This is a genomic window from Nocardia sp. NBC_01499 (assembly GCF_045040275.1).
Lineage (GTDB): Bacteria > Actinomycetota > Actinomycetes > Mycobacteriales > Mycobacteriaceae > Nocardia.
Genome location: NZ_CP109426.1, coordinates 10113474 through 10228816, shown reverse-complemented (window position 1 = coordinate 10228816; position 115343 = coordinate 10113474). Strand labels below are relative to the sequence as shown.

The following is a 115343-nucleotide window of genomic DNA, read 5'->3' as shown; positions in this document are numbered from 1 at the left end:
ATCCCGCTGGGCGGCTTGCAATGTTGCGCTCGCGCAAGCTCCGCGGGCTGGTCTGGATCCAGCCAACGGGTGCCATGCAACGCGGCCGCCGAGTATCCGATCAGCACACCGGCGCCCTTCGCCCAGTGCGCGGCGGCGCGTGCGCGTCCCTCCGCGTCGAGCGTGCACCCTTTGGGCAGGTAGACATCCGGGAACACGCGCACAAAGTGGTGCCGAAGCTCCCATCGCGTAACCAGCCCCGCCGCAATGGCCCAAGACCCGGGAAACGGCTCATCCAAAACCCCCATGCCCGCACTATGCCCACACCCACCGACAGAACTCGTCGAGGGGGAACTGGTGGCGGCGGCTTCTCGCGATTTGCCGCCACCAGTTCCCCGTGATCAATCGTCCAGCTTCGGGCGGTGGCGGTGGGAGGGTTAGGGGTGGCCTGTTCCGGGGGTTTCTACTGGGAGGGTGAGGATTTGGCCGGTGCGGGGGCCGGTGTTGAGGCGGGTCAGGTTGTCGGGGATGGGGTCGGAGGTTCGCCATTCGGCGGTACAGATGAAGAGGGTTTGGCGGGTGGGGCCGCCTAGCATGAGGGCGAAAGGGGCTCGGTTTTCGGGGAGTTCGACGCGTTGGAGGATTTTGCCGCCTTCGGCGACGCGGACGATCGCGTTGCCGCCGGTGGAGACCCAGATGGCGCCTTCGGCGTCGAGGCAGATGCCGTCGGGGCCGAGGCCGTCGGCGAAGATGCGGCGGTTGGAGAGGCTTCCGTCGGATTCGATGTCGAAGGCGGTGAGTGTTCCGGCGAAGGATTCGGAGATGATCAGGGTTTGGTTGTCGGGGGTGATGACCATTCCGTTGGGGAACTGGATGTCGTCGGCGACCTGGCGTAACTGGCTGTCGGGTGTGATGAGTTTGATGTAGCCGGGCTTGGGTGGTGCTCCGGCGGCGAAGGCGAAGTCGGCGCCGTTGAGGTAGATGTTGCCGTTGGCGTTTACGACGATCTCGTTCGCGGGTTGTTCGGCGTGGACGGTCAGCGAGCCGTCGGGTTCCTGGCGGCGTAGTTTGTCACCGGTCATGAGCAGCCTGCCATCGGGTAGCCAGTCGATGGAGTAACCCATGGGGTGACTGTCGGGATCTCGGGTGACCATCACCTCGGCATTGCCGTCAAGGTCGACGGCGACGACCTGCCGGTCGATCCAGTTGCAGAACCACAGGCGGCCTTGGTGCCATCGTGGCGACTCGGGAATACCCAAACCACTCAGGAAGACTGTCGGCTCGGACATGATTCTCTCCGTTCGTTCGGCTGCTTTACCTGCTATACGAACGGGATGCCGTCGATTCGACAGCAACGGGATCTCACCAGATCCCGTGGTGCCCAACCCACACAGGATCGGGCACCCAGGACGACCTACTTACGTTTCCGCGAGGGCTTCGCTGACGCGCCCACATACTCCGCGAGATGCTCACCCGTGAGCGTCGAGCGAGCGGCAACAAGATCAGCGGGAGTCCCCTCGAAGACGATCTTGCCGCCATCATGACCAGCCCCGGGGCCAAGGTCGATGATCCAATCGGCATGTGCCATCACCGCCTGATGGTGTTCGATGACGATCACCGACTTACCCGACTCGACAAGGCGGTCGAGCAACGCGAGCAGATTCTGCACATCGGCGAGGTGCAGCCCGGTGGTCGGCTCGTCGAGCACATAAACACCACCCTTGTCCCCCATATGAGTCGCCAACTTCAGCCGCTGACGCTCACCGCCGGACAACGTGGTGAGCGGCTGGCCGATCGTGAGATACCCGAGCCCGACATCGGAGAGCCGCTCGAGAATGGCGTGCGCGGCGGGTATCCGCGCCTCACCTTCACCGAAGAACGCCAAAGCCTCCGCCACCGACATCGCGAGCACCTCGCTGATATCGCGCCCGCCGAAGTGGTATTCCAGCACCGAAGCGTCGAACCGCTTGCCCTCACACACCTCACACGTGCTCGCGGTGCCCGCCATCATCCCGAGATCGGTGTAGATAACACCCGCACCGTTGCAATTAGGGCAGGCCCCTTCGGAATTGGAGCTGAACAACGCGGGCTTCACGTCATTGGCCTTCGCGAACGCCTTACGAATCGGTTCAAGCAGTCCGGTGTACGTCGCCGGATTACTGCGCCGCGAACCACGAATCGGCGTCTGGTCGACCGCGATCACCCCCTCCGACGCGGGCACCGACCGATGCACGAGCGAACTCTTACCCGAGCCCGCGACGCCGGTGATGACGCAGAGCACGCCGAGCGGGATATCGACGTTGACGTTCTGCAGATTGTTCGCCGACGCACCACGAATCTTCAACGCACCCCTGGGCTTTCGCACCGACTCCTTCAGTGCGGCCCGATCGTCGAAATGGCGCCCGGTGATGGTGCCACTACTCCGTAGCCCCTCGACGGTGCCCTCGAAACACACTGTGCCGCCACCGGATCCGGCACCGGGCCCGAGGTCGACGACGTGGTCGGCGATGACGATCGTCTCCGGCTTGTGCTCCACCACGAGCACCGTGTTGCCCTTGTCCCGCAGTTGCAGCAGCAGGTCGTTCATCCGCTGAATGTCATGCGGATGCAGCCCGATGGTCGGCTCGTCGAACACGTACGTGACGTCGGTGAGCGCGGACCCGAGATGACGAATCATCTTGACGCGCTGCGCTTCACCGCCCGACAGCGTGCCCGACGGACGCTCCAGCGAGAGGTAGCCGAGCCCGATCTCCACGAACGAATCGAGGGTATGCACCAGCGAGTCGAGCAACGGCTTGACCGACGGTTCATCCAGTGCGCGAACCCATTCGGCGAGATCGCGGATCTCCATCGCGCACAGATCAGCGATGTTCTTCCGCTTGATCTTCGACGAACGAGCCTCTTCGCTGAGCCGGGTGCCGCCGCAGTCTGGGCAGGTGGTGAAGGTGACCGCCCGGTCGACGAACGCCCGAATGTGCGGCTGCAGCGCCTCTTTGTCCTTGGACAGGAACGACTTCTGAATCTTGGGAATCAGCCCCTCGTAGGTGAGGTTGACGCCCTCGATCTTGACCTTGACCGGCTCCTTGTACAGGAAGTCGTTCATTTCCTTCTTGGTGTACTTGCTGATCGGCTTGTTCGGATCGACAAAGCCGGACTCGGCATAAACCCGCACCGTCCAGAAACTGTCGGACTTCCAGCCGGGGATGGTGAACGCGCCCTCGGCGAGCGATTTGGAATCGTCGTAGAGCTGGGTGAGATCGATATCGGAGACCGCACCCCGGCCCTCGCAGCGCGGGCACATGCCGCCGATGACGCTGAAGCTGCGGCGCTCCCGCACGGTCCGCCCGGCGCGCTCGAAGGTGACCGCCCCCGCGCCGCTGGCCGAGGCGACATTGAACGAGTACGCCTGCGGCGAGCCGATGTGTGGCTTGCCGAGCCTGCTGAACAGGATGCGCAGCATCGCGTTGGCGTCGGTGGCGGTGCCGACCGTTGAGCGCGGATCCGACCCCATCCGCTGCTGGTCGACGGTGATCACCGTGGTCAGCCCTTCGAGCACGTCGACCTCGGGCCGCGCCAGCGTCGGCATGAAGCCCTGCACGAACGAGCTGTAGGTCTCGTTGATCAGTCGCTGCGATTCCGCGGCGATCGTGCTGAACACCAGCGAGCTCTTGCCCGAACCGGAGACGCCGGTGAACACCGTCAGCCTGCGCTTCGGGATCTCGATGCTGACGTCGCGCAGGTTGTTCACGCGCGCACCGTGCACGCGGATCAGATCGTGGCTGTCGGCGGCGGGCAGCGCGGGCGATTTCGAGCCGTTTTTCTTCGTGGCGGTGGTCATGATGTCTCCATTTAACCTGATCAGTGCCGGTAGGCGAGGGTTCTGGCTGGTAAACGCCGCGGTCGCCGACCGAATACCACGCGGCAACACATTCATAGCTTTCCGCCGCGACGACCCGCGAACAATGCGCAATCACGAAACGTCCGTTGCGTCAGAGGTAAACGATGACGACTATGACGGAGTGGAGTTGCGTGATATCGAGATCTTCCTGACCCTCGCCGAGGAATTGCACTTCGGCCGGACCGCGCAACGATTGCATATCTCGACACCCCGCGTGAGTCAGACGATCGCCAAGCAGGAACGGCGAATCGGCGCCCCACTGTTCGAGCGAACCAGCCGCAAAGTGCTGCTGACCCCGCTCGGCGAGCAACTCCGCGACGACCTGCGAGCCGGTTATCGCCGAATCCTCGACGGCGTCGAATCGGCGACGAACACCGCACGCGGCGGCCAGGACGCCCTGACGTTGGGCGTGCTCGGTCCGATGTGGCAGGACCTGGCACCCCTCACGGCACTGTTCCGAAACCGCTTCCCGCACATCGAGTTCCGCATGCGCGAGGTGCGGATCGACGACCCGTTCGCACTGCTGCGCAACGGCGACGTCGACGTGGCCCTGCTCGCGCTGCCCGTGCGCGAACCCGACCTCAGGACCGGACCCGTGGCGTTCAGCGAGCCCATCGTGCTGGTGGTCGGACGCACACACGAACTGGCCAGCCGCCCCTCGGTGTCGCTGGCGGAGTTGTCCGACTACTCGATCCTCCCGTCCGGCTTGCCAATCCCGGAGTACTGGGAGCAGTCGTTCTCACCGCTGGCCGCGGGCGCACGAGAACCGGGCGCCCCCGCGCCGACGCGCGAGGAGGTCCTGTGGGCGGTGACGTCGGGTGACGCGGTGGCATTCGCGTGCGGGCAGGCGATCAAGTACTACGACCGTGGCGAAGCCGTGTACCTTCCGATCGCCGAGAATCCCACGCTGAGTTGGGGTTTGGTCCAGCGCACCGAGACGGTCGGCCGCTGGGGGACGGAGTTCGCGCGCATCGCGACCGAACTCGGGCCGATCGAACTGACCCTCGATCTCGATCCGTCCACCCTGCGCCGACTGCGCTCGGTGAGCTAGCTCTGCTGCTGGATGCGGACCATATTGCCCGCGGGATCGCGGAAGGCACAGTCGCGGACGCCGTACGGCTGGTCGGTCGGCTCCTGGACGACCTCGGCGTCGCTGGCTTGCAACCGTTCGAAGGAGCCGTCGAGATCCTTGGTGGCCAGCAGGATGCTACCGTAGGTGCCTTTGGCCATCATCTCGTCGATGGTGCGACGCTCGTCGTCGGTGATGCCGGGGCTGGCGGCGGGCGGATACAGGACGATGGACGTGCCGGGCTGATCGGCGGGTCCGACCGTGATCCAGCGCATCCCGTTGTATCCGACGTCGTTGCGGACCTCGAAGCCGAGAATGTCGCGGTAGAAGGCGACGGCGGCGTCCGGGTCGTTCTGCGGGAGAAAGCTCGCTTGAATGGTGATGTTCATGATGATCAGGCTAATTCCGGCGCGGTAACCTGCGCTTCTCGATTCCTGATCGGTCTGGTTACCTGTTTGGCCACGCAGGACGGCATCCCCGCCGTCGACTCCGCCGAATCGCGCCGGTAGGTACTCGGCGGCACCCCGACCAACTCGGCGAACCGAGTGCTGAAGGTGCCCAGCGACGAGCAGCCCACCGCGAAACACACCTCGGTGACGCTGAGGTCCCCGCGCCGCAGCAGCGCCATCGCGCGCTCGATGCGCCGCGTCATCAGGTAGCTGTACGGTGCCTCGCCGTAGGCCAGCTTGAACTGGCGGCTGAGGTGTCCGGCCGACATGTGCACGTCGCGGGCGAGTGCCTCGACGTCGAGTGGTTGCGCGTATTCCCGGTCGATCCGGTCGCGAACGCGACGCAGCCGCGCGAGGTCGCGCAGGTGCGGCGCTGCGGCGGAACTGCTGGTCATCTGCCCGATCGTGCCACGTCGCACCCCGGGTTGCCTAGCGGACGGATTAGCCGGTCGAATTCGATTCCGCTTACCCGCTTCGCCAGAACTTAATGGACGTTAATTCCATAGGGGTGCACGCCGTCGGGCAGTAGGACAGGATCGGAGGTCGTGACCGCTTATCTCCATGATGAATCACCAACCCTCGAACAGTTACTCGATGATGCCGCGTTAATGTCTTTTGAACATCAAGAGCACAGTGTCGAGGTCCTTGGTGAGCATCGATGGCAGGTGAGTTATGAACCGCCGCGGTTCGAGTTCTTCGGGGAACATCCGTTGGCGTGCACCCGGTTTCACGTTCTCGGGACGGCCGCGCCTGGACCGCAGAGTTGGCTCTGGAGTTGGGCGAACAATGACTGGTATCCGCCGGAGGTGACCGAGTTGGCCAGGTCCGTCCGGGATTACGGACTGCGCCACGGGATTTCGGCGTTGCGCCAGGCCGAGGTGCCGTTCGCGGAACTGCCGGGTTCGCCGACCGAGCCGAATCGAGTCGCCTGGCTGATGGGCGAACTCGCCAAGGCGGTATCGGGCAGTTGGACCTGGTACAGCTGCGATGTCGGCGGCGGCACTCGGCTCGCGGTATTGATCGAACACCCCGAACTCGCACTCCCCGCCGCCGATCCGCTGCGAATCATGCACGTTTTCAACGCCGTCTTCCAGATAGGACTGCCCGACCACAAACGCGCACTACACAGCTACGCGATGCAACGCGGACTCGACGCCACGTTCAACCACGACGGCTCAACCCTGCGCATCGCAGGCCCCTGCGCCGAAGTCGCCATCGCGTTCAACGAGAACGGCCTGGTAACGGCCATGTCCTCGTCGAGCGCCAACAACTCCGCCTGACCATGCCGCCACTACCGTCTCCGAAATAGCCAGGCCTGCCACAGATCACGGAAATCGCATGGTCGATTCGACCGGCTACCGGCTACGATCGGCGACGCGGCGTTGACGAGCGTGACGACCTCCGAGCCGCGCCGGCCGGTCACCGACGAAGACATCGACCAGCAGAGGCAGCGAGCATCGCGCTGCGAAGGTGTGGTGGCACCGCGACATACCCGATCGCCCACACCTCCCGGGGATAGCGACCAGGAGGTGAAACTGATGCCACGCACACTCTGTTCGGCGCTGCCGACGACACGCGCACGGACCGGATCGGTGACCGTCGAAGGATGGATACACCGGCGCAGACAACTCGCGAACGTCACGTTCGTCGTGGTGCGCGACCGATCCGGACTCGCACAGGTCGTGGTGACCGATCCACAAGTCCGCGAACAGGTTTCGGGCCTGCCGGAGGAAACCGTTGTCCGGGTGACCGGGACGGCGATCGGCAACTCGAAGGCACCCGGCGGCGTCGAGATCATCGATCCGACCGTGCACCCGCTCAGCGCTCCGGCCGAGCCGCCACCGATCGAGCTGTGGCGACCCGGCCTCGGTGTCACCCTGCCGACCATGCTCGACCATGCCGCGATCACCTGGCGCCACCCGACTCGACAGGCGGTGTGGCAGATCGCCGCCGCCTCGATGACCGGCTTTCGCCGCCATCTGGACGGTGCCGGATTCACCGAGGTGACGACACCGAAGATTGTCGGCCAATCCACCGAAACCGGCGCAAACGTGTTCACGCTGGACTACTTCGGGTCCACCGCCTACCTCGCCCAGTCGCCGCAGCTGTACAAGCAGATGCTCACCGGCGTATTCGAACGGGTCTACGAAGTGGGCCCGGTCTTTCGCGCCGAACCCCACGACACCGCGCGGCATCTCGCCGAATACGTCTCCCTCGATGTCGAATTCGGCTTCATTCGCGACCATCGCGACGTACTCACCCAGCTGCGTGACACTCTCGCCGCGATGGTCGACACGATCAGCGAAAACGCCGGAGCCGCAGTGCGACTCGTCGGCGCGGAGTTGCCGTTCGTGCCCGAGCAGATCCCGATCATCCACTTCCGCGAAGCCCTCGAACTCGTCGGCGCGGCACCGACCGAACCCGACCTCGCCCCCGAGCACGAGCGCTTCCTCGGCAAGTGGGCGAAGTCGCGGTTCGACTCGGATTTCCTTGCGGTAGAAGGGTATCCGGCGGTCAAACGCCCCTTCTACACGCACCCGCAACCGAGCGACGCCCGGTGGACGAACTCCTTCGACCTCCTGTTCCGTGGGCTGGAACTCGTCACCGGCGGCCAACGCCTCCACAACCACGCCGACTACCTCACGGCGCTGAAGGCCCGCGGCGAAGACCCCGCCGAATACGCGCCCTACCTCGAAGCCATGCGCCACGGCATGCCACCGCACGGCGGCTTCGCCATCGGTGTGGAACGGTGGGTCACCCGGTTGATCGAAGCCGACAACATCCGCCAAGCGACCCTCTTCCCTCGAGACATCCACCGCCTCCGGCCCTGAGCTCGTCGAACGGGACATGGTGGCGGCGTTATCGGTGTTTCGCCGCAACCATGTCCCGTTCGGGGGCCGCGCGCCTAGGCTGGGTGGCCAGTGGGCGCGAAAAGCGTGGCGAGAGTGGGGAAGATGACCGTTATGGGTAAGTCGGTGCGGCGACTCGAGCCGGGTGTCAAGGCTGTACAAGCCTTTGGCGAACCCTACGAAACCACTGATGGGTCGACCATTATCACCGTCAGTCGGGTCGGGCGTGGACCGTTTTCGGCGTCGCCGCTGGGGATCTTCGTCATCCATGACGGCAAGGTGTCCTGGGAGCCCGCGGTCGACAACAATCGGTTGGCGTTGTTCGGTGAGTTCATCGGGCTGGCGGCGACGGTGATCGCGACGCTCGCGGTGCTGCGCCGACCGCCGTGGCCCGACCTGTCCGCCACCGGGATGAACGCGATGCGCAGCCTCAAGGCCGCATTGGAGTAGCGCCGAGCCTTACCTTTCAGCGCGATTCATAGACGTAGCAACCGAATCCGTCGACCTTCGCCGGCAGCGACGCCTCACCGAAGCCGCTTGGGGATTCACCTTCGCAGACGGCGACCATCTCGGGCTTCGGTTGGACACCCCGCTGATGCAGTTTGAATTTCTGGTGGATCGGACCGGATTCGGGCGCGCCATTGTTCGCCTGGCAGTTTCCGGCCCCTTTCGCGCCGACATCCGCTGGCTCCTCGATGTCGTCACAGACGTAGGTCCACGGCTCGTCGGCGAAGGCGGCCGAAGCGAGGGCGGTCAGACCCGCGGCCGCCGCGACGAACAAGACTGCGAGGGCTGCGATCCGGGCCGGACGAAAGCGCATGACAATCCCCATTCTGTACGGTTCGGTCCATTGGCCGCGGTACGCGCTGGCACCGTCACGGTGCGCTTCGCCGCGGCCAACGGGAGTACGAGGTAACACGCGATAGCGCGAACCGTAACGGAATCGGGTGAGGGTTTGCCCTATTTCAAACCGGGTGTCGCGAGCGAATCATTATCAACGCAAAAGATCAACGCAAAAGCCGGAGAGAATTTCCCGCAAATGCCCATAAACGCCGCCGCACACCATGTTTGCCGCAGCACCGAATCGGGTATATGCGGCCAATTGCTGATCAGCAGGTTTCGCGCCAAGCGTCGAGATCGCGGAGCCTCGGGATCGACCAAAGACCGAGTCGGCACAGAAGTCCTCGATATCGAGTCTTCCAGCCAACGAGGTGGATCTTGACACAGTACTGTGTCAAGATTCGTCCATGTCCACAGTCGTGCGCCCGTTCCGCGGCGTCAGCGCCGAGGAGCGGCTGGCCCAGCGGCGCGCCGACCTGCTCGACGCCGGGCTGGACGAGATTGCGGCGGTCGGGGTGGCGCGGCTGCGGATGAGTTCGGTGTGCGAACGTGCCGGTTTGACTCAGCGGTACTTCTACGAGCACTTCCGCAACCGCGACCAACTGCTGGACGCCCTGCACGACACGATGATCAGCGACCTGATCGCCCGTACCATCGCGGCCGTCGAGGCGGAACCGCTGGACATGCTCGTCCGCGCGCGCGTCGCCGTGGCGACCTTCCTGGACTTCTTCGCGGAGGAACCACGCCGCGCGCGGCTCTACACCGAAGCGGCCACCCTGCCGACCCTCGCCGCCCGCAAAGCCGACGGCATCCAGCGTTACGCCGAGCAGGCCGCCCGCCAGGTCTGCGCGGTCTACGGCGAGACCGACCCCGAGACCCACGCCCGCATCGCGCTGGCCGCACTGGTGGTGGTGCACGGCAACTCAGCCGTCACCCTCGCCTGGCACAACGGCGAAATCGACATGGCGCGCACCGAATACGTGGATCTGCTCGCCCGCATCTTCGTCGACGCCCTGGTTGGCGTCCACCAGCAATGACCATCGCACCAAGCAGCAGGTAACCCATCGACCCAGGAGATCGTATGCCCACCTTCGCTTCCGCCGCGTCCACACTGTGCGAGGCGTTCCAAGCTACCGTCGCACGCGATCCGGACAAGGTCGCCGTGCGCACGCTCGGCGACCGGAGCACCCTCACCTTCCGCGAGTGGGACGAGCAAGTCCGTTCGCTCGCCGCGGGTTTCGCCGCACTCGGCGTGCGCCACGGTGATCGGGTCGCGCTGCTGATGACCAACCGGCCGGAGTTCTATCCGATCGACGTCGCCCTGCAACACCTCGGCGCCACACCGTTCTCGGTCTACAACACCTCCTCCCCCGAGCAGCTGAACTACCTGCTCACCGACTCCGGCGCCAGCATCGTCGTCTGCGAAACGCAGTACGCCGCAGCAGTATTCACGGGCAAGGAGGGCACCCGCGTCGAGCACGTCGTGTGCATCGACGGCACACCGGACGGCACCATCACCCTGGACGAGGTCAAGGCCCGCGGCCTGCAAGGTTTCGACTTCGACTCCGCTTGGCGCGCAGTACAACCCGACGACACCCTGACCCTCATCTACACCTCGGGCACGACCGGAAGCCCGAAGGGCGTGCAGCTCACCCACGCCAACATCATCGCCATGGTCGACGGCACCGAACTGCTCATGAACGCGACCCCGGACGAACGGATGATCTCCTTCCTGCCGTCCGCGCACGTGGCCGACCGCTGGTCGAGTCTCTATGTGCTGCAGGTGATCGGCAACCAGGTGACCACCTCCGCCGACCGTGCCGAGTTCGCCGCGACACTGGCCGATGCCCGCCCGACGCTGTTCGGCGCGGTCCCGCAGGTGTGGCAGAAGCTCAAGGCCGGAATCGAAGCCAAGGTGGCCGAGGCCACCGGAGTCAAAGCGGCCCTGGCGAATTGGGCGCTGACGGTCGGCCGCACCGCGTCCGACGCCCGGCTCGACGGCAAGCCGGTCTCGCCGATCCTCGCGCTGCAGGAGCGTCTCGCCGACGCGCTGGTGCTGTCGAAGCTACGCGCCGCGGTCGGTCTCGCCGATGTGCGCCTTGCCCTTTCGGGCGCCGCTCCCATTTCCTCGGACGTGCTGCGCTTCTTCAACGGCGTCGGCATCGCGGCCTCGGACGCGTGGGGCATGTCGGAGCTGTCCGGCATGGCGACCATGAGCCCGCCGGGACAGGTCCGCCTCGGCACCGTCGGTAAAATCGTGCCGGGCAATGAGATTCGGATCGCCGAGGACGGCGAGGTGCTCGTGCGCGGCCCGATCGTCATGAAGGGCTATCTGAACAAGCCCGACCAGACCGCCGAGGCCATCGACGCCGACGGCTGGGTGCACAGCGGCGATATCGGCGCACTCGACGACCACGGCTTCCTGCGGATCGTGGACCGCAAGAAGGAACTGATCATCAACGCGAGCGGAAAGAACATGTCGCCCAGCAATATCGAGAACTGGATCAAGGCGTTCGCGCCGCTGATCGGTCAGGCCGTGGCGATCGGCGACGACCGCAAATACAACGTCGCGCTGATCGCCCTCGATCCGGACACCGCCGCGGCGTACGCGGACCGGACCGGTGTCGCCCTCGATTCCGCCGTGCTCGCCAAGGATCCCGGCGTCCACCAGATCGTGGCCGACGCTGTCGCCCAGGCTAATTCGAAGCTGTCGCGGGTCGAGCAGATCAAGAAGTTCACCATCGTGCCCGACTTCTGGCAGCCGGGCAGCGAGGTGCTTACCCCGACCATGAAGCTGCGCCGCAAGCCGATCAACGAGCGCTACGCCGCCGACATCGAGGAGCTCTACTCCTGAACCACCCTCGCTCGGGCTGCGCACGAGCACCCGGTCGCCGACGCATTAGGGGATCGTGGGGACGGCCACAGTGTGGCTACTCGTATGCTCTGTGCGCAGTCGAGTCGAGGGAGATGGAGGATCCATGGCGGATCGGGAAGTGCTGAGCTGGGAGTTGTTCGGATCGGCGAGTCGGGAGTTGGCGACCACGATCGCGGACGACGGGTTCGAGCCCGATCTGATCCTGTCGATCGCGCGCGGCGGGCTGTTCGTGGCCGGTGCGCTCGGTTACGCGCTGGACGTGAAGAACCTGCACGTGATGAACGTGGAGTTCTACACCGGCATCGACCAGCGCCTCGACCTGCCGGTGATGTTGCCGCCGGTGCCGCAGGCGGTCGACCTGGCCGGCGCGACCGTCCTTGTCGCCGACGACGTGGCCGATACCGGCGCCACCCTCAAGCTGGTGCGCGACTTCTGTGAGGACCACGTCGCGGAGGTCCGCTGCGCGGTGATCTATCAGAAGCCGCGCTCGGAGGTCGAGTGCGAATACGTGTGGAAGCACACCGACCGCTGGATCAACTTCCCGTGGTCGACCGAGCCGCCGGTGGTGCAGCGGCAGGTCAAGGTGCTCGACGCGTAACCGCTACTCGGCGTTCTTCCGGTCGCCCGCGATCGCGTCGAGCCGCTCGCCGAGCGCGTTGACCTGATCGCGCAGGGCGATGAGGTTGTCCAGCGGATAGCCGACCGACTCCATCACGGACTCGATCATCTCCCTGGCCTGGCGTTGCAGCGCGAGACCCGCTTCGGTCGCGCGGAGTTCGACCGAGCGGCGGTCGTGCGCGCTGCGCACGCTCTCCACGAAACCGTGTGACTGTAGTCGCTGGATCAGCGGCGAGACGGTGCCGTAGTCCAGGCGCAGTTGTTCGCCCAGTTCCTTCATCGTCATGCCGGGCCGTTCCCACAGGGCTAGCAGGGCCAGATACTGGGGGTAGGTGATCTCCATCGCCTCGAGGAACGGCCGGTAGGCGGCGGTCATCGAGCGCGAGGTCGAGTACAGGGCGAAACACAGTTGGTTCGCCAGCGACAGCAGGTCGTGGTCGGAGTCCCCGGCGGTTGCGGTGGTGCCCGGCGTTGCGGCCGGTTCGACACGCACCGCGGAACTGGGATGCGCTACTTCGGGCATACCTGCACTGTACGCACTGCGGCCAGCGAATTTCTCACCGTGCGGCAGTGACGACCGCCTCCGTTGCCGCGGTGTCGCCCACGGTGATCCTGATGCCGGTGGCGCAGTGTTTGACCTGAATGCCGTCGCGGGCGAAACCCGCGCGCAGCCGGTCGAGTTCGGCGGGGGCGCAGCCGGACAGGTAGACGAAGTTCGCGGCGCTGGTCGGCACGCGGTAGCCGAGCTCGCGCAGGCCCGCGGTGAGCCTGCCGCATTCGCGGGTGATCGTCTCGGTGCGCACCGCCAGTTCGTCCTCAGCGGCGTAGCAGGCGCGGACACCCGCCTCGGCCAGCGCTGTCATCCCAAACGGCAACTGCCAGCGGCGAATTCGGGCGATCACCGGCGCCGAACCGAAGGCGTAGCCGACGCGCAGCGCGGCGAGGCCGTAGGCCTTGGAGAAGGTGCGCATCACCACCAGATTGGGGTGCCGTTCGACCAGCGCGGCGGTATCCACGCGGTCGCCGGGCGGCACGAAATCGATGTACGCCTCGTCGAAGACGACGGTGACCGACGGGTCGGTGCGCTCGAGGAACTCGACGAAGGCACCGTGCCTGATGCAGGTGCCGGTGGGATTGTGCGGACTGCACAGAACGACGACGGCCGTGTGCCTGTCGATGGCGGCCGACATCGCCGCCAAATCCTGATGGCCATTGTGCGTCAAGGGCACTTCTACGACCTTGCCGCCGACCGTGTCGGTCAGCAGCGGGTAGCCGTCGAAGGTCGGCGTCGCCATCACCACGCCCGCACCGGGCGTGACGAACTCCTGCAGGATATGCATGATCACGCCGGTCGCGCCCGCGCCGACCACGACGCGCTCCGGTGCGTACCCGAGCCGTTCCGCGATCAGGCCGGGCAACGTGCGCGGCAGGAACTCCGGATAGCGGTTCGCGGCGACCAGCGCGCCCGTCAACGCCGCCCGCACCGAGGGCAGTGGGCCGTACGGATTCTCATTGAGCGAAAGCTGGTGGCCGAGTTGCACAGTCTGCACAGTCATCGGCTCCTCAGCGCAAGTTCGGTGCCGCAGTCGCCATGGCCAACGCCGGGCACACCGACCGACACAGCGGTGCCACCGCAAACTATACAGGCGCACACATCGAGGAAGTCGCGGCCGCCCCCTCCGCCCTGACCGGCGAAACCTCATCCGCTCCTGACCATGGCTACATGTTCAGCGCTCTCGGACTGCATACAACACACGCTATGCGCCGCAGGTCATTTCACGCCCAACCGCCGAAGACCGAGCTGACCGGACCAACAATCCATCCGACCGGGTTGACGAAAACCATGGACCTCCGATCTTGCTAAGAGGCAAGCTGAGCCCGAAAATCAGCTTCAACTACAGCACCCGATTGAGAGACCATGACGGAGTGAATGGTGGATGGCCCGATCGACTTGTAGTACGCCCCTTTACCGTCAACGACGCCCACCTGGTGGCCAGCTGGGAGTACGGCGGCCCCTGACAGATCTACGACCTGGCTGATGACCACGAACTGCCAAGTGCCGCAGACGGTTACATGGCTGTTGCTGATGCCGCCACAGACCGTATTGTCGGGTTCTTCTGCAGCGGACCAGAGGCACGGGTGCCCGGCCTTGATGAAGACCCCAACACGATCGACCTTGGTGTCGGCATGGAACCGAGATGGGTCGGCAGAGGTCACGGCTCGCACTTCGGCAGCGCCGTGCTCAGTCAAATCCACCGAGAACAACCCTCGACTCCTGTTCGCGTAGCCATCCAACAGTGGAACACCCGGAGCAGAAAACTAGTTCGTCGGCTCGGATTCGTTGAGCGCGAACAGCATAAGTGCGTTCAGAACGGTCGACTCGTCACCTATGTCGTGGCGATACTGTCCCTTACGTAGGCTGCCGCTCGTTCGGGCAAGGAATGGCCCTCCGATTCCGCTGAGAGTCAGGCTGCAGCGAGTTCTGGTGGGTTAGTGGCGGGTTGGCCGAATGCCTTCATTGGGTCGTAGGACTGGCGGGTCTGCAGGCAGTAATAGAGCTGGCCGAGCGTCTCATTGAACAGGTGCCGCACTGCTGGTGCATGCCGGTCGCCGTGGTCGCGGCGCCATTGGTAGTGCTGCTGAGCGGGCCACGGTTCATGAGCATCGTTGTGGCCCAGACCCATCTGCGGCGGCCAGGCAGTCGTTCTTTATCCGCCGGCGAGTAATGGAGATGACCTTGCCCTATGACCTGGTCACGGGCGCGGATCCGCCATAGGCCTTCAACGCGCGAACGTCGAAGAATCAACTGTGGTCATCGCCTAGCTCGGCAAGCAGCTGTTCGCGATCCAGCGCACTCGCACGGCACCCGTCTGCGTCCGAGCTCCCGTTATCAGAGATGTCCGTTCGGGCTCGAACCACGAGCAATCTCACCCGTTCACGGCGGCCGGCCCCGGAAGACCACCGTGCCAACCGGATCCGGCCATCGCCATCGCTAGGTCCGCGGCATTCTGCGAGGGCTGCCGCCCCCGTGTAACCCAAGCGACCCTGGCAACGACACTAAATCGGCCCGGCAACGGCACCTGCTGCCTATGGTGAGGGATCACAGTCCCGAGACACCCGAGAGGTCACCCTGCCAGACCCGAACGATCAACCAACGGTTCGATCGTTCGCAGATAAGTAGGGACACTCCCGACCGACTCTGAGCGCGAGGGTCGTCGGGGTCCAGGCCCTGATCCCTCGGCGATCGCTGCGGCGACCCCATGCCGACGAAGGTGACCTGTTGGGCGTGACACACTGCGGCAGTCGAGGTTCAATGTCCTCGGCAAGTATTAACCACGGACCTGTGTTATCACCGGTTCAGATCCTCACCTAGATGCCAGCGTAAGATCGCCAGAATCGTTGTCGCGAAACGCATCTGCACCACCGACTGTTCGTCGATGAGGATCGGGCCACCCAGGTCGAGAACGGAAATTACCGGGGCTTCGGGGCGAAGCCGATCGACGATGACGATGGTCTGACAGACTTCGCGGTCGTTCTGCCGGTATTCGATGCGCCCTTCGGTCTCCCTGCGGATTCGTCCGTGGTCGACGCGTGGCGCCTTGACCATGAACTCTTAGTGCGTCCGCTGGCTCCGTGTTCGGCATCGTAGGCAGTCCGGTATTTGCAGATGGGCACGAGTTCGGCGATCGTTGCCGACGTCGCCCCTCGCTTGGCCGATTCGACTTTGAATAGAACACGGCGGGCCGCTTCAAGCGTTCGGCGACCCCTGTCTGGGTAAGCCCGACCTCATTGCGGTGGTCCTGCAAGATCTCCCCGATGGAGGTGTAGCAATCGGCACCTGTTTGCGTGGCCGGGGCTGCGCATCGGTACGCACCGATTACTCGGCGTTGCTGGGTGCATCCCCTCCGTGCACCCTCTCAACGTTCTCACCTGCCATCGGGCTCTCCCGCCCGCGGCGACGGAGATGGCTGCGGGCTTGGTTGGCGCGAGGCGCGCGACGCTACGGCGGAAACCACTACCAGCGCCGCGTACGCAACTACCAACGCGTCTTGTTCTCAGCGGTGGGAGACTCCTATCTCATCTACAGCATGGATCTTGACTAGAAGCTAAATGGAATATTTATTGAATGTCAATAGAATGTCTGTAGACCGCCGATCGTGCTGGCCACCCGGCCCATGTGGAGATCTCGCTGGCTGCGCGCCACGGTAGGAGTCGGTGGACGATCTCCAGCGGAACTCTGCCCCCGGAATGGTTACGCCCGCTGTGCGGATCCAACTCGACCAGGCGAGATAGGCATCCAGGTGGCACGCGGCCGTCGATTGTGCTATCAGCCCGTCGCCGTCGTTCGGCGATTGGCGGCGGTCGTAGATCTCCACGTGCAAACCGAAGCGGTTGGCGACGTTCGAGCTGACACTCAGCGTAACTATCGGACGGAGAATTTCGATGGAACGCCGATAGAACGGATGTGACCAGGACCAGTCCCCGGTAGGATTACCCTCCATGGATGAGGAACACTTGCGGAAACGATTCGGCGAGAGGGTGAAACACCGCCGCGAAAATGTGCTTGGCCTCTCCATGAAAAAGGTCAGCGACCGCGACGGTCCCTCGCTCCAACGCCAGGTGACCCTTGAGGACGGTCGCGGACCTAACCCGAGTTCAGCCTCATTCGCAAAGATCGAGGCGGCTCTGCAGCTCAAGCCCGGCACGGCACGGGCGTCATTCCGCAACGACGCAGACCTCGTCCCGATTGACGAACCGGTGTACACCGCGCAGCAGGTAGCGCACCTACTCGAACTCCAGCGCGCCTCGATCGAGCTCCAGCGCGTCCTGACCGAGAAGGGTTTGACCAACTGGGCTGCGCGCGGGCTGACAGCTGGCGGAGGTGACGGGCTCACGGTCAGCTATGAGGGCATCGTTGAGCTCACTGAGACGCTCAAAAAGCTTCCAGACTCTCGACGAGAACAAATTTGAGACTTCAGACCGCGGTCCTGTGGCCCCGACACCCGACGCTGGTGGACTAGGACGTCTCAGACACGACCCCATGGGTAGCAGATGGCGCCGAACACAGTAGCGATCGCGCGGGCGCCCAGAAGCGAAGCAGCACGTCCACATCGGGCGCCACAGGCCGGTGGTTGTTCGGCGGAGCTGTTGAGCTGCCGTCGCCACTGTCGAGTCGCTGGGCGGCAATGACCAGTGCGGCGACTTCACTCATGCTCTTGCGCTCGGTCTCGTCGATAGTGGTCGTGAGCAGTTCTTCGACGGCGATCGGCAGCGGCCTGGTGTATCTGGCGATGACTTTCGCGGCGTCGCCGATCTCGATGTGTCTGCGGTTCAGGCGTTCTGCGGGTCCTCTGTTCCAGCGATCGTTCCATCGCAGCACCAGCACGACCTCGGGTGCGGCCGCCGTCAGCTCTCGCCACAGTGGACGTAGCTGCCGCAATCGCATCAGCTGGGCCCCTGCTCGTAGCGACGGAGAGATGAACGCGACGAAGAACAGTGCTCCGATATACAGCTGCGGCTCCCCGGAGGCGAACCAGTCGCTGGCGAGGTTGTAGCCGTCGCGGATGAACTCGGTGTCAATGCCCGCCGCACCCAACCCGGCGAAAAGCGGCAGCGCTATTACGGGAAGCCCGCTAACCACGGCGGCAATGACCAGGATGAATAGCCCGACTCGTTCATACTGAGTCGTCGTATGCCGCCATAGGGTAAGCATGAGCCGACTGATGTAAGGCGACACCGCCATCGGCAGCGCCCAGCACAACCCGACGTAGACCCCGTAGCGCCAGCCGCCGTAGTCGGCGATCGAAATCCCCTGCGACCGTGCCGGAGTACTCAAGACGAGGAAGGCCGCGCCGATGGCCACCGCGAATGCGATCGCGCTCCGGAATCCGGCGCGGTATCGGACGGGCCCGTATTCATACAGTAGGAACAGCCCCAGTCCAGCCGCCCACGCCGCAACGGTTGTCCAGTGCCACACGTCGAAAATCGTTGGTAAACCCCCCGGTACCCAGCGTTCCAGTTGGCGGGCGATGGTGGGTTCTCGCAACATCACCCCGACAGCGGTTATCGTCGCCCAGATGTTGATCAGGTGATCTTCATGCGACGCGCGACGCACCAACAGGATCCGGCTCGACGCTATGACGACAATGAGCGCCATCGCCGAGAAGGTGATCCAGGTAGGAGATTGCTCAGGCCACATCCAATCAGAACAGCTTCAACAGTGGAACACGGCGCTGTTCGTCGCTGCGGCGAGTCATGGGTAGGACCATCGTTGCCAATAGCTCCGCGTAATACTCTTCGTTCCTGCGGTAACCATGGGCCCCACGCGCGCTGCGGATCATGCTCGGGTCGTGGTCACCCAGGTCGACACCAGCCAGCATGCTCACGAGTTCGTCAGCCGACGAATCCCGACCGTGTTCGAGCAGCATATGTCCCAGCTCATGGACGACGACGTGCGCGTCGTCTGGATCCTGGAGCAGGATTACATCGTAGTCGGCTGCCGCCAGCCACAATCCACACAAACCCGGCGGTACCGCCACCGGCAACGGCAACCGCATGATCGGCCGCCCCCGGACCCGTTCTACCTCGGCGAAGAGATCCTCGACAGTCCAGTCGAAGTGTTCTGCGCTGGTCAGGTTCCGCAGCGAACGCCGCCTCTCCAGCAGACCCTGCTCCAAGTCGTCGACCAGAACGCGCAACCGAGCGCGCGCGGACCTTGCTGACCACCTTCGTCGAAAGCCCACGTCAAATCCCGCCCGGCTCGAACGAGGACCGCGGAGTCAACGATAGTGGTGGTTGTGCGGCGTTCATCTCATCTACTCCCACCTCTGCCCCGGCGAATGCGGCTTGCTCTTGACCAAAGAGCATATCCGCGGGAACCACTTCCCGAAGCAGCTACCGGTTGCCGACATCGGCAGACACCGGTAGGCAGGAGACACAATCCCTGCAGCCACTGGGTTTCTTGATGCAATCGACATCGGTCCGCGAGCGAAATTCTAGGCGAGCTAGCCCGCGACGAGCAGATTGTCCAGTTCGTCCGAGCGCACGCCGATGCGGGCGCAGACGGCCTGCGCTGCCTCGGGGACGATGCGGTTGCCGCGGGCAAGGACTTTCGCGATCTTGGATTCAGTGAAGCCGACGTGCATCTGGCCCGCGCCCGCTTCCCAGTACTTGCGCGGCGGATCGGCGACGACCGTCATTTGTCCGGCGAATTCGGGGAGGTGGCGTGTCTCGATATCGAGAATCGGTGAGTCACCGGATTTCACGAGCAGGCCGATGCCCGCGCCGTCGCCGGGAATAGCGGCCTGCGGCTTGCCCCGCACCTGCTCCTGAGTGAAGACCTGTCCCGCGACATTCTGCACGGTCACGATCAACGCGGAGCGGGCGGTGCTGCTCAGCATGATCTGCTTGGCGATCTTCATGCCGTAGACGAAGGCGGCGCAGCCACCGTTGTGCAGGTCGATCAACCATTCCGGACTGATGCCGAGCCGCGCGGCGACCTCTCCCCCGCTGCCGACAATGCCGATCTCGGGCAGCTGTGTATGCACGATGAGAATATCGATCTCACTGAGGAATTCGCTGCCGCGGCGTTCGAGCATCGGTGCAATGGCCTGTTCGGCCATATCGGCGGGAGTTTCGCCGGGGGCGATGTGGTGGCGGAACGGCGGCGACTTGAACATCGCGTTGGAGATGTTGTCCTCGGGATCCGCGTAGCGGGTGAAATAGTCCGCGGTGACGCGGTTTTTGGGTAGGTAGCTGGAAACGTCGGCGAGGCTGATGGTGTCGGTCGTGCCCATCAGTTCATCCACTCCGGCTTGATCGGCTCACCCTTGGCGTTGCGGTGTTCGCATATCGCCTTCAGATTGCGCAGTTCCAGCAGATGACCCGCGTAGAAGAGGTTCCAGAAGTCGCCGACCCAGACCGGGCGATCCGCCGGTGCGGTGTCCGGGTAACCGTTCTCGTCGTAGAACGGGTGGTGACAATTGGTCCACACGACGACCGATCCCGGCTTGTTCAATACCACCTGCGCGTCGAGGACCCGCATCAGGTAGACCATCCAGAGGTGGTCGGGCTGATCCCAAGCGCAGTGGTAGTCGACGGTGCGGGCGGCGGCATTCGCGACGGTGCGGGTGTAGATGCGCGTGTGCTCGCCGATGCGGTCATCGGACACCCAGAGGTCCGGCTCTGCGGTGCGCTCGAAACCGCGCATGCTGTAAGTCCATTCGCACAGACTGCGGGTATCGGCGAGGTACTCGAACACCTCGTCCGGCGGTGCCTCAACGTACTCGTTGACGGTGCAGAACTGTCCGTAGACCTCGTCGTGCGGATACACGGCGCGGGTCATGTCGAGGACGATCGGCATGCCTTCTTTGACGCTGATGTTCTCGATCCGGTACACACCGGGGACATCGATGTCGGGCGCCTCGATGGGCTCGGCCTTGATCGTGGTCGGCGCGATGTCGGTCATGCGGAGAGCTCCTTCAAGAACGGTGCGAACGGTGGCATTTCGTCTGGGTCACAAAGGATTTCGATGAATACGGGTCCTGTCGCGTCGCGGGTCTGGTCGAGCGCGGCTTCGAATTCCGCGCGCGTGTCAGTGGAGTAGGCCGGAATGTGCGGGAACATCGCGGCGACCGCGGCACCGATGCGCGCGGGTCCGAACCTGTTGTAGGTGTAATCGCCGGAGTAGTAGAGCTGTTCGCGGGTCACGCACATCGCGTGCGCGTTGTTGTTGAAGATCACGAAGGTCACCGGCACGTGATGTTCGACGGCCGTGTGCACTTCGTGGCCGTGCATGAAGTACGCGCCATCGCCGGCGATGACGAAGGTCCTGCGGCGGCGGCCGAGCGCGCTGCCGATGCCGGCACCGAACGCGTACCCCATGCCACCCATGCCGAGGGCGATGACGAAGCGGCTGTCGGGTGGCACCGGCATGTGGTGCACGGCCGCCGCGCCGGTATTGCCCGCGTCGACAACCACATCCGTGCCCGGTGCGAGCCGGTCGTTCAGCGCCTCGATCGCGTCGAGGTAGCGCACGCCCGGTCCGGTCGCGGGCGGAACGCGCAGCGCGGGTGGGCGGACCGGCCGCAGCGGTTCATATCCGGAGAATGTGGTCGATGCGGCCGACGCCACCTCCAGCAGCCTCAGGCGCAGCGGCCCTGGTAGCCAGGCATCGGTCCGGACGAACGCCGGGTCGGTGCCGACATGCAACACTCGCGGGCACTTCGCAAGGGCCGCTTCGATTCCCGCGCGGGCCATCACCGGCATCGGCGTACCGACCAGCACGCACAGTGCGGCAGTTTCAATGAGCTCGGCCACCCGAGGATGACCCATGCTGCCCGCGATGCCCGCGAACAGCGGGTGACTGTTCGGGAACGCATCCTTGGCATCGGGTGTCACGGCCACCACGGCTCGCAGCGCGGACGCCATGACGACGAGTTCGTGTCTGGCATCGGCGCGGGCCACCTCGGGACCGGCGATGATCACCGTAAGGCCTTTGCCCGCAGCGGAACCGACGAGCGCGAGCGCCGCGTCGCATGGTTGCGGCTCATCGTGAGCCAAGCTCAGTCCGTCTCGCACGAAAGTGCCTGGGTCCGGCGCGGTTTGAATATCCTTGGGCAGCAACAACACTGCGGGTCCGCCCGCCATCGCGGCGTCGATCGCCTGACCGACCGCCGCGGTGACATCCTCGGCCCTGGTGAGCTTTACACAGAATCGCGCCACCGAGCCGAACAGCTGCTCCGCATCGATCCGACCGGCACCACCACTGGTGTCCTGAAATGCTCCGCGCCCTTCGAGTGCGAGCGGCGGCTGCCCGACCAGAGCTAGCACCGGAACTCGCGAGTCGAACGACTCCCCCAGTGCGGCAATAAGATTCAGAGCGCCGCCACCGGAAGTAGCGGCGACGACGCCGAGCCGGTTGGTGGTGCGCGCATAACCGTCGGCCATTGTCGCGGCACCGAACTCGTGCTTGGCGACGATCCCGTGAATCGGTGCGGTGCTGCGGTGCAGCGCGTCGTAGATGTCTTCGATATTCGCGCCGCCGACTCCGAAAACGTGGTCACTGCGTTCGGCGATCAGGTCGACAATGCGGTCGGCGACGGACATTCGGTGCTTGACGGCGGTCTTACTCGCCGCTTCCAAAATAGATCGCGTGCGATTCATCGCACACAATGTATCTGAGACAGTCGGGTTCACACAATGTGACTTGCATCACAGTAAAATGGAAATGGCTTGTTGCACAACAACTTTGAATAAGCGACCAAAGGTTGTTCCGGTGCCCAAGTCAACCAGGCGGCGACACAACCGAACCCGGCTCAACGAGATCGACCCCGCCGAGCCGGTAACAACAGGTCGTGCCGGATCAGCCGATCACGGAGTTCATGATCGTGCCCGCGCTGGTGGCCACCGCGCCACCCGCCATCGCGCTGGCGATCATCTTCGGCGACTGCAAACCGCCGCCGTTCCACTTCTCCCACGCGAACCGACCGCCGCCGTAGGTGATGGCGGTGATACCGGACAGCTGGACAAGCCAGGTGAAGTAGCGGCCCATTTGCAGCAATTTGTCCGCCAGTGGAGGCGCCTCCGGTGTCGGATTACCGACCTCCGCAAGAACGGTGTCGTGTAGCGCGGCGAGAATCATGCTCACGTTCGTGCTCCTTTTCGCAGGCTGAGGTGGGTCCGGACACGAGCAATCGCGGTGTAGTCGCTAATGACTCGGATATCGAAGAAATCGCGCCGCCGAAGAATTCGACGACACCTACGGCACGACGGCGCTATCTATCGCTGCGGGCTCGTGCCATGTCGTCTCCTGCTTTCCGCTCGTCGCCGGAAAAACTCGTGACCTGGGCAATTCAACCCCATCAAGATCACGTATGCCCCGCGACACACCGGACAAACGACCCACCGTCCGACCGAGCGACCACTCGGTCTGTTTGTCCGTCGAAGGCGACACGGCAGCGCGAACGGAAAAGTTCGCCGAAACCGGACCGATCCCCGAAAACACTCCCCTATCCGGCCGAATCGCCGCATGCCGAGCGTTCGCTGGAATATCCTGAGCCAGCAAGATTTGCAGTAGCAGTCGCCAACCGCAGGCGACTCGGCGGTGACCGGGCCCGACTCTCCCGCGACCGCCACAGAAGGGAATCACCATGCCGGACAGTCGTTCACAAACCACCGCTGGATTACCGACCAGGATCGATACGAGCGTCGCGCACGAGGCCCGCGTCTACGATTACTGGCTAGGTGGAAGGGACAATTATCCGGCCGATCGAGCCCTCGCCGATGCCATCGCCACGCATATCCCCGCGATCAAGACAATGGCGCGGGCCAATCGCGCGTTCCTCGGCCGCGCGGTCGACTATCTGACCAGAGAAGCGGGCATCGACCAGTTCCTCGACATCGGCACCGGTATCCCGACGGCGGGCAATACCCACGAAGTTGCCCAGCGGCTCAATCCGGCGGCCCGCGTGGTCTATGTCGACAACGATCCGATCGTGCTCGCGCACGCGCGCGCCCTGATGTCGAGCAGGGCGGAGGGCAGGACGGCGTTCATCCACGCCGACCTGCACGACCCGGCGGGCATCCTGCGCGACGACTCGCTCGGCGCCACCCTCGACCTCACCCAGCCGGTCGCCATCATGCTCGTCGCGATCATGATGTACTTCCGCGACGAGGACAACCCGCACGGCATCATCAAGAATCTCCTGGATGTGGTGCCCTCCGGCAGCTATCTCGTGATCACCCATCCCACCGCCGATTTCGACGAGCAAGCGATGTCGCGCGTAGCAGGCGCCGCCGAACAGGCCGGCATCACCTTCCACCCCCGCAGCCACGCCGAAACCGAAGCCCTCTTCGCGGGCACCGACCTCATCGCCCCCGGCGTCGTCCCCGTGGTCACCTGGCACCCCACCCCCGGCGAAGAACCCGCCGACCCTGAATCCGCCTGGTACTGGGCAGGAATCGGCCGCAAACCGTGACGGGGAGCTGATTGCGGCAACATTTCAGCTCTCCCGCAACGGGTTACGGCGGTGACTCGGTTCGTTGACGGCATCGCCAATAAAGGACACACTGTCTTTTATGGCTGAAGACAGTGTGTCCGTCGCCGCACCGGCGCTTCCTGATCATGGTGCGCCGTCACGCTTTTGGGAGAGCGTCCCCGGCGAGCAGGACGTCGAGATCACCGAGATCACCGGCACCCTGCCGCCCGACCTCGTCGGCACGCTCTACCACAACGGCGCCGGTCGCTGGAACGTCGGAACATCGCTCGTCGACAGTCTTTTCGACGCCGACGGGATGGTCACCGCGTTCTCGCTCGACGGATCGGGCGTGCGATTCCGCAATCGCTTCGTCCGGACCGAGCACTACCGGGCAGCGACCAAGGCAGGAAAGCTGGTGCACCGCGGCGTGACCCGGCAGCGCGACGGCGGCGTCCTCGCGAACGCGTTCCGGCGGCCCATGAGCACCGCCAATACCAGCGTCATGGTGACCGGCGACGCGCTCCTCTCGCTGCACGAGGTCGGACGACCACACGAACTGGACCCGGACACCCTGGAAACGCTCGGGGTGTGCGATCTCGGCGGGGTCCTGCGCGGGCCGATGGGCGCGTACTCGGCGCACCACTGCGTCGATCCGGCCACCGGCAGCAAGGTGAACTTCGGTTTCGACCCCTGCTATCCCCGCGTCGATCCGAAATGGGTGTTCGACACGCCCGATCGCGGCGAACGCGCCCGGCGGCTGCGTGAGCTGGTCGGGGAAACGATCCCGCGACTTCGATTGCGGCTCTACGAAACCGACCGCAACGGTCGAACGCGTTACCTGCGCTCCGTGCCGCTACCCGGCCTTACCCGCGTCCCGTTGATCCACGACATGGCGCTGACCGCCGCTACGCGATCTTCACCGTCTCGCCGTTCCGGATGGACCCGCTGGCGATTCTCGGCGCCAAGTCGTATTGGAAATCCATGGCCGTCAAAGACGGTGCGCCGACCTACCTGCTGCTCGCACCGCGCGACGGCGGGCGGGTCAGGGTGATCGAGGCCGAACCGTTCTTCTCGTGGCACTACGCCAACGCCTACGACGACGGCACCGATGTCGTAGTCGATATGAGTCGCTATTCGCCCGAGACCATTCCGGGCATGCAACGCTGGACCGCCGACGTCCGATCCGGTCTCGGCACGATCTACGACGACCTCGCCGCCGCGCAGCGGGCCGACTCGGTGCAGCTGGCTCGATATCGAATCAGCCTGTCCGGCCGCATGATTCGGGAACCGCTTGCCGATATCGTCTGCTATTTCCCGCAATTCGATCAGCGCCGCGCGACCACCGAGCACACGTACTCCTACGTCGTCGCGCTGTACGCCACCGCCACCGAGGGTTCCGGGATCGCACGGATCGACAACCGCACCGGCGCTGTGCAGAAGTACTGTCCGCCTGGGCATGTCATGGTCGAACCTACTTTCGTGCCGCGAGGCCCGAAGGCGGCGGAGGACGACGGCTGGGTCCTCACCGTCGGGTATGACGAAGCGGCACATCGCAGCAGGCTGATGGTCTTCGACGCCGCCCACATCGATGCCGGGCCGCTCGTGCAGGCGTGGCTGCCGTTCCATGTGCCGCTGCGCTACCACGGCACCTTCACCAGCCGGGTGCTGCGCCGCCCGGATTGACCGCCGCCGCAACCTCCTACGATTGTGCGGTGGTACAACAGCGACGCGGTCGAGGCAGACCGACCGGCTCCAGGGTCGATCCCGCCGTGCGTTACGAGGAACTGCTCGATGCCGCGGAAAGCGCCATCCGCGAGCACGGTCCGCAGGCGAGTCTGGTCGAGGTCGCGCGCCACGCCGGATTCGGCCGCTCGGCCGTCTACGCCCTCTTCCCGAGCCGGAACGCCATGCTCGCCGCGCTCAGCAAGCGACACGTCGCGCGCATTATGACCACGCTGGCCGAACGGACTCGCGGCGCGGACGATCCGCGCGAGCGGGTCAGCGCGTTCATCGACAACCTGTGCGCGTGGATCGAGGACGAGCCCCAGCTCTACCGTGCGCTCAGCGGCCACGCGTTGATGGGCGGGGACGACGAACATGGCATCTTCGAAGAGCTGGCCGACGCGACCGAGCAGGTGCTCACGAAGAACCTGCGCGAGCTCGGCGCGCCGACGGATGCCGCGGCGCCCTGGTCGCGCGCCATGATCGGCTCCACCGCCGCCGCAGCGGCATGGTGGCAACGCACCGCGACGATGTCACGGGCCGAGCTCGTGCAGCATCTGACGGTGCTGAGCTGGGGCGGCGGCGTTCGGATGCCGCTGTACCCGCCGCCGGGTGAGTGACGGCGGGTCAATTCAGTTGCTAGTCAGCGACTTTCACGACGACCTTGCCGAAGTTCTTGCCCTCGAGCAGGCCGATGAAAGCTTCGGGGGCGTTGTCTAGGCCGTCGGTGATGTCTTCGAGGTAGCGGACTTTGCCGTCGGCGATCCATTCGGTCATATCGCGCAGGAAGTCCGGGAACATCTCGTTGACGAACTCGGATTGGATGAAGCCGCGGATGGTGAGGCTCTTGACCAGGATGCGGCTGTAGAAGGCGGGGAGCTGGTCGGGGCCTTCGGGCTGGCCTGCCGCGTTGTAGTTGGCGATGAGGCCGCAGACGGGGACGCGGGCGTAGGTGTTGAGCAGCGGGTACACCGCTTCGGCGACGGGACCGGCGACGTTTTCGAAGTAGACGTCGATGCCGTCGGGCACCGCGGCCTTCAGCTGCTCGGCGAAGTCGGGGGCGCGGTGGTCGAGGGCGACGTCGAAGCCGAGTTCGTCGCGCAGGGCCGCGACCTTCTTCGGTCCGCCCGCGATGCCGACCGCGCGGGCGCCCTTGATCTTGGCGATCTGCCCGACCGCGGAGCCGACCGGGCCGGTGGCGGCGGCGACAACGACGGTCTCGCCCGCGCGCGGCTGGCCGATCTTCAGCAGACCGGAGTACGCGGTGAAACCGGGCATGCCGAGGACACCGAGCGCTGTCGACACCGGCACCTTGTCGGTATCGAGCTTGCGCAGGTGCGTGGCGGCGGCGACGTCGTGCGTCTGCCACCCCGAATACCCCTGCACCACATCGCCTTTCGCGAAGTCGGCCGCGCGGGACTCGACCACCTCGGCGACGGTGCCGCCGACCATCACGTCACCGATCTCGACCGGCTTCGCATACGACTTCGCGGCACTCATCCGACCGCGCATATACGGATCAAGGGACAGATACAGCGTTCGCAACAGCACCTGTCCTTCCTCCAGCGGCGGCAGCTCCGCGGTTTCGGTGCGGAAGTTCGCCGGGGTGGGTGCGCCCTCCGGGCGGGAAGCAAGCACGATTCTCGTCGTCTCGACCATGGATCCGAGCTTAGCCCCGGCACCGTTCACGCCCGCTCGGGCTAACGGTGGCGGCGGTGCGACCGATAGGCCGGGTGTCGGATGCCACGACAGCGGCTCTCGCACGTCGAAGGGAAGGATCAATGCACGACATCGCCGCTGCGAGTTTGCTCACTCTGGCCCCCGCTGACCTCGCTGCCGATCGGCACATGGCCGCACCCTGGTAGGGCTCCGCCCTGTCTCGTATACGACCACCTGCATAGGGAGTTTCTCTTGGCACGCCTACGCCGCACCCGCGTCGCACTGACGATGACCACCGCCGCGATGGCGGTCCTGTTGACCGCGGGCACCGCGGCCGGACGGCCGATCGGCCCGTTCGACGTCGGCGGGGCGATCGAGGTCGAATACGACCAGGCCGGTGGCGGCGGCGTCTTCGGTGACCCGGTCAACCCGGAATCCGACGCGGGCCGGGGCGGCAAGTACCAGGCGTTCGAGCGCAACGCCTCCATCTACTGGCATCCCGCGACCGGAGCACACCAGATCGGTGGTGCTATCCGCGACAAGTGGGGCAACTTCGGCTTCGAGAACGGACTGCTCGGCTACCCCGTGACGAGGGAAGAGTCGACACCGTCGAAGCCGGGCCGCTACAACCATTTCCAGGGTGGCTCGATCTACTGGTCCGTCGGCACCGCCGCGCACGAGATCGGCGGCGCGATCCGCGACAAGTGGGGTTCCTACGGCTGGGAGAACGGCGCCCTCGGGTTCCCGATCACCGACGAGGCCGCCGCCAAGAACAACGGCCGCTACAACCTGTTCGATGACGGTGCCATCTACTGGTCCTCCGGCACCGGCGCACACGTCGTCTGGGGCGCCATCCGCACCACCTGGGAAGCCAGAGCGGGCGTCAACGGCGGCTACGGCTACCCGACCAGCGACGAATACGACTACCAGAACGGCAAAGCCCAGGACTTCCAAGGTGGCCGCATCACCTGGAAGCCCTGACCCTGGTCAGCACCCATTCGTCCGATCGCCGGACCGGGCCGCCTGCGCGATGGTTGAGCCTTCATGCCATCATCGCCTACCAACGCTCCGTCCTGTCTCGTCACCGAATATCGCCTGACCGAGGAGTTCTCTTGGCCCGCCTTCGTCGTACCCACCTGACCGGATCAACGCTGGCCGCGCTGGCGGTGCTGCTCACCGCGGGCACCGCGGGCGCGCGACCGATCGGACCGTTCGATGTCGGCGGCGCGATCGAGGCCGAATACGACGCGGCAGGCGGTGGCGGCGTCCTCGGCGACCCGACCTCCCCCGAGTCCGATGCCGCCAATGGCGGCAAGTTCCAGACCTTCGACCGCAACGCCGCGATCTACTGGCACCCCGACACCGGCGCACACGAGGTCGGCGGACCGATCTTGGACAAGTGGCGCGGGCTCGGCGCGGAGAGCGGTGGCCTGCGCTACCCGGTGACCCGCGTAGAGTCCACCCCCGCGAAACCCGGCAACTTCACCCACTTCCAGGGCGGCTCGATCTACTGGTCGGTCGGCACCGCGGCGCATCAGGTCAGCGGCGTCATCCGCGACAAGTGGTACGCCCTCGGCGCGGAGAACAGCCCCCTCGGCTTCCCGATCACCGACGAGGCCCCCGCCAAGAACAGCGGTCGCTACAACCTCTTCGACGGCGGCGCGATCTACTGGTCCCAGAAAACCGGCGCGCACGCCGTCTGGGGCGCCATCCGCACCAGCTGGGAAGCCCGCGCCGGTGCCGACGGCATCTACGGCTACCCCACCGGCGACGAGTACGACTACCAGAACGGCAAGGCCCAGGACTTCCAAGGTGGCCGCATCACCTGGAAGCCCTGACCACGGTCAGCGATTGCCGAATTCCCCGATCTGGCGAGGCGGCGCGGTATTCAATTGGCGGGCAAGGGATCCTGGCCCGTAACCGGTGCGATCGGCAATTCCGGTGTGGGTTGGGGTCATTCGCTACGGCAGGAACAGTCGCCAATACAGCGCCCACGGGAGGAAAACCGCTGCGGCGACGAGAAGTAGGGTGAGTCGCACTCGCAGTACGCCGGTCACCACGGTGCGGGCGCGCCACCAGGTGAATGCAGTGGCGAGGGCGGTGAGGATGACCAGCAGGCTGAGAATATGCAGGACCAGCCAGGTAAGTGGCTGGCCGCCGAGGAAGGCGGATTCGGTCGGGCCGGCGAAGCCGAGGATCCAGACCAGATAGGCGATAGCGCCGATGACCGCGCCCAGGCCGAAGATGGTGAGCCAGCGCGCCCAGCGACGAACCGAACGGGTCTGCGAGACAACGTGATCGGCGCGCCGAAGTCGCGTGGTGAGCGGGTAGCTGAGGAATCCGAGTAGCAGCAGTGCTACTGCGGCGTTTCCGACCGGCGCGGTCTCGTACCAGGCACCGCCGCTGGGAGCGCGGCTCAACGCCTCCTGATGGGGTACCGGCCCGACGAGGCTCGATAGCGGTGGATTGCCCGCGACCACCTGATCGATCCATGCGGTGATCACATCGGCGTATCCGGGGACCATGGCGCCGAGCGGATGGCCGTCGACCACCAGGCCGCCGACCCGGTCGAAGCCGTCCGAGGTGCGGTGACCGTTGTGCCCAGCGCCAGGCACGAAACGGATTGTGGTGTGCGGATTTCCGGCCAGCGCCTGTTGGAAGATCTGCGCGCTTTCGGCGGGCGGTACCTGTGTATCGTGTTCACCCCACAGCGCGAGGACGGGCTGGTGGACCTGCCGCAGCACCGTTGCCGAATCATGATCGGCTTCCGGATAAAGCCCGAGGCCGGAAAGGAATTCGCCCCCTGGCGCGACCGCGTCCAACAGGGATCCCGAAACACCGTGGCGCCGAAGCATATTGTCGAGGCTCCAGGTCTGCTGGCGCAGCGGCGGCTGCCCGGAACCGCCGATTGTCACGATGAATGCCACCTCGGGCGACTTTGCCGCGGCCATGGGCACCACCCAGCCACCCTCGCTCAACCCCCACAGCCCGACTTTCGCCGGGTCGACGTCGGGACGGGCCCGCAAGGTCTGCACCCCGGCGAGCGCGTCATCGGCCAGTTGCGCGTAGTCCCGCTCGATTACCGAATACCCGTCCGTCCGCTTGTCATAGACCAGGGTGACGATGCCGGCTCTGGCGAACGCCTCCGCCTCGGGAACGTATTTGGCGCGCGGCCCGGGCCCGGAACCGTGCACCAGCACGATGCCTGGCCGCCGTAGCCCATCGTTCCCGGCGTTCGAAGGGAGGTACACCGTGCCGTGCAGTGTCAGCCCGTTACTCTGGAACTCGACGTCCTGCGTGCGCAAATCCTGTTGTGCGGGTTCGGCATTCGCGCCAGCGGCGAGCAGAACTCCGGTCGCGGCGAGCAGCGCGCAGACAACGGCGATCAGTATCGCCCGCAAGCTACCCCTGGTCGGCTCGACTGCCGATCGAGCATGAGGATGAAATCCGTTCATGTGAAGCAACGTATGAGGCAGCTCCTCACCGGAGATCCAGCTGCGGAGCTAGACAACGTTGTGGTGATCACCCCACAGAGTGATCGGCGGTCAGCACCGAGCAGTGGACACGCCGGTGGACTGCTGATCGTCGGCCACGTGTTGCTGTCGGGCTGCTTCGCCACAGGCTGCGGATCGCCCAATGGTCAAGCGGGCTGGCCCATTTCGCTCGGGAACTCGGGACGGCCGTCGTTGGCGGGCAGGGTTGGATAGGCGGCGCGGAGGCGTTGGTGGGCGGCGGGGGTGGCGTCCAAGTGGTCGAGGCCGAGCAGGGCGGCGCCGAGAACCGGTGGGGCGACGACGATTCGGGGCTCGGCGAGCGGTGCCGCGGTAGCGAGGCGGGACTTCACGTTATCGATCAGGAGGGGCTGGCGGGCCGCGAGCACACCGCCGCCGAGGATCACCGGGGTCGGCGTGTCGAGGAGGTCCAGCTTGCGCAAGACCACGAAGGCGAGCCGGGTGATCTCGTCGGCCTGACGATCGATCAGACGCAGGGCAGTCGGGTCGCCCGCCTCGGCGGTGGTGAACAGGACCCGGACCAGCTCGTGTAGTCGCTGCTCTGCCAACTGGCCGAGGTGGATCGCCTCGGCCACCGCGTTGGCTCCGGACAGTCCGAAGTACGCACCGATGGCGGCGGACAGCGCGGTCGGCTCGCCTCGGCCGTCCTCGGCGCGGGCGGCGTGCCACATGGCCTCGGCCGCCATGCCACCACCACCGCCCCAGTCGCCGGTCAAAACGCCGAGAGCAGGGAAGCGGGCGGTGCGGCCGTCGGGCAGCAGGCCGACGCAGTTGATTCCCGCGCCGCAGACCACCGCGACACCGCGCGGTCCGTCGGTGCCCGCCCGGAGCAGTCCGAAGGTGTCGTTGACGACGCCAACGGTCAGCCCCCACGGTCGCGCCGCCATCGCGGCATGGATCCGCTGTTCCTCGATGGGCAGATCGACATTGGCCATACACGCGCTGACCCGGGTGGTGAGAATTCCGCCGCGAGTGAGCCCCGCTTGCCTGGCCACCGACTCGACCAGTGGGGTGAGCCCCTCGATCGCCTGGCGCGCCCCGGTCCGGTGGGGTTCGTAGCCGCCGCCTCGCGCCGAGCCGAGGATGGATCCGTCGCGGCCGACCAGGGTCACATCGGTCTTGCTGTTGCCCGCATCGATGGCGAGCACGCCCGGAACCTGTTCATTCTGTGGGAGTTTCATCAGACGCTTCCCCCGCCAACAGTGCACGGTGTTTGTCGGCATGATCACACCCAGCTCAGGTATGCGCGGTTGTGCGCGATCAGCCGGTCGGTCAGTTGGTCGGCCAGTTCGTTCTGGCCGACCAACGGGTGTGCTAGTAGTGCATCGAAGATCCGGTCGCGACTACCGACGAGGGCGGCCTGCAATGCGAGCTGTTCATAGGCGGTGACGTGCGCGATCAGGCCCGCGTACAGCGGCTCGATCGGCCGCTGCGGCAGCGGACGCACCCCTTCGGCGTCCACTTCCGCAGGCACCTCGATCACCGCGTCGTCGGGCAGGAACGGCAGGATGCCATTGTTGCGGGCGTTGACCACCTGGACGTTGCCGCCGCCGGTGCCGAGCAGTGCGGCGAGCAGCTGCACCGCGGCCTCGGAATAGAAAGCGCCGCCGCGCTTTCCGAGTAGTTCGGGCTTGGTATCCAGGGCAGGGTCGGCGTACATCCGCAGCAGCTGCTGCTCGATAGCCGCGACCTCGGCCGCTCGTGAGCCCTTGGTTCCGAGCTCCTCGACGACGACATCGTGCTGATAGAAGTAGCGCAGGTAATACGACGGCACGACACCGAGCCGCTGGATCAGCGAAAGCGGCAGCCGCACATCGTCCGCGATCTCCTGGCCGAAGTCGGCGAGGAGCTTGGGTAACGCCTCGTGCCCGGTGCAGGCGCCGGGATGATCGAGCACGGTGACCCCGCGCTCCCAGGTGAGGTGATTGAGCCCGACATGGTCGAGCTGGATCAGTTCCGGATCAACGCCCAAGTGCGCGGCGAACTTTCGCTGAAATCCGATCGCGACATTGCACAGGCCGACGGCCTTGTGACCCGCGGTCTGCAACGCGCGGGTGACGATGCCGACCGGGTTGGTGAAGTCGATGATCCAGGCCCGCGGGTTCGCCCGATGCACCTGCTCGGCGATGTCGAGCACCACCGGGACCGTGCGCAGCGCCTTCGCCAGTCCCCCGGCGCCGGTCGTTTCCTGTCCGACACAACCACATTCGAGCGGCCAGGTCTCGTCCTCGTTGCGCGCGGCCTGCCCGCCGACCCGCAATTGGAGCAGCACGGCATCGGCGTCTTCGACCCCGTCCGCGACCGAGGTCGCCGTGCCGACCCGCGCGGTGTGTCCCTGTCTGTCGAAGATCCGGCGGGCCAACCCCGCGATCAATTCGAGCCGGTCCTCGGCGGGATCGATGAGGACGACCTCACCGATCGGGAGGGTGTCGCGCAGGCGGGCGAAGCCGTCGATCAACTCCGGCGTATAGGTCGAACCACCACCGACTATGGCTATTTTGAGTGCGCTCATCAGCCCTTGACCCCTGTCAGTGTCACGCCTTCGATGAAGGCTTTCTGTGCGAAGAAGAACAGGATGATCACCGGCGCCATCACCAGCAGGGTGGCGGCCATGGTGAAATTCCAGTTGGTGTGGTGGGCGCTCTTGAACGACTCGAGGCCATAGCTCAACGTCCACGCCCCCGGGTTCTCGCTGGCATAGATCTGCGGGCCGAAATAGTCGTTCCAGCAATAGAAGAACTGGAACAGCGCGACCGCGGCGATGGCGGGTTTGGCCATCGGAAGCACGATCCGCAGCAGGATGCGCAGTTCGCCGCAGCCGTCGATGCGGGCCGCCTCGAGGTAGTCGTTGGGGATGGTCAGCAGGAACTGCCGCAGCAGGAAGATGGAGAAGGCGTCACCGAAGGCGAGCGGGATGATCAGCGGCCACAGCGACCCGGTGAGGTGAAACTGCTTGGCCCAGATCAGATACATCGGAATGACGGTCACCTGTGGCGGCAGCATCATCATCGAAACCACGGCCATCAGTGCGAGATTGCGGCCGCGGAAGCGAAACTTGGCCAGCGCGTACGCAACCGGGATGCTGGACAGCAGCGTCAGCGCGGTACCGGCCACCGCGTACACCAGCGTGTTGCGCCACCAGGTGAGGAATCCCGGTGTATCCCACACCTTTACGTAGTTACCCCAGTGCCACTCGGTGGGCCACAGGTCGGAGGTGAGCGCCTGCCGGTCCGACATCACCGAGGTGAAGAAGACGAACACGAACGGCATCAGGAACAGCAGCGCCGCCGCGATCGCCAGCGCGTGCACGGCAATCCAATCCAGCGCGTTCTTCCGGCGCGCGCCCTTGGCTTCGACGGTCGGCACGGTGACCGGCACCGGTCGGACGGTGGTCATGGTCATCGCTCAGTCCTCCTGCAGGAAGCCGGATTTGCGGCGCAGCAGCAGCGCGGTGAACGCCATCGAGATGGCGAACAGGATCACGGCGATCACGCATGCGGAACCGATATCGAAGCGCTGGAAGCCGAGGTTGTAGACCATCTGCGGCAGCGTCCAGGTGGAACCGTGCGGGTAGCCCGGCTCGAACGCCTCGCCGGAACTGCCCGCCTTACCGCTGGCGACCTTCCCGGCGACGATCGCCTGGGTGTAGTACTGCATCGTCTGGATCACGCCGGTCACCACGGCGAACAACACGATGGGCGTGATGTTCGGCAGCGTGACGTACCGGAACCGCTGCCAGGAGCCGGCGCCGTCCAACTCGGCCGCCTCGTACTGCTCCCGCGACACGTCGAGCAGTGCGGCGGTGAAGATGACCATCAGATCGCCGATGCCCCACAGCGCGAGCATGGTCAGCGCGGGCTTGGACCAGTTCGGATCGGTGAACCAACCCGGTTGCGGCAGACCGAGATTGCCGAGCAGGTGATCGACCGGCCCGGTGCCAGGGTTCAGCAGGAAGGCGAAGGCGATCGTCGCCGCGACCGGCGGGGCGAGGAACGGCAGATAGAACACCGTGCGGAAGAAGCCGAGCCCGGTCTTGATCTTGGTGACCAGCAGCCCGATGCCGAGACCGAACACCACCCGCAGCGACACCATCACCAGCACGAGCCACAGGGTGTTGCCCAACCCCTGCCAGAAGAACGGGTACTTGTCGAGCACGTAGTCCCAGTTCTTCAAGCCGGTGAAGGTCGGCGCGTCGAACCCGTCGTACTTCATGAAGGAGAAGTAGAGGGTGGACAGCAACGGGTAGGCGAAGAAGAACCCGAACCCGATCAGCCACGGCGCGAGGAAGGCCAGGGTGCGTAACGCCCCGCGGCGGCGCTTGCGCTTGAGTGCCGCCGGGGCGGTCATGCTCGACAGTGCCATCGTTACATCACTTCGCCTGGTCGATCGCCTCGTCGATTTCCTTCGCGGTCGCGGCCAGGCCCGCCGTGAGGTCGGCCTTGCCTGCCTCGAAGTCGTAGCCGAAGTTGCGCAGCGAAAGCTGGTACGCGCCACCGTTGATGCTCGACGGTGCGGTGGAGGAGTTCGGGTTCTTCGCGATGTCGATGAAGGTCTTGAAGTTCGGATCGACGGTCAGCTTCGGCGAATTCAAGGCCTCGTTGGTGCTCGGCACGTTGTGGATGGCGTTGGCGAAGCTCACCACGGCGTCGGTGTTGGTGGTCAGGTACTTCACCAATTCCCAAGCGGCGGTCTGCTTTTGACTGGACCGCGCGACACCGATGATGGTGCCGGTCTGGTAGCCACGGCCGTAGGTGTCGGCTTGGTCGTCCGGCACCGGGAAGGGCGCGGTGGCCCAGTCGAAGCTCACCGGATCCTCGGCGAGCGAGGCGGTGCGCCACTCACCGTCGAAGGACATGGCCACCTGGCCGGTCTGGAAGGGATTCTTCGCGCTGAACTCGTCGCCGAAAGTGGTGCGGTATTTCTCCAGCTTGTCGAAGCCGCCGAGTTCGGCGATCAGATTCTTCTGCCAGGCGTACATCGCGGCGACCTTGGGATCGGTGGCAACGTTCGACTTACCGTCCGCGGTAAAGTATTTGGCGCCGTACTGGCCGAGGTAGTACACGGGGGTGGTCTCGTAGCCGTGGTAGTTCGGCATGAAGCCGAGCTGCTTATAGCTGTCGCCCTCGGCGATGGTCAGCTTGCCTGCCGCGGCCTCGAACTCGCTGAATGTCTTTGGCGGAGAGGTTATTCCCGCCGCCGCGAAGGCGGTCTTGTTGTAGTACAGGCCGTAGGCGTCGCCGAGTAACGGCAGCGCGCACTGCTTTCCCTCGAACTGGCTGTACTCGAGCATCGCCGGCGGGAAGGTCTTTGCGGGGTCGATGCCGTCCTTGTTCAGGAAGGGCGCGAGGTCGGCCCAGACGTTCGCGGCGCAGAACTTGCCGACGTTGTTGGTGGTGAAGGAGGAGACCACATCCGGCGCGTCCCGGCCGCCGCCGCGCAGCGCCTGCTCGAGCTTGTCGTCGGCGATGTTGGCGACCGGCTTGACGTGGATGTTCGGGTGCAGCTGCTCGAACGCGGCGATATTGTCGTCGATCGCCTTGACCTCGCTGTCCTGGCTCCAGCCGTGCCAGAAGGTGATGGTGACGTCCTTACCTGCGGCGGAACCGTCGTCGCCGCCGCTGGAGTTCTGGCCGGTACAGGCCGAGACGAACAGCGCTGCGGTCGCGCATGCGGTGAGGGCGGCGAGTGTGCGGAGTGTCGTTCTGCGCATGTGCGGTTCTCCTGGGTACTGCTGGTTGAGCGGCGGATCAATGGGTCGAGAACACGGAGTCCCTCGTGGTGGCCAGGGCGCGTTCCAGCGCTCCATGGAGTACGGGCGAGCCGGGCACGGTGCTGGAGCGCACCTCCGGTCGCGGAAAGGTGAGCTCGGTCAGCGCCTGTTCGACGAGCCCTCGCAGTCGTTCGCCACCGGAACGCGGCACGTCACCGGCCAGGATCAGCAGCTCGGGGTCGACCACCGCGACGATCGAGGACAGCCCGAGGGCCAACCGGCCAGCGAACTCGGCAAGGAAGGCATCGCCGGCGCCCGGGGTCTCCAGTGCCTCGGCCACCACGAGCGCGGCCGTCGGCGCGGACAGTCCGTGCTGTCTCGCCAGCGCCAAAACCGCTGGCGCACCGGCCAATTCCTGGAAGCCGCCGGAATTCTTGCGGCGTACGTCACGGATGATCGGCGCGCCTGGCAGCGGCATGTAGCCGACTTCGCCTGCGCCGCTGTGGAATCCGCGGTGCAGCATGCCCGCGATCACGATCGCCGCGCCGACGCCGACGCCGGTCCAGAGCAGCACGAAGTCCTCGCAACCTTGCGCCGCGCCGTGCGCCTGTTCGGCGATGGCGGCGAGGTTGACGTCGTTCTCGATCGACACCGAGCAGCCGGTGGCCGCCTCCAGCTCGGCGATCAGCCGCGGCGAGTGCCACCCTGGCAGGTGTGTCGCGTAGCGCAGCTTGCCGGTGGCCGGGTCGAGCGCGCCGCCGATGCCGATGACCACCTCGCAGCACATCGCCTCGGCGAGCCCGGTCAACTCGACCGTCTCGGCAACCGCCTGGCCCACCCTGGTGGTGGTCTCGGCGGCGGGCCAGCCCTTGGTGGACACCTCGTGCTCGGCGAGGGTTCTGCCGGTGATATCGGCGACGGCGATCTTGATCCGCGAGGCGGTCACATCGAGTCCGGCCACGTACCCCGCGGCCGGATTGACTTGGTACAGCTGCGCGTTCGGTCCTGGGCCGCCCGCCATGGTGCCGACCGGGACGACAAGCCCGGCCGTCTCCAAGCGGGCCAGCAATTGTGAGGCAGTCGGCTTGGAAAGGCCGGTGAGAGTACCGATTTGGGTTCGGGACAGCGGGCCGTTGGCGAGCAGCAGCTCCAGCGCGGCGCGATCGTTGATGGCGCGCAGCAGGCTTGGTGTGCCCGCGAGGGTCTGTCGCGTAGTCACGTGACACCCCTCCCCTCACCGCACGACGGGTGAACTATTAGGAAAGTTTCCAATTACTTTGAGGAGGGACTGTATGTCCGGTTTGACCCGGCTGTCAATCGGTGTCCGCAGGTTGGATACCCAAACGTCATGTGACGCAAAGCCGTATTGACCTCAACCCTCATTGAGGGTCGGGTGGCGCTCATGATCGAACGTCGAGACACCTGATGGACGTGTAGTTTTGCGAAGTAGCTTTCACCACAACATATCTCGACTTAATAGTCGATCGCTATCGGGATGCGTTAGGTCTTTCCGCCGCGATCAGATGGCGGTGGATGTCGGCTTCAGCAAGCCCGTCGCGATACCCAGTGTTTACATCATCTGACGTTCAGCATTTCCCCAGACGACCTTGCCTGGGACTGGTCACGCAGGCATGGCGAAGGGTGCGGAGAGTCAGCCGCGGGTGCCGCGGTGTTGCTCGTACGCCGCCAGGAGATTCTTGCTGACCTGCTTGGCGGTGTCCTGAGCCTGCTGTCCCCGTTCGGAATTCAGCAACTGCCGGGCGACCTCGCCGGTGTGCCTGCCCGCGCTCTGCCGCAGCCGATGCACCTGCACCGCCCTGGTCGATTCACGCAACTGCCGGAGTCGCTCGTCCTCGGCAAGATGTTGCGCCTGTTGCTCCATGGCGTTCGTGACCGCCTGCATTCGTTCGAGGCCGACTTGCACGCCCTGGGTGCCTCGCTCGTGGATCGCCGCGTCTCCGGCTGCCTGCCAAGACCTTTGATACCGCCCCGCGCGGACGACCGTTGTCCCGAGATGCGATCGATCACGGTTCGGCCGCCTACCAAGGAAACAGCATTGAACACCGAGGCGGCGACAGCGATGAGCCAAAGGGCAAGGGACAAAACGAATGTGCCTGCGAGCAGTGCGATGCAGGCGGCGGCGTACAGGCCGACATCGACCACGGTGCTCGCGAGCGCCCGGCGGGCCGATTGCCACTTGCCGAGGTTGCCCTGCGGGTCGGCGAATGAATGAACTCTGATGTCCAGCAAGAGTTTTCCGAGTGTGCGCCCCTTCCACGCCAGGGACGCGAACTGGTAGGCGAACACCATGATCACCAAGACGACGAGGGCCTCGCAGCCGAATGCCTCGCCCGCGCCACCCCAGTTTCCGTTCGCGCGGAACAGATCCCAGCCGCCGGATTGCGCGAGGCCGGGCCGGCCGGAGAGGTAGTCGGCGATCCGGTAGTGCGTTATCGATCCGAGTACGGCGGCCACGGCCACGATGAGGGCGAAGTCGATGGCCCATGCGGCGATTCGCCGCTTCGCCGGAGCCAGGTCGGGCGTGTGCTCGGCCAACGTGTGCACCTCTTCGCGGTTCCGGCTGTCCGGGCGGCCAGGGCCCGGCTATCCGACGCTCTGTCTTGCCCCTCCCAGATTCCTCGCCGTGGCGAGCGCACACCATCGGCCGAACAGCCGACATGGACGCTCGAATCGCGAGTCGAGGAGACGTTTCGAAACCCGGCGCGAACCGTCAGTGCTAGACGGACACCCGCGGGGAGGTCACCGGGTGGACGTCTACGGCGACTGCCCGACGCCGCGGGGCCGGGCGGCGCTGCGCCAGGTGCGCGGCCACCACCAGCCCGTGCGTTGCGATCACGACGGCTGACGCAGTACCGATTCCCACCAGCAGCACACCCACGACAGATACCGATCCTTCCGATGCACGGTTTCGACGGCCCGCACTGTGCGGCGCCCGACCGGCTGTATGCCCCGGTCCCGGGCATCCAAACAGTGTGTGAACCAGAACACACTTCGCGGCGGCGCTGTCCGGCCGGTCGCGTCCTCGATCGTTAGTCTGACGTCGTGATCACTTGTGTAGTGGAGTACGTAATTGATCCCGCCGAGATCGACGCGTTCGAGCGGTTCGGTCGCCGGTGGATGGACCTGGTAGATCGGCACGGCGGCACGCATCACGGCTATTTCCTGCCCTCGGAGGGCGCGAGCGACAAGGCGATCGCGCTGTTCAGTTTTGCCAGCCTCAGTGCCTACGAACAGTACCGAGCGCTGTTCGGCGTCGATCCCGATTTCATCGAGGCCGATCGGATCAGGGATGAGAGCGGATGTGTACTCCGGTACGAGCGGACCTTCATGCGCCCGATGCTGCCGGACCGCGACATCAATTGACGGGCGGAACGGTGCCGCCCGGGAACGTCGCCCGCTGGACGGCGGCGTATTCGGCCTGGACCTTGTAGTACCGGTCGGTGGGGCCATAGGCGGTATAGAACACGAAGCCGCGGACGTCCGGATCGGCGAAAGGCGCTTTGTCGACGAAGCGCGCCAGCACCGGGTCGAGGTGGGTCGGGAAGGTCGATGCCGTGCAGCGCAGCGGGAAGCAGATGCGTTGCATGCGCGGTGCGGTCCAGGAGAACGTGCGGTAGAGGTTGAACGTGCGGCCGAGCAAGGTCAGCTCGTCGTCGGTGGCGGCGACGAAGTCGAGGTCGGCCAGGATCGTGGTGATATCGGCGGCGGTGAGCTGGCCCGATTCGAACACCTGCGAATACAGGTTCATCGTGCGCGCGGGGAAATCGACGGCGAGGATGCCGATTCGGCCGCCGTAGCGGGACAGGTGCGCGGCGTGCGCGCGGGCCGCGTCGGGCATGCCGGGGAAGTCGAGTATCCGCCGCACGCTGACCAGTTCGGGGAAGACCAGCCAGATCTTCTGCACGCCGCGCCCGAGCGCGAGATCGACACCCGAGCAGACCGGCATGGTCGCGCAGATCTCGGTGAGCAGCTGTTCCATCGGGTGTCCGGTGAAGGTGAGCAGTCCAGCGTCACGCAGGGTCGCGATCAGATCGGTTGGCGCGCCGGGATACATCACGCGGGTGTTGACGTCGCGCTCGTGCACCGGCTGGGTCGTGGTGCGCACGCCGATGGCGGAGCTTGTCCACAGTTCGGACAGGGTGTCGAGGACCGGATCGACGACCGACGGGTCATAGCGGACGTCGGCAAGCCGCGCGTAGGCCCGCAGGTCTTGCCGGAATTGATCGAGTGTCAGGACGGCGGATGCGCTCATGGGTCACCTCGAATACCCAAGAGCCACAGGCGGTCCGCGCCGCCGACGGCTCAGGAACAAGTACGCCAAACACAAAGCCTTGGGTAAGGATAGCGGGGTGCCGGGGCGGGAACCGGGGTTTCCTGGGGTATTGCCAGGCCGGTTGACGATGTCAGCCGTGGTGCGCGTCGGGCGACTCACTGTGGCGAACGTGCACGGGCACGTCGTCGGCCCAGGGCTGGCGGGTCACCATATCGGCGACGTACACGACGCCACGTTCGAACTCGCCGGTGGCGGCGTCGACGAGGCGATACTCCTGTGTCCCTTTGTGGATCGGCTGGGCGTCCAGCAGCACAACGCGCACCTCTCCCGGTTCGAAGTGGCATCGCTGTTGCATCGCGGCGATGAGCTGTTCGTTGTGCATGTGGCCGTCGCCGAAGTTCCAGCCGAGGGCGGTGCTGCAGATGCGTTCGCCGTCGGTGATCGTGTACTCGTCCTCGCGGCCCGCCGGCATGGCTCGATGGACGAGGGTGAACAGCGCGCGCCCGTGGGTGTTCATGGCGCGGAAGGCATATCCCATGTACATCGGGATCAGCGCGCGGTCCTTGCCGTAGAATCGCTCCAGTTGCGCCTGCGGCATGCTGGCGATCGCGACGATGCCCTCGCCGATCTTCGCGGCCGCGGACGGTTTGACGCACCACATCGTGGTATCCCAGTTGCCCGCGTAGTAGCGCATGCCTGGCAGGAACGAGATCTTGTGCGGGAACAGGTTTCCCGCGATCACGATGCCCGCGATCACGACGAACAGCACCGCGACCGGCACGGGATTGTGCAGGTCGGCGAGGCCGAGATCGGCGTGCGCGACGAACAACACCAGTACGCCGAAGATCATGAAGACGTTCCATTCCAGGGGCACGCCCATCGGGACGGCGGTCAGGATCGTCAGGTGGAAGCCGATCATCACGACCGCGGCGATCGCGGTCAGCAGGCCGCCGTGCGAGAAGAACAGCACCGCCGGAACACCCATTTCGACGGCCGTGCCGCCGTGGGCGAAGAGGCGAGATAGGCGGCCGGGGCGCAGGTCGTCGGGGAAGTCCTCGAAGAACTTGCGCTTCAGCGACTTTCGCCGGAACACCGGACTGTTCGACATCATGGTGGACACCACGAACGGGAAGTGCTTGTTGAGCTTCGATGTCGCGGCGCCCATCCAGATCACCACGAAAACCAGTTTCGCGGCGACGATCATGTCGGCGCCGGTGAACAGGAAGGTGACGGCCAGCGTGGCGTACACCTCGCCGCGGGCGGCCAGAAAGATCACCTTGTCGCGTAATCCGAGTACCGCGAGCAGGCCGAGGATCACGGCGATCTGCCACAGCGGCAACAGTCCCACCGTCGTAGCCAACTCCGGTACCGGGCCGGTTCCGTTGGACAGCAACGCAATCGCCGCCATCACCAGCAATGCCGCGTACAGCGCGATATCCACCGGCGAACGAGTCGTGCCCTTGGTCAACGGAATTCGTTCGGGCCATGGTGGCAGCCGAATGGTCTTGGGCCGCAACCAATACAGGATCGAGCCGAGCGGCGGAAAGAATCTGTTGTTCAGCGGCCCGAATCCGCAGCCGAGTCCGACCACCTCGAACAGCAAGGTATACAGCACCGCCTTCTGGAAGACGATCGGCTCCGACCACCACTGCCCGACATTGGTGAATCCGTCGATGCCCTTGGTGCACAACACGATCAGCCAGCCGCCGAGCACATAGAGGCAGATCTTGCCGACATAGAACAGGTGCAGCGCGACCGGCGTCCCGAAACCTACCTCGGCCCAGTGCCTGGCCATCGGGCGGATCCGTTCGCTGCGAGTGCCTTTGCTCCACTCCGCCATATCGACAACGGGCAGTTCGGGTTCGAGAAACCCCATCCAGCACTCTCCGATTCCACGACACCGAGGTGCCCAGCGGAATCAGGGACCTCACGGTCCTTCGATACGTTGACAGGTCAGGGATTTCGTGTCAACGGTCCGTCCCATCGGTCGCTGCTCCGCCGGGCTCGGTGCCGACTTTCGTGCTGGCGCATGAAGCTAGGCCCATGTGCTGCGCGCGATGGTCGGCAGCTCGAGCGAGTCGCCCGGCGCGGCCGCCCATGCGACGACACCGTCCGGACGGATCAACGCCGCGGCCAGATCCTCGCGCCCGGTCGAGACGATCTCCGGCGGCCCGATCCGCACCAGCCCACCGGAGCGGGTCAGATCGGCGAGCCTGCCGTGGCTACCGTCGGCATAGGTGAGATGCAGGTCGGGGCAGTATGTTCCGGCGAGCGGGTGGCGCACCGGATACGGCAGCTCGTGCCGGACGCCGAAGCCGGAGATCATTCGGCCGAAATAGCGTACGACCTCGGGTATTTCCATCAGGTCCGAGACGATGTCGCGGAGCGCGTCGGTGTGCGCGCCGGGCCGCAACAACGCGGACTGTGCGCGCGTGTTGTGCAGGATCGCGGCGCCGACGGGGTGGCGCTCGGCGTGGTACGTGTCGAGCAGTTCGTCCCTGCCGTTCGCGAGTTTCCAGCCGAGGTTGGCCGCGTCCATCAGGCCGAGATTCAGGCCTTGACCGCCGCTCGGGGAATGGACGTGCGCGGCGTCGCCCGCGAGGAACACGCGACCGCGACGATAGTCGGTGACCTGGCGTGCCTGGTCGGTGAAGCGGATGCCCGCACCCACGTCCGTCACCGTCGCGTCGACACCGGCCACCCGCTTGATGCTGGCCTGCATCTCCTCGGCGGTGATCGGGCCGTCGTGCCGGTCGCGATCCTCGAAATCGAAGGTGGCGACGATGCCGTGGCCGTAGTAGAGGGTGCCGTCGTCGAGCCGTCCGGGTGGTGGCAGTTCGCCAGTGACCTGGGCGGTGACCCGGCGCACGGTCATCAGCGGCGGCGTGCCGGGGAACTCGAACCCGGCAAGCTTGCGGACCGTGCTGCGGCCGCCGTCGCAGCCGACCAGGTAGTCGGCGCGAAGCCCGTTGGCGATGACGCCGTCGCCATCCTGGTGCAGCTCGGTCAACTCGGTGCCGTAGCGGATTTCCACGCCGAGACCACGGGCGTGGTCGAGCAGGATCTTCTCCAGCGCTGGCTGCCAGATCAGCGTGAAGCGGCGGTCGGGCTCCTCCTGCGCCTCCTGATCGATCTTGAAGATCGAGGCGAAGTGGCCCTTCGTGCTGCCATGATCGCGGAGTTTATCCGCGCGACCCTGCTCGTCGTGTTCGGCAAGCGCGGCACCGAGGCCACGGCGGACGAGCGCCTCGGTCGCCAGCGGGCCGATGCCCCTGGCACGCGGCTCGCCCGATGGGCCGTCGAGCTTTTCGATGACAACCGGGTTGGCGCCCGCCAGCTTCAGTTCGGCGGCGAGGAGCAGTCCGACCGGACCGGCTCCGACAACTATGACGTCCATTTTTGGGCCTCCCCGGGCACAGTGTTCGCAGTTTCGAAACTAGGATACAGTGTTCGCAGTGGATGTCATCTGGATGCGGCCGGAACGGGCGGCACGCGGCCCGAAACCCGCGCACAGCCGCGACGAAATCGCGGCCGCGTGCGTCCGCGTCGCCAACGCCGACGGCTTGGACGCCGTGTCGATGCGGCGGGTCGCCACTGAACTCGGGACGGGCACGACCTCGCTCTATCGCTATGTGGCCTCGAAGGACGACCTGTTCGACCTGATGGTCGACCACGTATTGGGATCGGTGCCGCCACCACCGCCGACCCACCACTGGCGCCGCGACCTCAGCGTGCTGGCCTCGTGGAAACGTGGCTTGATCCTCGACCATCCCTGGATGGCATCGCTGTCCGGTCGCCCGGCCGTCGGGCCACACGGGTTGGCGGTGCAGGAACGCGGGCTACGCGCGGTCGAAGGGTGGGCGCTGACCATCGACGAAATGGTCATCATCGTCGAATCACTCGACGCCTACGTACACGGTTACGCCGTGCGCGAGTTGGCGGATCGGGCCGCGACCCAACGATCCGGCCAAGACCTGGACGCCTGGATGGCGGCACACGAGGCTTACGCCAAAGTGATCATCGACAGTGGACGATACCCGTCGGTCACCCGCGCATGGCTGGACGCCAACGAACCCCACGCGGCGGACCGCGCCGAACGCGGCTTCCGCCACGGCCTCGACCGCCTGCTCGACGGCTACGCCGCCAACATGCGCCGAGCCAGAGACTCCCAAGGCGAAATCCGTTGAGGTGGCGGGACATGGGCGGGGTAAGTGGGTAATGATGTTGTCTTATGGTTGATTACGCGACGATCTTTGACAGGGTTCGGGGATCTCTGCTTGGTGGGGCGGTCGGTGACGCGTTGGGGTGGCCTATCGAATTCCTGAAGCTTGGCCAGATTCTGGGGCGGTACGGCGATGACGGGGTGACCGGGTTTCTGCCGCAGCTGGATGAGCAAGCGGCACAGCAGATTACCGACGACACGCAGATGACATTGTTTACCGCGGAGGGGTTGCTGCGGTCCGCGGTTGGCACCGATCCGGTGCCCGCGTTGCGTCGGGCTTACCTGCGCTGGTTACACACTCAGCAAGGAGAAGGGCCGCCGGCCCATAGCGATGGCTGGTTGGCGAGCCTGCCGTTCTTGTATGCGGCGCGGGCACCGGGCAATGCGTGCATTTCCGGGCTGAAGCGGCAGTCACGCGGATATCTCGAGCCGGTGCCGTTCGGCGCGGAAGGTCTGGTCAATTCGCAGTCGAAAGGATGTGGCACCGTAATGCGTTCCGCGCCATTCGGACTCGCGGGTATGGGACCCGATCAGGCATTCATCATCGCGGCACGGGCCGCCCAGTTGACCCATGGACATCCGACGGCATACCTCGCCGCAGGCGCGTTCGCGGCACTGATCGATCGGGTGATCAGCGGTACCGAGTTGTCGATCGCGGTGCAGCAGACGGTAATTCAGCTCACCGGATTCCCGCTGAGCGAGGAAACGGTGGCCGCGCTCACGCGGGCCGTCGAGTTGGCCGAGGAGCCGCCGACCGCCGAACGGGTCGAGCAGGTCGGCGCGGGATGGATCGCCGAGGAATGCCTTGCCATCGCGGTGTACTGCGCCCTGCACGCCACGAAGACCGGCGACGCGCGCGCGGCACTGCTGCTTTCGGTGAATCACTCCGGCGACTCCGATTCCACCGGCGCGGTGGCTGGCAACCTGATCGGCGCCGTCTACGGCGTCTCCGGACTGCCGATGGACCTGGTATCCACGGTCGAGGGGCGCGACGTGCTGATCCAGGTCGCCGACGACCTCGTGATGAACTACGGCGTCGGTGACCGGTCCGCGCTCGATGCCCGCTACCCGTTGGACGAAGGCCTATAGCTGAGGCTGCCCGACCCAGCGAAAGGTCGGGCAGCCGCAAAACCGTTCAGCAGCCGAGCGTTTCGGCAAGCTCGACAAAACTGGTGACGGTCAGATCGCTGACGGTGTCCTCGCCACGGTCCGCCTTGTGGCGCGGCCCCTTCTCCCGCGGACGCTCGAGGAAGGCGGTGCGCAACCCGGCCTCGCGGGCACCATCGATGTCCCAGGTGTGCGCCGCGACCATGAGCACATGAGACGGGTCGACGTCGAGCAGACCGGCCGCGGTCCGATACACCCGCGGTGCAGGCTTATAGCTCTGCGCGAGTTGAGCGGACAGGATGCAGTCGAAGGGCAGGTCGGCGGCCTTGACCAGCCGGGTGAGCAACGCGAAACCACCGTTGGACAGCGCGCCCATGGTGTAGCGCTGACGCAGGCGCGCAAGGCCTTCGACGGAATCGGGCCAGGCGGGCAGCAGATGCCAGGCACGGACCAGGCGGCCGCGTGCCGCGTCGTCGAGTGCCGCGCCGACGCCGTGCCGGTCCAGCAGGCTGTCGAGCGATTCCCGATGCAGTGTGTCGAGGTAGACCCAGTCTCGCTCGCCGTCCGTAACAGGTTGCATGGCAGGCGAATACATCTCTCGCCACTCGTTGGTGAATACCTCGGCATCGAGGTCGACACCGGCCGCACGGAAGATTTCGGCGGCTTGCTCGGACACCCCGGTATACCAATCCACGGTGGTCCCGAAGATGTCACAGGCCACCACCTGGATGGCCGCCGGATCGAACTCGGACATTGGATCTCCCTTCCCTACAACAACATCGCACGGATCGAAGCGCGAGGTACGCACGGACCTACCAGTCGACGACGCCGAGCTCGTGCAGCTTGCGGAACACCAGCATCGAGCCGGGCGCGACGTGATCCATTGCGGCGTACTCGCTTACGGTGAAGTACCGCAGTTCGGCGATCTCACTCGTCGGCTCCGGTTCACCATCCAGTTCGGCGGTGAAGCACGTCATGTGCAACTCGGTGCCGGAGGCGTGGCCGTAGGCCTGCGCGCGGAACACACCGAGCTGGTCGAAGGACACGACGCCGACGCCGAGTTCCTCACGCACCTCACGATGGAGCGCAACCTCGGGCGTCTCGCCGGGATCGATCTTCCCGCCCGCCATGTAGAAGACTTCCTTGCCGATCGATCGCGCCTGCAGCAGACGACGATCCCTGACGTGGGCCAACGCGGCTGTGCGAATCACCGGACCACCCTACTTTTCCGGCTCGGGCCGGGTGCAAGCGAATATCGGACTCGGTAACCGAACCGACCGGCACGAGGGTACTGGACACGTAATCGACCCGGTCAGGGTCACCACAACTGTTCGGCAACCACTATCGTGACGGAGCGAAACTGTTCAATTGGCGAGAAGCACGGGGGACACACACGGTGAACACCACTCAGGGTGGATGGTCGAACCTGCCATCGGAGCCGGAGCGCGCCGAGCACAATCGCAAGGTGCTGGTCGCCATCGTCGCGGGCGGCGTCCTGTTCGCGCTCGTCGCGGCGGTCTGCGTCGGGCTCGTCGGACGCGACCTCCGCGAGAATGTCGTCGGCACCCCGATGGCGGTGCAGAGCAGCAGCCCGCTGCCGGGCACACCCGCTGGCGTCACCGACAACGGTGCGGTCCGGATCGGCGACCCCGGTGCGAAGACCGTCGTCCGCGTGGTCGCCGACCTGCAGTGCCCCGCCTGCCAGGCGTTCGAGAAAGCCAACGCCAAGGTGCTCGAGGACGCCGTGACCAGCGGTTCGGCCATCATCGAATACAACGTCATCTCGTTCCTCGACCGGGCGTCAAGCAGTCAGTACTCGTCGCGGGCAGCCAACGCGTCGTACTGCGTCGCCGAGGCGGACCCGTCGAAGTACCAGGCCTGGCTGGCCTCGATGTTCGAACAGCAGCCCGCCGAAGGCGGTGACGGGCTCCCCGACGACCGGCTTATCGAGATCGCCAAGGACACCGGATACACCGATTCCGCAGTGGCCCAGTGCATTACCGACCGCAAGTACGACCCCTACCTGCGGGCGAAGACCAAGGACATCCTCGGCAGCGGCATCAAGTCCACCCCGTCGGTGTTCATCAACGGTCAACAGGTCACCGACGCGCAGCACCTCTTCGGCCTGGACGGGCTCGGCCCGCTGGTCACCGCCGCACGGTAGGCATTGGCAAGGGCGACTTAGCAACTCGATCGGCTAGGTGGTCCTCGGCTGCTCTTGACTGATTACCGGTAATCGGTAGATCATGTTGTCATGAAGTGTTCGAGGGGGATGTCGCGATGGCGTTGAACGAGTTGACAGACCGGCCGGTCCGGCTGACCGATGCCGTGCACAACCAATTGCGGGACGCGATCCTCAGCGGCGATCCCGCACCGGGACAACAGTTGTCGGTGCCGAACCTGGCCCAGCGGCTCGGCGTGTCCCGTGGCTCGGTCCGGGAAGCGGTGCTGCAACTCGTCGCCGACGGGCTGGCCGAGGAACGACCGCGGCGCGGTGTTGTCGTGGCGACGCTCGGTGCCGCCGAAGTCCGCCACATCCACCAGATCCGGGAGGTGCTGGAGGGGCAGGCGGCGCGACTGTGCGCCGAGTCGCGCTCCCCCGGCCTGATCAAAGCCCTGACGGCCGCCCTCGCGGCGCAACAGCGGGCGATCACAGGGCACGACGGAACCGGCTACGCCGACACCGACCGACGTTTCCACACACTGCTCGCCACCGCGTGCGGCAATCCGATGCTGAGCGCCCTGATCGAACGACTGCACACCCAGATGCAGTTGGCGCTGACCAGAGTCGCCGAGGCGCCCGAACACCGCAGGTGCGGGCACGACGAGCTGAGCCGAGTACTCGAAGCCGTCCGTTCGGGCGACGCCGACGCGGCCGAGGCCGCGATGCGCGCCCATATCCGTCGAACCCGGGCGGCAGTTGCCAAGGGAGACAACGCAATCACCGCGGTGGCCAACAGGTAAGCGCCGACAGCCGTGCATATCCGACGAACGCAGGGCATAGCGATCGCGGTGGCGACCACGGCCTTGACCGTGCTCGGCGTGGTTGCCGAGTCCGCGACCGCCGAGGACAGCGACCCGTTCCTGCTTGCCAACAAGTTCAGCGGGCAGTGCCTGGCCGTCCACCAGAATGACGCGCCAGCCATCCAAGACGACTGCCATCCGGAATCTCGCGACCAGTATTGGCGTTACCGGCGGCTCGGGGACGGAACCAGTCAAATCGTGAACACGTTCACCGGCAAGTGCCTTGCCGTCCATTCCAGCAAGGACAACAACGCCCCGGTCATCCAGGCCGACTGCCACCCGGAGCTCGCCGACCAGCACTGGTACGTCGACGATTCGGGGACGATCACCAACGGACACAGTGGCAAGTGTCTTGCCGTTCATCACCAGGATGCGCCGGTGTTCCAGTACACGTGCTTCCCGGCGTTCGGCGACCAGTATTGGTACATCCTCCCTTAGGACCGTCCATCCGCCGGTAGAAGTCGGGGCATGTGAATCCGCCACGTGCGGTGGACAATTGGGGCCGCTGCGGGCTCGGCCCGCTAGTAACCCGCCGCACGGTACGGCGGCTCAGGTACCCTCGTCGCGATCTGTCGGCTTCGAGCCGCGCAGTGAAGGGAAAAGTATGGATTTCATTGGCATGTCACTGAGTTGGATCATGGCGATCCTGATCGGTTCTCCAGCGTTCGGTTCTGTCAATCCAGGCTCGCCTGGTTCTGTTGACCCGTGCCAAATCGGCAGGTCTTGCCTGTAGGCATGCGGGGTGGGGCGAGGTTCGGCGGAATGACCACGGACTTCGCCCCGCGCGGCCGATGATCGGCACACCTCGGACCTGCCCGGATTGCCGCTTTAGCGAACGTGTTTCGGCGATATCCGCTAGTTTGCTGCTATGCATCCACGCTGGGGCGCCGCGCTCGCCATTACCGTCCTATCGTTGTCCGGGCTGGTCGCCGGGACCGTGCCGGCCTCGGCGGGTCCGCCCGTGGTGTCGTGCACCTTCACGCCGACCCCGGAAAATCCCGCCGCCCGTCCGGTGCTGCAGCCGCCGCCGGTCGCGCTCGGCGTCGGCACCATGGACGTGACGTTCCAGTTCAACTACGGGCCGGTCACCATCCGGCTCAATCGCGCAGGTGCCGCGCCTTGCGGTGTGCAGAACATGGCAAGTCTTGTGCTGCAACGGTTCTACGACCAGAACCAATGCTGGCGGCTGACCGACAGCGCCCGGCTTGGCGTCCTGCAATGCGGCGACATCTATGAGGTGGAGAAGGGTGGTCCCGGCTACCAGTTCCCCGATGAGGTGGACGGCACCGAAACCTACGAGCGCGGCACGGTGGCCATGGGCAACCAGGGGCCGGGGACCAACGGCAGTGAGTTCTTCATCGTCCACTCGTTCGCGCATATTCCGGCGAACTACTCGGTGCTCGGCCAGGTCGTGAGCGGGATGGACGTCCTTGATCGAATGGTCGCCGCGGGAATCACGCCGACCGAGCGTGGCCCACTCGACGGACTGCCCGCCCAGCCGGTCGTGATTACCAGCGCGCACCTGGGCTAGGAACTGTTATCGCTTGTCTCGCAACATCTGTCGAGCTGGTGTCTGCCACACTGATCAGCTGGTAAAGCCGGTGCGGGAGGGGAACAGGCATGGCAGAGATTCCTGAATGGTCGAAACAACTTCCGTGGGGAGTGCGGATCGACTGGGGTTTGGCGGGTGCGCGGGCGTTAGGGCCCGACAGCGCGGCGGTCGTAGTCGTCGACGTGCTGTCGTTCACCACGTCGGTATCGGTCGCTGTCGACGCGGGGACGCGGGTCTTTCCGTATCCCTGGCGAGACGAGACCGCGGCGGAATTCGCGGCCGATCATGACGCGCAACTGGCTGTCGGGCGTAAAGCCGCGTCCGCACAGCAGCCGTGGTCGCTATCGCCCGCCGCGTTGCTTCGGGCACCCGCCCCGGCCCGCCTGGTGTTGCCGTCACCGAATGGCTCGGCTATTTCCGCCGCCGTCACCGGCGTGCCGGTGATCGCGGCATGCCTGCGGAACGCGTCCGCGGTGGCCCGCTGGATCGTCCAGCAAGGTTGGGGCACCGTGGACCGGCCGATCGCGGTGATCGCCTCGGGTGAGCACTGGCCAGGCCAGGACGTGCTGCGACCAGCGATCGAGGACTGGTTCGGTGCCGCCGCGGTCATCTCGGCCCTCGCCGCGAACGGTGCTGGACCGCTCTCGCCGGAAGCATCAGCGGCCAAGACCTGCTACGACGCCACCGCGGACATCCCTTCGCTGATCGCCAACTGCGCTTCCGGCCGCGAATTGGCGGCTATCGGGTTCGCCGACGACGTCGCCATCGCGATCGACATCGATGCGGGCAAGTCGGTGCCGGTGCTGGTAGACGGGGCTTTTACCGACGCGGCACACTGAATGATGACCGAAGTGTGACGTGCGGCCGCGCGAGGACTTTCCGGCCGCGAGCGCGGGTTGTACGAGAGGCCGATATGAGGAGGTCATGTGGCACAGGAATACAACAGGAATCCCGCGGCCGTCGCCGCCCTGTCGCCTGAGCAGTACCACGTCACCCAGGAGAACGGGACCGAGCGGGCGTTCACGGGCGAGTATTGGGACAATCACGAGCCGGGCATTTACGTCGATGTGGTGTCCGGTGAGCCGTTGTTCGCCTCGGTCGACAAGTTCGACAGCGGATCGGGATGGCCGAGTTTCACCAAGCCGATCGACGCCGGGAATGTGGTCGAGAAGCGGGACTTCAGTCATCTGATGATTCGCACCGAGGCGCGGTCGGCGCACGGCGGCAGCCATCTCGGGCACGTGTTCACCGATGGGCCGCGCGCGGAGGGCGGGCTGCGGTATTGCATCAATTCGGCGGCGCTGCGTTTCGTCCACTTCGATAACCTCGAGGCGGAAGGTTATGGGCAGTACCGGACTCTGTTCACGAAGGAGGACGCGTGAGTGAAACGCGCAAGGCGATACTGGCGGGCGGATGTTTCTGGGGCATGGAGGACCTGATCCGTAAGCAGCCGGGGGTGTTGTCGACGCTGGTTGGTTACACCGGCGGGCGCAACGACCACCCCACCTATCGCAATCACCCTGGCCATGCGGAGGCCGTGGAGATCGTCTACGACCCGGCGCAGACCGACTATCGGGCGCTGCTGGAGTTCTTGTTCCAGATCCACGATCCGACCACGAAGGACCGTCAGGGCAACGACATCGGTAGCAGCTACCGTTCGGCGATCTTCTACCTCGACGAGGACCAGAAGCGCGTCGCGCTGGACACCATCGCCGATGTGGACGCCTCGGGCCTGTGGCCGGGACCGGTCGTCACCGAGGTGACCCCGGCGAGTGAGTTCTGGCAGGCCGAGGCGGAGCACCAGGACTACCTGGAGCGCTACCCGGACGGCTACACCTGCCACTTCCCTCGGGCGGGGTGGAAGTTGCCGAAGCGGGAGAACGCCGCGAAGTAAGCCCGTGCCGGACGGTTATGAAATACGTTCGGGCACAAGGTAACTGAATAACGCACAACCGACTGCGCCGCCTTCTTCAGGTGGCGCAGTCGCTGTTCGGCCCCGCCGGTTGAACCAATGCCCGGTGTAACCCCGTTCCCTACCTGAAGGGAAGCGTGGTTGCGCGGCACTCAGAAGGTGGGCATGGTGGGACGAACGGTATCCGGGCCCCTGTCGCGGGACGAACCAGGATCGAGCCAGGAGCGCGAGCTACGACTGGTCTCCGGTGACGGCTACCGCGACTGGGAGGCCGTGTACCGGGACAACGTCGCCTGGGTGTTCGCGCTGATGTTCGCCAAGGTCGGGAATCGGCCGGACGCCGAGGATCTGACCGCCGAGGTGTTCATGGCCGCGCTGAAGCCGCTGCGGGTATCGGCGAGCGTCGCCGAGGTACGCGCCTACCTGCGGGCCACCGCGCGCACCGTACTCGCGGGCTACTGGCGGACGCGGATGGGTCGGCAGATCACCACCATCGACGACGACATCGTCGACGATCGGCCCGACCCGGAACCGCCGGACCCCGTATCCACGGCACGGGCGCGGGATGTACTCGACCGGCTGCCGGATCGCTATCGTCGGATCCTGGAACTACGGTTCCTGCAAGGGCTGTCGGTGCGCGACGCGGCGAACGCGTTGGGTGTCAGTATCGCTAATGCGAAAGTGCTGCAACACCGAGCGATACAGATGGCGGCGCAGGCGAGTGCGGGAGGTGGGCGGTGAGCGGTCGGGACGTGCGACGCTATGTCGAGCAGTTGCTGGCCGGGCACCGCCCGCGCGCGTTCCGGCCCGACGCCGACGAGGCCGAGCAGATGCGCACGGCCATCGACCTGCGCGCCGCGCGGCTCGGCAGCCAGGCGCCCAGCGAGGAGTTCCTTGCCGATCTGCATCGACGGCTCGCTACCGAAATCGACGGTGCGGCAACCGAATCCCCGCCGGACGCGGCCACGCCGCGCCGCTGGGTGTTGATCGGCACCTCCGCCGCCGCGGCGGCCGCGGCGACGGGGGCGGCGATCGATCACGCCCTGATCGGTCGTCCACCAGCGAACGAGCCTGCGGCACAAGAGACTTTGACGCCGAACAACGGCACCTGGCACGCCGTGGCCGCCAGCGCCGACTTCCCCGAGGGCGGCATCATTCATTTCGATGTCGGCACCCTGAGCGGATTCGTGCGGCGCGTCAACGGCATTCCGACCGCCGTATCCGGTGTGTGCACGCATCAGGGCTGCAAGCTTTGGCTCGACGCGCCCACCGCTCAGCTCCGTTGCCCTTGCCACACAACCTCTTTCGCCGCCGATGGTCACGTGATCGCCCATCAGCTTCCGGTGGCGCCCGCACCACTGCCCCACCTCCAGGTGCGGGAAAACAACGGCGCGATAGAGGTACTCGCGCCGACCGAGCCCGGCTGAGGGGCTCGTGTAACCCCGGCTCCTATCTATCAGTGAGGAACCCGCGGCAGCGGGCAGAAACACACTGGATGGAGACCGGATCGATGAGACGTATACCCGGCGGGCGGCCGATGATGGTCGTCGCCGCAGCAGCAGCACTCATGGCGTTCGCGAGCGCGTGCGGCGGCGGTCAGAGCACGAACAACGCGCAGCCGACGCCCGTATTCGCTTCCGGCACAGCGACTCCCGGTTTCCAGCCGGGTGGCGCCGCGGCCGACACCATGCCAGGGATGCCAGGCATGTCGATGTCTCCCCCAGCGCAGGCGGCCGCTCCCGCCGGGCCGAACGCGGTGAACATCGACAACTTCGCGTTCGCACCCGCGACACTGACGGTCAAGGCGGGCACGAAGGTCACCTGGGCCAACCGTGACGAGGAGCCACACACCGTGGCCGCCACCGACGGCAGCTTCCACTCGCCGGGGCTTGGCACCGGGGCGACTTACTCGTTCACCTTCGCCAAGGCGGGCACCTTCGCCTATATCTGCTCGATCCATCCGTTCATGAAGGCAACGGTGGTGGTCACCCCATGAAGCAGCCAGAGCGCGACCCGCACGCCATGACGCGACGGCAGCTGATCCGGCACAGTGCCTGGTTCGGCGCGGCGGTCGGGCTGACCGTGGTCGGCGGCGAGGTCATCTCCCACGTCGCGGGCAGCACACCGGCCGCGGCGGCGGACAACCGGCCGACACTGCGTTTCGCCCAGCTCAGCGACAGCCACATCGGCTTCCAGGGCACCGCCAATCCCGATGTCACCGATACCTTCACCGAGGCGATCGGTCAGGTCAACTCGCTCGGCTACCAGCCCGATTTCGTGATCCACACCGGCGATCTCACCCACCTGGCCACTCCGGAGCAGTTCGATCAGGTCGCACAGATGATGCAGGGACTGAACACGCCGCACGTATTCACCGTTCCCGGAGAACATGATTCGACCGATGACGCGGGCCAGAAGTATCGTTCGGTGTTCGGCAAGGGCACCAGCGGCGACGGTTGGTACAGCTTCGATATCGCCGGCGTCCACCTGATCGCCCTGGTGAACACGTTGAGTCAGCAGACGCTCGGACACCTGGGGCAGGACCAGCTGGAGTTCGTGCGCAAGGACGTGGCCGGACTCTCCAGCGACACACCGATTGTCGTGTTCAGCCACATCCCGCTGTTCGCGATGTACCCCCAATGGGGCTGGGGCACAGACGATGCCGCCCAAGCGCTGAGCTACCTGCGGCGCTTCGCCTCCGTCACATGTCTCAACGGCCATGTGCACCAACTGTTCACGAAGACCGAGGGCAACATCACCTTCTACAGCGGAACCACCACCGCCTATCCCCTGCCCAAGCCCGGCGACGGTCCGGTGCCGAAGCCGGTGACGCTGCCGGCGGGGAAGCTGCACGACGCCCTGGGTATCCGCGAAGTCACCTACCAAAAAGGACAGCAGATGTTGGCGATCAAAGAACAGACGCTGAAATGAGCGACCGCCCAGACCTGCTCGCCCGCATAGGAATCAGCGCAACCCTCGCGCTCAGCGGCTACCTGCACGCCGACCTCTACGCCAACGGCTACCGCTACATCCACATCATCGGGCCATCATTCCTGCTGCAAGCCGCCGCGTCATTCGCCCTCGCCGTACTGGTATTGGCCGGACCATGGACGTTGCGGGTGGTGGCCGCGGCCCTCGCCACCGGCGCACTGATTGCCTTCGTACTATCCCGCACCACCGGCCTTTTCGGCTTCAGCGAGATAGGTTGGCAACCGTCCCCGCAAGCCGCCCTGAGCGTCGGCGCGGAGATACTCACCGTCATCCTGTGCGGGGCTTCGCTGCTGAGGTACCGAGGGCGGACACAGCGGCGCGCGGTTGCCGCCTCAGATGTCTCGTCGAAAGCTCGGGCCGATGCATGACGAGAGTCAGTGCGCGTCCAGGTCGCGGCCGAAAGTGGTGGACCGCAGTCGATTACGCTGGTGTTCGGACAACCAGTAGTTGGGCTTTCTCGACGCGAGGATCGACCGGCGAGCGCCTCGATTAGGCACGATCGTGTCCAGCCGTTTCCTTCGCCGAGTCTCGCCGGGCACGCACAGATTGCCAAGCATGCCGAGGCCCCGGCGCTGGGCACGCTCGCGCGCGTCGACTTCGAGCATCAGATCTACGAGTGGCCGCCCCATCACCTGCAGCACTCTGCGGTCCAGCCGGTAGACGATGCTCCGGTACCACACCGCGAATGCCGCGAACAGTCCGAACACCGCGAGCATCAGCGCCACCGCGAGCGGCCAGATCGGCTGCCACAGCGGTACGCCGCGGTTGATCGCGACAACCGCGAGGACCACGATCGGTACTTGCAGAAGGAGTCCGATAGCGAACGAGAACTTCGTCTGTCCGGTTCGGATGAGGTCGAGCAGCACCACGGCGCGGGCGAGCGCTCCGTCCTGCTCGGCCGCCGGTACGTCATCGAACGCGGCACCGATCGCGAGAATCGGCTTCCCCTTCCGCACGCGTGCCCGCAAGCACGCGGTCCCCGATTCGACGCGCGGTGACCGCACACCGAATCGCGCCGCGAGTTCCTCGGTGCGCGTGCTGATCTGAGCTAGGTCCACATCCATATGATCTAGTACGTGCGGCACGCACCACATGTGGGTGTGCGAGCTACTCGCGCGTCATGTCGAATGCCGCGTAGTCCGGCACGGCGAACGAGTCGTGTAGACGCACACCCTTGGTGTTGAGCTTGGCGGCTGCGCGGCTCACGGGTGCGGGGAGAGCGTTGAACAGTCGAATGGCGTTGGCCATTGCCCACACGTTGAAGGGGCGGGCGGGTACGAGGGTCTTCGCGGCGGCGATAGCGAAAGAGCGGCTGCGACGAACGTAATCGCCGATCTCGTGTTCGTATGCGCCGAACGCGGCGGAGTGGTCATCGGCATGTGCGGCGAGTTCGCCCGCGAGGATGTAGGCGCCGATTACGGCCATGCTGGTGCTGCCGCCGACGGCCGGGCCTGGGCAGTAGGCGGCGTCGCCGACGAGGGTGACCCGGCCGCGGGACCAGGTGTCCAACCGTAGTTGCGTGATCGAATCGAAGTAGAAGGATGGGGTGTTGTCCAGCTCGGCCAGCAGGCGGGGCACTTCCCACGCCATGTCGTGGAAGTGGCTACGCAGCAACTGTTTCTGCTGCTCAACGTCTCGGTAGTGGTAGTCGAGCGGGCGCGGCGGGCGGAGAAAGAAGCCCGCACGCGCGTCGCTCATGTGGGCGGCGCTGTAGACGCCCGCTACGCGGCCGGTGTCGACGAACATCTCCATGACACCGTCCAACTCCAGGTAGTTGGGTACGGAGAAGATCGCCAGGTACGCGCCGAGCCAGGTGGTGAACCCGGCTTCCGGGCCGAAGACCAAAGCTCGGACATTCGAGTGCAGCCCATCGGCGCCGACGATCACGTCGAAGCGCTGCGCGGGACCGTGCTCGAAGGTGACCTCGCCGTCGTCGCCGATCGCGGTGATCGAGTCGTCGAAGATGTAGTCGGCATCGGAACAGGTTGCGTTGTAGAGGATCTCACTCAGGTCATCACGCATGATCTCGACGTGGCTGTCGGATACGGCGGTGAAGAGTTTGCGTAGCTCGAGTGTCACCGGACTGCCGGTGGGGCGGCGGATCACGAGAGTCTCGGTCCCCGTGGCCTTTGCCCGAATCTCCTCGACCACACCCATCTGCTCCACGATCCGCATGGCCGGCCGGAACAGATCCACGGCATGACCGCCGGACTTCCGCAGTGCCGGTGTGCGTTCGACGACGGTGACATCGAAGCCGAACCGGTTGAGCCAAAAGGCGAGCACGGGTCCGGCTATGCTGGCCCCGGAAATCAGAATGCGCATCGGTGCACCTCGGTCATCGAGATCATCGGCCCCCCTCGCGGCGACCCCCACTCAATCATGCTCCTCGCCAACCGATATCGGGCAACCATTCCCGCCTCGCCGTTCCCAGCTCTCAGTCGGCCGTCAGACTGCTCGGTGATTGGTCCGGGTACGGCATATCCGGGCCGGAATTCGGAGTAGTTGTCTCCCAGACCGAGTTCGGCGTGCAGGGCGTCGCCAATGATGAGACCGTCGATTGCCCCCTCGCGCAGCTCGTCCATCCAGTCGGTCTCGAGCCCGCCGGGGTCGATCATGGCTTCAGGGGTCCCAGCCGACATATGCGGCGACGTACCCGTCGAAGCTGGCTACGCATCCGGCTTGGAGTGCGCGGAATCGGATGGGGCGGGTTCGGCCAATTGGATGGACGCGCTTCGCGCTGCGGTCCGGTTTGCGGTTGCGGTTGCCGGGCGCGTCGAGGGGCAGGGCTGCGGCTGTTATGGAAAGCGCAGCGGCGGTGCGAGTTCTGTGAATCCGCAGGAACTCGAGCGGTAGGTAACGATCATGTACGGTTCGTGATCGAGCTGAAACATATACTGGCACAACTAGTTACAATGATCATGTCGCGTTGCTACCCGGTCACGCAGTAGAATTGTCGGTCATCGACACTAACTTTTCTCGCAGCACGTTCCTGCGTGGCATGTTCGGACTCGGGGTAGCTGGCTGGGCGCTGGCCGGTTCGCCCGACTTGTCCGGATATCCTGCCGCGCGCACGGATTCCCTGTGGCCGTCCCCCGGTGCGGCTGCGGGGCAGGCGAATTGGGACGACTTGAAGGGTCGGCTACAAGGCCGGGTCGCCCTCCCCGGCGATGCGGACTTCGGGTCGGCGAAGCAGATCTTCAACACCCGATTCGACGCGGAAACGCCCGCGGCCGTCGTTCAAGTGGCGTCGGTCGACGACGTCGCGGCCGCCATCGTTTTCGCGGCCGAGAACAGCCTGACGGTGGCCGCCCGCTCCGGTGGGCACTCCTACGCGGGAGTCTCCTCGGCGACCAACGCGATGGTCATCGACCTGCGGCAGCTGGGCGGGGTCAGCTATCAGGACGGCGAAGCGGTCGTCGGCCCCGGCCAAACGCTCTATGACGTATACAACGCGCTCGATCAGTTCGGGCAGTCGATCCCCACCGGCATGTGCCCGGACGTCGGCATCGCCGGACTCGCCCTCGGCGGCGGCATCGGCTTCGAATCCCGCCGCTACGGGGTGACCTGCGACCGGATCGCCGCGGCGACAATGGTGCTGCCCGACGGCACCGTGACCGACGTTTCCCCGACCTCGCGGCCGGACCTGTACTGGGCGATCCGCGGTGGCGGACCGCTGTTCGGGGTGGTCACCTCGTTCACCCTCCGCACCTGCCCGGCCGACTCGAAAGACGTTGTACGGCTGACATTTCCCGGCGACCATGTGGCACAGGTCATCGCCGGTTGGGCGGCCTGGCTGCCGACCGCCGACCGCAGCCAGTGGGCCGATGTCAGTGTCGACGCCGACGGTCACGGCGGCCTGAGCTGCTGGGTACAGCTGGTCTGTGATGCCGGAGCGGGCCCCGGCGCCGCCGCGGATTTCGCGGCCGCGACGATGACACCGCTGACGGTCGAGACCAACACCCTGAGCCATATGGACACGGTCAGTGTGCTCGCTGGCGGCAGCCCCACTCAGCCGCGAGCGAGTTTCACCAACGGCTCGGATGTCGTCACCGAGATGTCCCCTGAGGTCATCGGCGCGATCATCCAGGCGCTCACCACGTTCTCCGCGGCCGGTGGCACCGGATGGGTCCAGATCAACACCCTCGACGGCGCGGTGCGCGACACCGGCCCCGGCGACACCGCGTTCCCGTGGCGCACCCACGCCGCGCTCGTGGAATGGGGTGCCTACCAGCCGATTCCGCATGAGACGGCGCTCGCCTGGGTCACCGCGGCCCACCGGCTCATCCAACCCGAGTCCGTCGGCGCCTACGTCAACTATCTAGAACCCGGCGACCTGCTCGCACGCTACTACGGCCCCAACTACCCGCGCCTCGACGAAATCCGCCGAAGCGTCGACCCGGACGGCCGAATACACACCGTCCTGGTCAACTGAATCGGCGGCACTCCGGTCCGGCACCAGGCGTGCCGCAGCTGAACCCTCGCTGGCTGGTCGAAACCCAACCAAGGCACCGAGTGCTGTTGGTCGGATGATCACGGGGAACTGGCGGCGGCAAATCGCGAGAGGATAGTTACGTCAGTTCCCCGTGATCGCTTGTCCAGTAGATGCATGAGGGCGCAAGGGGGACGCAAGGGTGGTGCAATCGGGGGGCGGCAACCTCGTCTGCATGACCAGTTCAGTAACGATTATTGGGGCCGGGCTCGGCGGGCTCACGTTGGCTCGGGTGTTGCATGTGCACGGTATTGCGGCGGCGGTGTATGAGGCGGAGCTGTCGCCGACGGCGCGTATGCAGGGTGGGATGCTCGATATCCACGATTACAACGGGCAGTTGGCGGTCGAGGCGGCCGAGCTGGTTGACGAGTTCCGCGGCATCGTTTTGGAAGGCCGCCAGGCGATCCGGATTCTCGCCTCGGATGGCACCGTGCTGGTCGACAAGGCCGACGACGGTACGGGTGGACGCCCTGAGGCGCAGCGCGCCGAGTTGCGGCAGATGCTCCTGGAATCGCTGCCGGCCGGGACGGTCCGGTGGGGGTACAAGGCCAGCGGTGTTCGCGCCCTCGGCGCAGGCCGCCACGAGGTGAGCTTCGCCGACGGCAGCACCATCGTGACGAGCCTGCTGGTCGGCGCGGACGGCGCGTGGTCCAGGGTCCGGCCCCTGTTGTCCACCGCCACACCGGAATACGCTGGCCAGTCGTTCGTCGAGACCTACCTCTACGACGCCGACACCCAGCATCCCGCCGCCGCGAAGGCGGTCGGCGGCGGGTCGCTGATGACGACCTCGCCGGACGGGCAGATCCACGGACACCGGGAACGGGGCGACACCCTGCATACCTATGCGGTGCTGCGCAGGCCGCTGGATTGGTTCGCCGCCATCGATTTCACCGACGCCGCCACGGCGCTCGCGCGGGTCGCCCGCGAATTCGACGGCTGGGCACCGGAACTCACCGCCTTGATCACCGACAGCGACACCGCACCGGTCTGGCGCCCGCACTACGCGCTGCCGACCGGACACCGGTGGGATCGCGTGCCGGGCGTGACCCTGGTCGGCGACGCGGCCCACCTCTCGGTCCCGAACGGTGAAGGCGCCAACCTGGCCATGCTCGACGGCGCCGAACTCGGCAAAGCCCTTGCCGCACACCGCGATGATGTGGAGACCGCGCTCGCCGAGTTCGAGCAGGCCATGTTCCTGCGCAGCACCGAGATGACCGCCGAAGCCGCGGAGTTCTTCGAGCACATCGCCGACGAAAACCCGGCGCTGATCGACATGTTCACCGGACGGGACTAGACAGGCGCGCCGCTCACCACGGCACAACCCCGGCGTCGTCGAAGAACCCGCCGGTCGGTCCATCGTCGGGCAGGGTCGCGAGGTGGATCGCGATCGCCGCGCCCTGCTCCGGCGTGCGGACGCCAAGGAATCTGTTGAGGTCGGTGGCGGTATAGCCGGGGCAGGCCGCGTTGATCAGGATGTTGGTGTCGCGAAGTTCCTTGGCGTATTGGATGGTGACGGCGTTGAGGAACGTCTTCGACGCCGAGTACGCGGCGGAAATCGGGCCAGCTTGGGCACCGGGTGTGGTTTGCCGGGTCAGCGAGCCGACCGTGCTCGACATGTTCACGATCCGCGGTGCTGCCGAGCGGCGCAGCAGCGGTAGCACCGCGTTGGTGACGCGGATGACGCCGATCACGTTGGTATCCACGGCGGCGAGCACTGTCGCGGGGGCGACCCGGGTTGGCTCCTGTGGCATGCCGCCGGTGATCCCGGCGTTGTTGACGAGCACGTCGAGGCGTCCGAAACGTTCCTCGATCAGCTCGGCGGCAGCGGTCACGCTCGCGTCGTCGGTCACGTCGAGCGGTACGCCGAACACGTCGGCACCGGCCGCCCGCAGCTTCTCCACCGCGGCTTCGCGGCGCTGTTCATCCCTGGCGCCGACACCGACGCGCCAACCGAGATTGCCCAAGCCAGCGGCGATCTCGTATCCGATGCCCTTGTTCGCGCCGGTCACCAGCGCGATTGTCTGTTCACTCATACGGTCGATTGTTGTGCCGCGTCGAGCGGGGCGTCCAACACCGACTGGGTGGACAGCGATACCGCTCGGGTATTGATACCGGTAGACGCCGGATACCATGGAGATCGTGGAGACACGGGAGCTGCGATACTTCGTAATCGTCGCTGAGGAACTGCATTTCGGGCGCGCGGCGCATCGGCTCGGCATCACGCAGCCCCCGCTGTCCCGGGCGATCGGGCAACTCGAACGACGGCTCGGAGTGGTACTGCTGCAACGCAACAGCCGCGCGGTCAGCCTGACCGAGGCCGGGCTGGTGCTGCTCGGGGAGGCGAGGGCGGCGCTGGACGCGGTCGACGCCGCCGAGCGCCGCACCCGCCGCGCCGCCCTCGCCGCGACCGGTCCTGGCCTGGTCCTGGCAACCAAGGCCGGAGCGTCCATCGAACTGCTGTCCAAACTCCTCGACGCCTACGCCGCCGAGCCGGGCGCGGTCACCGTCGATGTGCTGCTGTGCGGGCCGGGCGAGCAGGAACGACTGCTCCGCGACGGGCGGGCCGACGTGGCACTTTTGCACCAGCCGTTCGATGCGACAGCCGGATTCGACATCGAGGAGCTGCACAGCGAACAGCAGGTAGTCCTGCTACCTGCCGGGCATCCCCTCGCCGACCGGGCCCACGTGCAGCGCTCCGAAGTCGCCGCGCTGCCCGGCCTACCGATGCCGCGCTGGCCCCGACCAGACGGCACCTACCCGGACGGGCCCGGTCCGCAGGTTCGCGACCATACTCAGCTGCTCCAACTGGTCGCGCTCGGCCGGGCTTCGGCGCTCATGCCGGAATCCGTCGGAGCCCATCTTGGCGGCGAATACACGGCCGTGCCGGTACTGGACGCGCCGACCGTCACGACGGTGATCGCGTGGCCACCGCACAGCCGCTCCAAAGCCGTCGCCGATCTCGTCCGGACCGCTACCCGCCTCTAGTCGACTCCAGGGTCACTTGTCGCCGACGATCAGTTTCTCGAGAACCGCGGGCAGGTGCTTGAGCATCGTCCGCTCCTGATCGGTCAGCTCCGACCGCGCGGCCTGCGCGATCCACGCCGCTCGACTCGTTCGTTCGTCATCGAGTCGGGCACTGCCTTCGGCCGACAGTGTCACGATGACGCGCCTCTTGTCGCTGATATCGGCGGCGACGTCGACCAATCCCTTGGCAGCCAAGAGCTTTACCGTCCTGGCCATGGTTTGGTGGCGGACGCGTTCTCGATCCGCCAGGGCCACGATCGCCTGCGGTCCCTCTCGGCGTAGCTGGCCGAGCACCGCCGCCTGCCCGGCGGGCATGGTGTCGACGGTTCTGACGCTGCGCACGAACTTTCCGACGACAACGCGAAGTTGCTCGGCGTCGGCCACGGAGTAGTCGGCATCCTTCACTGGACAAACTATACAGCTTCGCTGTACTTTCGGAAATACAGCAAGGCTGTATATATCGACCACATCAGGAGAACTGTGAGCTACAACCCCTACGCGCTAGCCTTCCCTGCCGCCGAATTCGACTTGCGCAGTGATGATTTCGACAACGGAGGCCCGCTCCCGACCGCCTGTTACAACACCGACGCCGGTGCCAACCGGTCCCCCGCGCTCGCCTGGTCAGGCCTGCCCGATGGCGCCCGAAGCCTGGTCATCACCGCCTTCGACGCCGATGCGCCCATCCCGGGCGGACTCTGGCACTGGGCGGTCAAGGACGTGCCCACCGCAGCGGGGAGCATCAACGGTAATGCCGGGGTCAGTGGCGGGGCCGAGCTACCCGCCGGTGCCGTCCTGCTGACCAATGACCTTGGGCAAGCGGCATACTCAGGAGTACGACCGCCACCCGGCACCGGCACCCATCGCCTGTTCGTTTGCGCGACAGCGCTTTCGGTGGATTCTCTGGAGATATCGGACGGCGCGAGTCTCGCAATGCTGAATATCGTGATGATTCCGCACACGGTCGGACGGGCAGTGCTCGTGGGAACGAGCGACGCTCCCGCCTGACAGGTGCGCCAACAGGGCTTGTCTAGACCAACTCGACCTCGTCGTAGCCGACGGTCAGGCTGTGGCGCCGCTCGCGCAGTACGCCGCCCTCGCGGTGGACCAGTCCTTCGCCGAAGTCTATGCGCAGCTTCGCACTACGGGCATCGACTTCCCGGACGACCGCACAGATACCGCTGAACGGTCCTTCCGGAAAATGGACTACATCGCCTGGCGCGTATTCGGTAAATCCCACGGCGCCACAGTAATCCACTACAGGGTGGGTGGGCCTTGGTTGATGCGGCGCATGATGGGGGCGAGGCGGTGGAGGGCGTCGGTGGTCATCAGCTGACGCTCGTCCCACCAGGTCGCGCCCGCGTCGGCGAGGGGGGCGATGAGGTCGCGGGCCTTGGTGGGGTCGCCTGGGCTGATGCCGCCGACCACTACCTCGAAGTGGTTGTCCTGTTGGTCTTTTCGGTGTTCGTTGACGTAGGCGACGAGGTCGCGCAGCTCGTCGATGGGTGGCAGGTTGCCGTGACCGGCGCTGAACAGGGGGACGACGCCGTCCCAGCGGGCGGCGCGGCGGATCGGGCGGCGATGGGGCCAGAAGCCCGCGATCCAGACCGGCGGGCGTGGGCGTTGCGTCGCGGCGGGTAGCAATGTGACGTCGTTGACCTGATAGTGCTTTCCGTCATGGTTCACCAGCTCGCCGGACCAGTAGCGCTGCAACAGTTCCAGGCCCTCGTCGAGGCGCTCGGCCAGTACGACCGGGTCGGTTGGTTCCCCGAAGCTGCCGAATTCGTCCGCGATCGGTCCGCCGAGACCCGCGCTGAAGATGACCCGGCCACCGCTGAGGGCATCCAGGGTCGCCACCTGGCGGGCGAGTTGTTCCGGCCGCCGCCTGGCCACCGGAGTGACCAGGGTGCCAAGCTTCAGGCGCGAGGTCGCCAGCGCCGCCGCGGTCAGCAGCATCCACGGATCACCGAACGGTTGACCACGCCGTTCCTTCTTGTCGAGCACCACGTGGTCCCAGATGAACAGTGCGTCCCAGCCCGCCTGCTCCGCCGCCGAGGCCGCCATTGCCACCGTCCTGGCGTCGGCGAAGTCCCCGAAGTTCGGAATGTTGATCGAGAATCGCATACCGGAATAGTGCGGTGTCAGGCCGTTTCAGGCAAGCGAATTAGATTCTGCGGCAACGATAGTCACCTGCCCGTGGCGAAGTGTTCAGCGGCACTACCAGGGCAAGGTGCCCGCGTTGTCGAAGTAACCGCCGGTAGGCCCGTCGGTGTCAAGCTCGGCCATCCGGACGATGATCTCGGCGCCCTCCTCGACGGTCTGAGTTCCGGTGTGCCCGTTGAGATCCGTCGCGGTGTAGCCGGGTTCCACCGCGTTGATCCGCATGGTCGGGAAGGCCTTGGCGAATTGCACGGTGATCATATTGACCGCCGCCTTCGACACCGGGTAGCCGACTCCGAGGTAGGCGTATGCGGGTGTGCCAGGGGTGCTGACCTTGGTGAGCGAGGCCAGTCCGCTGCTGACGTTGACCACGACGGGCGCGGCGGATCGTTGCAGTAGCGGCAGGAACGCGTGCGTCACGCGGACCACGCCGAAGACGTTCGTCTCGACGATCGGCCGCATCATGTCGACGGTCACCGCGGCCGCGCCGATCTCGGCACCGTCCCTGGTCTCCCCTTCGATGCCCGCGATGCCCGCATTGTTGATCAGCACATCCAGCCCACCGTCGGCCTCGATGGTTTTCACCGCAGCGGCGACGGACGCGTCGTCGGTGACGTCGATGACCACCGCCCGCGCGCCCAGCTGTTCGGCGGCTCGGCGGCCGCGTTCGGCATCCCTGCTGCCGAGGTAGACGGTGTGGCCCGCCGCGATGAGGCGGCGGGCGGTTTCGAAGCCCAGACCCTTGTTAGCTCCGGTGATCAGTGTTGTTGTCATGACTCCAGCTTCGCGCCGAGCGGGACGGCCAACCAGTCGTCTGTCCTTCCTGGGACTGCTGATACCAGGCAGGTGGTCGGCCGGACGGGCAGACTGAGAAACATGGCAACAGCGGAATTCGGGAGGGCGGTGCACCGCTGGCGTGACAAGGTCACGCCCGAGACGGCCGGGCTGCCCGCCGGTGGACAGCGGCGCGCTCCGGGTCTGCGTAGGGAGGAACTCGCGTTGCTGGCGGGGATCTCGGTCGACTATGTCACCCGACTCGAACAAGGGCGTGCGTCGAATCCCTCGACCCAGGTGGTCGAGGCGCTGGCCAGGGCGCTGCGCTTATCCGCGGACGAGCGCGCACACCTGTTCCGGCTGGCCGGGTTGGCGCTGCCTGACCCGGAAACGGTGCCAACCTACATCACCTCGAGCGTGCAACGCGTGCTGGACCGGCTGACCGGGACACCCGTCGCCGTCTACGACGCGTCATGGACGCTGCTGCAGTTCAACCAACCGTATGCGGCGTTGATGGGCGATCAGCCCGGACGAAACGACAGCAACCGCAACGGTGTCTGGCGCTACTTCCTCGGCCTCGGCGTCCCCACCCGCCGCACGCCGGAGGCCATCCGCGCCCACGAAACCTCACTGGTCTCCGACCTGCGCGCCGCCGCCGCCCAATACCCGGCCGACCAGCGGCTACGAAAACTCATCGCGGAACTGCGCACCAACAGTCCCCGATTCGCCGCGCTATGGGAATCCGGCGCGGTCGGCCGCCGCGAAGCTGCCCAGAAGACCATCGATCATCCGCGAGTTGGCACGCTGACGATGGACTGCGATGTACTCACCGTGGCAGGCAGCGAACTGCGCATCATGATCTACACGGCCGAGCCGGGCACCGAGGATGCCGAACGCCTCGCCCTACTCACCGTCCTCGGCACCCAATCCCTGACCGGCTAACGAATCCAACGTCCCCTCAGTCCTTTTCGAGATCCAGCGCCACCCCGCCACAGCGAACTCCAGCCCCACTCACCCGACCCCAACGCCAAGGCCTCCGCGGAGAACTAACCGGCGGTGCGAATGCGATCGGCGTGGCGGGACGAAACGGGGGGACGGCGTGGCGCGATGGGGACAGTATGCGTACCGACCTCACCTGTGGTGAGCGGCGGCAAGCCGTACGACGGCTGCTCGCCGTGTGTCATTTGCTGAATCAGCTCGTTGACCTGGCCGAAGGTGACGGGTCGGAGCTGTTGATCGCGCAGGCGCACACGACCCGCCGACTACTTCAGGATCTCGTCCTCGACATGGTGGCGGCCACCTACACCAACCCCTGACCGATCGCGCCGCCGATATTGTTTCGGCGTGCCGACAATCCAGAAGGGGGACCAAACCGAACGTAGATGTGTAGGCATCGACGTTTCGGAATGAGGTCATCATGGACACAAGACCTGAGGGTGTGGTCCGTCCAGTGTCGAGATCGGTTGCGCAGCAGCCCATAACCACAGCATTCGCGCGGCGTTTGCGGTGTCGCGATGACACCGTGCGGCTATCATTTAGTTAATCGTTCGGTGTACCGGGGGTCGGGTGGTAGCCGAGAGCGGCTCGGCGAGTCATGACAAGGCAGGGGTTGAGTGGCCACGATCGCGCAATTGAGGGCAATTCTCGCGGTGCTGCATATCGACCCTGGCGACATCGATGCCCTCGCGCACAACGACACCGCCGTCGAACGTGCCAAGCTCGCCGCGTTACTGCAGCGGGTCTTCAGCAGCGAACTGCGCAGCGCGGTCACCAACGCACCCGATCAGAACGAGCTGGCCCGCCGCTGGACGGCGGCAAGCACCCAACCGGCGCTGGTCGGCGAAAACGCCACCGAACAGGCCCATTTCGACGCGCACTGGCTACACAACCGGATCGACGCGCTGGCCCCGCGCGACACCTCCGACCAGGCGCCGGTCCTGCTCGACGCCGCCGCGCGCGCCGCCGAGGCCGCGCAGGTGCTGCTCTCGCTGAGCAGCGGCAACCCGCACGGCGACGGCACCGAAACGCTCTGGCGCACCGCGCTCGACGACCTCGCGTCCGCCTTTCACCTGATCAACGACGAACACAACTCGATCACCCAGCCGATCGAGTAACCGCCGTCAGCTCCGGCCGACCTTGCTGTGATTGAGCCGGAATTTGAACAGGGCGACCAGTCCACCCGCAACGCCGACGGCGAGCAGGATCAGGCACGGCTTGATGATGTCGCTGAACCCGGCACCGTGCAGGATGACGTCCTGATACCCCTTCAACGCCCAGTACTGCGGCGTGTAGGGCGACAACGCGCGTGCCCAGGCGGGCAGCGTGTCCCGCGGGGTGATGGTGCCGGCGAGCCCACCGATGGCAAGCGAACCCACCTGCGCCATGATCGCGAGCTGATCGATGGTGCGGCACAACGAGACGAGGGCGATGCCGAATCCCCAGGTGGCCGCGAGCAGCGAGGCGGTGATGGGTAGCAGAAGCCAGCTCGAGCCCTTGCTGTGCAGGTCCCACAGCGTGAACACGACCAGCCACAGAATGGCAACCTGAGCGACCGAGAACAGCACCGAGGGGAACGACTTCCCGATGATGACCTCGATCGCCCGTACCGGAGCCGCTCGAATCCGCTGCCAGGTTCCCCACTCGTGTTCGCGGAAGAACGACGCACCGAGCAAGGTGGTGATGAAGAACGCGAACATCACGATCGTGCCAGGCCCTGACTGCTCGACACCGCTCGCGTTGAAGTATCCGGTCAGCCGCAGCTGCGCCCGGTTCGCCGGTGTCAGGAACGCGATCATGCCGATCGGCAGCACCGTCAGCACGATGAGCTGAGCCGGGTCCGACCGTATACGGCGCAGATCCGCCCAGGACAACGCGCGTACTCGATCAACAGCAGAGTCATGCAACAGCATCTTGGATCCCTTCCACGGGCTGGTCATCCTGCGCCGCGCGCATGATCGCCAGGTACGCGTTCTCCAGATTGGGGTGATGGATCTCCGCCGCGAGCAGTTGATCGGTGTCGGTATCCAACGTGGCGAACAACTGAGCGAGCAGTTGCCCCGGCACATTGGTTGGGATGTTCAACCGCTTCGACTCCAGCACGGCGGCACCGGGTGCGGCGAGGAATCCGCCGAGGCTCGCGGGGATGGCGGCCGAGAACTCCAGGCTCACCGCGGACTGCGCGTACTGCTCCACCAGATCCGAGGCATTACCCTGCGCCAGGATCCGGCCTTGGTGCAGCACGACCACACGCGCGTCGAGCACCTCCAATTCGGGCAGATAGTGCGTCGCGTACACGACGGCGGCACCGTGGTCGGCGAGGTTGCGGACCTCTACCAACAGATCCTGCCTGGCCGAGACGTCGGCGCCGACGGTCGGCTCATCGAGCCACAACACATCGGGTTCGTGCAGCAGTGCCATCGCGGTGTGCAGCCTGCGCTGCTGACCGCCGGAGAGCTGGTGCGCCCTGGTCTTCAGGAAGGGCGTGACACCGAGCCGATCCGCCACCTCGTCGATGCGCGCGACCAGGTCTTTGCGCCCGACGCCCATCAGCCGACCGAAGAAGGTTAGGTTCTCCTGCGCGGTGAGCGTGGGATTCACGCCGAGTTCCTGCGGCGCGAATCCCAGCTTGCGCCGCGCCTGGCGCGGGTCGCTCGCGACGTCGATGCCATCGATGCGCACCGTGCCGGAGTCGGCCGGTGTCAGGCCCGCGACGATCGACGCCGTCGTGGTCTTGCCCGCGCCGTTGGGCCCGAGCAGCCCGACGATCTCGCCCGGCTGCACGATCAGATCGATCCCGGTGAGGACCTGTTTCTTACCGTACGACTTGTTCAGGTCGGAGATCTCCAGCATCCCGCACCTCCTCACTCAGAATTGGCCATGGTGCGCCCCAACCGGCGGCGCCGAGCACTGAAACTTCCCCGGGGACAGCCTCTTCCGCGGAGAACGCGTTGACGATGTCGGCGGCGACGGGTGCGATGGGATTACTCACCGCACGTCCGCCCGGCGTGTTCGTCAGGTCGGTCCACAGTCGCGGTGGACGCACCACCACGACGTTCCAGGGATGGTGTCGCGCAACGTATTCCGCGAGACCCTCGACGGCCGCCTTGGCCGCCGCGTAATGCGGCCACCAGCGTGGCGGGGCGAGCACCGCCTCCGAGGAGATCATCACGACCGTCGCGCCTTTGCGCAGCCGCGGCACGCACACCGACAGCGGCGCGAAGACCAGCCGGGTGCTCGCCGCCATGAACTGCGCGGCGGTCTCCACCGCGTCCGGTGCCAGCGGCAGCGTCGGAATGGCCGGTGCCGCAAGCAGAACCACGCCATCCAACTGACCCTCCGGCAGCGCGGCGCCCAACGCCCAGCCGTCGCTGGCGTCGGCGAGCACCGGCCACAACCGGTCCCGGTAGGCGTGCGAGGCCGCCGCGAGCACCTCGGGTGCCCGGGTGCAGCTCACCAGCACGCGCGCGCCCTGGCTGGCCAAACCCAGCGATACCGCGGCACCGAGCCCACGGCTGCCGCCGACGACGAGAATGGTTCGCCCGGCCAGCTTCTCCGAGGGCGGCAAGACCGCGGCAAGTTCCGCCGGGTCCGGCCCTGGCACCGACTCCCTGATCAAACTCTGCACGGTGACATCGGCACTCGCGCCGCAGCGCATGCCAGCGCGCAACGTGACGAGGCCGGAGCGTCGATCCACCTCGGGTTCGCTGGTATCGAATTCGACTGCGCCCGAACCAGATCCGTGCAGCACGACCGTGCACGCGACGAGCAAGGCATCCCGGCCCGGCGTGCACATCCCGGTCCAGTAGCTTGCCCAACCGAGCACCGCCGCGACATGTTCGGGGACACGTCCGCCGATCACCCGCGATACCAGGCTCGCGATCAGCGGATAGTCCACCGAGTAGGAGCCGCTCTCCTGGCCGGGCGCCTGCGCGGAATCCCCTGCCAGATCGGCCAATCCGAGTACCCGCGGCGCATCGCGACGCGGCTCGTCCTCGGCGGCGGGACCGCACCACGGCAGCACCGAGCCGAGCCTGCACCGGATACCGACCACCTCGATACCGCCGAAGCTGACCTTGCCGCGGGCCTCGCTCTCCGAAACCGTCCAGTCGACCTCGTAGCGCCGACCCGGAATCGTGGGCTGGCGGAACGTCGCCCGGATGTCGCGCACCGCCATCGGGTCGGTCGTCTCGGCCAGCGCGGCCAAAGCGAGAGTGACCACCAGCGCGCCGTGCGCGACCGGCCTGCCGTAGGGCGATCGGTGGCCGAAGTCGTTGTCCACGTGCAGCGGATTGCGGTCGCCGACCGCCGCGGCGTAGGTCGCCACATCCGTATCGGTAACCCGGAAGACCCGGGAATTCATGACACCCGCTCCTGCCGTGCGTCCACCACAGAGGCGGCGATCTCGGCCAGCGACGGTTCCGAGGTGAGCGTGCTCTCCGGAAGTTCCACCGCGAAGGCGCGTTCCACCGCGTAGACCAGGCGCACCTGGGCGAGTGAGTCCCAGGTGTCCATATCGCCGCGGACGGTGTCGGGGCCGTGCGCGGCGGGCTCACCCACCACCTCGGCGAACAGCTCTAGCAGCTGCTCCATCACATCAGTAGCCATGTTGCATCTGCGCCTCTCGCACATGCGGGCTGCGCGCGAGTGCGCCGCCCGAAAGGTCGTAACCGAATACCGACCCCTGTTCTGACTCCGCTTCGAGCGCGAAGCCGTGCCCGGGGTACAGATCGCGCACCAGCGCGTTGCGGGCGGTCGGGAGATACCGGCCCACCAATCGTGAGCTGCCCTGTGCCAGCGCCCATTCGGCGGTCGCCGCCAGCAGATTGTTCTCGGCGTTGCGGCCGATGACCCGGCAGCTGAGCAGCAGCGTGTCGATCTCGACGGTGCCGCCGCCGACAGCCTCGGCGAGCAGCACGCCGACGATCCCGTGGTCTGCGAAGCGGTCCCGCAGGCGCAGCGTGGCCGCGAACCACTGCGGATCCTCGGCCATCTTCCTGACCTGGGTCTGGGTGTGCCTGCGGGTGGTCAGGTTGAACTGGTTGGTCTTGGCGATCAGCTGCGCGGCACGGTCGAGGGTGGTGCTGTTGATCGGCTCGATCGTGGCCACCATCTCCAGGCCGGCGAGGAACTCGTCGAGGTTGTCCGTCGTCGCGGTCCGTTCGGCGGCGGCGAGCGCCTGGTAGGAGCGTTGCCTGGTGAAGTCCTCGCTGGACAGCGAGCCCGGGTGCAGCCAGGGCAGCGCCGCGAGTTCGGCGGCGAACTTCGCGGGCGAGGCGGGCAGGCACAGCGCGCGCACCTCCGGGTGCGCGGCGACGACCTGGGCGCATTCGGCCGGGTTGTCGTCGACGAAGGCGAAGCTGTTCAGGCCTAGCCGGATCTTGTCCGAAATCTCCTGGAGCTGTTCGGATTTCGGTCGCCAGTCGGCGACGATGTAGGTGAAGTCCTCGACCCGCAACACCATGCCCGGCGCCTCGGCGATGGCGCGCAGCGCGAGGTCGCGGTCGTTCTTGCTGGCCACGGCGAGCAGCACGCCGCGCTCGGTCAGTGCGCGCAGGTAGCGCTGGAAGTCGGCGAACGCCTCGCCATCGGGGCCGGTGCCGACGCGAATGCCGTCGATGCCGTCGTCGCCGAGGATGCCGCCCCACAGGGTGCCGTCGAGATCGACCACCACGCAGCGCGCGGAGCGGCCTCGGTCGGCGGCGATGGTGTCGGCGATCGCCGAGGCGAGCCACGGCAGGCTGTCGGGCGCGTACGGCTGACGCACCCGGTACCAGCTGCGCGGATCCTCCCACTGGCGCAGGCCGACCTGGGCGGCGAGCTGCTCAACGTCGACGAAAAGCACTCGGCCCGCGGCCTGTTCGGCAAGGCGCGCGTTGATCTCACGCACCCGATACGACAGCGACTGCGGCGCGTGCCAGGCCGCCGGGCCGTAGGCGTCCACCGCGGGCGGCGCGAAACCGAGCTGGACGACCCGGACACCGGAGCGCGCGGCCGCGTCCCAGAGCCCGACCCAGCGGTTGACGGTCTCGTCCACCGTGCCGGTGACATCGTGATGGGTACCGGCCAGCACCACGTAATCGCCCTCACGGAACGGTGTTTGGGGCGCGAGCAGCACCTGCTCGACCTGACCGAACGGGAACTCCAGGAGTTCCGGTGTCAGACCGGCGCGCGCGCCCGCCAGCGGCAGCAGCTCGGCGAGGAAGTCGGTGGTGTAGGTGGCGAGCAGCGCCATCCGCACCGCGACCCCTGGCACGCCGGGTTCGCGCGCGAGCGCTTTTGCGCGCTGGGTCCACGCGACGTAGCCGTCGGCGGGTGAAAGTTCTACTGCCACATGGGTTGTCATGCCTACTCCCGCTCCGTGCGAGGGTTGTGCGCGAAAGCCAGGTGCTTACCCTCGAATTCGGCGAGCGACAGCAGTGTCTCGGCGATGTGCGCGGTCTGTACGGTGCCGCCCGCGGCGGCGCGCATCCTGGCGTGCATGAGCAGCGGCGGCAGCTTGCGCCACTGCGTCACCGCACGCTCCCAGTGGTCGCGTCCGTCGGCGTCGAGCAGTTCGGGGTCGAGATCGGACGCCCACAGCAGCAGTTCGCGCTGGCGAAGCGCCTGCCACAGATCGTCCAACTGGGTGAAATCGTCTGGTGTCGAGGCGAACTGGTAGCGACTGGCCAGCGCGACGAGCGCGTCGGCCCCCACCAGGCGGTCCTCGCGGGGCGACAGTGGCGCGACCGGATGGGATTCGAGCCACCGATAGGTCTTGCCGACGTGAATCGCGTCCGAACCGGCCATCGCCCGTTCGCGCAGCAGCGCGACCGTGTCGTCCTGGCCGAGACTGATCGCCCACTCCCGCAGCTCGGCTGCCGAGAGCACCGGAATCCGTTGCCCGGTCTGCTTTCCCAGCTCGGTGGTCATCGTCAGCGGATCCTCGACCACCCAGCCCTCGACGGTCTCGACGATGGCCAGCCAGTGCGGTGCGTGCCAGCGCTGGTGACCGTGCTGCCAGGGCAGGTGGAAGATGTCGGCGAGCAGCACCACCGAACCATGCTCGGCCACTTGCTCTTCGAGGGCGTGATAGGTCCTCGCCCAGTCGTTGTCGCCGTTCACCCGCAGGCCGAGCGCGGGCAGCGGCGGGGTCGCGTCGTGTTCGAACAGCAGCAGTTCGTCCTCGGCGGGGGTGACCGCGAGCAGCGGGCCGCCCGCGAGCAGCGGCCGCCACCACTTGGTTTCGCCGCGGGCCACCAGTGCGCTCGCCAACGCCGCCGTGAAGCAGGTCAGCTTGTCGCCGTGGGTGGCAAGGGCCGTGGTCATTTCGCGCCCCGGAGGCTGCCGTCGAGGTACGCGGTGCGCGAGGCCGAACGCTGGATCTTGCCGCTCGAGGTGCGCGGGATCGCGCCGGGACCGAGCAGCACCACCTCGTGCACGCCAACGTCGTGAATGCTGAAGATGGCCTGCCGCACCGCATTCCGCAGTTCCTGCGCGGTGGTCTCGTCCTCGGCGGGGATCCTGGCCTCGATGAGCACCACGATCTTCTCCTGCACACCGACCTCGACGGAGAAGGCCGAGCACCGGCCGGGCAGCACCAGCGAATGCGCCTGCTCGGCGGCGTCCTCCAGGTCCGGCGGGTAGTAGTTGCGGCCGTCGATGATGATCAGGTCCTTGAGCCGGGTGGTCGGATAGACCTCGCCGTCGTGCAGGAACCCGATATCGCCGGTGCGCAGGTAGTACTTGCCGTCGCGCGGCACCAGTTCGGCGCGGAAGGTGTATTCGGTCTCTTCGGGCCGGTTGTAGTAGCCGGTGCAGACGGCGGGGCCGTGCACCCAGATCTCGCCGAGCTGGTCCTCGGGCAGTGGCAGCTTGGTCTCCGGATCCACGATCTGAATCGTGGTGCCCGGCGCCGCCGAACCGCCGCTGACGATGTCGGCGCCGTCCTTGGCGACGACCACCTGGCCACCGGCGAGCGCGTCGCGGTCCACCGTGATGGTCTCCACGCCGGACAGGGTGCGCCAGTTCACCGACACGATCAGCGTCGATTCCGCCAGCCCGTATCCGGCGATCAGGCTCGACCGGGCCAGGCCGTTATCGGCGAACGCGGCATGGAACTTCTCGATGGTGCTGACTCGCACCGGCTCCGCGCCGGACAGGGCATAGCGCCACCGGCTCAGATCGATGCCTTCGAGTTCGGTCGGACCGATCCGTTCGGCGCACAGCTCGTAGCCGACATTCGGCGAGGCCGCGAAGACCTGTGCCGGGTTGTCGCTGATCGCCTGCAGCCAGCGCTCCGGCCTGCGCAGGAACGAGGTCGGCGACATCTGCACCACGCCGTGGCCGCTGATGATCGGCATGATGACGCCGACCATCAGTCCCATGTCGTGGAACAGCGGCAGCCAGCTGACGAAGCCGACCTCGTCCTCGGCGGAAATGCCGACGTGGTACATCATTTCGTAGACCTGCCTGGCATTGTCCAGGAGTCCGCGATGCGGCACCATCACCCCGGCGGGAGTGCGGGTCGAGCCAGAGGTGTACTGCAGCAAGGCGATCTGCTCCCGGTCGACGAGCACCGGTTCCCAGTCGACCGCGAGCTTCTCGTCGACCTCGCCGGTGGTCACGATGAGCCGGGTCGTGTCGGTCGGCGAATTGTCCAGCCACGCGGTCACATTCGCGAGCGCGCCGTCGGTGGTCACGATGCAGGCCGGGTCGGCGTCGACACAGACCGCGTCGATGCGCCCGTTGGCGTTGTGCGCGCTCGGCGGATACAGCGGCACCGCGATGATCCCGGCGTAGAGGCAGCCGAAGAACGCCTTCACGTACTCCAGGCCAGGCGGCAGCAGTAGCACCGCACGGTCGCCAGGGTGCGCGACCTGGAGCAGCGTTGCCGCGTATGCCCGTGCCGCGCGGTCGATCTCGGCGTAGGTCAGCGATTCGGTCTCGCCGTGCTTGGACGTCGAATCCGGGTAGTGCAGGAAGCTGTACGCGACCTTGTCCGGCCGCTGGGCGGCCTGGTTCGTCAGCGCACGCACCAGCGTGTCGTATTCGAGAGCGCCCCCGGTAAGCAGTGTTGTGGTCATACTCCGACCTCCTGTGGTGACGGCGCGGCGAGGAAGCCGACCTTGCGGAAGTAATCCAGGTAGCGGATGAACAGGTCACGAGAGACCGGCGGGCAGTGCACGCCGACCCCGTCCAGCGCGGTGACGGCTTTGTCCACGTCGAACTGGATCAGCGGGGTGAGCCCGTCATTAGCGCTCAACAGGCTCAGCACGCTGAAGGACGCCGATCCCGGTCCCGCGCTCGCGGCGTGGGCGGCGATCGCGTCGCGCCACTGGTCGAGGGCGACCAGTCGCACCGGCCAGCCGCTCTCCCGCAGCCAGCCGATGGCGTCGGTGAAGGTGCACGGCTGCGGGTTACGCACGTGGTAGATGTGCGTACCGGGTTGCGGGGTGCGGGCCAGCTCGACCATGGCCGCGCCGGTGAAGTCGGCCGGCGCCAGGTCCACCGCGAAGTCGACCTCCGGCGCGAGACCGACCTCCTGGCTGGCCTTGACGAGCAGCCAGAAGAAGTCGCTGGTCTGGCAGGCGCCGGTGCGGCTGTCGCCACCGATGCGGCCGAGCCGGAACACGCTCACCGGCAAGCCGCGCTCGCCCGCCTCGGTGACCAGTCGCTCGGAGACCCACTTGCTGCGCAGGTAGCCGAGGGACAGCTGCGAGGGATCCTGCGCCGCGAGCGGTTCCGCGACCCGGCCGTCGACCGCGTCGCCGGGGCCGAGCACATACAGCGAGGACACGAAATGCAGTGGGGCGCCGCTGGTTCGGGCCAGCGTGATGAGCTCCTGGGTGCCACCGACATTGGCCGCCTCCAGCACCCGGTACGGCAGCGCGAAGTTCACGTGCGCGCCATTGTGATAGATCGCGTCGATGGTGTGGCCGAGCAGCAGGAACTGCTTCTCGGACAACCCGAGTCGCGGCTCGGCCAGGTCGCCGAGGACCGGGATCACCCGGTCGAACGAGTCACGCGGCAGCTCATAGCTGTCGAAGGTGGCGGCCAGGCGCGCCAGGCCCTCTTCGCGGGTGTCCGCTCGCACCAGGCAGTGCACGCGGGAGTCGGTGCGCGCCAGCAGTTCCTGGAGCAGGAAGGCGCCGACGAAGCCGGTCGCGCCGGTGAGCAGCACCTCGCCCGTGCTCGGCGCGGTGACGGTCCACGGTGCGGCGGGCCACGCTGCGATCGCGGCGGCCACCTCGGCCTCGAGGTCGATCACTTCCTCGGCCGCGGTCTCACCGGCTAGCAGCGCGACCACACCCGCCACCGTCGGCCGGGCGAACAGCGAACCGAGCGGGATGTCTTCGCCAAAGGTTTGTTTCAGCCGCAGGATCAGCTGGGCCGCGAGCAGCGAGTGGCCGCCGAGGTCGAAGAAGTTGTCTTCGCGACCGACCCGCGGGATGCCGAGGACGTGCGCGAAGACGCCCGCGACGCGCTGTTCCAGCGGGGTGCGCGGCGGCTCGTACTCCAAGGTGTTGCGGCGCAGGACCGGGGCGGGCAGTGCGCGACGATCCAGTTTTCCGTTGGTGGTCAACGGGAATTCGTCGAGCACGAGCACGGCGGCGGGCACCATGTGCTGCGGCAGTCGCCGCGCCAGATGGGCGCGCACGTCGACGACCAGGTCGTCACGGGCCTTGACGCGCAACGGATCCGAGATGACCAGATCGTCGGGCCATTCGGCGTCGCGCGCCGCCGGAATGGACGGCAGCGCCACATCCCAACCGGTCACGACCACGTCGTACCGTCCGCCGGGACGGCGCAGCGCCTCGATCCGGTACGGGACCCGATCGGCAAGGGCGAGATAGTCTTCCGGGCTGACGCCGCCGGAATCGGCAAGGACAGAACGGATCTGCGCGGCGGCGGCCCGGCCGCGGTGCAGCTCGGCGACCACCGCGAGCGGACCGGCCACCCTGGCGTCGAGGACGTCGGCGATCAGCACCGCCGCGGGACGATCACGCTCGAGCAGCTCGGCAAGCGCCTGCGGCGTCGTCGTCGCGTCGAGCAGTCGCGGCCGCACCGGCAGGCCACGCCGGCCCGCGAACAGCACGGCGTCGTAGCGGAATCGCGACATCTCGTTGAGGTGTTCGCCGCGCTTGAGCCGGATCCTGGAACCGGTCAGCGTCGGCTGAGCGGCTACGAAATCCTCGAAATACCGTGGCGAGATCACCAATTCGGCATCCCGGTCGAGGGCGGCACGCACGGCGGGCGCGAGCTCGGCGGCACCGGCGGACGGCGCGTTGGTCGCCTCGACGGTGGCGTGGAACGACTCGCTGAGGGTGAGGTCGCGGACGTCGCCGACGAACAGCACGCCCTCGGGGGCGAGCAGGCCGACCACCGAGTCCAGCACACGCGTGAGGTAGTCGGCGCTCGGGAAGTACTGCACCACCGAGTTGATCAGGATGACGTCGTATGGTCCGGCGACGTCGTAGGGCAACTCGTCGGCGGCGCACATATCGAGGCGGACGTGCTCGAGGTCAGGATTGCCCGCGACGATCTTCGTCCGCACGTTCTCGATGGCCGAGGCGGACACGTCGGTGGCGTCGTACACCGCGCACTGCGGTGCCAGCCGGGACAGCAACAGGCCGGTGCCGCAGCCGATTTCGAGCACGCGCTGCGGGGCAAGAGTGCGTACGGCAGCGACGGTGGCCTCGACCCATTCCCGCATGTGCTCCTCGGGGATGGCGGCATTGGTGTAGGAGTCGTTCCAGCCGGAGATGTCGAAATCGGCGTCGCCGTCGTGGCCTTGGCGGTAGGTGCTGTTGAACACGATCTGCCAGTTGGCGACCTGGTCCTGTTCCGCGTCGGCCGCGTCGGCGGTCGCGTCGCCCGGGGTGAAATAGGCGACCAGGGAAAGACTTCCGCCGGTGTCCTTGCGCGCCAGCACGACCGACTGGTCGACGCCGGGGTGCGCGGTGATCGCGGCCTCGATCTCGCCGAGTTCGATGCGGAAGCCACGCACCTTGACCTGCTGATCGATGCGGCCGAGGTATTCGAGATCGCCGTCGGCCCTGCGGCGGGCGAGGTCGCCGGTCCGATAGACCCTACGGCCGTCGAGCACAGTGCTTGCCACGAACCGCTCGGCGGTGAGGTCGTCGCGGTTCAGGTAGCCGCGCCCGACGCCGGGCCCGGACACGAGCATCTCCCCTGCCACGCCGTCGGGCACCGGACGGCCCGCCGGATCGACGATGAGCACGCCGAGATCGGGCAGCGGGACACCGATCAGGCTGCCCGCGGCCGACACCACGTCGGCGGCGGTGAGTTCGCGATAGGTGACGTGCACGGTCGTCTCGGTGATGCCGTACATGTTCACCAGCCGCGCCGACTCGCCGAAGCGATCGAACCACGGTGTGAGCGTGGACAAGTCGAGGGCCTCGCCACCGAAGATCACCCAGCGCACGGCAAGTTCCGTGCCGGGTGCGTTGTCCAGCGCGCGCAGCAGCTGGGTGAACGCCGACGGGGTCTGGTTGAGCACCGTGACCTGTTCGCGCGCAAGCAGTTCGGCGAACTCGGCGGTGGACCGGCTGACCGAGCCCGGTACCACGACGAGCCGTCCGCCGTAGAGCAGCGCGCCCCACATCTCCCAGACGGCGAAGTCGAAGGAGTACGAGTGGAACATCGTCCAGACGTCCTGCGGGCCGAAGTCGTACCAGCGGGTGGTTGTCGAGAACAGGCGAACCACGTTGGCGTGCTCGATGACAACGCCCTTGGGGACGCCCGTGGAGCCCGAGGTGTAGATGACGTAGCACGGGTCGTGCGGCGCGGCCTTCTCCAGCGGCAGGTCGGGCAGGGTCTCGTCGGCCGACTCGTCGATGAGCAGGAGTTCCGGACCTGATTCCGACGCCGTGACGAGGGAACTGTGGCTGATCACCAGTCGCGCGCCCGAGTCCGCGATCATGAATTCGATCCGGTCGGCCGGGTACATCGGGTCGAGCGGCACGTAGGCGGCGCCGGCGCGCAGCACCGCGAGGATCGCGACGACCACATCGGCGCAACGTTCCAGGTGGATGCCGACGAACGAGCCTCGGCCGATGCCGCGGGCGCGCAGGCGCTTGGCCAGCTCGTCGGCGGCCCCCGCGAGCTCGGCGTAGCTCAGCGCACTGTCACCGAAGGTCAGCGCCACCGCGTCGGGTGTCTGGATCGCCTGCGCGGCGAAGAGTTCGTGCAGCGTCAGGGCGGGTTCGGCGGCGGTCTCACTCGGCAGCGCGGCGGCCACCGCGCGGGCCCGCTCGTCCGGCTCGAGGAAGTCGAGTTCCGGCAGGGCGGTATCGGGGTCGGCGACCACCGCGGTCAGCAGCGCGACGAAGTGGCGCGCGATGGCGGCGACGGTCGGTTCGTCATAGAGGTCGACGTCGTATTCGAACGCGCCGACCAGTTCCGCGCCGACCTGGCGCAGCGTCACCAGCACGTCGAATTTGGTAGTGCCGGAATGCACTTCGACGTATTCGGCGCTAAGGCCAGGGATGGCGAGTTCGGGTAGCGCGGTGTTCTGCAGCACCACGGCGGTGCGGAACAGCGGCGAGTGGCTCAGTTCCCGGTCGGGGCGTACGTGCTCGACGACGAGGTCGAACGGCGCCTCCTGGTGGTCGAACGCGTCGAAGACGACGCGCTGTTCCCTGGCCAGCAGTTCGCGGAAGGTCGGCGCGCCGGACAGATCGGTGCGCAAGGCGAGCGCGTTCACGAAGAACCCGATCAGCGGCTCGATCTCGGGCCTGGTGCGGCCCGCGATCGGCGTGCCGACGGTGATGTCCTCGGCGCCGGTGTAATAGCGAAGCAGCGCTTTGAATCCCGCCATCAGCGCGATGAACAGCGTTGCGGGGCGGTCGTTCACCCTGACCTCGTCGGCAAGCTGCCGCAGGCCGGACAGCACCGGTGCCGGGATGGTGAACAGCACTCTGGCGCCGCGGTTTTCCGGTTCGAGCGCGCGCGGCCGGTCGGGGTGGAAGGTGACCAGCGGCGGCTCGTCGCCGAGTACCCCGCGCCAGTAGTCGAGGTCGGCGCCGAACTTGTCCTGCTGCGCGAGGTCCTGCAACCAGGTCGCGTAGTCGGGGTACTGCAACGGCAGTTCCGGCAGTTCGGGCAGGTGCTTGCCCGCGGTGAGATCGGCGTAGGCGGACATCAATTCGGTGGCGAACACCCCGAGTGACCAGCCGTCGGAGATGATGTGGTGCATGGCGACCGCGAAGATCGAGTCGTCCTCGCTCAGCCGGACAAGCAGCACCTCGACCAGCTGACCGGACAGGTCGAAGACCGTCCGGCTGAACTGCTCGACCTGCTCGGTCGCGTCGGCCAGGGGTCGCTGCGGGTCCAGCTGCGACGGCGACACCATCGTCATCGGCAGCGGCGCCACCTGCCCAACTACCTGTACCGGAACACCGTCGCGCACTTCGATGCTGGTGCGCAGCGACTCGTGCCTGGCGACGACCAGTGACAGCGCACCCTGCAGGGCCGCGATGTCGAGGTGGCCGCGCAGGCGAAGCGCCAGCGGCATCGTGTAGGTCGCCCGATCCGGGAACAGCTGCTCCAGGAACCAGATTCGCTGCTGCGCGGCCGAAAGCGGCGCGGCGGCAGTGGGATCGGAACGGCGCGGAATACCGGCCCGCGGCGTACCGCCCGCGGCCCAGCGCCGCAGCAACGCACGGCGCGATGCGCCCGTGTCGACGAGTTCAGGCATTGTTGCTCCGTTCTTCGGCCGCCCCCGGCTGGTTGAGCAGCAGCTCGACCTCGCTGTCGGACAGTTCGTCCAACCGCTGCATCAGGTGCGCGGCGATGGTGTCGGCCATCCCCGCGGCTGTCGGGCTGGCGAACAGCTCTCCGAGTGCCAGATCCAACGGGAAGATGGATCGCAGCTGCGTTGCCACGTGCACGGCAAGCAGCGAATCTCCGCCGATTTCAAAGAAGTTGGCGTCGATGCCGACCTCGTCGACGCCGAGCGCGGCGCACCACACCGAGACGACCTGGCCGCGCACCGAGACCACGAAATCGTCCTCGTCGGCGGGCGCGGCGGCACCGCTGTGCACCGATACCGGTGCCGCGGGTTGGACGGGTTCGATACGCCGGGCTTGGGTCGGCACCGCCTCGGGTGCGTCGACCCAATAGCGCTTCAGCGCAAAGGGATACGTCGGCAGGCTGACCGATGCGGGTGTCTCGCCGCCGTAGATGGCGTCGAAATCGACCGCGACACCGGACAACCAGAGGCGTCCCGCCGCGTCAACGATCGCCGTCTCCGGTGCGCCCGCGCCGAGCCCGATGCCGAGGGTGCCGACCGTCGCCGAGGCGCGGTCCGCGGTGCGCAGGAAGGAGACGAGGGACTTGCCGGGGCCGACCTCGAGCGCCACGATCCCCGGGTTACGGCCGACCAGTCCGAGCGCGGCCTCGCGGAAGCGAACGGTGCTTGTCATCTGCCGGGACCAGTAGGCGGGGTCGACGGCCTGTTCGGCGGTGATCGGCGCGCCGGTCACGTTCGACCAGAACGGCACTTGCGGCGCCTGACGCGGCACGCCGCGCACGAGTTCGGCGAAGCGGGCCGCGGCCTCGTCCATGAGCGGGGTGTGGAACGCGTGCCCGACGGGCAGCAGCGAGCTCGGCACGCCCTCCTCGGACAGCTCACCGGCCAGCCGGAACAGTGCCGCCGGCGCGCCGGCGACGACGCAGCGGTTTGCGGAGTTGTCGGCGGCGAGCCAGACGTCGTCGGGCAGGCGCTCCGCGATGATGTCGGCGCCCTTGGAGATGGCGAGCATGCCGCCGGGCGGTGACGCCGCCATGATGCGGCCGCGTTCGACGACCAGTTCCAGCGCGTCGGACAGCTCGAAGACGCCGGCGATGGTGGCGCAGACCAGCTCGCCGAGGCTGTGCCCCAACAGTTCTCGTGGCTCGGCGCCGAACTCACGCCACATTCCGGCCAGCGCGTACTCGACGGCGAACAGGGCGACCTGGGTCTGTTCGGTGCCCTCGCCGCTACGCACCGCCGACGCCAGGTCGAAACCGGTGCGCTCGCGCAGGATGTCGGCACAGGCGCGGAACCGGTCGCCGAACGCGCCGACGGTCTTGGCGAGTTCGAGCACGGCGGCGCCGAGCGCGACACCCTGCCCGGGGAACAGCCAGGCGAGCGCGGGCGCGGGCGCGGCCTCCCCCGCGGCAGGCTTGCTCAGTGCGGCCGCGGCCTCCGCCGTAGTGCTCGCCACGACCATGCGCCGGTGTGGGAAGCGACGGCGACCGTGCGCCAATGTCTTTGCGACAGAGGCCAGTTCGGCGTCGGTATGGCCGAGGTGCGCGGCGAGCCGGGCCGCGATCCGGTCGGCGTCCTGCGGGGTACGACCCGAGATCAGCAGGGCGCGAGGGCCAGGCTGTGCCGCGGTCGATGCCTGGGTAGGCGGCTGTTCGACGATCACGTGCGCATTGGTGCCGCCGATACCGAAGGCGCTCACCGCAGCCCTGCGCACCTCGTCCGACCAGGTCCGCAGTTCGGTGTTGACGAAGAAGGGTGTTGCGGCGAAGTCGATTTCGGGGTTCGGCCGGGTGTAGTTCACGCTGGCCGGGATGCGACCCTCGCGCACGGCGAGCACCGCCTTGATGAACCCGGCGACGCCGCCCGCGGAATTGAGGTGGCCGACATTGGATTTCACCGAGCCGAGCGCACAGTACTGCGCGGCCTCGGTGTGCTCGCGGTACGCCGCGCTCAGCGCCGCCACCTCGATCGGGTCGCCGAGTTTGGTTCCGGTGCCGTGCGCCTCGACGTAGCCGATGGTGTCCGCGCCGATTCCGGCCGCCGACAACGCTTCCCGGATCACCGCGCGCTGGCCCGCGATGCCTGGCGCCGTGAAGCCGATCTTGTTGCCGCCGTCGTTGTTCACCGCGGACCCGAGGATCACGGCGTGGATGTGGTCGCGGTCGGCGATCGCGTCGGCGAGCCGCTTGAGCACGACAACGCCGACACCCGAACCGAATACGGTGCCACCGGCCTCGGCGTCGAACGCCCGGCAGTGCCCATCCGGCGAGAGGATCGACCCCTCCTCGTAGATGTATCCGGATTCCTGGGGCACCTGCACGCTCGCACCGCCCGCGAGCGCCACGTCGCACTGGAAGTCGAGCAGCGCCTGCGCGGCCTGGTGCACAGCGACCAGCGAGGTGGAACACGCGGTCTGCACCGCGACGCTCGGCCCGGTCAGGTTCAACTTGTAGGAGACCCTGGTTGCCAGGTAGTCGGAGGCGTTGCCGTGCAGTGCGTGCAGCTGCGAGCTCGGCGTCTGGAACAGGCTCGCGTGCCCGGCCAGGTTGCGCAGCAGGTAGGTGCTGATGCCCGCGCCCGCGAAAACGCCGACCGGCGTCGGGTTTTCGGCCGCGATATGACCGGCGTCCTCCAGCGCCTCCCACGCGCACAGCGTGAACAGGCGATGCTGCGGGTCGGTGAGTTGTGCTTCGCGCGGGGGCATTTCGAAGAACTCCGCGTCGAACTTGTCCGCGTCGGCCAGCAGCGCGCCCGCGTGCACATACCCGGCGGGCGGGTCGGCGGGCATGGACTCCGGCGCGAGCGGGCGCACCGATTCGCGGCCCTCGCACAGGTTGCGCCAGTAGTCCGTGACCGTGTCCGCGTCGGGGAAGCGGCAGGCCATGCCGATCACCGCAACACGGAACTCGTTGTCGTCGTGTGTCATCGCTGGCTCCCAACGCTGTCGGGCAGTGATTCGTTCGCTTGGCGGTGCGCGCGGCGGCGGGCGGCGGCCGCGCGCCGGTCCTGGCCTCGGTCCGCGTCCTCCTGCGGCGCCGTCCGTCCGGCCAGCGACTTGGCCAGCCCGTCGACGGTCGGTGCCGCGAACAGGTCGGTCATCGCCAACGCCACGCCGAGACGGCGCTCGAGCAACCCACGGACCCTGGCCAGCGCGAGCGAATGTCCGCCGAGGTCGAAGAAGTTCTGCCCGAGACCGATCTCGCGGTCGAGCACCTCCGCCCACACCTCGGCGACGACGCGCTCCAGCTCGGTGCCCGGCGGGGTGTACACCGGCGGCGCGGCCGGGGCGATCTTCGGCAGCTTGGCGCGGTCGAGCTTGCCGGTGAGGCCGCGCGGCAGCGTGTCGATGACCATGTAGGCCGACGGAATCATGTAGTCCGGCAACCGAGTACGCAGGTACGCCGACAGCTCGAGGTAGTCGGGCTCCAGCGGGCCATCCTGGGTGAGGTAGGCGACCAGCCTCGGCACGTCGGCCTCGGCGTCGAGCACCACGGCGGCCTCGCCGACCGTCGGATGCGACCGCAGGAATGTCTCGGCCTCGCCCGGTTCTACCCGGTGGCCGCGGATCTTGACCTGACGGTCCTTGCGGCCGACGAAGACCAGTTGCCCGTCGGGCAGCCGCCGGGCCAGATCGCCGGTCCGGTAGTACGGGACGCCGTTGGCGCCGGTGCCGAACACCTTCTCGGTGAGTTCCTGCCGATGCCAGTAGCCGAGCGCGACGTACTGGCTGCGCAGCGCGATCTCACCGTAAACCTCGGTGGGACGGCCACTTCCGTCGATCAGATCGACCTCGACGCCCTCGACCGGGTGCCCGATCGGCACCCCGGCGCGGTCCGCGTCCTCGGCGGCGATGATGTGCTGCAAGGCGACCGAGCATTCGGACGGCCCGTACAGACTCACCAGCCGGGTGGTCGGTGCGAAGTTCGTGCCGAAGTCGACGACGTCGCCGCGGACCACTTCCTCGCCGCCGAGCGCGATCAGCCGCAGCGCGGCGGGCACCCACGGCCCGTCGGTGTCGCTGAGTAGGTAGCGGAAAAGCGTTGGGGTGCAGTGCAGCACGGTGACGCCGGCGCGTTCGATCTCCTCACGCAGACCGGCGGGGCCGAACAGGTGCGGGTCGATGACGTAGAGCTCGGCACCGGCCACCGCGGCGCCGAACGAGTTCAGCACACCGGCGTCGAAGGTGTAGCGGGCGGGCGCGGCCACGACGTCGTCGGGTCCGATGCGCAGTCGCCGCGCGTAGGTGACCGCGTGCGACAGGGCGTTGCCTCGGCTCTGCGCCACACCCTTCGGTCGGCCGGTCGAGCCGGAGGTGTGCAGGATGTAGGCGAAATCATCGGCACAGATATGCGACTTCGACCAGGTGGACAGATCGTTCGTCGGTACCGTGCTCAGCGACGGATCCGGCTGGTCAGGGCGTCCGGAAACGGCGAAGACATGTGCCCCACCGGCGATGGAACGGGCCAGCTCGGCGAGCGACGGATCGCACACCACCGCGGAGACATCGGCCTCCTCCATGATCTCGAGCAGCCTGGCCTGCGGCGCGCGCGGGTCGAGCGGCACGTACGCGACACCGGCGCGCAACGCGGCCCAGACCGCGACGAAACTCTCCGGCGTGTGGTCGTAGAGCAGCGCGACGCGGCTGCCATCGAGTCCGGCGCCGATGAGCTGCTTGGCGATGACGGCGGTGACCGCGTCGAGCTCGGCGAAGCTGGTCGTGCGGTCGCCCGTACGCAAAGCCGTTGCGCTGCCGCGCAAGTCGATCATGGCGTCGAGTCGATCGATCAGCCGCTCGTCCGATTCCGCCTCGGGCACCATCGGGGTGCCGGGCAGGCTCCAGATCGCTTCGGCCACAGCCTGATCCGAGTTCTCCAGGGCCACCGCACCGACGAGCTGTTCCGGGTTCGCGACGATGCTCGCGAGCGCGGTCGCGTAATGCCGCAGTGCCCGAACGGCAGTGGGCGCGTCGTAGAGGTCGGCGCTGTATTCCAGGGTCAGTTTCGTCGGGCCGTCGGTCTCGTCGACGGTGAGGTCGAAGTCCATCTTGGCCGTCGCCCGGGGCGCGTCCACCAGTTCGACGTCGAGGCCGGCCATGTCGAGAGAAGGTGGGGGCGTGTTCAAGTAGTTGAACATGACCTGGGCCAGCGGGGTGCGGCTCATGTCCCTGGTCGGCACCATGGCCTCGATGACCTTCTCGAACGGCAAGTCCTGGTTGGCATGTGCCGAAAGGACCGTCTTGCCGACGCGTGCGACCAGCGCGGTGAAGGTCTCCTCGGGGTCGACCTCGGTCCGCAGGGCCAGGGTGTTCAGGAAGCAGCCGACCAGCGGCTCGACGGCCGAGCGGGTGCGCCCGGCGATCGGCGAGGCCACGATCAGATCCTGTTGGCGGGTATAGCGATTCAGCATCGTGTAGAACGCGGCGAGCAGCACCGCGAAGGTGGTGACGCCGCCGCGGGCCGCGATCGCCCGCACTTCGGCCATCACCTGCGGGTCGACGGCGAGCCGTTCGACCGCGCCGCGGGAGGTGCGGCGGGCCGGACGTGGCCGGTCGCCGGGGATTTCGGTGACCGTCGGGTCGGCCAGCTCGGTGCGCCAGAAGTCGAGCTGTCCGTCGAGGCGGTCGGCATTGCCGCGCTGCCAGCCCGCGTAGTCCGCGTACTGCACGGCGAGCGGCGGCAGCGCGGCGGCGGTGCCTGCGACCTCGGCCCGGTAGTGCGCCGAAACCTCTTGGCTCAGTACGGCAACGGACCAGCCGTCGCACACGATGTGATGGAGCGCGATGGCGAGGAGGTACTCGTCCGGCCCGGACTTGATGAGGTGGTATCGCCAGACCGGACCTTCGGCCAGATCGAACGGCGCGCTGTAGACGATCGCCGCGAGTTCGGCCTCGGCCTCGGCACGCTGCTCCGGCGCGAGCGTGCTGAAGTCCGTGAACTCCAGTGACCGTGGTAAATACGGGCGGATCACCTGACGCAACTGCCCGTCCTCGGTGGTCCGATAGACGCTGCGCAGCACCTCGTGGCGTTGTTCGACCAGCGCCAGTGCCTTGTCGACCGCGGCGATGTCGAGCTCACCGCGTAGCCGCAGTCCGCCCGGCATGATGTAGGTCGCGTTGCCGGGATCCATTGTCTCCAGGAACCACAGGCGTTCCTGGGCGTAGGACACCGCGAGCAGCTCACCGTCCGTGCGTGGCGCGGCGTGCAGCGGCGGCAGCGAATCCTGTTGTGCGGAGGCCGCTTCGATCAGCCGCGCCGCCGTGACGATCGTCGGGCTCTCGAAGAGTTCGCGCAGCGAGACGCTGACGCCGAACTCGTCGAGGATCTGCGAAATCACCCGGGTCGCCGCCAAAGACGTGCCGCCGAGGAGGAAGAAGTCATCGTGGCGGCCGATTTCGGTGCGCTCCAGCGCTTGCGCCCAGAGGGCCGCGAGACGGATTTCGCGCTCGCCGATCGGGGCCTCGAACGCGATATCGGCGTCGTCCGCCGAATCCGCTTCGGCCGCCGCGTCATTCACCGTGTACTCGCGTACCGGGAGCGCGGCGAGCAGCTCGTCCACCGGCGTCGCTGGCGCGGCCGCGGCGGCTGCCGCGAGGGTAAGGAAGTCCTGCGCCAGGTCACCGGCGGCGGTCGCGTCGAGCAGCTTCTCGTTGTAGGTCAGGTGGCAGACCAGCTCCGAACCCGTCTCGGCGACATGCATGACCAGGTCATAGAGCGTGGCGCCGGTGTCGATGGTCTGCCACTCGACAGTGAGTCCCCACTCGCTCAGGTCGGGGCGTTCCAGCATCTGCTGCACGAACAACGTCTGGAAGACCGGGCTGAAGGCCGGATCCCACGGCCCGCCGATCGCCTCGACGACCTGTTCGAACGGGACGGTCTCGTCGTCGTAGGCCGCCATCGCGCTGTCGCGGGTGCGGTGCAGCAGGTCGAGGAAGGTCTGGTCGTCCGCGAGATCGGTGCGTACCGGGACCGTATTGACGAAGTGTCCGATGGTTTTCGCGAGCTCGGCGTACGGCCTGGCCGCCATCGGGATGCCGATGCAGAAGTCACGCTGCCCGGTGCGATGCGCCAATGTCAGCTCGTAGCAGGCCAATAGGAAGACGAATGGCGGAATTCCGTTGTCCGCGGCGCGGGCGCGTACCGCGTCGGCCACCTCGCGGGAGAACGAGTTCTCTACGCGCGCACCGTTGTTGCCGACACGGCGCGGACGGCGGCCGGTGGACAGATCTAGGGGCGGGGCACCGCGCAGCAGCTCGGCTCGTCGCTCGACCGCCGTCACTTGCGTTGCGGGTGAGCCATGTTCGGCGCTCCACACCGCGTAGTCGGCGTACTGCCGCGGCGGCACCGGCAGGGTGATCTCCGCCTTGCGCACGACGGCGCCGTAGGCCGCCCACAGCTGGTCGATCAGCAGCGCGATCGACAATCCGTCCAGCACAAGGTGATGCGCGACGACAGCGAGGATCCACTCCTGCTCGGCAAGCCGGATCAGCGCCCATCGCACCGGCGGCCGGTCCGCCAGATCGAACGGCGCGGACGCGAGGGATTCGAGGAGCTGATCGACCGCCGCCGCCCGCGATTTCGCGGGCACGAGGCGCAGATCCGGTGTCTGCCAATCGGCGCCGGCGACATCGATGACCTCGGCCCGCAAACCCTCCGGCGATTCCTTGAAGACCGTGCGGAAGGCGTGCTGTACCTCGGTCACCGCGTCGGCGGCCGCGTGCAGTGCCGCCACGTCGAGCGGTCCGGTGATCCGGATACCAAGCGGCACATGGTAGATCGCGGCGTGACCGGCCAGCTGCTCGTGCAGCCAGATGCCACGCTGGGCCGGTGTCGCCGGGAACGGTCCCGCACCCTCGCGCAGCGGAACGGTGGTCGTGGAGATGCCCGCGGCGCGGCGTTCGCGCAAGCGCGCCAGGGCCAGGCTGCTAGCCGGTGAGTTCATGATCGCTCTCCAAAAGGGCTGCATCGGCTTGTTCGACCATGAGCTCCTCCAGCGCCGCGGCCACCTGGGCCACGGTCGGCTCCTGCAACATGCGCCGGAGGGCGAACTCGATCTCGAAGAGCTCGCGGAGCCTGCGGACGAACTGGGTGGCGGCCAGGGAATGCCCGCCGATGCGGAAGAAGTTCTCGAAGACGCCGACCTGCTCGAGCCCGAGCAGTTCCGCCCACATCTCGGCGACGACCTGCTCGTATTCGGTGCGCGGCGCGACGTAGTCGGCGTCGGCGGTGAACAGATCCGTGCTCGCGCGCGACACCGGTGCCGCCTCGACGCTCGGCATGCCACCGACGATCCGATACGACTTGCGGTCGAAGGGATACAGCGGCAACCGGGCCTGCGGCCGCGCCGCCGCGTCGACGCCGGACCAGCGCACGTCGTGCCCGCGAACATGCAGTTCACCGAGTGCCGCCAACATCACCGAGAGGTCGTCGACGTCACGGACCAGCGACGGCACCGCGACTCCGGCCCGATCATGATGGCGGAGCAGGCTTTTCAGCATCCCGTTGAGCGCTGGGTGCGGGCCGATCTCGATGAACGTGCCGACGTTGGCATCGATCATCGCGCCGACCGCCTCGGCGAACTGCACCGGCCGCACCACCTGATCGGTCCAGTAGAGGCCGTTCAGTTGCGCGCCGTCGATCTGGCCGCCGGTGACCGTCGAGAAGAACGGAATGCTGCCCGCACAGGGTTGGATGCACGGCATGTCCGCCGCGAATTCCGGCAGGCAGTCGCGCATCAGCGGCGAGTGGAAGGCGTAGCGGCCAGGCAGGCGGCGGGTCATGATCTGCTCGCCGTCGAGCCGGTTCAGGAAGCCGTCGACCGCGCCGGTGTTGCCGGAGATCAGCGTCCACTTCGGGCCGTTCGTGCCCGCGAGGTAAACCCGGTGCGGCAGTTCGAGTTCCGCGGCGGGACGGTTGACAACGGCCATGCAGCCGTTGTCACGTAGGCGTGCGGTCGCCTTGGCCCGTGCCGCGATGATCTGCGCGGCGGTGCGCAGGTCGATCGCGCCGCAGACGTGTGCGGCGGCGACTTCGCCGACGCTGTGTCCGACGACCGCGGCGGGGGTGATCCCCCACGACTGCCACAGCGCCGCGAGGGCGACCTGTAGGGCGAACAGCACCGGCTGTGCCGTGCCGGTGTCGGCGAGGGCTTCCTCGTCGCGACCACGGTCGAGTATGGCGAAGGTGGACCAGCCGAGCTCGATGCGCAGCTCGCGATCGACCGCGAGCAAGGCGTCGCGGAATACCGGTTGGTGGCGAATCAGTTTGCGCCCCATGCCGATCCACTGGTTGCCCTGCCCGGTGAAGACGAAGCCGACCTTGCCGGGACCACTGCGCGGCACCCGGCCCGCGGCGGCACCCAGCGGCAGCGAACCGCCGGAGATCGAGGTGAGCTGCTCCGCCAGGTCGTCGTGATTGCGGGCGGTGACGGCGACCCGGAACGGGTGCTGGGCCCGGCGCGCGGTCGAGGTCTGCGCGAGTTCGGCGATCGGCGGGGCCGATCCGTCGCGCAGCATATCGATCCAGTTGTCGACCAGATCGAGCGTCGACTGCTCACTGCGGCCGGAAATGCTGACCAGGTACGGCTTTTCGGGCGCGGCGGGCGCCGGGGTGTGCGCCGCCTGCGTCGCTGCGCCGGTGAGGACGGCATGTGCGTTGGTGCCGCCGAAGCCGAAGGAGCTGACTCCGGCCAGGGCGCGGCCACGACGTTGCGGCCAGACCTGGTTCTCGGCAGGCACATTGAACGGCAGATCTTCGAAAGCGATGTGCTTGCTCGGCGATTCGAAGTTCAGGTTGGCTGGCACCTGCCCGTGGTGCAACGCGAGCGCGGTCTTCACCAGCCCGGTGATGCCAGCGGCGGCCTCGAGGTGACCGACCACCGTTTTGGCGGAGCCGACGAGGAACTTGTCTTCGCCACTGCGGTTTTCGGCGAAAACGGTGCCGAGCGCGCGCGCTTCGATGGCGTCACCGAGGATGGTTCCGGTGCCGTGCGCCTCGATGTACTGCACGTCGCTCGGGCTCACACCGGCCCGCCGGTAGGCGCGTCGCAGCACGTCGACCTGCGACTGGTAGCTGGGCGCGGTCAAACCGTTGGTACGACCGTCTTGGTTTATCGCCGAACCGAGCAGCACCGCGTAAACCCGGTCGCCGTCCTGCTCGGCCTGCGCCAGCGGCTTCAGCACGACCGCGGCGCTGCCCTCGCCGCGGACGTACCCGTCGGCACGATCATCGAAGGTCTTGCAGCGCCCGTCCGCGGCCATCATGCCCGCGCCGGCCAGCGATTCGGTGACCCGAGGGTCGAGGGTCATATTGACCCCGCCGACCACCGCGACATCGCAGTCGCCGTCGTGCAGGCTGCGCAACGCCATGTGCAGCGCGACCAGCGACGACGAGCAGGCGGTATCCACGCTGACGCTCGGGCCGCGCAGATCGTAGAGATAGGACAGCCGGTTTGCCGCGATACTGCTCGCGTTGCCGGTGACGGCCGCGATCGGCATCCCGGACTCCCCGACATCGCCCATGCCGCGCGCGTAGTCGCCCGCGGTGATACCGACGAACGTGCCGGTCGAGGTACCGGCCAGCCGCTCTACCGGCACGCCCGCGTCCTCGAACGCGTCCGCGACGGTCTCCGCGAGCAGCCGATGCTGCGGATCCATGGCCGCGGCCTCGGCGTCACCGATGCCGAAGTAGTTCGCGTCGAACGCGTACGGGTCGTCGAGGAACGAGCCGAGCCAGGACCGGCGCTGCTCGGTGAGTCGTGCGGTGCCGGGCCAGTTGTGCCTGGCGTCGGGCGCTTCGCCGACCAATTCCCGGCCGTGCCACAGGGTTTCCCATAGCTGCTCGGGTCCGCGCAGCCCGGGGAACGAGCAGCCGATGCCGATGATGGCCACCGGTTCCTGCGCGGTGGTGGCGCGGGGCGGGCGCCCCCCGACTTCAGGCTCCCGATCCGCGGTGTCCTGCGGCGCCGGTTCGATGGTGTCCTGTGCCGCGGCAAGCCCCTCGGCCAGGGCGTGCACGGTGGGGTACTCCCAGGGGAGGTCCGGTGGTAACGGTTTACCCATCCAGGTGGAGATCTTGCCGACGAATACGAGGGCTACCGCCGAGGTGAGCCCGAAACTCGAGAAAGGCTCACTCAGTGCGACATCATCCGTGGCAATATCGAGAAGATCTCCGAGCGTTTCGGTGAGAAATAAACTGATCTCGTCGGCCGTCCGACGGGCCATTTCTGCAGACATCTAGCACTATCCCTACTACGTAGAAACAGAAGTACGTGGCTCGACTGAATTATCAGTATTGTCCGCGACGGCGGGGACATTCTGGTCTGTGAGGGTTTTCCCGGGAATCTCGGACAATCCGCGTTCGGCCAGATTGCGCCGGGCCTGAGCAAGCGGGAATGCGAGAACGCGCAGGTCGTGGAAGAGCTTCACGCCGATGGTCGGCCAGATCGCGCCGGTCAATTTGTAGGTCAGCGCGAGCGCGACACCACCGAATATCACCTGGGCGGAGACGGCGGGACGGAATCCGTGCCGAAGACCATCGATGACGCCACCGGCAACGATGATCAGGATCCAGAACGGCAGGTCCGGCCACAGCAGCGCGACCGCGTAGATGGTGAAGCCGCGGTAGACGACCTCCTCGGCGGGCGTGCTGAACGAGTTGGCCAGCCACCAGAACCGCTCGATGGATGACTCCGGCGTGATGAAGACGACGTACTCGATCTTGTGCGCGATCCAGTCCTTGCCGCGACGGCCGCCGACCAGCGGAATCAGCACGGGCCCAAGGAGATACGACACGTAGATGGTGACGATGGCCAGGCTGATGATCTTCTCGGCCAGCGAGAAGCCGCGGAAGACGGAGAAGTCGAAGTGCGTCAGGCCGAGCTCGTGCACCGAGGTGCCGCTGACGGCGAACGCGACGATGATGACGGCGAGCGTTGCCCAGGTGCGGAAGACGCCACCCTGATACAGCCGCACGCGCGCGTCGGATCTTTCACCGAATTCCTTCGTGAAGGCACGCACCGAGAATATCTCGAAGAATGGCTCCGCGAAGATGAGGTAGACGAGCAGAATTATGCAGAAGATTTCCATCGGGAGGCCCCGTTCACTATCCGGTCGGGTCGGTCTTTACATTTCAGTGGAGTGGGGTCGTCCGCGCCCTCATGCTTGGGACAACTATTTAACGCAGGTTGAGGAAAACATCAGTGACTTCGCTCTACTGCCCGAGCTCTAACATCACCTACCTACGGCGTCGTCCTGAACACATCGGCAGACAGTACAACCGTCCTGAGATGACTGTCTACAGCTTCCACCTGGAAGCTCCTGTGAGCTGAGACACCGGTTTTATACGGAGTAAGGGCCTCCGCATGCGGTGCGCGCAATACGTCCGATTCGCACTATTTTTTCGTCCGATTTCACCTGGTCGGACCAATGTCGTTAACCGTTTACCGCATCGCATTCAACTGCTGGAAACATTAGGCGCCGCTCAGCGGAACGTCTAGTCACGCCAATTTGATAGCTACTTGTTTGCTATAGATGTGCAACCGTCCAACACCGTATGTACGGCCGTCCAACACCGTGCCACGGCACGCCCTCGCGGCCGGACCCCGATCGGTGCCGATTCCGACCCATCGCGGACCCGCCGCGGACCCCATCGAGGGCTCGCCGCGGACCCCGTCGAGGCCCGAGCGCCGAAAAAATTCCAAGCGGGAATAGCTGGGACAGGACTACGTTCCTTGGTGGTGGTTAGTCGAACAAACGAAAGGGGCCGCGCGCGTGGCGACCGAGACAATGGCATCCTCTGTCGGCTTTCGATCGGAGCGCGGCGCCATCCTCGGTTCGCTGATGCTCGCGATGGCACTGGTGGCGTTGGATTCCACCATCATCGCCACCGCGGTGCTGACGATCACCCGCACGCTCGGCGGATTCGCCCAGTTCCCGTGGTTGTTCTCCGTCTATCTACTGGCGCAGGCCGTCACCGTCCCGGTCTACGGCAAGCTCGCCGACACGGTCGGGCGTAAGCCGGTCATTCTGTTCGGGATCGCGGTATTCGCGCTCGGCTCGCTGCTGTGCGGGCTGGCGACGAGCATGCTCGCGCTGATCATCTTCCGCGCGGTGCAGGGCATCGGCGCCGGCGCGATCCAGCCGATGACGATGACCATCGCGAGCGATATCTACACGCTGACCGAGCGCGCCAAGGTGCAGGGCTACCTGGCGAGCGTGTGGGCGGTGTCCTCGGTGGCGGGGCCGCTGCTCGGCGGCGTCTTCGCCGATTACCTCAGCTGGCGCTGGATCTTCCTGATCAACCTGCCGCTCGCGGCCGTGGCGGCCTGGATGCTGCTTCGCCACTTCTCCGAGAGCGCGCCACGGCGCAAGCAGCAGGTGGACTATCTCGGTGCTGCCCTATTGACGGTGGGCGCTGGTGCGCTGATCCTCGGTTTACTCGAGGGCGGCCAGGCGTGGGCGTGGGACTCCCCCTCGAGCATCGGCATCTTCGTTGGCGGCGCGGTGCTGCTCATACTGTTCGGCCTGGTCGAGCGGCGGGCGGCGAACCCGATCCTGCCGCTGTGGGTGTTCACCCGGCGGGTGATCATCGCGAGCAGCTTGGTCTCGGTGCTCGTCGGCGCCATCCTGGTCGGCTTGACCTCCTATGTCCCGACGTTCACGCAGGGCGTGCTCGGCACCGGCGCGCTCGTCGCCGGACTCACCGTCGGCGCGCTCACCCTTGGCTGGCCGATCGCGGCGGGCCAGGCCGGAAAGGTGTACCTGCGCATCGGGTTCCGGGCGACCGCGCTGATCGGCAGCGGGCTTGCGACGGTGGGTGCCGCGACGACCCTGCTGATCACCGAGGATTCCACGCTGTGGCAGGTCGGCGGATCGTGTTTCCTGATCGGCATCGGCATGGGCCTCGTCGCGTCACCCACCATGATCGCGGCGCAGGCGAGCGCGGAATGGACCGAACGAGGTGTGGTGACCTCGGCCAATATGTTCGGGCGCTCGATCGGCAGCGCGGTCGGCGTCGCGGTCTTCGGCGCGATCGTGAACTCACGGGTCGGCCACACCGATCACCCGGTGCCGTCGACCCTGTCGTCGGCGGTGCATCTGGTCTTCATCACGGTATTCGCGATGGCGGCGGTGATGGTGCTTGCCTCGGCGTGCATGCCGGGCCGCAAGACCGTGATCAGCTGAGCCTGCCGTTCGCTACGCGGGCAGGTGAGCGGCGATTTCGGCGAGTGCGCGGTCGCGGTGTTCGGGCGGCAGTTGATCGACCGCGGCGCGGACCGTCGCCAGGGCGGAGTCCGAGAGGCCGTCGAGGGTGCTGCGGTATTCGTTCCACAGCTCGTGATCGGCGGCGGCGCTGAGCATTTCGACCAATTTCGCCTCGGGTACCAGGGCGACCATCCGCTCCAGGTGCTCGGCGTCGTCGACGAGGTAGGCCGCACGGATCAACGCGGTTCCGTCGACGGCGGCTTGTGCGGCGGCGACGGCCTCGTCGGAGATCGCGGCCATCAGATCGCCGAGGGTGATCCAATCTTCTTGCTCGGCAAGCAGTTTGCCGACCGCGGCGACGGTGTCGGTGGGTATCCCGGCGATGATGTAGCCCGAGCGGCGCGCGTCGAGCAGCGGGGCGACCTCGGCGAGGAAGTCCACCGGCAGGCGCTTGGCCACGTCGACCGCGTGGGACGGCTCGAGCACGCCGGCCATGCGCGCCGCGAGCAGCGCGTTGCGGTTGCGCGCCACCAACTTCGCGATGATCTGGGCGGGGATCACCTTGGCGGCCGCCGCGGTTTTGCGCAGGCCGCCGGATTGGCTTTCGAACAGCAGGTCGGCGATCTGGAAGCGGAAGTCCCTGAGGTCGTCGGCGGGGACGTCGGCGAGGTAGGCGAGCTGATCGACGGGGACGCCGAGCGTGCGGGCCAGTTTGATCACCTGGGCATCGGTCTTGTCGGTCACAGCCCGGCCGCCTTCTTGACCGCGCCGCGCAGCAGGCGGGGGACGAAATCCAGCAGCGAGTACGCGGCGGTTTCGAGGTCCTTCGCCTGCTTGCGCCTGGCCTCGGCCAGCACCGTGGCGAGTTCGGCCTTGACCTCGGGTGCCAGCGCGGCGATCCCGGCGGGCAGTTCGCCCGGCACCAGTTCGTGCAACGTCTTCGTCATATCGCTACCTCCACGGCTCGACTCACTACCGAATCGCCCCAACCCACACCGGGCTCAGTTGCGCGCAACGCTACTGTGCCGAGTCCGTGCCCGCTCAACGCGCCACCAGGATCACAGCCCGCCGAGCACGACATGAGTCCTGTTCGATCGCACTCGTTCTCGGGATGCGCACCGCGTACAGGAGCTAAGCGAGGCGGTGCGGTTCTCGACTACGAGTGCGGATCTGCGGCCATAGCGGCGGGGTCGTCGCGGCGGGTCAGAGGTCGAGGACCAGGTGGGTGAGGAGGCCGGGGGCGGTGGTGCAGAGGCGGAGTGGGTGGGGGTAGTGGTCGGCGGCGTGCGGGCCGGTGGCGGTCAGGGCTACCGCTTCGCAGGTTCCGCAGATGCCTGCTCGGCACATCGAGTCGATCGCGATGCCCGCGTCTTCCAGGGCCTCGAGCACGGTGAACGCGGGTGGGACGAGCACCGTGCGGCCCGATCGGCGCAGTTCTACGAGGAGGGGCGGGCGGTGCGTCATCGGACCGGGCAGCGGGCTAGGCCGGTGGCCGAGTCGTCGTGTTGGTCGTAGGGGGTGCCGTAGATGCCGACGCGGGCGGCGAGCAGCTTGGCGACCTTGGTGTTGCGCCGCCAGACCGGGTCGTCGGCGGCCGCGCGCCGCACCATGCGGTCGTTCGCGCCCGGTAGTGCGTCGTCGAGTGCCCGCAGCCGGACATCGAGTGCTGCCGCCACGCCTGTCAGAGTCGACCACGGCCGCACCGGAACCTCATGTAATGGCGTGCTGCGGACCAACTCTCGCACGAGCGGTTCGCTGCTGAAGTAGGTGAGCAGGCCGAGCAGCGGTGCCGTCGCTTGGACTTTCAGTCGATCGAGCAGGCTCGTCGCACCCGCGAGCCGGCGGGTCGCCGCCCCGGCCATGTTCGCGGTCCACTCCGGCGCGACACCGGCCGTGGCGACCATGTAGTCCGACATCTCCATGCCCTCGCGCGCCGTGCGCGGGATCAGTTCGTCCGCGACGCCGAACACGTAGGCGATGTAGGCCCAGTAGTGCATCACCGCATTCAGTTGCCGCTCAGTGCATTTGCGGCCGTGGGTGTGGTCGAAGCACATCGGCGACAGGCCGAAGGTCACCGCGGCGCCCATCATCGTGCTGTTGGAGATGGGGTTGCCGTGCGTGGCGAAATGGCCGGTGCCCCAGGCGCGGTGCAGTCCGGCGCGCACCTGCGCGTGCATGAGTCGCACGCGCACAGTGTCTTTGAAGACCGGCGATCGGCGGTCCATGCCGCCGCGGACCGTCACATTGCGGAACCAGGTGGCGGTCTCCAGGTTTCGCCGGTAGGGATCGTTGACGAACCGGCCGGTGGCGCCGGTCGCGGAGGCGACCTCCGCGCCGACGAACGTGCCCATGAAGTCCTGCACGCCCATGGCGAGTTTGCCGGAGGTCGAGACGTTGATCCACAGCTGGCGGCCGTATTCCCAGAGGTCGGGGTCGTACCAGTCCGGTGGGTTGTCGAGCGTGGCGAACAGTGCCACCAGTTCCGGCGGCGGATCGTCGATGGCGTCGATGCCGTGGTCGAGCGCCTCGTCCAGCAGCCGCCTGCCCGCGGCGGTGCCGATCCGGCGGAACGCGGCGACCAGGTTGTCCATCGGCTCGTCGCCCTGCCAGAGATGGTCGGCCATCAGTCGGGTGCGTGGCGTTTCGGCCGGGACCGGCCGCACGTCGATCCAGGGCGAGAGGATCGATTTCCTTGGCTCGAACCACAATTCGGAGGCGACGGCACGCGGTGGCGGCGGGCGTAGCGGCATGCCGGGGCGATAGTAGTAGTCGAAGGGGTGCGCGGCGGTGTTCACGTCCAGCATCGGTCAAAATCCTGTCAGTTGCCGGAATTTCGTGGCGGGGGTCGACCCGTGATCAGCGTGTACCGGGCAATAGTGTTTGGGGTCGTCGCGATGTTCGGTTGCGGGCCAGAGCAATTCGGGCGCCTCCGGCGGTGCCAGCGCGGCGGGTCGTAGTCCGCGTTCGCGGCGGCGCCCGGCCCGGATGCGCGGGAAGAAGTAGCGGATCTCGTCCGGTGTCACCCGGTTCATCGCCGTGAGCAGCGCACACCAGCGGTCGAACCAGAACTGGTCGCCCCGCGTCCAGGTGAAGCCCATGATGCGCCGGATCGATGGGTCACACAGGCCGATGGTGACGAACTGATAGAACCTGGCGCCGAACGGCCGAACCATCTTCTCCCACAGCGGTTTCGGCAGCATGTCCAGCACCGGAAACGGCGGCACCGGCGCGTTCTCGGCCAGCCGATACACCTCCCACGAGGCTGTGGTCGGCTCCAATACGTTCTCGCACATGTCATTCCAGTAGACCTGGAACTCCGCCCAGCTCTTCGGGACGACACGCATGCTCATCCCATACATCTCGTACCACTGGTATTGCTCGCGCCACAGCTGTTCGCGTTGCGCTGGCGTCAGTCCGCCCATGAACAGCTCGCCCGCACGCAACGTCTGCACGAAGAACACCGCGTGCGCCCAGTAGAACGTGCCGGGGTCCAGCGCGTGATACCGCCGCCCCTGCTCGTCGGTGCCCTTGATCGTGCGGTGGTAGTCCACGATCTCGCGCGCGGTCTGCGCGGCCCTCGGACCGTCGAAGACCACGCCGACAATCGGATACGCCGAGCGCAGCACCCGTTGATAGAACTCGTCGTTGATCTCGGAGTGGTACTCGACGCCGGCCCCGAGGCCGGGATGCATGTTCTGCACCATGCCGAGGAACAGTCCGCTCGGCGCGAAGTACAGCGAGCCGAAGATCTGCCAGGTCAACGAGTCGGGGCCGAGTGGAACGGGGGCGCGGTGGCGCTCGTGCACCACGTCATTGTGTGCAACCATGCATTGATGCTGACACGAATAAATACTCGCGTTCAATTCGTCTTCTGATGCCACCGAAGACGCGGAAAACGCCGCAGCAGCAACGCTCGCGCGCCATGGTGCAGCGCATCATCGACGCCGGGCAGACAGTGCTCATCGAACACGGTTATGACGGCGCGTCCACCAATCGGATCGCCGAGGCGGCGGGCATCAGTCCCGGTTCGCTGTATCAATACTTTCCAGGCAAGGACGCCATCGTCACCGCAGTGATCGACCGGTACAACAGCGAGGTCGCGTCGCGGGTGCACAGCAGTGTGCTTGCCCAGCTCAATCAGCCGCCCGAAACTGCTGTTCCGGCAACGATTTCCGCGCTGCTCGACGCGTTGGGCAGCCATCCGGCGCTGCTGCGTGCCGTGATCGAGCAGACGCCGCGGCTGAGCGGGGACAACACCGTTTTCGCGTTCGAGCAGCAGATCGGGGAGTTGGCGCGGGTGGCGTTGACCATGCATCGGGCCTCGTTGCCCGAGGATGTGGACTTCGAGGCGGCCTCGTGGATGCTGGTTCGCGCGGTCGAGCATCTCGCCATTCGCTACATCCTCGACCAGCCCCCGGTCTCCCGCGAGCGCTTCCTCGCCGAGATCACACGCTTGGTGTTGAACTACTTTCGCCCGACCTCAGGGCTCTCACCTGCGCAGCAACGTTCACGAGCAGAACGCGAGTAACCGCAGCCGCACCCATCCTGATTTCCCGTACCTGAATTCGCAGGCGATTCCAGGTGCGGGAAATCAGAAAACGTGCGGCTAGCGACCGGCGGACTGACGCGCGGGATCGATTGTCCCGCCACTCTTTCCGAGGCGGGTGAGCGCAAGGTAACCGGCGGACACCAATACCGTCCACACGACGCCGACGACAACGGCGGTGCGGCCACTATCGGTGAAGAACAGCAACACGACCACCAGCGCGAGGAACGCCAGCGCAAGCACGGTCGTGTACGGCGCTCCGGGGAGGCGATAGTCGGCCGCGGGAAGTTCGCCGCGGGCGACCCTCGCGCGGTAAATCAGGTGGCAGACCAGGATCATGCCCCAGACGAAGATGATGCCGATGGTGCTCACCGAGGTGATGTAGGCGAATGCCTTGTCCGGGGAGATGACGTTGACGATCACGCCGATCACCATCGCGGCCGCCGACGCCGAGATGCCGAGGTAGGGCACGTGGCGCGAGCTGAGCTTGTTGAGCGCTGCCGGTGCTTCCCCGTGCAGCGACAGGGTGCGCAGCATGCGGCCGGTCGAGTAGATGCCCGAGTTGCAGGACGACAGCGCGGCCGTCAGCAGCACGAAGTTGATGATGCCCGCCGCACCGGGGATGCCGATCTGCTGGAACACCTCGACGAACGGGCTCTTGCCCGCGTGGAAGGTGCGCCAGCTCGACACCGACATGATCACCAGGAGCGCGCCGACGTAGAACAGGCCGATCCGGAACGGCAGCGTGTTGATCGCCTTGCGCAGTGTCTTGCGCGGTTCGCGCGCCTCGCCGGCGGTGACGCCGACCAGCTCGACACCGACGTAGGCGAACAGCACGATCTGCAGCACAAGCAGCGACTGACCGAAGCCGTTCGGGAACACGCCGCCGTCGGCCCACAGGTTGGTCACGGTCGGGTTGGCGGCGTGCCCGAAGCCGATGGTCAGCACGCCGATGCCGAGCAGGATCATGCCGATGATCGCGGTGACCTTGATGGCGGAGAACCAGAACTCGCCCTCACCGAACAGCCGCACCGAGATCAGGTTGGCCACGAACATCACCGCGAGCACCACAAGCGCCGTGATCCACGGTTGGATGTCGAACCAGTACTGCACGTACTTGCCCGCCACGGTGATCTCGGCCATACAGGTGGCCACCCACACCGCCCAGTACGACCAGCCGGTGACGAAACCCGCGTAGCGCCCGAGGAATTCGTGCGCGTACTCGGCGAAACTGCCCGAGACGGGACGGTAGGTGAGCAGCTCGCCAAGCGCTCGCATGATCACGAAGATCGCCACGCCCGCCGCCAGGTAGGCCAGGATCAGGGCGGGACCGGCCTGCTCGATCGCGCCGCCAGCACCGTAGAACAGGCCGGTGCCGATCGCGCCGCCGATGGCGATCATCTGAATGGTGCGCGGGCTCAGGCCGCGCGAGTAGCCCTCCGAGTCGCCGGTCGAATCGTGGGTTCCAGCGTCCGATAATTGACTGTCGGCAGCTGTCATAGTGCGGTCCTTCTCTCTAGCGGCAACGAAACGCGACGTCCCGGATCGTCGGGCGGTGACCCCGGACACATGACATGGGATCATCGCATGTTCCGGGTTCGAACAGCACGTCACGCTACCGGTCGGTCGCCTAAAACAGCGTCAGGCGGCCGTAACTTCCCAGGTCAGCGCGCCAGCCGTCAGCCCCTCCTGGGAGCTGGGTCCGGTGCCGTGGATTACGGTCGGGTGGTTGCCGCGCCTGGACCGAGGGTCGATCGCGAAGGTCCGCTGAGCTCACTTCAGGCCGAAGCCGTGATTCTCCAGTGACGTGCGCAGCCGGTGGCGACCGTTGAGGCTGGCCGCCGAGGCGAGCCTGGCCAGTACCCGTTCGGTCCATGAGTGCGAAAGCTGTTGTTCGGCATAGAACTCGGCGATGCGGCTCTCGTAGTCGGTGACGTGGTCGCGCTGCGTGGCCAGGTCGTAGGTTTCGTGGTGCAGCACCGCCGCTTGCGGCAGCCGCGGTTTGACCCTGGTCTCCTCGGTCGGATCGGGGTGGCCGACGAGCAGGCCGAAGGGCGCGAACACCTGCGGGGGCAGATTCAGTTCCGCCGCAACGTCTTCCGGGTGGTTGCGCAGGGCGCCGAGATACACGGTGCCGAGGCCGAGGGATTCCGCGGCGACGACCGCGTTCTGCGCGGCGAGGGCGGCATCGATGAAGCCGACGTAGCTGGATTCGAGGTAGTCGGCGCCGTCCAGCGGCGCGTCCTTGTCGTCCGCGAGTTGGCGCAGGCGCGCGAAATCGGCTGTCCAGACCAGCAATACGGGCGCCTGTAGGATGTGCGCCTGATCACCGGACAGTGCCGCGAGCCGCGCTTTGCGCTCGGGATCGCGCACCGCGATGACGCTCCACGCCTGCAGGTTCGACGAGGTGGGCGCGGACTGGGCGGCCGAAATCAGCAGGCGCAGTGTGTCATCCGAGACCGGGTCGGCAAGATAGCGGCGGACCGAGCGATGCTCGTGCAGCACCTGCAGAACCGGGTTCCACTGGGCGGGTTCGGTAGGCTTGGGGTCGCGGTAACGCTGCTGCACCAGGTGAGTCGGCGTCGGCACGGTCTGGGTCATATCCGCCATACTGGACTGCCGCGGCCCGTCCGTCAGCGGTTGCTCGCACAGTGAGCCGAACGCCGCCGAGATTCCCATGGAGATCAACTCGGAGTAGGGTCAGTAAGGTAACCCTAATTAACAGTAGTGGAGGATTACTTATGGCTCGACCCCGCACCACCCTGACCGTGCAGCACACCGAGTGGCTGAGCCCGCACCTCATTCGGGTCCACCTCGGCGGCCCCGGCTTCGCCGCGTTCCAGGCCAGCGAGTTCACCGATTCCTACGTCAAGTTCATCTTCGAGCGTGACGGGATCGATGTGCTGCGCACCTACACCGTCCGCTCGGTCGACCAGGACGCAGGCCAGCTCGCCGCCGATTTCGTGTACCACGGCGCCGAGGGCATCGCGGGTCCATGGGCGGCCGAGGCCAAGCCCGGCGACACCATCGACCTGTTCGGCCCCGGCGGCGCGTACGCACCCCGCGCCGACGCCGACTGGCACCTGCTTGCCGGTGACGAGGCGGCACTGCCCGCCATCGCCGCCGCGCTGGAAGCGATGGACTCGACGGCCGTCGGCTACGCGTTCCTCGAGGTCGCCGGACCCGACGACGAACTGCCGCTGCGGAAGCCGGAGGGCATCGAGCTGACCTGGCTGCACCGCGGCACCCAGGCGCCAGGCGAGGTGCTCGCGGAAAGCGTGCGCAAGGCGCCGTGGAAAGACGGCCAGGTCCAGGTCTTCATCCACGGCGAGGCCCAGTCCGTCATGCACGACATGCGCCGCTACGTCCGCCGGGAACGCGGCGTGACCGCCGAATGGGCCGCCTCGATCTCCGGTTACTGGCGTCGCGGACGCACCGAAGAGGGTTTCCGTGAATGGAAGGCCGAACTCAAGGAACAAGAAACCGCACCGGCGACCAGCTGAGCGCACCCACTGCCGCGTACGTCTTCTCCGCCCGGGCACGACATTGCTGACGAATTCGTGCGCGGGCGGAGAATTCACGCGCGGCAGCGGGTTCAGCGCGGTGGTCGTGGCTTGCCGAGAACCTCATCGATCGCCGACCGAGTCGCCGCGACATACTTCGCCGGGTCGACCAGGAACACGTCGTGCGCGGCGTCGAGTTCGATCACCGTCGCATCGAGCAGCTCAGCCAACTCACGCTGATCCTTGGGCGGCACCGCACCGTCTTGCGTGGTGACCACAACTGCCGTCGGCAATCCGGCAAGCTCCGCCGCATACGGCCGGAAATCGAAGACATACTCGGCGAGAATCACGTCGACGATCACCCGCGGATGACACCGCCCCAGTTCCGCCCGCAACCACGGCCACAGCCGCGCGACCTCATCGGACTTGACCCGAGCCTTCCAGAAATAGGACAGCGGCACCGACCGCCCGATCCCGCCGCTGCGATGCGCGAACGGCCGCAGGCCCCGAAAGAACACCCGCCCGATCTTGTCCTCGGCACTATCGAACGCCATCGCGGTAGCCTCAAAAACCAACCCGCGCACCCGATCTCGATGCCGCCGGGCAAACTCCAACCCCACCGGCCCACCCAGCGAATACCCGCACACCACCACCTGATCGATGCCGAGCGCATCCAACACCGCCGCCGCATCATCAGCACACTGCGCGATATCGAACCGCTCCCCCACCCCCAACGGCAGCCCCCTGCCATGCCCCCGCATGTCCATCGCGACCAGCCCATAATCGTCCGCGACAGGCTGCATCAGATGACAGAAGTTCACATCCGCCGTCAACGCCCAACCATGCAGCACCAGAACAGGATTCGCCCCGTCCACAAACCGCACATCAACAGTCGACCCGTCGGCCAGCACAACCGTTCGCCGCGCAGGAAACGCGACCGGAGCAGCGATCTCATCACCACGTGAAAGGCCCGTCACCTACCCGACGGTAGCCGATAATCACACCGCCCGTTCGCCCGAGCCGCGCAAAGCTTCGCGCTGTCCGCTTTGCGCGCTAGATCACGTGCAATGGAGACCGACCAAGCAGGGCAAATATGACATCGAGTCCACCTACGTCTACGCCGATCCGCACGTGCCGGGCGGTAATGACACTTTCGGACTTGGTGATCGCGTGACCGTCCGTGTCTACTGCCCAGGCCACCAAGGGCAGTCGTGGAACTGTCAGCAGGAGCCCTGAACCGACTACCCGGCCCGATGCGCCGTCAAGGGGGGGACTGTAAGAACAACGGTGTAACTCCGAAACAAGGAGTGGCACATGAACTCTGATGTGATGGCCGTCGATGTGGTCGATACTGACTCGGTGGCCAGACCCAGGAAGGCGAAGTCGTCGGTGGTGGATGCCGAGTTGGTAGGCCAGCTCGTGGCCCAGGCCCGCGCGAGCGGGCTGCAGTTGACCGGCGAAGACGGGCTGCTGGGGCAGCTGACCAAGATGGTGGTCGAGTCCGCTCTGGACGGGGAGATCACCGATCACCTCGGCTATGACCACGGTGACCCGGCGGGTCGTGGAACACCGAACTCCCGCAACGGAACCCGCTCGAAGACGGTCGTGACCGATGTCGGTCCGGTCGAGATCGATGTCCCGCGTGACCGCGACGCCAGTTTCGAGCCGCAGATCGTGCGTAAACGCCAGCGTCGATTGAACGGGGTGGAGAACATGGTGTTGTCGCTCTCGGCCAAGGGCCTGACTCATGGCGAGATCTCGGCGCATCTGCGCGAGGTCTACGGCGCCGAGGTGTCCAAGCAGACGATCTCGACCATCACCGACAAGGTCATCGACGGCATGACCGAATGGCAGAACCGGCCCCTGGACCGGGTTTATCCGGTGATCTTCCTCGATGCGATCCATGTCAAGATCCGCGACGGGAAGGTCGCCAACCGGCCGATCTACCTCGCGTTGGCCGTCACGGTCGAGGGCGGCCGCGAGATCCTCGGGCTCTGGGCCGGTGACGGCGGTGAAGGCGCGAAGTTCTGGTTGCAGATCCTGACCGAGCTGAAAAACCGTGGTGTCGATGACGTCTGCATGCTCGTCTGCGACGGGCTCAAAGGACTACCCGAAGCGATCGGGCAGACCTGGCCGGCCGCGGTCGTTCAGACCTGCATCGTGCACCTGCTGCGCGCGTCGTTCTCCTACGCCGGGCGCCAGGACTGGGCCGTGATCGCCAAAGCCTTGAAACCGGTCTACACCGCCGCGACCGAAGCCGCGGCGTTGGAACGGTTCTACGAGTTCGCCGAGGCCTGGGGCACGAAATATCCTGCTATCGTGCGGCTTTGGGAAACCTCGTGGGCCGAGTTCACTCCGTTCCTGGCCTTCGACACCGAGATCCGGCGCGTTATCTGTTCCACGAACGCGATCGAGTCGGTCAACGCTCGTATCCGCCGCGCGGTCCGCGCCCGCGGCCACTTCCCCAACGAGCAAGCCGCCCTCAAATGCGTCTACCTCGCGGTCATGGCCCTCGACCCCACCGGAGACGGCCAGAAACGATGGATCACCCGATGGAAAGCCGCGCTCAACGCCTTCGACATCACCTTCGAAGGCCGACTCACCGCCGGACGAAAATAGTTCAATCAACCCGAGTTACACCGTTATCTGGACAGACCCTCAAGGGGTCCTGGACGGCGCATCGGGTTTGAGGCGCTATTGCTTGGGCGCGCGCAATGCCTCTTCTACGAATCGGGTCGTGTAGGTCTTGGAGAGGTCGATGCGGTCTTTCATCGGGGCTACGTTGCGGGAGTACTTGCCTAGGATGTTCAGAACATTTTGGGCGCCTTCGGGTTTCATCAGGCCGTCGGCGTTGAACATGCCGATCGAGTCGCGGATGGATTGGATGTAGAGGTCTTTGCCCGCGCTCGCGTATTGGGAGGGCATTTTGGCGGCGATCTCTTCTGGGGTGTGGGTTTTGATCCACTTCAGCGTTTGTACGAAGGCTGCCGCGAGCTTTTGCACGATGTCGGGGTGGGCGTCGATGGTCGCGCAGTTCATGTACAGCGAGGTGGCGGGGTAGAGGCCGCCGAGTGCGGCGCGGGTGCCTGCCTCGGTGCGCATGTCGACCAGGATTTGGGCCTCACCGGAGTTGACCATTTGCGCGACGGTCGGGTCGGTAGTCATGCCCGCGTCGATGCCGTTGTGGTTCATGCCAGCGATGAACGTCTGTCCGGCACCGACTTTCACCCGGGTGTAGTCCTTGGTGCCCATGCCTTGCTGGCCGGTGAGCGCCTGGGTGAGGAAGTCGGTCGAGGAGCCGAGCGAGGTGACACCCAGGTTCCTGCCACGCAGGTCAGCGGTCGATTTGATGGTTCCCGCGTCCTGTTTGGAGACCAGCTCCACTTCGCCGGGCACGTCCGAGAACTGCACCACCGATTGGATGCACTGTTCCTTGGCTTGCAGGTCGATGGTGTGGTCGTAGAACCCGACCACACCCTGCACATCGCCGGTGAGCAGCGCGGTTTCGGCATTGGCACCGGACTGCTCGCCGAGCAGCTGCACGTCGACGTCGTTGCTGTCGAAGTAGCCGAGCTGTTTGGTGAGCATCGCGGGCAGGTAGATCACCTTCTCCAGCCCGCCGACCATGATGGTGATCTGCGGACGCCCGTTCGCCATCGGAATGTGCCGGGAATCCCGGCATCCCGTGGCCAGCAGCAGCGCCGCGATGGCGACGACGACGATCGTCACATGCTTGCGGTATCTCATGCTCAGATCCCGTGGCCCGAAGTCGCTTGCGACGGACGCCATTTCAGCAGCTTGCTCTCCGCGAAGCCGATCGCCCACTCCGCGAGCAACGCGATCACGGTGATGATGATCATGCCCGCGTAGATGCCCGCCGAATCGAACGTGCCCTGAGCGTTGCTGATCAACAGACCCAAACCTTTACTGGCACCGGCATATTCGCCAACGACCGCACCGATCAGCGCGAAACCGAACGCGGTGTGCAGGCTGGACAGGATCCAGGTGGTCGCACTCGGCAGCACGATCGCGGTGAGCACCTGCCGCTTGCCTGCGCCGAGGATGCGCGCGTTGTTGATGACGTTGCCGTCCACCTCCCGCGCGCCGGTGAACGCGTTGAAGAACACCGCGAAGAACACCAGCACGACCACCGTCGCGACCTTCGAGCTGAGCCCCAGGCCGAACCAGATGATGAACAGCGCGGCAAGCACGATGCGCGGTACCGCGTTGAGCGCCTTGATGAACGGCGCGAGCACGTCGGCCCAGTACCGGCTGCGGCCGAGCAGGGTGCCGAGCACGACACCGGCGACCGCGCCGATCAGGAAGCCGAGCACGGCCTCCTCGACGGTGGTGAAGATCTGCAGCCAGATCGAGCCGAATTGGGTTCCCTCACTGAACCATTCGACGATTCGATCCCAGATCAGCGACGGCTTGGAGTAGAAGAACGGGTCGATCCACAGCGTCGCGGTGAGCTCCCATGAGCCGAGCCACAGTGCCACCAGGGCGAGGCGAAGGCCCCAGGTGCGGATGCGTGCGCGCCTGGCATTGGTGCGCACGCGCGTGAGGATCTGCTCCTCGGTCTCGTTCTCCGGCACCGGCGATGCGGCAGAACCCTTTTCGAGGACGTTATGCGACACGGGAGGCTCCCTTGGCTCGAGCCGCCTCGACCTGGTCGCGCAGCGTTTCCCAAATCTCTTTGTAGATATCGCGGAACTCGGTGGTGAGCCGCACCTCTTCGACATTGCGCGGCCGATCCAAGGCGACGGTGAAGTTGCCGCACACCGTCGCCGGGCTCGCGGTCATGACGACCACCCGGTCGGCGAGCACGATCGCCTCTTCCAGATCGTGGGTGACGAAGATGACCGCCGCGCCGGTGCCGGCCCACACGCGCAGCAGTTCGTCCTGCATGAGCTGGCGGGTCTGCACGTCGAGCGCGCTGAACGGCTCGTCCATCAGCAGGATTTCCGGATCGTTGACCAGCGTCTGCGCCAGCGCGACGCGCTTGCGCATGCCGCCGGACAGCTGATGCGGGTAGTAGGTCTCGAACCCGGCCAGGCCCACCTTGTGCACCCACACCGAAGCCTTCTCCCGCGCTTCGGATTTCGACGCGCCACGCAGCCGAGGGCCCAGCGCGACGTTGTCGAGCACGGACTTCCACGGCAGCACGGCGTCCTGCTGGAACATGTAGCCGATGCCGTCGGGGATGCCGTCGACGTCCTTGCCGCGCACCAGCGTTCGACCGGCCGAGGCGGGTTCGAGGCCGGACACCAGCGACAGGGTGGTCGACTTACCGCAGCCGGTCGGGCCGACCACGGAGACGAATTCGCCGGGGCGGACCTCTAGGTCGAGGTTCTTGACGGCGGTGTGGATGCCGCCCCCGGTGCCGGGGAAACGCTTCGTTGCGCTCCGCAGCTCGATGAGTGGGTGGTTCATGGTTTCTAGCTCCTGCGAGATCGAGGTAGAGCGAACGTACGTGTCCCCGGTCACACCGCGGAGCTTGTGCGCACAAGCCGTGCAAAGTGCCGATTCGCTAGTTCTGCGCATTCTGCTCACGCTCGGCACGGTGGTCTATGCTGCGGCAATGGCGAATGAGGGCGCGCCTGCCGTGCGATTGAGGACTCAAGTTCTGCTGCTGCAGATCGTGGTGGTCACCCTGACCCTCGGCGTCGCCTTCGCCGTCTTCGGCTACCTCAGCGATCAACGTTTGCGCGACGGGTACGGCCAGCGCGCCCTCGCGATCGCGCGCACGGTCGCGGCCGAGCCCGTGGTGCGCGACGAGGTGACCAAGTACGCGCCGGGCGCGATCAGCGCCGATCCGCAGCTGCGCGAGCGGCTCGCCGCCGGGCCGTTGGAGCGGATCGCCGTCGACACGACGCAGCGGACCGAGGCGTTGTTCGTGGTGGTCACCGATGACTCCGGGATTCGACTGGCGCATCCGGATGCCGCGCGGATCACCGAGCATGTGAGCACCGACCCCTCGGGCGCGCTGGCCGGTCGCGAGGTGATCGCCGAGGAACGCGGCACGCTCGGCGACTCGGTGCGGGCGAAAGTCCCTGTCCTGGCACCGGATTCGGATCGGATTGTCGGCGCGGTCAGTGTCGGCATCTCCACCGACGCGGTGCGTGATCAGTTGCTCGACGACCTGGGGACCGCGGGTCTGCTGGTCGGTGCCGCGTTGCTGGTCGGGATCGCGGGATCCATGCTGCTGGCCCGGCGCTGGCGCGGGCTGACGCTCGGGCTCGAACCCGCCGAGCTGGCCGAGCTGGTGCGCGGCCAGGCCGCGGTGTTGCACGGCATCGGCCGCGGCGTGCTCGCCGTTGACTCCTCTTGGCGCACAACGTTTGTCAATGACGAGGCGCGCAGGCTGCTCGGGATCGGCGCGGATATCGGGCGGCCGGTGGACGAGATCGGGTTGACGCCGCGGGTGCTCGAGGTGTTCCGCGGGCTCGACGAACAACCCGCGTCGGCGACGGTCGGTTCACACATCGTTGTCGTCGCGGCGCGGCCGGTGCATCGGGACCGTCGCGATCTCGGCGCGGTACTGACCGTGCGCGACCGCACCGACGTCGAGGCGCTGACCCGTCAGCTGGACGCCGTGCAGTCGATGAGCACGGTATTGCGCGCGCAGCGCCACGAGTTCTCCAACAAGATGCACCTGATCAGCGGCCTGCTACACGGCGGACGCACCGAGGAAGCCTCGCGCTCGATCGACGAGATGATCGGCGCGGGTCCGCTCGGGGCCGCCGCGCCAGGCATCGACGCCATCCACGACGCCTACCTGCAGGCATTCCTCGCCGCGAAGGCCGCGCACGCGCGCGAGGGCGGCGTCGAGTTGGTGCTCGGCCCGAACACCTGGGTGGACGGCAGCCTCGTCGATCCGGTCGACGTGACGACCGTGCTCGGCAATCTGCTCGACAATGCGATCGAGGCCGTGCGCGCCTCGGACAATCCGGTCAAGCAGGTGGAAGTCGAACTGGTGCAAGAGGATTCGACACTGCACATCGTTGTCGCGGACAGCGGTGACGGCGTCGCGCCGGAGCTGATCGACGTGCTGTTCACCGAGGGCACCTCGACCCGCGACAGCGGCGACGTGCCAGGCGGCCGCGGCGTCGGCCTTGCGCTGATTCGACAGATCGCCCGCAACCATGGCGGCGATGTCCGGTTGGCCAGTCCACGCGGCGGTAATCCCCCGCTGACCGGCGCCGAATTCAATGCCCGCATTCCCGAAGTGCTCGTAGACAGCAAGGTGTCATGGCTCCATCAGATCTAACCGTTCTCGTCGTCGATGATGATTTCCGGGTCGCGAACCTGCATGCCGGAATAGTCGACTCCATCGCGGGTTTCACCGTCGCGGGGACCGCCAACACCTTGGCCACCGCCCGCGACATCCTGGCCGCCGGTCCGGTCGACCTCGCCCTCGTCGACGTCTATCTTCCCGATGGCTCCGGCATCGACTTCGTCCGCGAATTACGGTGCGACGCCATGGTTCTGACCGCCTCCACCGACAGCACCGCCGTCCGCGCCGCTCTCTCCGCCGGTGCACTCGCCTTCCTCGTCAAACCCTTCCCGCACACCGAACTCGCCGCCCGCCTCGCCGCCTACGCCCGCTACCGCCGCATCCTCGCCACCCCGCAGGTGGACAACGCCCGCGTCGACGCAGCCCTCCAAGCACTCCGCCCGACCACCACCCCCAGCACCACGACCACCGTCACCTCCCCCACCAAAGACCTTGTCCTGCACTCGATCCTCGAAGCAGGCACGCCACTCTCCGCCGGTGAAGTAGCCACCGCCATCGGCATCTCCCGCGCCACCGCCCAGCGCTACCTGGCCACCCTCGTCGGCACCGGCACCCTCCGCATGAGCCTGCGCTACGGGAGCACCGGACGTCCGGAACAGGAGTACTCGGCGTCCACCAGAGGTGCCAAAAGCGATCGGTGAGGCCAGATCTCGCGGGCGGTCCGAGTCAGGCAGGGAAACGGCGGGCCCAGGTCTCGTGCTCGATGTTGGCGGTGTTGATCACGGTGCTGAGCAGGCGGTACCAGCCGGTGATGGTGATCAGTTCGAGGATTTGGTCGTCGGGGTAGCGGGCGCTGAGCTCGGACCAGAGGGCATCGGAAACGGTTGCGGTGTCGTGGATTTCGTCGACTAGGCGGATGAGTATCGCGTCGCCGTCCGACCATGGGTGAAGCTCCCCCGAAGCCGTGGCCTCGACCTGTTCGACGGTCAATCCCACGTCGGGCGCCTGGATTACGGCGTGGATGCCCCATTCGTATTCGGCGCCCGCGCGGGCGCAGGTGCGGAGGATGACGATCTCGCGGCCACGGGGTGGGACGCGGCCGTGGCCGAGGAGGCCGGCGCCGAGGGGGCGCATCCGGCTGAAGAGGTCGTCGTGCAGGGCGAGGGTGCGGAACAGGGCCAACGGCTCGATGGCCGAGCCCGGCGGCATCCACTTGAGCAGTTGCGCCTCGATTTCGGGAGCGTACGGCGGGCTCAGCGGTGCGATGCGTGGAGCGTCACTCATGGTCGATCCTCGAGCTTCCAGCGATAACGGGTACTCTTGCTTCGAAAATAAGAGCAAGGATGTGACGATGGTAGCTTCGGAATCCGAAGCAGACAAGACCCCGGCGATCGGCGGGCCCGTGCGCGGGTCGCAGACCGGACGCCCGATCATGGTGCTGCTGGATCTGCTCGGCAGGCGGTGGGCGCTGCGCGTGCTGTGGGAGTTGCGGGACGGACGCGCGGTGACATTCCGCGAACTGCAGGCCCTGTGCGGCGGCATTTCCGCCAGCGTGCTCAACGATCGACTGCGCGAACTCCGCGAGGCGCGGGTCATCGCTGCGGAACCGACCGGCTACCAGCTCAGTACGGACGGCCTCGACCTTGTCGCGGCGCTCGCGCCGCTACAGGTCTGGGTCCAGCGCTGGACCGACGACCAGGAAGGCTGACGCCGACTACTTCGGCGGTATGCCGATCATCCGGACTTTCTGTCCCTCCCAATGGAATTGGACGCGGGTGATCGTGCCGTCGGCGCAAGCGTCGCAGCTGCCCGGTGTCTTGTAAGCAAGCCCGACCGTGTCGTCCTTGGTGCTGTCGACGTCGAGCGAGGTGAACCCATACGCATCCTGCGTCGCCGTGCCGACGTACTCACCCTTGTGGAACAGCAACGCTTGATCCGGCGAACTCCCCGTCGCCCCCTGCACCGTGATGATCACGGTCGACAAGGTGGCGCACGGATCGAAGTTCCCCTCGAACCCGCGCGGATCGGTGGACCACGCCGCACCCGTGACCCGCTCGACGGGCAGCGCCGCGATGGCGGACTGGATCACCGAGGCCGAAAGGTCGACACCGCATCCGGTCGGCATACTCGAGGTCGTGGGGTCGGGATTGTGCACGTGGGTCGCCGATGACCCGCTGTCGCCGTCGGCGGCGCACCCGGCAGCCGCCATGACGATTCCGGCACACACAACCAACGCTGGTCGAGCTATCCGCACCACGAAAGATCCTCTTCAGGTCCGCCGACAGATTCGAAAGATCAGCCTATGCGGTGGACGCTGCCGACGGCGCATTGGCCACGGCGAGGTATTCGATGACCTGATGCAGGTCCGGATACAGCCGGTGCGCGAGCCGCCGGGACTCCTCGGTCGGCTGCACCAGATCGGGAACCAGGATGCAGCGCAGGCCCGCGGCGCAGGCGGCCCGCAGTCCGTTGGTCGAATCTTCCAGTGCCAGTGTCGTTTCCGTCTCGCCGCCGAGCGCGGCCATCGCCTTGAGGTATGGCTCGGGGTCGGGCTTGCCCTTGGTCACGTCCTGGCGCGTCACTACCACGTCGAACCGGTCGGCGATACCGGCCAGTTCCAGATGATGGTCGGCGCGTTCGCGCGACGAAGAGGTGGCGATCGCCTTCGGCACACCCTGCGCTTCGAGCGCGTCGAGCAGCTCCACCGCGCCGGGCTTGGTCGCCAACCTGCCACTGTCGACGAGCTGACGCAGGTGCACGTCATGCAGCGCGAAGTACTCTTCCAGCGGGAAACCCCGGCCGTAGGCGGCCGCCGCGAGGGTACGGCAGCGGTCGGCGGGCACGCCGATCATGCTGCGGCAGAACTCGATCGGCATCTCGTAGCCGAGCTCGGCGCCCGCGCTGACCAGTGACTCCATGGCCAGGCTCTCCGAGTCGATCAACAACCCGTCCATATCGAACACGACCGCGCGAACCGGACTTTCGGCGTTCACCCGTTGCTCCCTTCCGATTGCGGCGCCAACCTGCGCCGTACCGCCGCCTCGACACCGTCGCGGCTGATCTCGGCCAGGGCGTCACCGACCTGCCGCTGCACATTATCCAGCTCCGGTAGCGTGCCGAAGATATCGGTGCGCTGCAAGAACGCCTGCGCACAGCGGTGCGGATCGGCGTCGACCAGCACCGCGAGGGAATCTTCCCTCGGGTCGATCAGTTCCATCACCGCGCCGGGGGCGTGGCTCGCGGTGAACCAGCGGATCCACGCGGCGATCAGCAAAGTCGCGCCGGGGGTCGGCCGGCCCGCCTCGATGTTGTCGCGCAGGGCGTCGACGACCCTCGGCATCATCTTGTCCGAACCGTTGCGGCCGATCCGCGTCATGTCCTGGGCGATGGCCGGATTGCGGA

General features: G+C 66.5%; 107 protein-coding genes and 2 pseudogenes (2 of these 109 cut by a window edge). 43 read left to right on the top strand and 66 right to left on the bottom strand.

Features of this window, described 5'->3' with window-relative positions; all coding sequences use genetic code 11:
- The 3 genes from OG203_RS46000 to OG203_RS45990 all read right to left on the bottom strand — a co-directional run.
- Positions 1–197, bottom strand: the 5' end (the start) of a protein-coding gene (locus OG203_RS46000; protein WP_405163500.1) for a DUF559 domain-containing protein. It extends 715 nt beyond the left edge of the window; 197 of the gene's 912 nt are visible here — the first part of the coding sequence; the start codon lies at positions 195–197; the stop codon falls past the left edge of the window.
- A 219-nt stretch (positions 198–416) separates the two neighbouring features.
- The gene (locus OG203_RS45995) at positions 417–1268 is read right to left on the bottom strand and encodes an SMP-30/gluconolactonase/LRE family protein (RefSeq protein ID WP_405163499.1); all 852 of its coding nucleotides are present in this window, start codon (positions 1266–1268) and stop codon (positions 417–419) included.
- A 125-nt stretch (positions 1269–1393) separates the two neighbouring features.
- Complete coding sequence (locus tag OG203_RS45990) at positions 1394–3817, bottom strand: ATP-binding cassette domain-containing protein (RefSeq protein WP_405163498.1); 2424 nt, start codon at positions 3815–3817, stop codon at positions 1394–1396.
- A 181-nt stretch (positions 3818–3998) separates the two neighbouring features.
- Between OG203_RS45990 and OG203_RS45985 the strand changes: the two genes are divergently transcribed.
- Positions 3999–4928, top strand: a complete 930-nt coding sequence (locus OG203_RS45985) for a LysR family transcriptional regulator (RefSeq protein ID WP_405163497.1) — start codon at positions 3999–4001, stop codon at positions 4926–4928.
- On the opposite strand, the gene OG203_RS45980 is transcribed toward OG203_RS45985, so the two are convergent.
- Together OG203_RS45980 and OG203_RS45975 are read right to left on the bottom strand one after the other, a co-directional pair.
- Positions 4925–5335: a VOC family protein gene (locus OG203_RS45980; protein WP_405163496.1), complete on the bottom strand. Its 411-nt coding sequence runs from the start codon at positions 5333–5335 to the stop codon at positions 4925–4927. The genes OG203_RS45985 and OG203_RS45980 overlap by 4 nt on opposite strands.
- A 5-nt stretch (positions 5336–5340) precedes the next feature.
- Positions 5341–5790 carry a helix-turn-helix transcriptional regulator gene (locus tag OG203_RS45975; RefSeq protein WP_405163495.1) on the bottom strand — a complete coding sequence of 150 codons (450 nt, stop codon included), beginning with the start codon at positions 5788–5790 and terminating at the stop codon, positions 5341–5343.
- Positions 5791–5940: 150 nt separating this feature from the next.
- On the opposite strand from OG203_RS45975, the gene OG203_RS45970 reads away from it, so the two are divergent.
- The 3 genes from OG203_RS45970 to OG203_RS45960 all read left to right on the top strand — a co-directional run bounded on the left by OG203_RS45970 (position 5941) and on the right by OG203_RS45960 (position 8694).
- The gene (locus OG203_RS45970; RefSeq protein ID WP_405163494.1) at positions 5941–6675 is read left to right on the top strand and encodes a DUF6882 domain-containing protein; all 735 of its coding nucleotides are present in this window, start codon (positions 5941–5943) and stop codon (positions 6673–6675) included.
- A gap of 258 nt (positions 6676–6933) precedes the next feature.
- Positions 6934–8226, top strand: a complete 1293-nt coding sequence (gene aspS, locus OG203_RS45965) for an aspartate--tRNA(Asn) ligase (protein ID WP_405163493.1) — start codon at positions 6934–6936, stop codon at positions 8224–8226.
- A gap of 123 nt (positions 8227–8349) precedes the next feature.
- The gene (locus OG203_RS45960) at positions 8350–8694 is read left to right on the top strand and encodes a hypothetical protein (protein WP_405163492.1); all 345 of its coding nucleotides are present in this window, start codon (positions 8350–8352) and stop codon (positions 8692–8694) included.
- A gap of 16 nt (positions 8695–8710) precedes the next feature.
- Here the strand turns inward: OG203_RS45960 and OG203_RS45955 are convergent, their stop codons facing one another.
- Positions 8711–9064: a hypothetical protein gene (locus OG203_RS45955; RefSeq protein ID WP_405163491.1), complete on the bottom strand. Its 354-nt coding sequence runs from the start codon at positions 9062–9064 to the stop codon at positions 8711–8713.
- A 427-nt stretch (positions 9065–9491) separates the two neighbouring features.
- On the opposite strand from OG203_RS45955, the gene OG203_RS45950 reads away from it, so the two are divergent.
- From OG203_RS45950 to OG203_RS45940, 3 genes are all read left to right on the top strand, one after another.
- On the top strand, positions 9492–10121 hold the full coding sequence (locus OG203_RS45950; RefSeq protein ID WP_405163490.1) for a TetR/AcrR family transcriptional regulator: 630 nt from the start codon (positions 9492–9494) through the stop codon (positions 10119–10121).
- Between the two features lie 44 nt (positions 10122–10165).
- Positions 10166–11938 (top strand): AMP-dependent synthetase/ligase, encoded by a 1773-nt coding sequence (locus OG203_RS45945; protein ID WP_405163489.1) that lies wholly within the window; start codon positions 10166–10168, stop codon positions 11936–11938.
- Between the two features lie 124 nt (positions 11939–12062).
- Positions 12063–12557, top strand: coding sequence for a phosphoribosyltransferase (locus OG203_RS45940; protein WP_405163488.1), 495 nt, complete (start codon positions 12063–12065; stop codon positions 12555–12557).
- 3 nt (positions 12558–12560) lie between these two features.
- On the opposite strand, the gene OG203_RS45935 is transcribed toward OG203_RS45940, so the two are convergent.
- The 3 genes from OG203_RS45935 to OG203_RS45925 form a co-directional block, all read right to left on the bottom strand.
- Positions 12561–12953 (bottom strand): MarR family winged helix-turn-helix transcriptional regulator, encoded by a 393-nt coding sequence (locus OG203_RS45935; RefSeq protein WP_405168201.1) that lies wholly within the window; start codon positions 12951–12953, stop codon positions 12561–12563.
- 181 nt (positions 12954–13134) lie between these two features.
- Complete coding sequence (locus OG203_RS45930; RefSeq protein WP_405163487.1) at positions 13135–14133, bottom strand: pyridoxal phosphate-dependent aminotransferase; 999 nt, start codon at positions 14131–14133, stop codon at positions 13135–13137.
- 304 nt (positions 14134–14437) lie between these two features.
- The gene (locus OG203_RS45925) at positions 14438–14833 is read right to left on the bottom strand and encodes a hypothetical protein (protein WP_405168214.1); all 396 of its coding nucleotides are present in this window, start codon (positions 14831–14833) and stop codon (positions 14438–14440) included.
- On the opposite strand from OG203_RS45925, the gene OG203_RS45920 reads away from it, so the two are divergent.
- Positions 14765–14995, top strand: coding sequence for a hypothetical protein (locus tag OG203_RS45920; RefSeq protein WP_405168200.1), 231 nt, complete (start codon positions 14765–14767; stop codon positions 14993–14995). The genes OG203_RS45925 and OG203_RS45920 overlap by 69 nt on opposite strands.
- Before the next feature lie 931 nt (positions 14996–15926).
- Here OG203_RS45920 and OG203_RS45915 read toward each other — a convergent pair.
- Positions 15927–16184 (bottom strand): hypothetical protein, encoded by a 258-nt coding sequence (locus OG203_RS45915; RefSeq protein ID WP_405163486.1) that lies wholly within the window; start codon positions 16182–16184, stop codon positions 15927–15929.
- A gap of 893 nt (positions 16185–17077) precedes the next feature.
- Here OG203_RS45915 and OG203_RS45910 point away from each other — a divergent pair.
- Positions 17078–17548 carry a hypothetical protein gene (locus OG203_RS45910; RefSeq protein WP_405163485.1) on the top strand — a complete coding sequence of 157 codons (471 nt, stop codon included), beginning with the start codon at positions 17078–17080 and terminating at the stop codon, positions 17546–17548.
- 46 nt (positions 17549–17594) lie between these two features.
- On the opposite strand, the gene OG203_RS45905 is transcribed toward OG203_RS45910, so the two are convergent.
- The 6 genes from OG203_RS45905 to OG203_RS45880 form a co-directional block, all read right to left on the bottom strand.
- On the bottom strand, positions 17595–18734 hold the full coding sequence (locus tag OG203_RS45905; protein WP_405163484.1) for a DUF6545 domain-containing protein: 1140 nt from the start codon (positions 18732–18734) through the stop codon (positions 17595–17597).
- A gap of 46 nt (positions 18735–18780) precedes the next feature.
- Entirely contained in the window at positions 18781–19254 is a 474-nt protein-coding gene (locus tag OG203_RS45900; RefSeq protein ID WP_405163483.1) for a hypothetical protein, read from the bottom strand.
- A 327-nt stretch (positions 19255–19581) separates the two neighbouring features.
- A complete protein-coding gene (locus OG203_RS45895) occupies positions 19582–20373 on the bottom strand; it encodes a 3-oxoacyl-ACP synthase (RefSeq protein WP_405163482.1) in 792 nt (263 codons plus the stop codon).
- Positions 20373–21044 (bottom strand): SRPBCC family protein, encoded by a 672-nt coding sequence (locus OG203_RS45890; protein ID WP_405163481.1) that lies wholly within the window; start codon positions 21042–21044, stop codon positions 20373–20375. Before OG203_RS45890 ends, OG203_RS45895 begins: the two co-directional genes overlap by 1 nt.
- Positions 21041–22741, bottom strand: a complete 1701-nt coding sequence (locus OG203_RS45885) for a thiamine pyrophosphate-binding protein (RefSeq protein ID WP_405163480.1) — start codon at positions 22739–22741, stop codon at positions 21041–21043. The genes OG203_RS45890 and OG203_RS45885 overlap by 4 nt, the downstream gene beginning before the upstream one ends.
- Before the next feature lie 199 nt (positions 22742–22940).
- Positions 22941–23219, bottom strand: a complete 279-nt coding sequence (locus tag OG203_RS45880) for a hypothetical protein (protein ID WP_364736101.1) — start codon at positions 23217–23219, stop codon at positions 22941–22943.
- A gap of 508 nt (positions 23220–23727) precedes the next feature.
- Between OG203_RS45880 and OG203_RS45875 the strand changes: the two genes are divergently transcribed.
- From OG203_RS45875 to OG203_RS45865, 3 genes and pseudogenes are all read left to right on the top strand, one after another.
- Positions 23728–24555 carry an SAM-dependent methyltransferase gene (locus OG203_RS45875; RefSeq protein WP_405163479.1) on the top strand — a complete coding sequence of 276 codons (828 nt, stop codon included), beginning with the start codon at positions 23728–23730 and terminating at the stop codon, positions 24553–24555.
- 100 nt (positions 24556–24655) lie between these two features.
- Positions 24656–26238 (top strand): annotated as a pseudogene (locus OG203_RS45870) (carotenoid oxygenase family protein).
- Positions 26239–26267: 29 nt separating this feature from the next.
- The gene (locus tag OG203_RS45865; protein ID WP_405163478.1) at positions 26268–26897 is read left to right on the top strand and encodes a TetR/AcrR family transcriptional regulator; all 630 of its coding nucleotides are present in this window, start codon (positions 26268–26270) and stop codon (positions 26895–26897) included.
- A 19-nt stretch (positions 26898–26916) separates the two neighbouring features.
- On the opposite strand, the gene OG203_RS45860 is transcribed toward OG203_RS45865, so the two are convergent.
- Positions 26917–27936 (bottom strand): NADP-dependent oxidoreductase, encoded by a 1020-nt coding sequence (locus tag OG203_RS45860; RefSeq protein WP_405163477.1) that lies wholly within the window; start codon positions 27934–27936, stop codon positions 26917–26919.
- 252 nt (positions 27937–28188) lie between these two features.
- Here OG203_RS45860 and OG203_RS45855 point away from each other — a divergent pair, with 252 nt between their 5' ends.
- Both OG203_RS45855 and OG203_RS45850 read left to right on the top strand, forming a co-directional pair.
- Entirely contained in the window at positions 28189–28917 is a 729-nt protein-coding gene (locus tag OG203_RS45855; RefSeq protein ID WP_405163476.1) for an LGFP repeat-containing protein, read from the top strand.
- 131 nt (positions 28918–29048) lie between these two features.
- A complete protein-coding gene (locus OG203_RS45850) occupies positions 29049–29774 on the top strand; it encodes an LGFP repeat-containing protein (protein ID WP_405163475.1) in 726 nt (241 codons plus the stop codon).
- Between the two features lie 123 nt (positions 29775–29897).
- Here the strand turns inward: OG203_RS45850 and OG203_RS45845 are convergent, their stop codons facing one another.
- From OG203_RS45845 to OG203_RS45805, 9 genes and pseudogenes are all read right to left on the bottom strand, one after another.
- Entirely contained in the window at positions 29898–31337 is a 1440-nt protein-coding gene (locus tag OG203_RS45845) for an alpha/beta hydrolase family protein (protein WP_405163474.1), read from the bottom strand.
- A gap of 239 nt (positions 31338–31576) precedes the next feature.
- Positions 31577–32629, bottom strand: a complete 1053-nt coding sequence (locus OG203_RS45840; protein WP_405163473.1) for an N-acetylglucosamine kinase — start codon at positions 32627–32629, stop codon at positions 31577–31579.
- Positions 32630–32673: 44 nt separating this feature from the next.
- Positions 32674–33960, bottom strand: coding sequence for a 6-phospho-beta-glucosidase (locus tag OG203_RS45835; RefSeq protein ID WP_405163472.1), 1287 nt, complete (start codon positions 33958–33960; stop codon positions 32674–32676).
- Positions 33960–34850, bottom strand: a complete 891-nt coding sequence (locus OG203_RS45830; RefSeq protein WP_405163471.1) for a carbohydrate ABC transporter permease — start codon at positions 34848–34850, stop codon at positions 33960–33962. The genes OG203_RS45835 and OG203_RS45830 overlap by 1 nt, the downstream gene beginning before the upstream one ends.
- 3 nt (positions 34851–34853) lie before the next feature.
- Positions 34854–35810: a carbohydrate ABC transporter permease gene (locus OG203_RS45825; protein ID WP_405163470.1), complete on the bottom strand. Its 957-nt coding sequence runs from the start codon at positions 35808–35810 to the stop codon at positions 34854–34856.
- Positions 35811–35817: 7 nt separating this feature from the next.
- Positions 35818–37158: an ABC transporter substrate-binding protein gene (locus OG203_RS45820; RefSeq protein WP_405163469.1), complete on the bottom strand. Its 1341-nt coding sequence runs from the start codon at positions 37156–37158 to the stop codon at positions 35818–35820.
- Between the two features lie 37 nt (positions 37159–37195).
- Positions 37196–38377 carry an ROK family transcriptional regulator gene (locus OG203_RS45815; RefSeq protein ID WP_405163468.1) on the bottom strand — a complete coding sequence of 394 codons (1182 nt, stop codon included), beginning with the start codon at positions 38375–38377 and terminating at the stop codon, positions 37196–37198.
- A 432-nt stretch (positions 38378–38809) separates the two neighbouring features.
- Complete coding sequence (locus OG203_RS45810; RefSeq protein ID WP_405168213.1) at positions 38810–39061, bottom strand: hypothetical protein; 252 nt, start codon at positions 39059–39061, stop codon at positions 38810–38812.
- Positions 39062–39264: 203 nt separating this feature from the next.
- Positions 39265–39723 (bottom strand): annotated as a pseudogene (locus OG203_RS45805) (RDD family protein); the annotation flags it as partial.
- Between the two features lie 498 nt (positions 39724–40221).
- On the opposite strand from OG203_RS45805, the gene OG203_RS45800 reads away from it, so the two are divergent.
- The gene (locus OG203_RS45800) at positions 40222–40542 is read left to right on the top strand and encodes an NIPSNAP family protein (RefSeq protein WP_405163467.1); all 321 of its coding nucleotides are present in this window, start codon (positions 40222–40224) and stop codon (positions 40540–40542) included.
- Here the strand turns inward: OG203_RS45800 and OG203_RS45795 are convergent.
- From OG203_RS45795 to OG203_RS45785, 3 genes are all read right to left on the bottom strand, one after another.
- Entirely contained in the window at positions 40535–41431 is an 897-nt protein-coding gene (locus OG203_RS45795) for an aromatic prenyltransferase (protein ID WP_405163466.1), read from the bottom strand. The genes OG203_RS45800 and OG203_RS45795 overlap by 8 nt on opposite strands.
- Positions 41432–41582: 151 nt before the next feature.
- Positions 41583–43328 carry a DUF3556 domain-containing protein gene (locus OG203_RS45790; protein ID WP_405163465.1) on the bottom strand — a complete coding sequence of 582 codons (1746 nt, stop codon included), beginning with the start codon at positions 43326–43328 and terminating at the stop codon, positions 41583–41585.
- A gap of 159 nt (positions 43329–43487) precedes the next feature.
- Positions 43488–44849, bottom strand: coding sequence for an FAD-dependent monooxygenase (locus OG203_RS45785; protein WP_405163464.1), 1362 nt, complete (start codon positions 44847–44849; stop codon positions 43488–43490).
- Positions 44850–44907: 58 nt separating this feature from the next.
- Between OG203_RS45785 and OG203_RS45780 the strand changes: the two genes are divergently transcribed.
- Positions 44908–45639, top strand: a complete 732-nt coding sequence (locus OG203_RS45780; protein WP_405163463.1) for a TetR/AcrR family transcriptional regulator — start codon at positions 44908–44910, stop codon at positions 45637–45639.
- Positions 45640–45683: 44 nt separating this feature from the next.
- Positions 45684–46763 carry an ADP-ribosylglycohydrolase family protein gene (locus OG203_RS45775; RefSeq protein WP_405163462.1) on the top strand — a complete coding sequence of 360 codons (1080 nt, stop codon included), beginning with the start codon at positions 45684–45686 and terminating at the stop codon, positions 46761–46763.
- A 46-nt stretch (positions 46764–46809) separates the two neighbouring features.
- Here OG203_RS45775 and OG203_RS45770 read toward each other — a convergent pair whose 3' ends face one another.
- Together OG203_RS45770 and OG203_RS45765 are read right to left on the bottom strand one after the other, a co-directional pair.
- A complete protein-coding gene (locus OG203_RS45770; protein WP_405163461.1) occupies positions 46810–47535 on the bottom strand; it encodes a haloacid dehalogenase type II in 726 nt (241 codons plus the stop codon).
- Positions 47536–47593: 58 nt separating this feature from the next.
- Positions 47594–47992: an NUDIX domain-containing protein gene (locus OG203_RS45765; protein WP_405163460.1), complete on the bottom strand. Its 399-nt coding sequence runs from the start codon at positions 47990–47992 to the stop codon at positions 47594–47596.
- 185 nt (positions 47993–48177) lie between these two features.
- Between OG203_RS45765 and OG203_RS45760 the strand changes: the two genes are divergently transcribed.
- The 12 genes from OG203_RS45760 to OG203_RS45705 all read left to right on the top strand — a co-directional run bounded on the left by OG203_RS45760 (position 48178) and on the right by OG203_RS45705 (position 56628).
- A complete protein-coding gene (locus OG203_RS45760) occupies positions 48178–48945 on the top strand; it encodes a DsbA family protein (protein ID WP_405163459.1) in 768 nt (255 codons plus the stop codon).
- 116 nt (positions 48946–49061) lie between these two features.
- The gene (locus OG203_RS45755; protein WP_405163458.1) at positions 49062–49745 is read left to right on the top strand and encodes a GntR family transcriptional regulator; all 684 of its coding nucleotides are present in this window, start codon (positions 49062–49064) and stop codon (positions 49743–49745) included.
- A 48-nt stretch (positions 49746–49793) separates the two neighbouring features.
- Positions 49794–50243, top strand: coding sequence for an RICIN domain-containing protein (locus tag OG203_RS45750; protein WP_405163457.1), 450 nt, complete (start codon positions 49794–49796; stop codon positions 50241–50243).
- A 430-nt stretch (positions 50244–50673) separates the two neighbouring features.
- A complete protein-coding gene (locus tag OG203_RS45745; RefSeq protein WP_405163456.1) occupies positions 50674–51336 on the top strand; it encodes a peptidylprolyl isomerase in 663 nt (220 codons plus the stop codon).
- Positions 51337–51425: 89 nt separating this feature from the next.
- Positions 51426–52196 carry a 2-phosphosulfolactate phosphatase gene (locus OG203_RS45740; RefSeq protein ID WP_405163455.1) on the top strand — a complete coding sequence of 257 codons (771 nt, stop codon included), beginning with the start codon at positions 51426–51428 and terminating at the stop codon, positions 52194–52196.
- Between the two features lie 87 nt (positions 52197–52283).
- Positions 52284–52739 carry a peptide-methionine (R)-S-oxide reductase MsrB gene (msrB, locus tag OG203_RS45735; protein WP_405163454.1) on the top strand — a complete coding sequence of 152 codons (456 nt, stop codon included), beginning with the start codon at positions 52284–52286 and terminating at the stop codon, positions 52737–52739.
- Entirely contained in the window at positions 52736–53251 is a 516-nt protein-coding gene (gene msrA / locus OG203_RS45730; protein ID WP_405163453.1) for a peptide-methionine (S)-S-oxide reductase MsrA, read from the top strand. The genes msrB and msrA overlap by 4 nt, the downstream gene beginning before the upstream one ends.
- A gap of 186 nt (positions 53252–53437) precedes the next feature.
- Positions 53438–54010 (top strand): RNA polymerase sigma factor, encoded by a 573-nt coding sequence (locus OG203_RS45725; protein ID WP_405163452.1) that lies wholly within the window; start codon positions 53438–53440, stop codon positions 54008–54010.
- Positions 54007–54696, top strand: coding sequence for a ubiquinol-cytochrome c reductase iron-sulfur subunit (locus OG203_RS45720; RefSeq protein WP_405163451.1), 690 nt, complete (start codon positions 54007–54009; stop codon positions 54694–54696). Before OG203_RS45725 ends, OG203_RS45720 begins: the two co-directional genes overlap by 4 nt.
- Before the next feature lie 83 nt (positions 54697–54779).
- Positions 54780–55265: a cupredoxin family copper-binding protein gene (locus OG203_RS45715; protein WP_405163450.1), complete on the top strand. Its 486-nt coding sequence runs from the start codon at positions 54780–54782 to the stop codon at positions 55263–55265.
- The gene (locus OG203_RS45710; RefSeq protein WP_405163449.1) at positions 55262–56200 is read left to right on the top strand and encodes a metallophosphoesterase family protein; all 939 of its coding nucleotides are present in this window, start codon (positions 55262–55264) and stop codon (positions 56198–56200) included. Before OG203_RS45715 ends, OG203_RS45710 begins: the two co-directional genes overlap by 4 nt.
- Positions 56197–56628, top strand: coding sequence for a hypothetical protein (locus tag OG203_RS45705; RefSeq protein ID WP_405163448.1), 432 nt, complete (start codon positions 56197–56199; stop codon positions 56626–56628). The genes OG203_RS45710 and OG203_RS45705 overlap by 4 nt, the downstream gene beginning before the upstream one ends.
- 6 nt (positions 56629–56634) lie before the next feature.
- Here OG203_RS45705 and OG203_RS45700 read toward each other — a convergent pair whose 3' ends face one another.
- The 3 genes from OG203_RS45700 to OG203_RS45690 are packed head-to-tail and all read right to left on the bottom strand — an operon-like array spanning position 56635 to position 58875.
- On the bottom strand, positions 56635–57318 hold the full coding sequence (locus OG203_RS45700; protein ID WP_405163447.1) for a hypothetical protein: 684 nt from the start codon (positions 57316–57318) through the stop codon (positions 56635–56637).
- A gap of 49 nt (positions 57319–57367) precedes the next feature.
- Entirely contained in the window at positions 57368–58582 is a 1215-nt protein-coding gene (locus OG203_RS45695) for an FAD-dependent monooxygenase (protein ID WP_405163446.1), read from the bottom strand.
- Entirely contained in the window at positions 58570–58875 is a 306-nt protein-coding gene (locus OG203_RS45690; RefSeq protein WP_405163445.1) for a hypothetical protein, read from the bottom strand. Before OG203_RS45690 ends, OG203_RS45695 begins: the two co-directional genes overlap by 13 nt.
- A 383-nt stretch (positions 58876–59258) precedes the next feature.
- Between OG203_RS45690 and OG203_RS45685 the strand changes: the two genes are divergently transcribed.
- Both OG203_RS45685 and OG203_RS45680 read left to right on the top strand, forming a co-directional pair.
- The gene (locus tag OG203_RS45685) at positions 59259–60692 is read left to right on the top strand and encodes an FAD-binding protein (protein WP_405163444.1); all 1434 of its coding nucleotides are present in this window, start codon (positions 59259–59261) and stop codon (positions 60690–60692) included.
- Positions 60693–60924: 232 nt separating this feature from the next.
- Complete coding sequence (locus OG203_RS45680; RefSeq protein WP_405163443.1) at positions 60925–62043, top strand: FAD-dependent oxidoreductase; 1119 nt, start codon at positions 60925–60927, stop codon at positions 62041–62043.
- Positions 62044–62056: 13 nt separating this feature from the next.
- Here OG203_RS45680 and OG203_RS45675 read toward each other — a convergent pair whose 3' ends face one another.
- Positions 62057–62782, bottom strand: a complete 726-nt coding sequence (locus OG203_RS45675) for an SDR family oxidoreductase (protein WP_405163442.1) — start codon at positions 62780–62782, stop codon at positions 62057–62059.
- Positions 62783–62879: 97 nt separating this feature from the next.
- On the opposite strand from OG203_RS45675, the gene OG203_RS45670 reads away from it, so the two are divergent.
- Positions 62880–63734: a LysR family transcriptional regulator gene (locus OG203_RS45670; RefSeq protein ID WP_405163441.1), complete on the top strand. Its 855-nt coding sequence runs from the start codon at positions 62880–62882 to the stop codon at positions 63732–63734.
- Between the two features lie 12 nt (positions 63735–63746).
- On the opposite strand, the gene OG203_RS45665 is transcribed toward OG203_RS45670, so the two are convergent.
- Positions 63747–64178: a MarR family winged helix-turn-helix transcriptional regulator gene (locus tag OG203_RS45665; RefSeq protein WP_405163440.1), complete on the bottom strand. Its 432-nt coding sequence runs from the start codon at positions 64176–64178 to the stop codon at positions 63747–63749.
- Between the two features lie 75 nt (positions 64179–64253).
- Between OG203_RS45665 and OG203_RS45660 the strand changes: the two genes are divergently transcribed.
- Positions 64254–64778 (top strand): YbhB/YbcL family Raf kinase inhibitor-like protein, encoded by a 525-nt coding sequence (locus OG203_RS45660; RefSeq protein ID WP_405163439.1) that lies wholly within the window; start codon positions 64254–64256, stop codon positions 64776–64778.
- A gap of 22 nt (positions 64779–64800) precedes the next feature.
- Here OG203_RS45660 and OG203_RS45655 read toward each other — a convergent pair whose 3' ends face one another.
- The 3 genes from OG203_RS45655 to OG203_RS45645 form a co-directional block, all read right to left on the bottom strand.
- The gene (locus OG203_RS45655) at positions 64801–65010 is read right to left on the bottom strand and encodes a hypothetical protein (RefSeq protein WP_405163438.1); all 210 of its coding nucleotides are present in this window, start codon (positions 65008–65010) and stop codon (positions 64801–64803) included.
- A 17-nt stretch (positions 65011–65027) separates the two neighbouring features.
- Entirely contained in the window at positions 65028–65894 is an 867-nt protein-coding gene (locus OG203_RS45650) for an LLM class flavin-dependent oxidoreductase (RefSeq protein WP_405163437.1), read from the bottom strand.
- A gap of 93 nt (positions 65895–65987) precedes the next feature.
- Entirely contained in the window at positions 65988–66704 is a 717-nt protein-coding gene (locus OG203_RS45645) for an SDR family NAD(P)-dependent oxidoreductase (protein WP_405163436.1), read from the bottom strand.
- Positions 66705–66806: 102 nt separating this feature from the next.
- Here OG203_RS45645 and OG203_RS45640 point away from each other — a divergent pair, with 102 nt between their 5' ends.
- The 3 genes from OG203_RS45640 (at position 66807) to OG203_RS45630 (ending at position 68818) form a co-directional block, all read left to right on the top strand.
- Positions 66807–67646 carry a helix-turn-helix transcriptional regulator gene (locus OG203_RS45640; protein ID WP_405163435.1) on the top strand — a complete coding sequence of 280 codons (840 nt, stop codon included), beginning with the start codon at positions 66807–66809 and terminating at the stop codon, positions 67644–67646.
- Positions 67647–67822: 176 nt separating this feature from the next.
- Positions 67823–68020, top strand: coding sequence for a hypothetical protein (locus OG203_RS45635; RefSeq protein WP_405163434.1), 198 nt, complete (start codon positions 67823–67825; stop codon positions 68018–68020).
- A 315-nt stretch (positions 68021–68335) separates the two neighbouring features.
- A complete protein-coding gene (locus OG203_RS45630; protein WP_405163433.1) occupies positions 68336–68818 on the top strand; it encodes a hypothetical protein in 483 nt (160 codons plus the stop codon).
- Positions 68819–68824: 6 nt separating this feature from the next.
- Here the strand turns inward: OG203_RS45630 and OG203_RS45625 are convergent, their stop codons facing one another.
- From OG203_RS45625 to OG203_RS45570, 12 genes are read right to left on the bottom strand one after another with little or no spacing between them, the layout of a single operon-like run.
- Complete coding sequence (locus OG203_RS45625) at positions 68825–69613, bottom strand: ABC transporter permease (RefSeq protein ID WP_405163432.1); 789 nt, start codon at positions 69611–69613, stop codon at positions 68825–68827.
- Positions 69600–70553, bottom strand: coding sequence for an ABC transporter ATP-binding protein (locus OG203_RS45620; RefSeq protein ID WP_405163431.1), 954 nt, complete (start codon positions 70551–70553; stop codon positions 69600–69602). The genes OG203_RS45625 and OG203_RS45620 overlap by 14 nt, the downstream gene beginning before the upstream one ends.
- A complete protein-coding gene (locus OG203_RS45615) occupies positions 70516–72063 on the bottom strand; it encodes an SDR family NAD(P)-dependent oxidoreductase (protein ID WP_405163430.1) in 1548 nt (515 codons plus the stop codon). Before OG203_RS45615 ends, OG203_RS45620 begins: the two co-directional genes overlap by 38 nt.
- Complete coding sequence (locus tag OG203_RS45610; protein WP_405163429.1) at positions 72060–72308, bottom strand: acyl carrier protein; 249 nt, start codon at positions 72306–72308, stop codon at positions 72060–72062. Before OG203_RS45610 ends, OG203_RS45615 begins: the two co-directional genes overlap by 4 nt.
- Positions 72298–74046, bottom strand: a complete 1749-nt coding sequence (locus OG203_RS45605) for an HAD-IIIC family phosphatase (protein ID WP_405163428.1) — start codon at positions 74044–74046, stop codon at positions 72298–72300. The genes OG203_RS45610 and OG203_RS45605 overlap by 11 nt, the downstream gene beginning before the upstream one ends.
- A gap of 2 nt (positions 74047–74048) precedes the next feature.
- A complete protein-coding gene (locus OG203_RS45600) occupies positions 74049–75008 on the bottom strand; it encodes a hypothetical protein (protein ID WP_405163427.1) in 960 nt (319 codons plus the stop codon).
- Positions 75005–76765: a fatty acyl-AMP ligase gene (locus OG203_RS45595; RefSeq protein ID WP_405163426.1), complete on the bottom strand. Its 1761-nt coding sequence runs from the start codon at positions 76763–76765 to the stop codon at positions 75005–75007. Before OG203_RS45595 ends, OG203_RS45600 begins: the two co-directional genes overlap by 4 nt.
- A complete protein-coding gene (locus tag OG203_RS45590) occupies positions 76762–82401 on the bottom strand; it encodes an amino acid adenylation domain-containing protein (RefSeq protein WP_405163425.1) in 5640 nt (1879 codons plus the stop codon). The genes OG203_RS45595 and OG203_RS45590 overlap by 4 nt, the downstream gene beginning before the upstream one ends.
- Positions 82394–85381 (bottom strand): type I polyketide synthase, encoded by a 2988-nt coding sequence (locus OG203_RS45585; RefSeq protein ID WP_405163424.1) that lies wholly within the window; start codon positions 85379–85381, stop codon positions 82394–82396. The genes OG203_RS45590 and OG203_RS45585 overlap by 8 nt, the downstream gene beginning before the upstream one ends.
- Positions 85378–90393, bottom strand: a complete 5016-nt coding sequence (locus OG203_RS45580; RefSeq protein ID WP_405163423.1) for a condensation domain-containing protein — start codon at positions 90391–90393, stop codon at positions 85378–85380. Before OG203_RS45580 ends, OG203_RS45585 begins: the two co-directional genes overlap by 4 nt.
- Entirely contained in the window at positions 90377–93685 is a 3309-nt protein-coding gene (locus OG203_RS45575) for a type I polyketide synthase (protein ID WP_405163422.1), read from the bottom strand. The genes OG203_RS45580 and OG203_RS45575 overlap by 17 nt, the downstream gene beginning before the upstream one ends.
- Positions 93686–93700: 15 nt before the next feature.
- Positions 93701–94537, bottom strand: a complete 837-nt coding sequence (locus tag OG203_RS45570; RefSeq protein ID WP_405163421.1) for a type II CAAX prenyl endopeptidase Rce1 family protein — start codon at positions 94535–94537, stop codon at positions 93701–93703.
- Between the two features lie 684 nt (positions 94538–95221).
- On the opposite strand from OG203_RS45570, the gene OG203_RS45565 reads away from it, so the two are divergent.
- On the top strand, positions 95222–96634 hold the full coding sequence (locus OG203_RS45565) for an MDR family MFS transporter (protein ID WP_405163420.1): 1413 nt from the start codon (positions 95222–95224) through the stop codon (positions 96632–96634).
- Positions 96635–96646: 12 nt separating this feature from the next.
- Here OG203_RS45565 and OG203_RS45560 read toward each other — a convergent pair whose 3' ends face one another.
- The 5 genes from OG203_RS45560 to OG203_RS45540 form a co-directional block, all read right to left on the bottom strand.
- The gene (locus OG203_RS45560; RefSeq protein ID WP_405163419.1) at positions 96647–97399 is read right to left on the bottom strand and encodes a hypothetical protein; all 753 of its coding nucleotides are present in this window, start codon (positions 97397–97399) and stop codon (positions 96647–96649) included.
- Positions 97396–97602 (bottom strand): hypothetical protein, encoded by a 207-nt coding sequence (locus tag OG203_RS45555; RefSeq protein ID WP_405163418.1) that lies wholly within the window; start codon positions 97600–97602, stop codon positions 97396–97398. Before OG203_RS45555 ends, OG203_RS45560 begins: the two co-directional genes overlap by 4 nt.
- 256 nt (positions 97603–97858) lie before the next feature.
- Positions 97859–98119, bottom strand: coding sequence for a 2Fe-2S iron-sulfur cluster-binding protein (locus OG203_RS45550; RefSeq protein WP_405163417.1), 261 nt, complete (start codon positions 98117–98119; stop codon positions 97859–97861).
- A complete protein-coding gene (locus OG203_RS45545) occupies positions 98116–99459 on the bottom strand; it encodes an oxygenase MpaB family protein (RefSeq protein ID WP_405163416.1) in 1344 nt (447 codons plus the stop codon). Before OG203_RS45545 ends, OG203_RS45550 begins: the two co-directional genes overlap by 4 nt.
- A 3-nt stretch (positions 99460–99462) precedes the next feature.
- Positions 99463–100482 carry an oxygenase MpaB family protein gene (locus OG203_RS45540; protein WP_405163415.1) on the bottom strand — a complete coding sequence of 340 codons (1020 nt, stop codon included), beginning with the start codon at positions 100480–100482 and terminating at the stop codon, positions 99463–99465.
- Positions 100483–100529: 47 nt separating this feature from the next.
- Here OG203_RS45540 and OG203_RS45535 point away from each other — a divergent pair, with 47 nt between their 5' ends.
- Positions 100530–101183 (top strand): TetR/AcrR family transcriptional regulator, encoded by a 654-nt coding sequence (locus OG203_RS45535; protein WP_405163414.1) that lies wholly within the window; start codon positions 100530–100532, stop codon positions 101181–101183.
- A 78-nt stretch (positions 101184–101261) separates the two neighbouring features.
- On the opposite strand, the gene OG203_RS45530 is transcribed toward OG203_RS45535, so the two are convergent.
- On the bottom strand, positions 101262–102701 hold the full coding sequence (locus OG203_RS45530; RefSeq protein WP_405163413.1) for an amino acid permease: 1440 nt from the start codon (positions 102699–102701) through the stop codon (positions 101262–101264).
- A 273-nt stretch (positions 102702–102974) separates the two neighbouring features.
- Positions 102975–103802 (bottom strand): NADPH-dependent oxidoreductase, encoded by an 828-nt coding sequence (locus OG203_RS45525; RefSeq protein WP_405163412.1) that lies wholly within the window; start codon positions 103800–103802, stop codon positions 102975–102977.
- A gap of 140 nt (positions 103803–103942) precedes the next feature.
- Here OG203_RS45525 and OG203_RS45520 point away from each other — a divergent pair, with 140 nt between their 5' ends.
- On the top strand, positions 103943–104704 hold the full coding sequence (locus OG203_RS45520; RefSeq protein WP_405163411.1) for a siderophore-interacting protein: 762 nt from the start codon (positions 103943–103945) through the stop codon (positions 104702–104704).
- 92 nt (positions 104705–104796) lie between these two features.
- Here OG203_RS45520 and OG203_RS45515 read toward each other — a convergent pair whose 3' ends face one another.
- Positions 104797–105681, bottom strand: a complete 885-nt coding sequence (locus OG203_RS45515; protein ID WP_405163410.1) for an alpha/beta fold hydrolase — start codon at positions 105679–105681, stop codon at positions 104797–104799.
- Between the two features lie 352 nt (positions 105682–106033).
- Between OG203_RS45515 and OG203_RS45510 the strand changes: the two genes are divergently transcribed.
- A complete protein-coding gene (locus tag OG203_RS45510) occupies positions 106034–107323 on the top strand; it encodes an IS256 family transposase (protein WP_405168199.1) in 1290 nt (429 codons plus the stop codon).
- 75 nt (positions 107324–107398) lie between these two features.
- Here the strand turns inward: OG203_RS45510 and OG203_RS45505 are convergent, their stop codons facing one another.
- From OG203_RS45505 to OG203_RS45495, 3 genes are read right to left on the bottom strand one after another with little or no spacing between them, the layout of a single operon-like run.
- Complete coding sequence (locus OG203_RS45505; RefSeq protein WP_405163409.1) at positions 107399–108451, bottom strand: ABC transporter substrate-binding protein; 1053 nt, start codon at positions 108449–108451, stop codon at positions 107399–107401.
- A gap of 2 nt (positions 108452–108453) precedes the next feature.
- Positions 108454–109341 (bottom strand): ABC transporter permease, encoded by an 888-nt coding sequence (locus OG203_RS45500; protein WP_405163408.1) that lies wholly within the window; start codon positions 109339–109341, stop codon positions 108454–108456.
- Positions 109331–110137, bottom strand: a complete 807-nt coding sequence (locus OG203_RS45495) for an ABC transporter ATP-binding protein (protein WP_405163407.1) — start codon at positions 110135–110137, stop codon at positions 109331–109333. The genes OG203_RS45500 and OG203_RS45495 overlap by 11 nt, the downstream gene beginning before the upstream one ends.
- 148 nt (positions 110138–110285) lie before the next feature.
- Between OG203_RS45495 and OG203_RS45490 the strand changes: the two genes are divergently transcribed.
- Both OG203_RS45490 and OG203_RS45485 read left to right on the top strand, forming a co-directional pair.
- Positions 110286–111974, top strand: coding sequence for an ATP-binding protein (locus OG203_RS45490; protein WP_405163406.1), 1689 nt, complete (start codon positions 110286–110288; stop codon positions 111972–111974).
- Positions 111956–112642 (top strand): response regulator, encoded by a 687-nt coding sequence (locus OG203_RS45485; RefSeq protein WP_405163405.1) that lies wholly within the window; start codon positions 111956–111958, stop codon positions 112640–112642. The genes OG203_RS45490 and OG203_RS45485 overlap by 19 nt, the downstream gene beginning before the upstream one ends.
- 25 nt (positions 112643–112667) lie before the next feature.
- On the opposite strand, the gene OG203_RS45480 is transcribed toward OG203_RS45485, so the two are convergent.
- The gene (locus OG203_RS45480) at positions 112668–113225 is read right to left on the bottom strand and encodes a carboxymuconolactone decarboxylase family protein (RefSeq protein ID WP_405163404.1); all 558 of its coding nucleotides are present in this window, start codon (positions 113223–113225) and stop codon (positions 112668–112670) included.
- 67 nt (positions 113226–113292) lie between these two features.
- Between OG203_RS45480 and OG203_RS45475 the strand changes: the two genes are divergently transcribed.
- A complete protein-coding gene (locus OG203_RS45475) occupies positions 113293–113649 on the top strand; it encodes a winged helix-turn-helix transcriptional regulator (RefSeq protein ID WP_405163403.1) in 357 nt (118 codons plus the stop codon).
- 6 nt (positions 113650–113655) lie between these two features.
- Here the strand turns inward: OG203_RS45475 and OG203_RS45470 are convergent, their stop codons facing one another.
- The 3 genes from OG203_RS45470 to OG203_RS45460 form a co-directional block, all read right to left on the bottom strand.
- Positions 113656–114150 carry an LppP/LprE family lipoprotein gene (locus OG203_RS45470; protein WP_405163402.1) on the bottom strand — a complete coding sequence of 165 codons (495 nt, stop codon included), beginning with the start codon at positions 114148–114150 and terminating at the stop codon, positions 113656–113658.
- Between the two features lie 91 nt (positions 114151–114241).
- The gene (locus OG203_RS45465; RefSeq protein WP_405163401.1) at positions 114242–114934 is read right to left on the bottom strand and encodes an HAD family hydrolase; all 693 of its coding nucleotides are present in this window, start codon (positions 114932–114934) and stop codon (positions 114242–114244) included.
- Positions 114931–115343: the final stretch of a mannitol dehydrogenase family protein gene (locus OG203_RS45460; protein ID WP_405163400.1), read on the bottom strand. It continues 1144 nt past the right edge of the window; the window shows 413 of its 1557 coding nt (coding positions 1145–1557); the start codon falls outside the window, past its right edge; it ends in the stop codon at positions 114931–114933. The genes OG203_RS45465 and OG203_RS45460 overlap by 4 nt, the downstream gene beginning before the upstream one ends.

Excerpts from the sequence above, each read along its gene's own strand:
- OG203_RS45625 (WP_405163432.1), bottom strand. The coding sequence starts at position 69,613 with ATGCTGTTGCATGACTCTGCTGTTGATCGAGTACGCGCGTTGTCCTGG.
- OG203_RS45470 (WP_405163402.1), bottom strand. The coding sequence starts at position 114,150 with ATGGCGGCTGCCGGGTGCGCCGCCGACGGCGACAGCGGGTCATCGGCG.
- OG203_RS45810 (WP_405168213.1), bottom strand. The coding sequence starts at position 39,061 with ATGCAGGCGGTCACGAACGCCATGGAGCAACAGGCGCAACATCTTGCC.
- OG203_RS45920 (WP_405168200.1), top strand. The coding sequence starts at position 14,765 with ATGGAACCGAGATGGGTCGGCAGAGGTCACGGCTCGCACTTCGGCAGC.
- OG203_RS45835 (WP_405163472.1), bottom strand. The coding sequence starts at position 33,960 with ATGAGCGCACTCAAAATAGCCATAGTCGGTGGTGGTTCGACCTATACG.
- OG203_RS45690 (WP_405163445.1), bottom strand. The coding sequence starts at position 58,875 with ATGATCGACCCCGGCGGGCTCGAGACCGACTGGATGGACGAGCTGCGC.
- OG203_RS45790 (WP_405163465.1), bottom strand. The coding sequence starts at position 43,328 with ATGGGGTTTCTCGAACCCGAACTGCCCGTTGTCGATATGGCGGAGTGG.
- OG203_RS45935 (WP_405168201.1), bottom strand. The coding sequence starts at position 12,953 with ATGACCGCCGCCTACCGGCCGTTCCTCGAGGCGATGGAGATCACCTAC.
- OG203_RS45795 (WP_405163466.1), bottom strand. The coding sequence starts at position 41,431 with ATGAGCGCATCCGCCGTCCTGACACTCGATCAATTCCGGCAAGACCTG.
- OG203_RS45740 (WP_405163455.1), top strand. The coding sequence starts at position 51,426 with ATGGCAGAGATTCCTGAATGGTCGAAACAACTTCCGTGGGGAGTGCGG.
- OG203_RS45485 (WP_405163405.1), top strand. The coding sequence starts at position 111,956 with ATGGCTCCATCAGATCTAACCGTTCTCGTCGTCGATGATGATTTCCGG.
- OG203_RS45775 (WP_405163462.1), top strand. The coding sequence starts at position 45,684 with ATGGTTGATTACGCGACGATCTTTGACAGGGTTCGGGGATCTCTGCTT.
- OG203_RS45570 (WP_405163421.1), bottom strand. The coding sequence starts at position 94,537 with ATGGAAATCTTCTGCATAATTCTGCTCGTCTACCTCATCTTCGCGGAG.
- OG203_RS45755 (WP_405163458.1), top strand. The coding sequence starts at position 49,062 with ATGGCGTTGAACGAGTTGACAGACCGGCCGGTCCGGCTGACCGATGCC.
- OG203_RS45890 (WP_405163481.1), bottom strand. The coding sequence starts at position 21,044 with ATGACCGACATCGCGCCGACCACGATCAAGGCCGAGCCCATCGAGGCG.
- OG203_RS45905 (WP_405163484.1), bottom strand. The coding sequence starts at position 18,734 with ATGGCGCTCATTGTCGTCATAGCGTCGAGCCGGATCCTGTTGGTGCGT.
- OG203_RS45545 (WP_405163416.1), bottom strand. The coding sequence starts at position 99,459 with ATGCTGGACGTGAACACCGCCGCGCACCCCTTCGACTACTACTATCGC.
- OG203_RS45825 (WP_405163470.1), bottom strand. The coding sequence starts at position 35,810 with ATGGCACTGTCGAGCATGACCGCCCCGGCGGCACTCAAGCGCAAGCGC.
- OG203_RS45615 (WP_405163430.1), bottom strand. The coding sequence starts at position 72,063 with ATGAATTCCCGGGTCTTCCGGGTTACCGATACGGATGTGGCGACCTAC.
- OG203_RS45635 (WP_405163434.1), top strand. The coding sequence starts at position 67,823 with ATGCGTACCGACCTCACCTGTGGTGAGCGGCGGCAAGCCGTACGACGG.
- OG203_RS45980 (WP_405163496.1), bottom strand. The coding sequence starts at position 5,335 with ATGAACATCACCATTCAAGCGAGCTTTCTCCCGCAGAACGACCCGGAC.
- OG203_RS45580 (WP_405163423.1), bottom strand. The coding sequence starts at position 90,393 with ATGAACTCACCGGCTAGCAGCCTGGCCCTGGCGCGCTTGCGCGAACGC.
- OG203_RS45590 (WP_405163425.1), bottom strand. The coding sequence starts at position 82,401 with ATGCCTGAACTCGTCGACACGGGCGCATCGCGCCGTGCGTTGCTGCGG.
- OG203_RS45480 (WP_405163404.1), bottom strand. The coding sequence starts at position 113,225 with ATGAGTGACGCTCCACGCATCGCACCGCTGAGCCCGCCGTACGCTCCC.
- OG203_RS45715 (WP_405163450.1), top strand. The coding sequence starts at position 54,780 with ATGAGACGTATACCCGGCGGGCGGCCGATGATGGTCGTCGCCGCAGCA.
- OG203_RS45840 (WP_405163473.1), bottom strand. The coding sequence starts at position 32,629 with ATGAAACTCCCACAGAATGAACAGGTTCCGGGCGTGCTCGCCATCGAT.
- OG203_RS45650 (WP_405163437.1), bottom strand. The coding sequence starts at position 65,894 with ATGCGATTCTCGATCAACATTCCGAACTTCGGGGACTTCGCCGACGCC.
- OG203_RS45675 (WP_405163442.1), bottom strand. The coding sequence starts at position 62,782 with ATGAGTGAACAGACAATCGCGCTGGTGACCGGCGCGAACAAGGGCATC.
- OG203_RS45605 (WP_405163428.1), bottom strand. The coding sequence starts at position 74,046 with ATGACAACCCATGTGGCAGTAGAACTTTCACCCGCCGACGGCTACGTC.
- OG203_RS45490 (WP_405163406.1), top strand. The coding sequence starts at position 110,286 with ATGGCGAATGAGGGCGCGCCTGCCGTGCGATTGAGGACTCAAGTTCTG.
- OG203_RS45550 (WP_405163417.1), bottom strand. The coding sequence starts at position 98,119 with ATGACGCACCGCCCGCCCCTCCTCGTAGAACTGCGCCGATCGGGCCGC.
- OG203_RS45695 (WP_405163446.1), bottom strand. The coding sequence starts at position 58,582 with ATGCGCATTCTGATTTCCGGGGCCAGCATAGCCGGACCCGTGCTCGCC.
- OG203_RS45950 (WP_405163490.1), top strand. The coding sequence starts at position 9,492 with ATGTCCACAGTCGTGCGCCCGTTCCGCGGCGTCAGCGCCGAGGAGCGG.
- OG203_RS45860 (WP_405163477.1), bottom strand. The coding sequence starts at position 27,936 with ATGGTCGAGACGACGAGAATCGTGCTTGCTTCCCGCCCGGAGGGCGCA.
- OG203_RS45555 (WP_405163418.1), bottom strand. The coding sequence starts at position 97,602 with ATGACGAAGACGTTGCACGAACTGGTGCCGGGCGAACTGCCCGCCGGG.
- OG203_RS45645 (WP_405163436.1), bottom strand. The coding sequence starts at position 66,704 with ATGACAACAACACTGATCACCGGAGCTAACAAGGGTCTGGGCTTCGAA.
- OG203_RS45745 (WP_405163456.1), top strand. The coding sequence starts at position 50,674 with ATGCATCCACGCTGGGGCGCCGCGCTCGCCATTACCGTCCTATCGTTG.
- OG203_RS45995 (WP_405163499.1), bottom strand. The coding sequence starts at position 1,268 with ATGTCCGAGCCGACAGTCTTCCTGAGTGGTTTGGGTATTCCCGAGTCG.
- OG203_RS45940 (WP_405163488.1), top strand. The coding sequence starts at position 12,063 with ATGGCGGATCGGGAAGTGCTGAGCTGGGAGTTGTTCGGATCGGCGAGT.
- OG203_RS45495 (WP_405163407.1), bottom strand. The coding sequence starts at position 110,137 with ATGAACCACCCACTCATCGAGCTGCGGAGCGCAACGAAGCGTTTCCCC.
- OG203_RS45540 (WP_405163415.1), bottom strand. The coding sequence starts at position 100,482 with ATGGTTGCACACAATGACGTGGTGCACGAGCGCCACCGCGCCCCCGTT.
- OG203_RS45895 (WP_405163482.1), bottom strand. The coding sequence starts at position 20,373 with ATGGGCACGACCGACACCATCAGCCTCGCCGACGTTTCCAGCTACCTA.
- OG203_RS45975 (WP_405163495.1), bottom strand. The coding sequence starts at position 5,790 with ATGACCAGCAGTTCCGCCGCAGCGCCGCACCTGCGCGACCTCGCGCGG.
- OG203_RS45600 (WP_405163427.1), bottom strand. The coding sequence starts at position 75,008 with ATGACCACGGCCCTTGCCACCCACGGCGACAAGCTGACCTGCTTCACG.
- OG203_RS45670 (WP_405163441.1), top strand. The coding sequence starts at position 62,880 with ATGGAGATCGTGGAGACACGGGAGCTGCGATACTTCGTAATCGTCGCT.
- OG203_RS45820 (WP_405163469.1), bottom strand. The coding sequence starts at position 37,158 with ATGCGCAGAACGACACTCCGCACACTCGCCGCCCTCACCGCATGCGCG.
- OG203_RS45930 (WP_405163487.1), bottom strand. The coding sequence starts at position 14,133 with ATGACTGTGCAGACTGTGCAACTCGGCCACCAGCTTTCGCTCAATGAG.
- OG203_RS45955 (WP_405163491.1), bottom strand. The coding sequence starts at position 9,064 with ATGCGCTTTCGTCCGGCCCGGATCGCAGCCCTCGCAGTCTTGTTCGTC.
- aspS (WP_405163493.1), top strand. The coding sequence starts at position 6,934 with ATGCCACGCACACTCTGTTCGGCGCTGCCGACGACACGCGCACGGACC.
- OG203_RS45610 (WP_405163429.1), bottom strand. The coding sequence starts at position 72,308 with ATGGCTACTGATGTGATGGAGCAGCTGCTAGAGCTGTTCGCCGAGGTG.
- OG203_RS45785 (WP_405163464.1), bottom strand. The coding sequence starts at position 44,849 with ATGGACGTCATAGTTGTCGGAGCCGGTCCGGTCGGACTGCTCCTCGCC.
- OG203_RS45880 (WP_364736101.1), bottom strand. The coding sequence starts at position 23,219 with ATGATTCTCGCCGCGCTACACGACACCGTTCTTGCGGAGGTCGGTAAT.
- OG203_RS45525 (WP_405163412.1), bottom strand. The coding sequence starts at position 103,802 with ATGACCCAGACCGTGCCGACGCCGACTCACCTGGTGCAGCAGCGTTAC.
- OG203_RS45685 (WP_405163444.1), top strand. The coding sequence starts at position 59,259 with ATGTTCGGACTCGGGGTAGCTGGCTGGGCGCTGGCCGGTTCGCCCGAC.
- OG203_RS45885 (WP_405163480.1), bottom strand. The coding sequence starts at position 22,741 with ATGAATCGCACGCGATCTATTTTGGAAGCGGCGAGTAAGACCGCCGTC.
- OG203_RS45830 (WP_405163471.1), bottom strand. The coding sequence starts at position 34,850 with ATGACCATGACCACCGTCCGACCGGTGCCGGTCACCGTGCCGACCGTC.
- OG203_RS45915 (WP_405163486.1), bottom strand. The coding sequence starts at position 16,184 with ATGGTCAAGGCGCCACGCGTCGACCACGGACGAATCCGCAGGGAGACC.
- OG203_RS45575 (WP_405163422.1), bottom strand. The coding sequence starts at position 93,685 with ATGTCTGCAGAAATGGCCCGTCGGACGGCCGACGAGATCAGTTTATTT.
- OG203_RS45770 (WP_405163461.1), bottom strand. The coding sequence starts at position 47,535 with ATGTCCGAGTTCGATCCGGCGGCCATCCAGGTGGTGGCCTGTGACATC.
- OG203_RS45640 (WP_405163435.1), top strand. The coding sequence starts at position 66,807 with ATGGCAACAGCGGAATTCGGGAGGGCGGTGCACCGCTGGCGTGACAAG.
- OG203_RS45520 (WP_405163411.1), top strand. The coding sequence starts at position 103,943 with ATGGCTCGACCCCGCACCACCCTGACCGTGCAGCACACCGAGTGGCTG.
- OG203_RS45710 (WP_405163449.1), top strand. The coding sequence starts at position 55,262 with ATGAAGCAGCCAGAGCGCGACCCGCACGCCATGACGCGACGGCAGCTG.
- OG203_RS45945 (WP_405163489.1), top strand. The coding sequence starts at position 10,166 with ATGCCCACCTTCGCTTCCGCCGCGTCCACACTGTGCGAGGCGTTCCAA.
- OG203_RS45705 (WP_405163448.1), top strand. The coding sequence starts at position 56,197 with ATGAGCGACCGCCCAGACCTGCTCGCCCGCATAGGAATCAGCGCAACC.
- OG203_RS45910 (WP_405163485.1), top strand. The coding sequence starts at position 17,078 with ATGGATGAGGAACACTTGCGGAAACGATTCGGCGAGAGGGTGAAACAC.
- OG203_RS45535 (WP_405163414.1), top strand. The coding sequence starts at position 100,530 with ATGCCACCGAAGACGCGGAAAACGCCGCAGCAGCAACGCTCGCGCGCC.
- OG203_RS45875 (WP_405163479.1), top strand. The coding sequence starts at position 23,728 with ATGCCGGACAGTCGTTCACAAACCACCGCTGGATTACCGACCAGGATC.
- OG203_RS45620 (WP_405163431.1), bottom strand. The coding sequence starts at position 70,553 with ATGCTGGAGATCTCCGACCTGAACAAGTCGTACGGTAAGAAACAGGTC.
- OG203_RS45530 (WP_405163413.1), bottom strand. The coding sequence starts at position 102,701 with ATGACAGCTGCCGACAGTCAATTATCGGACGCTGGAACCCACGATTCG.
- OG203_RS45585 (WP_405163424.1), bottom strand. The coding sequence starts at position 85,381 with ATGACACACGACGACAACGAGTTCCGTGTTGCGGTGATCGGCATGGCC.
- OG203_RS45960 (WP_405163492.1), top strand. The coding sequence starts at position 8,350 with ATGACCGTTATGGGTAAGTCGGTGCGGCGACTCGAGCCGGGTGTCAAG.
- OG203_RS45505 (WP_405163409.1), bottom strand. The coding sequence starts at position 108,451 with ATGAGATACCGCAAGCATGTGACGATCGTCGTCGTCGCCATCGCGGCG.
- OG203_RS45475 (WP_405163403.1), top strand. The coding sequence starts at position 113,293 with ATGGTAGCTTCGGAATCCGAAGCAGACAAGACCCCGGCGATCGGCGGG.
- OG203_RS45680 (WP_405163443.1), top strand. The coding sequence starts at position 60,925 with ATGACCAGTTCAGTAACGATTATTGGGGCCGGGCTCGGCGGGCTCACG.
- OG203_RS45595 (WP_405163426.1), bottom strand. The coding sequence starts at position 76,765 with ATGACCACAACACTGCTTACCGGGGGCGCTCTCGAATACGACACGCTG.
- OG203_RS45510 (WP_405168199.1), top strand. The coding sequence starts at position 106,034 with ATGGCCGTCGATGTGGTCGATACTGACTCGGTGGCCAGACCCAGGAAG.
- OG203_RS45990 (WP_405163498.1), bottom strand. The coding sequence starts at position 3,817 with ATGACCACCGCCACGAAGAAAAACGGCTCGAAATCGCCCGCGCTGCCC.